This is a genomic window from Rhodococcus sp. 06-1460-1B, from assembly GCF_002258475.1.
Taxonomy (GTDB): domain Bacteria; phylum Actinomycetota; class Actinomycetes; order Mycobacteriales; family Mycobacteriaceae; genus Rhodococcoides; species Rhodococcoides fascians.
In genome coordinates, this window is the sequence record NZ_NOYS01000020.1 from 1 (window position 1) to 115343 (window position 115343).

Annotated in this window: 109 protein-coding genes, 2 tRNA genes and 1 other RNA gene (1 of these 112 running past the window's edge); 51 read left to right on the forward strand and 61 right to left on the reverse strand. The window is 64.8% G+C overall.

Features of this window, described 5'->3' with window-relative positions; translation table 11 throughout:
* Window positions 1-100: 100 nt before the first annotated feature.
* A complete protein-coding gene (locus tag CH268_RS10570) occupies window positions 101-892 on the reverse strand; it encodes an MBL fold metallo-hydrolase (protein ID WP_032384056.1) in 792 nt (263 codons plus the stop codon).
* Window positions 893-963: 71 nt separating this feature from the next.
* Here CH268_RS10570 and CH268_RS10575 point away from each other — a divergent pair, with 71 nt between their 5' ends.
* Both CH268_RS10575 and CH268_RS10580 read left to right on the forward strand, forming a co-directional pair.
* Complete coding sequence (locus CH268_RS10575) at window positions 964-1824, forward strand: Gfo/Idh/MocA family protein (RefSeq protein ID WP_094663887.1); 861 nt, start codon at window positions 964-966, stop codon at window positions 1822-1824.
* Window positions 1825-1837: 13 nt separating this feature from the next.
* The gene (locus CH268_RS10580) at window positions 1838-3226 is read left to right on the forward strand and encodes a wax ester/triacylglycerol synthase domain-containing protein (protein WP_255182359.1); all 1389 of its coding nucleotides are present in this window, start codon (window positions 1838-1840) and stop codon (window positions 3224-3226) included.
* On the opposite strand, the gene CH268_RS10585 is transcribed toward CH268_RS10580, so the two are convergent.
* Window positions 3207-3665, reverse strand: a complete 459-nt coding sequence (locus tag CH268_RS10585) for a RidA family protein (RefSeq protein WP_027494498.1) — start codon at window positions 3663-3665, stop codon at window positions 3207-3209. The two genes, CH268_RS10580 and CH268_RS10585, sit on opposite strands and share 20 nt — an antisense overlap.
* A gap of 4 nt (window positions 3666-3669) precedes the next feature.
* Entirely contained in the window at window positions 3670-3837 is a 168-nt protein-coding gene (locus tag CH268_RS10590) for a DUF4177 domain-containing protein (RefSeq protein ID WP_072691993.1), read from the reverse strand.
* Window positions 3838-3942: 105 nt separating this feature from the next.
* On the opposite strand from CH268_RS10590, the gene CH268_RS10595 reads away from it, so the two are divergent.
* Together CH268_RS10595 and CH268_RS10600 are read left to right on the forward strand one after the other, a co-directional pair.
* Window positions 3943-4950 (forward strand): ArsA-related P-loop ATPase, encoded by a 1008-nt coding sequence (locus CH268_RS10595; RefSeq protein WP_027494499.1) that lies wholly within the window; start codon window positions 3943-3945, stop codon window positions 4948-4950.
* Window positions 4947-6077 (forward strand): ArsA family ATPase, encoded by a 1131-nt coding sequence (locus CH268_RS10600; RefSeq protein WP_027494500.1) that lies wholly within the window; start codon window positions 4947-4949, stop codon window positions 6075-6077. The genes CH268_RS10595 and CH268_RS10600 overlap by 4 nt, the downstream gene beginning before the upstream one ends.
* A 20-nt stretch (window positions 6078-6097) precedes the next feature.
* Here the strand turns inward: CH268_RS10600 and CH268_RS10605 are convergent, their stop codons facing one another.
* Window positions 6098-6421, reverse strand: a complete 324-nt coding sequence (locus CH268_RS10605) for a WhiB family transcriptional regulator (RefSeq protein WP_008712729.1) — start codon at window positions 6419-6421, stop codon at window positions 6098-6100.
* 293 nt (window positions 6422-6714) lie between these two features.
* Here CH268_RS10605 and CH268_RS10610 point away from each other — a divergent pair, with 293 nt between their 5' ends.
* The gene (locus CH268_RS10610; RefSeq protein ID WP_027494501.1) at window positions 6715-9066 is read left to right on the forward strand and encodes a penicillin-binding protein; all 2352 of its coding nucleotides are present in this window, start codon (window positions 6715-6717) and stop codon (window positions 9064-9066) included.
* A 63-nt stretch (window positions 9067-9129) separates the two neighbouring features.
* On the opposite strand, the gene CH268_RS10615 is transcribed toward CH268_RS10610, so the two are convergent.
* Complete coding sequence (locus CH268_RS10615; protein WP_027494503.1) at window positions 9130-9594, reverse strand: GatB/YqeY domain-containing protein; 465 nt, start codon at window positions 9592-9594, stop codon at window positions 9130-9132.
* Between the two features lie 197 nt (window positions 9595-9791).
* Between CH268_RS10615 and CH268_RS10620 the strand changes: the two genes are divergently transcribed.
* The 3 genes from CH268_RS10620 (at window position 9792) to CH268_RS10630 (ending at window position 11315) form a co-directional block, all read left to right on the forward strand.
* Entirely contained in the window at window positions 9792-10718 is a 927-nt protein-coding gene (locus CH268_RS10620) for a metallophosphoesterase (protein WP_228139376.1), read from the forward strand.
* A 17-nt stretch (window positions 10719-10735) separates the two neighbouring features.
* Window positions 10736-10809, forward strand: a tRNA-Pro gene (locus CH268_RS10625).
* A gap of 80 nt (window positions 10810-10889) precedes the next feature.
* Window positions 10890-11315, forward strand: coding sequence for an SRPBCC family protein (locus CH268_RS10630; RefSeq protein ID WP_027494505.1), 426 nt, complete (start codon window positions 10890-10892; stop codon window positions 11313-11315).
* Between the two features lie 61 nt (window positions 11316-11376).
* On the opposite strand, the gene CH268_RS10635 is transcribed toward CH268_RS10630, so the two are convergent.
* The 10 genes from CH268_RS10635 to CH268_RS10680 form a co-directional block, all read right to left on the reverse strand.
* The gene (locus tag CH268_RS10635) at window positions 11377-12348 is read right to left on the reverse strand and encodes an LLM class F420-dependent oxidoreductase (protein WP_094663891.1); all 972 of its coding nucleotides are present in this window, start codon (window positions 12346-12348) and stop codon (window positions 11377-11379) included.
* A 9-nt stretch (window positions 12349-12357) separates the two neighbouring features.
* The gene (locus CH268_RS10640; RefSeq protein ID WP_027494507.1) at window positions 12358-13158 is read right to left on the reverse strand and encodes an SDR family NAD(P)-dependent oxidoreductase; all 801 of its coding nucleotides are present in this window, start codon (window positions 13156-13158) and stop codon (window positions 12358-12360) included.
* 30 nt (window positions 13159-13188) lie between these two features.
* The gene (locus CH268_RS10645) at window positions 13189-14988 is read right to left on the reverse strand and encodes a glycoside hydrolase family 15 protein (protein ID WP_094663893.1); all 1800 of its coding nucleotides are present in this window, start codon (window positions 14986-14988) and stop codon (window positions 13189-13191) included.
* Window positions 14985-15674, reverse strand: a complete 690-nt coding sequence (locus CH268_RS10650; protein WP_094663895.1) for an HAD family hydrolase — start codon at window positions 15672-15674, stop codon at window positions 14985-14987. The genes CH268_RS10645 and CH268_RS10650 overlap by 4 nt, the downstream gene beginning before the upstream one ends.
* 83 nt (window positions 15675-15757) lie before the next feature.
* Window positions 15758-16231 (reverse strand): Dps family protein, encoded by a 474-nt coding sequence (locus tag CH268_RS10655; protein WP_027494510.1) that lies wholly within the window; start codon window positions 16229-16231, stop codon window positions 15758-15760.
* Window positions 16232-16370: 139 nt separating this feature from the next.
* Window positions 16371-17903, reverse strand: a complete 1533-nt coding sequence (locus tag CH268_RS10660) for a catalase (protein ID WP_027494511.1) — start codon at window positions 17901-17903, stop codon at window positions 16371-16373.
* A 174-nt stretch (window positions 17904-18077) separates the two neighbouring features.
* Complete coding sequence (locus CH268_RS10665) at window positions 18078-18713, reverse strand: hypothetical protein (RefSeq protein ID WP_027494512.1); 636 nt, start codon at window positions 18711-18713, stop codon at window positions 18078-18080.
* A complete protein-coding gene (locus CH268_RS10670) occupies window positions 18713-20404 on the reverse strand; it encodes a GMC oxidoreductase (protein ID WP_094663897.1) in 1692 nt (563 codons plus the stop codon). The genes CH268_RS10665 and CH268_RS10670 overlap by 1 nt, the downstream gene beginning before the upstream one ends.
* Window positions 20401-21909 (reverse strand): flavin-containing monooxygenase, encoded by a 1509-nt coding sequence (locus tag CH268_RS10675; RefSeq protein ID WP_255182349.1) that lies wholly within the window; start codon window positions 21907-21909, stop codon window positions 20401-20403. Before CH268_RS10675 ends, CH268_RS10670 begins: the two co-directional genes overlap by 4 nt.
* On the reverse strand, window positions 21906-22511 hold the full coding sequence (locus CH268_RS10680; RefSeq protein WP_371128968.1) for a TetR/AcrR family transcriptional regulator: 606 nt from the start codon (window positions 22509-22511) through the stop codon (window positions 21906-21908). Before CH268_RS10680 ends, CH268_RS10675 begins: the two co-directional genes overlap by 4 nt.
* 259 nt (window positions 22512-22770) lie before the next feature.
* On the opposite strand from CH268_RS10680, the gene CH268_RS10685 reads away from it, so the two are divergent.
* Both CH268_RS10685 and CH268_RS10690 read left to right on the forward strand, forming a co-directional pair.
* Complete coding sequence (locus CH268_RS10685) at window positions 22771-22959, forward strand: hypothetical protein (RefSeq protein WP_094663899.1); 189 nt, start codon at window positions 22771-22773, stop codon at window positions 22957-22959.
* A gap of 41 nt (window positions 22960-23000) precedes the next feature.
* Window positions 23001-23888: a polysaccharide deacetylase family protein gene (locus tag CH268_RS10690; protein WP_094663901.1), complete on the forward strand. Its 888-nt coding sequence runs from the start codon at window positions 23001-23003 to the stop codon at window positions 23886-23888.
* A 27-nt stretch (window positions 23889-23915) separates the two neighbouring features.
* On the opposite strand, the gene CH268_RS28195 is transcribed toward CH268_RS10690, so the two are convergent.
* From CH268_RS28195 to CH268_RS10710, 3 genes are all read right to left on the reverse strand, one after another.
* A complete protein-coding gene (locus tag CH268_RS28195; protein ID WP_255182350.1) occupies window positions 23916-25784 on the reverse strand; it encodes an HNH endonuclease signature motif containing protein in 1869 nt (622 codons plus the stop codon).
* A gap of 48 nt (window positions 25785-25832) precedes the next feature.
* Complete coding sequence (locus CH268_RS10705) at window positions 25833-26234, reverse strand: DUF6855 family protein (RefSeq protein WP_094663903.1); 402 nt, start codon at window positions 26232-26234, stop codon at window positions 25833-25835.
* Window positions 26235-26383: 149 nt separating this feature from the next.
* Complete coding sequence (locus CH268_RS10710; protein ID WP_094663905.1) at window positions 26384-28192, reverse strand: multicopper oxidase family protein; 1809 nt, start codon at window positions 28190-28192, stop codon at window positions 26384-26386.
* Between the two features lie 117 nt (window positions 28193-28309).
* Here CH268_RS10710 and CH268_RS10715 point away from each other — a divergent pair, with 117 nt between their 5' ends.
* Window positions 28310-29380: an ABC transporter ATP-binding protein gene (locus CH268_RS10715; RefSeq protein WP_094663907.1), complete on the forward strand. Its 1071-nt coding sequence runs from the start codon at window positions 28310-28312 to the stop codon at window positions 29378-29380.
* A 49-nt stretch (window positions 29381-29429) separates the two neighbouring features.
* Here CH268_RS10715 and CH268_RS10720 read toward each other — a convergent pair whose 3' ends face one another.
* Together CH268_RS10720 and CH268_RS10725 are read right to left on the reverse strand one after the other, a co-directional pair.
* Window positions 29430-30452 carry an aspartate-semialdehyde dehydrogenase gene (locus CH268_RS10720; protein ID WP_027494522.1) on the reverse strand — a complete coding sequence of 341 codons (1023 nt, stop codon included), beginning with the start codon at window positions 30450-30452 and terminating at the stop codon, window positions 29430-29432.
* A 2-nt stretch (window positions 30453-30454) separates the two neighbouring features.
* A complete protein-coding gene (locus CH268_RS10725) occupies window positions 30455-31720 on the reverse strand; it encodes an aspartate kinase (RefSeq protein ID WP_027494523.1) in 1266 nt (421 codons plus the stop codon).
* 136 nt (window positions 31721-31856) lie between these two features.
* Here CH268_RS10725 and CH268_RS10730 point away from each other — a divergent pair, with 136 nt between their 5' ends.
* Together CH268_RS10730 and leuA are read left to right on the forward strand one after the other, a co-directional pair.
* Window positions 31857-33545 (forward strand): FUSC family protein, encoded by a 1689-nt coding sequence (locus CH268_RS10730; RefSeq protein WP_032387964.1) that lies wholly within the window; start codon window positions 31857-31859, stop codon window positions 33543-33545.
* A gap of 152 nt (window positions 33546-33697) precedes the next feature.
* On the forward strand, window positions 33698-35509 hold the full coding sequence (leuA, locus tag CH268_RS10735; RefSeq protein ID WP_094663909.1) for a 2-isopropylmalate synthase: 1812 nt from the start codon (window positions 33698-33700) through the stop codon (window positions 35507-35509).
* 62 nt (window positions 35510-35571) lie between these two features.
* On the opposite strand, the gene CH268_RS10740 is transcribed toward leuA, so the two are convergent.
* The 10 genes from CH268_RS10740 to CH268_RS10785 all read right to left on the reverse strand — a co-directional run bounded on the left by CH268_RS10740 (window position 35572) and on the right by CH268_RS10785 (window position 46357).
* Window positions 35572-37026, reverse strand: a complete 1455-nt coding sequence (locus tag CH268_RS10740) for an MFS transporter (protein WP_255182351.1) — start codon at window positions 37024-37026, stop codon at window positions 35572-35574.
* A gap of 41 nt (window positions 37027-37067) precedes the next feature.
* On the reverse strand, window positions 37068-37901 hold the full coding sequence (locus CH268_RS10745) for an MBL fold metallo-hydrolase (protein ID WP_094663913.1): 834 nt from the start codon (window positions 37899-37901) through the stop codon (window positions 37068-37070).
* Window positions 37902-38043: 142 nt separating this feature from the next.
* Complete coding sequence (locus tag CH268_RS10750; protein WP_080731877.1) at window positions 38044-38649, reverse strand: TetR/AcrR family transcriptional regulator; 606 nt, start codon at window positions 38647-38649, stop codon at window positions 38044-38046.
* Window positions 38650-38743: 94 nt separating this feature from the next.
* On the reverse strand, window positions 38744-39880 hold the full coding sequence (locus CH268_RS10755) for a thiolase C-terminal domain-containing protein (protein ID WP_094664065.1): 1137 nt from the start codon (window positions 39878-39880) through the stop codon (window positions 38744-38746).
* Window positions 39877-40341: a Zn-ribbon domain-containing OB-fold protein gene (locus CH268_RS10760; protein ID WP_217900907.1), complete on the reverse strand. Its 465-nt coding sequence runs from the start codon at window positions 40339-40341 to the stop codon at window positions 39877-39879. The genes CH268_RS10755 and CH268_RS10760 overlap by 4 nt, the downstream gene beginning before the upstream one ends.
* Before the next feature lie 52 nt (window positions 40342-40393).
* The gene (locus CH268_RS10765; protein ID WP_094663929.1) at window positions 40394-41203 is read right to left on the reverse strand and encodes an acyl-CoA thioesterase domain-containing protein; all 810 of its coding nucleotides are present in this window, start codon (window positions 41201-41203) and stop codon (window positions 40394-40396) included.
* Window positions 41200-42045 (reverse strand): MaoC/PaaZ C-terminal domain-containing protein, encoded by an 846-nt coding sequence (locus tag CH268_RS10770; protein WP_094663931.1) that lies wholly within the window; start codon window positions 42043-42045, stop codon window positions 41200-41202. The genes CH268_RS10765 and CH268_RS10770 overlap by 4 nt, the downstream gene beginning before the upstream one ends.
* The gene (locus CH268_RS10775) at window positions 42045-42974 is read right to left on the reverse strand and encodes an SDR family oxidoreductase (protein ID WP_094663933.1); all 930 of its coding nucleotides are present in this window, start codon (window positions 42972-42974) and stop codon (window positions 42045-42047) included. Before CH268_RS10775 ends, CH268_RS10770 begins: the two co-directional genes overlap by 1 nt.
* On the reverse strand, window positions 42971-45133 hold the full coding sequence (locus CH268_RS10780) for an acetate--CoA ligase family protein (RefSeq protein ID WP_094663935.1): 2163 nt from the start codon (window positions 45131-45133) through the stop codon (window positions 42971-42973). The genes CH268_RS10775 and CH268_RS10780 overlap by 4 nt, the downstream gene beginning before the upstream one ends.
* 51 nt (window positions 45134-45184) lie before the next feature.
* Window positions 45185-46357 (reverse strand): acyl-CoA dehydrogenase family protein, encoded by a 1173-nt coding sequence (locus CH268_RS10785; protein ID WP_094663937.1) that lies wholly within the window; start codon window positions 46355-46357, stop codon window positions 45185-45187.
* Between the two features lie 308 nt (window positions 46358-46665).
* Here CH268_RS10785 and CH268_RS10790 point away from each other — a divergent pair, with 308 nt between their 5' ends.
* The 6 genes from CH268_RS10790 to CH268_RS10815 all read left to right on the forward strand — a co-directional run bounded on the left by CH268_RS10790 (window position 46666) and on the right by CH268_RS10815 (window position 52935).
* Window positions 46666-48219: an ABC transporter substrate-binding protein gene (locus CH268_RS10790; RefSeq protein WP_094663939.1), complete on the forward strand. Its 1554-nt coding sequence runs from the start codon at window positions 46666-46668 to the stop codon at window positions 48217-48219.
* 33 nt (window positions 48220-48252) lie between these two features.
* The gene (locus tag CH268_RS10795; RefSeq protein WP_255182352.1) at window positions 48253-49197 is read left to right on the forward strand and encodes an ABC transporter permease; all 945 of its coding nucleotides are present in this window, start codon (window positions 48253-48255) and stop codon (window positions 49195-49197) included.
* Window positions 49194-50132 carry an ABC transporter permease gene (locus CH268_RS10800; RefSeq protein ID WP_094663941.1) on the forward strand — a complete coding sequence of 313 codons (939 nt, stop codon included), beginning with the start codon at window positions 49194-49196 and terminating at the stop codon, window positions 50130-50132. The genes CH268_RS10795 and CH268_RS10800 overlap by 4 nt, the downstream gene beginning before the upstream one ends.
* Window positions 50129-51232: an ABC transporter ATP-binding protein gene (locus CH268_RS10805; protein ID WP_094663943.1), complete on the forward strand. Its 1104-nt coding sequence runs from the start codon at window positions 50129-50131 to the stop codon at window positions 51230-51232. Before CH268_RS10800 ends, CH268_RS10805 begins: the two co-directional genes overlap by 4 nt.
* Window positions 51229-52257, forward strand: coding sequence for an ABC transporter ATP-binding protein (locus CH268_RS10810; RefSeq protein ID WP_094663945.1), 1029 nt, complete (start codon window positions 51229-51231; stop codon window positions 52255-52257). The genes CH268_RS10805 and CH268_RS10810 overlap by 4 nt, the downstream gene beginning before the upstream one ends.
* Window positions 52258-52557: 300 nt before the next feature.
* Complete coding sequence (locus tag CH268_RS10815; protein WP_027494525.1) at window positions 52558-52935, forward strand: SHOCT domain-containing protein; 378 nt, start codon at window positions 52558-52560, stop codon at window positions 52933-52935.
* On the opposite strand, the gene CH268_RS10820 is transcribed toward CH268_RS10815, so the two are convergent.
* Window positions 52904-53815 carry a LysR family transcriptional regulator gene (locus CH268_RS10820; protein ID WP_094663947.1) on the reverse strand — a complete coding sequence of 304 codons (912 nt, stop codon included), beginning with the start codon at window positions 53813-53815 and terminating at the stop codon, window positions 52904-52906. The genes CH268_RS10815 and CH268_RS10820 overlap by 32 nt on opposite strands.
* Window positions 53816-53887: 72 nt before the next feature.
* Between CH268_RS10820 and CH268_RS10825 the strand changes: the two genes are divergently transcribed.
* The 3 genes from CH268_RS10825 (at window position 53888) to CH268_RS10835 (ending at window position 56862) form a co-directional block, all read left to right on the forward strand.
* Complete coding sequence (locus CH268_RS10825; RefSeq protein ID WP_032364573.1) at window positions 53888-54784, forward strand: EamA family transporter; 897 nt, start codon at window positions 53888-53890, stop codon at window positions 54782-54784.
* Window positions 54785-54902: 118 nt separating this feature from the next.
* Window positions 54903-56165, forward strand: coding sequence for a Mur ligase family protein (locus tag CH268_RS10830; RefSeq protein WP_094663949.1), 1263 nt, complete (start codon window positions 54903-54905; stop codon window positions 56163-56165).
* Window positions 56158-56862: a type 1 glutamine amidotransferase gene (locus CH268_RS10835; RefSeq protein ID WP_094663951.1), complete on the forward strand. Its 705-nt coding sequence runs from the start codon at window positions 56158-56160 to the stop codon at window positions 56860-56862. The genes CH268_RS10830 and CH268_RS10835 overlap by 8 nt, the downstream gene beginning before the upstream one ends.
* Before the next feature lie 20 nt (window positions 56863-56882).
* On the opposite strand, the gene CH268_RS10840 is transcribed toward CH268_RS10835, so the two are convergent.
* The 3 genes from CH268_RS10840 to CH268_RS10850 all read right to left on the reverse strand — a co-directional run bounded on the left by CH268_RS10840 (window position 56883) and on the right by CH268_RS10850 (window position 58973).
* Window positions 56883-57920, reverse strand: a complete 1038-nt coding sequence (locus CH268_RS10840) for a hypothetical protein (protein WP_094663953.1) — start codon at window positions 57918-57920, stop codon at window positions 56883-56885.
* 96 nt (window positions 57921-58016) lie between these two features.
* Window positions 58017-58625 carry a recombination mediator RecR gene (recR, locus tag CH268_RS10845; RefSeq protein ID WP_027494532.1) on the reverse strand — a complete coding sequence of 203 codons (609 nt, stop codon included), beginning with the start codon at window positions 58623-58625 and terminating at the stop codon, window positions 58017-58019.
* Window positions 58626-58634: 9 nt separating this feature from the next.
* Complete coding sequence (locus tag CH268_RS10850; RefSeq protein ID WP_027494533.1) at window positions 58635-58973, reverse strand: YbaB/EbfC family nucleoid-associated protein; 339 nt, start codon at window positions 58971-58973, stop codon at window positions 58635-58637.
* A gap of 132 nt (window positions 58974-59105) precedes the next feature.
* On the opposite strand from CH268_RS10850, the gene CH268_RS10855 reads away from it, so the two are divergent.
* Window positions 59106-59756 carry a hypothetical protein gene (locus tag CH268_RS10855; protein ID WP_139278370.1) on the forward strand — a complete coding sequence of 217 codons (651 nt, stop codon included), beginning with the start codon at window positions 59106-59108 and terminating at the stop codon, window positions 59754-59756.
* Here the strand turns inward: CH268_RS10855 and CH268_RS10860 are convergent.
* Entirely contained in the window at window positions 59753-60187 is a 435-nt protein-coding gene (locus CH268_RS10860) for an SRPBCC family protein (protein WP_094664069.1), read from the reverse strand. The two genes, CH268_RS10855 and CH268_RS10860, sit on opposite strands and share 4 nt — an antisense overlap.
* 258 nt (window positions 60188-60445) lie before the next feature.
* Here CH268_RS10860 and CH268_RS10865 point away from each other — a divergent pair, with 258 nt between their 5' ends.
* Together CH268_RS10865 and CH268_RS10870 are read left to right on the forward strand one after the other, a co-directional pair.
* The gene (locus CH268_RS10865; protein ID WP_176457917.1) at window positions 60446-61891 is read left to right on the forward strand and encodes an FAD-binding oxidoreductase; all 1446 of its coding nucleotides are present in this window, start codon (window positions 60446-60448) and stop codon (window positions 61889-61891) included.
* Window positions 61888-63204, forward strand: a complete 1317-nt coding sequence (locus CH268_RS10870; protein ID WP_094663955.1) for a class I SAM-dependent methyltransferase — start codon at window positions 61888-61890, stop codon at window positions 63202-63204. The genes CH268_RS10865 and CH268_RS10870 overlap by 4 nt, the downstream gene beginning before the upstream one ends.
* A gap of 52 nt (window positions 63205-63256) precedes the next feature.
* Here the strand turns inward: CH268_RS10870 and CH268_RS10875 are convergent, their stop codons facing one another.
* Together CH268_RS10875 and CH268_RS10880 are read right to left on the reverse strand one after the other, a co-directional pair.
* Entirely contained in the window at window positions 63257-64039 is a 783-nt protein-coding gene (locus CH268_RS10875) for an alpha/beta fold hydrolase (RefSeq protein WP_094663957.1), read from the reverse strand.
* Between the two features lie 28 nt (window positions 64040-64067).
* The gene (locus tag CH268_RS10880; protein WP_094663959.1) at window positions 64068-65000 is read right to left on the reverse strand and encodes an oxygenase MpaB family protein; all 933 of its coding nucleotides are present in this window, start codon (window positions 64998-65000) and stop codon (window positions 64068-64070) included.
* Between the two features lie 23 nt (window positions 65001-65023).
* On the opposite strand from CH268_RS10880, the gene CH268_RS10885 reads away from it, so the two are divergent.
* From CH268_RS10885 to CH268_RS10895, 3 genes are read left to right on the forward strand one after another with little or no spacing between them, the layout of a single operon-like run.
* The gene (locus tag CH268_RS10885; RefSeq protein ID WP_032364581.1) at window positions 65024-65593 is read left to right on the forward strand and encodes a TetR/AcrR family transcriptional regulator; all 570 of its coding nucleotides are present in this window, start codon (window positions 65024-65026) and stop codon (window positions 65591-65593) included.
* Window positions 65594-65621: 28 nt separating this feature from the next.
* A complete protein-coding gene (locus CH268_RS10890; RefSeq protein WP_032364582.1) occupies window positions 65622-65882 on the forward strand; it encodes an acyl-CoA-binding protein in 261 nt (86 codons plus the stop codon).
* A 50-nt stretch (window positions 65883-65932) separates the two neighbouring features.
* On the forward strand, window positions 65933-68299 hold the full coding sequence (locus tag CH268_RS10895) for an FdhF/YdeP family oxidoreductase (RefSeq protein WP_094663961.1): 2367 nt from the start codon (window positions 65933-65935) through the stop codon (window positions 68297-68299).
* A gap of 6 nt (window positions 68300-68305) precedes the next feature.
* Here the strand turns inward: CH268_RS10895 and CH268_RS10900 are convergent, their stop codons facing one another.
* A complete protein-coding gene (locus tag CH268_RS10900; protein WP_048316783.1) occupies window positions 68306-68980 on the reverse strand; it encodes a GntR family transcriptional regulator in 675 nt (224 codons plus the stop codon).
* A gap of 102 nt (window positions 68981-69082) precedes the next feature.
* On the opposite strand from CH268_RS10900, the gene CH268_RS10905 reads away from it, so the two are divergent.
* Window positions 69083-70600, forward strand: a complete 1518-nt coding sequence (locus CH268_RS10905; RefSeq protein ID WP_371828751.1) for an aldehyde dehydrogenase family protein — start codon at window positions 69083-69085, stop codon at window positions 70598-70600.
* 2 nt (window positions 70601-70602) lie between these two features.
* The gene (locus tag CH268_RS10910; RefSeq protein WP_094663963.1) at window positions 70603-71505 is read left to right on the forward strand and encodes an oxygenase MpaB family protein; all 903 of its coding nucleotides are present in this window, start codon (window positions 70603-70605) and stop codon (window positions 71503-71505) included.
* A gap of 16 nt (window positions 71506-71521) precedes the next feature.
* Here CH268_RS10910 and CH268_RS10915 read toward each other — a convergent pair whose 3' ends face one another.
* A complete protein-coding gene (locus CH268_RS10915; protein ID WP_094663965.1) occupies window positions 71522-72574 on the reverse strand; it encodes an alpha/beta hydrolase in 1053 nt (350 codons plus the stop codon).
* A gap of 344 nt (window positions 72575-72918) precedes the next feature.
* Here CH268_RS10915 and mihF point away from each other — a divergent pair, with 344 nt between their 5' ends.
* The 4 genes from mihF (at window position 72919) to CH268_RS10935 (ending at window position 75660) form a co-directional block, all read left to right on the forward strand.
* Window positions 72919-73233, forward strand: coding sequence for an integration host factor, actinobacterial type (mihF, locus tag CH268_RS10920; RefSeq protein ID WP_008712632.1), 315 nt, complete (start codon window positions 72919-72921; stop codon window positions 73231-73233).
* An 82-nt stretch (window positions 73234-73315) separates the two neighbouring features.
* Window positions 73316-73798, forward strand: coding sequence for a cation:proton antiporter regulatory subunit (locus tag CH268_RS10925; RefSeq protein WP_027494547.1), 483 nt, complete (start codon window positions 73316-73318; stop codon window positions 73796-73798).
* 19 nt (window positions 73799-73817) lie between these two features.
* Window positions 73818-74990, forward strand: coding sequence for a cation:proton antiporter (locus CH268_RS10930; RefSeq protein WP_027494548.1), 1173 nt, complete (start codon window positions 73818-73820; stop codon window positions 74988-74990).
* Between the two features lie 13 nt (window positions 74991-75003).
* Window positions 75004-75660 carry a GntR family transcriptional regulator gene (locus tag CH268_RS10935; RefSeq protein WP_176457918.1) on the forward strand — a complete coding sequence of 219 codons (657 nt, stop codon included), beginning with the start codon at window positions 75004-75006 and terminating at the stop codon, window positions 75658-75660.
* A 61-nt stretch (window positions 75661-75721) separates the two neighbouring features.
* On the opposite strand, the gene CH268_RS10940 is transcribed toward CH268_RS10935, so the two are convergent.
* A complete protein-coding gene (locus tag CH268_RS10940; protein WP_094663967.1) occupies window positions 75722-77857 on the reverse strand; it encodes a 3-hydroxyacyl-CoA dehydrogenase NAD-binding domain-containing protein in 2136 nt (711 codons plus the stop codon).
* A 9-nt stretch (window positions 77858-77866) separates the two neighbouring features.
* Entirely contained in the window at window positions 77867-79078 is a 1212-nt protein-coding gene (locus CH268_RS10945) for an acetyl-CoA C-acetyltransferase (protein ID WP_027494551.1), read from the reverse strand.
* Between the two features lie 233 nt (window positions 79079-79311).
* Here CH268_RS10945 and CH268_RS10950 point away from each other — a divergent pair, with 233 nt between their 5' ends.
* Entirely contained in the window at window positions 79312-79554 is a 243-nt protein-coding gene (locus tag CH268_RS10950; protein WP_094663969.1) for a hypothetical protein, read from the forward strand.
* A 3-nt stretch (window positions 79555-79557) separates the two neighbouring features.
* On the opposite strand, the gene CH268_RS10955 is transcribed toward CH268_RS10950, so the two are convergent.
* The 9 genes from CH268_RS10955 to CH268_RS10995 form a co-directional block, all read right to left on the reverse strand.
* Complete coding sequence (locus CH268_RS10955) at window positions 79558-81912, reverse strand: DNA polymerase III subunit gamma and tau (RefSeq protein ID WP_094664076.1); 2355 nt, start codon at window positions 81910-81912, stop codon at window positions 79558-79560.
* A 44-nt stretch (window positions 81913-81956) separates the two neighbouring features.
* A complete protein-coding gene (locus tag CH268_RS10960; RefSeq protein WP_141215127.1) occupies window positions 81957-84350 on the reverse strand; it encodes a helicase-associated domain-containing protein in 2394 nt (797 codons plus the stop codon).
* 53 nt (window positions 84351-84403) lie between these two features.
* On the reverse strand, window positions 84404-84979 hold the full coding sequence (locus CH268_RS10965) for an HhH-GPD-type base excision DNA repair protein (protein WP_027494555.1): 576 nt from the start codon (window positions 84977-84979) through the stop codon (window positions 84404-84406).
* 163 nt (window positions 84980-85142) lie between these two features.
* Entirely contained in the window at window positions 85143-85577 is a 435-nt protein-coding gene (locus CH268_RS10970) for a hypothetical protein (RefSeq protein WP_094663973.1), read from the reverse strand.
* A gap of 5 nt (window positions 85578-85582) precedes the next feature.
* On the reverse strand, window positions 85583-86776 hold the full coding sequence (locus tag CH268_RS10975; RefSeq protein ID WP_141215128.1) for a hypothetical protein: 1194 nt from the start codon (window positions 86774-86776) through the stop codon (window positions 85583-85585).
* A gap of 65 nt (window positions 86777-86841) precedes the next feature.
* Window positions 86842-87645 carry a transglutaminase-like domain-containing protein gene (locus CH268_RS10980; RefSeq protein WP_045841454.1) on the reverse strand — a complete coding sequence of 268 codons (804 nt, stop codon included), beginning with the start codon at window positions 87643-87645 and terminating at the stop codon, window positions 86842-86844.
* 37 nt (window positions 87646-87682) lie between these two features.
* Window positions 87683-88336 carry a phosphate signaling complex protein PhoU gene (gene phoU / locus CH268_RS10985; protein ID WP_027494559.1) on the reverse strand — a complete coding sequence of 218 codons (654 nt, stop codon included), beginning with the start codon at window positions 88334-88336 and terminating at the stop codon, window positions 87683-87685.
* A 220-nt stretch (window positions 88337-88556) separates the two neighbouring features.
* Window positions 88557-89813 carry a lipase family protein gene (locus CH268_RS10990; protein ID WP_255182360.1) on the reverse strand — a complete coding sequence of 419 codons (1257 nt, stop codon included), beginning with the start codon at window positions 89811-89813 and terminating at the stop codon, window positions 88557-88559.
* Window positions 89814-89974: 161 nt separating this feature from the next.
* On the reverse strand, window positions 89975-90646 hold the full coding sequence (locus CH268_RS10995) for a TetR/AcrR family transcriptional regulator (protein ID WP_032369276.1): 672 nt from the start codon (window positions 90644-90646) through the stop codon (window positions 89975-89977).
* A 105-nt stretch (window positions 90647-90751) separates the two neighbouring features.
* Here CH268_RS10995 and CH268_RS11000 point away from each other — a divergent pair, with 105 nt between their 5' ends.
* Window positions 90752-92269: a DHA2 family efflux MFS transporter permease subunit gene (locus CH268_RS11000; protein WP_032364593.1), complete on the forward strand. Its 1518-nt coding sequence runs from the start codon at window positions 90752-90754 to the stop codon at window positions 92267-92269.
* A gap of 63 nt (window positions 92270-92332) precedes the next feature.
* Here CH268_RS11000 and CH268_RS11005 read toward each other — a convergent pair whose 3' ends face one another.
* Complete coding sequence (locus CH268_RS11005; protein ID WP_094663979.1) at window positions 92333-93619, reverse strand: aminotransferase class I/II-fold pyridoxal phosphate-dependent enzyme; 1287 nt, start codon at window positions 93617-93619, stop codon at window positions 92333-92335.
* A gap of 54 nt (window positions 93620-93673) precedes the next feature.
* Window positions 93674-93768, reverse strand: an RNA gene (ffs, locus tag CH268_RS11010) — signal recognition particle sRNA small type.
* 95 nt (window positions 93769-93863) lie between these two features.
* Here ffs and CH268_RS11015 point away from each other — a divergent pair.
* Window positions 93864-93951: transfer RNA gene (locus CH268_RS11015), tRNA-Ser, on the forward strand.
* Between the two features lie 257 nt (window positions 93952-94208).
* Here the strand turns inward: CH268_RS11015 and CH268_RS11020 are convergent.
* A complete protein-coding gene (locus CH268_RS11020) occupies window positions 94209-94955 on the reverse strand; it encodes a 3-hydroxybutyrate dehydrogenase (protein WP_094663981.1) in 747 nt (248 codons plus the stop codon).
* Entirely contained in the window at window positions 94952-96367 is a 1416-nt protein-coding gene (locus CH268_RS11025) for an MFS transporter (protein ID WP_027494565.1), read from the reverse strand. The genes CH268_RS11020 and CH268_RS11025 overlap by 4 nt, the downstream gene beginning before the upstream one ends.
* Before the next feature lie 139 nt (window positions 96368-96506).
* Here CH268_RS11025 and CH268_RS11030 point away from each other — a divergent pair, with 139 nt between their 5' ends.
* Both CH268_RS11030 and CH268_RS11035 read left to right on the forward strand, forming a co-directional pair.
* The gene (locus CH268_RS11030; RefSeq protein ID WP_094644222.1) at window positions 96507-97415 is read left to right on the forward strand and encodes a LysR family transcriptional regulator; all 909 of its coding nucleotides are present in this window, start codon (window positions 96507-96509) and stop codon (window positions 97413-97415) included.
* Window positions 97416-97452: 37 nt separating this feature from the next.
* Complete coding sequence (locus CH268_RS11035) at window positions 97453-98175, forward strand: mycothiol-dependent nitroreductase Rv2466c family protein (RefSeq protein WP_094663983.1); 723 nt, start codon at window positions 97453-97455, stop codon at window positions 98173-98175.
* Window positions 98176-98188: 13 nt separating this feature from the next.
* Here the strand turns inward: CH268_RS11035 and CH268_RS11040 are convergent, their stop codons facing one another.
* The 3 genes from CH268_RS11040 to CH268_RS11050 all read right to left on the reverse strand — a co-directional run bounded on the left by CH268_RS11040 (window position 98189) and on the right by CH268_RS11050 (window position 100444).
* Window positions 98189-98806 (reverse strand): dihydrofolate reductase family protein, encoded by a 618-nt coding sequence (locus CH268_RS11040; protein ID WP_094663985.1) that lies wholly within the window; start codon window positions 98804-98806, stop codon window positions 98189-98191.
* Window positions 98807-98839: 33 nt separating this feature from the next.
* Window positions 98840-99706, reverse strand: coding sequence for an alpha/beta fold hydrolase (locus CH268_RS11045; RefSeq protein ID WP_094663987.1), 867 nt, complete (start codon window positions 99704-99706; stop codon window positions 98840-98842).
* A gap of 147 nt (window positions 99707-99853) precedes the next feature.
* The gene (locus CH268_RS11050; protein WP_048316831.1) at window positions 99854-100444 is read right to left on the reverse strand and encodes a TetR/AcrR family transcriptional regulator; all 591 of its coding nucleotides are present in this window, start codon (window positions 100442-100444) and stop codon (window positions 99854-99856) included.
* A gap of 87 nt (window positions 100445-100531) precedes the next feature.
* On the opposite strand from CH268_RS11050, the gene CH268_RS11055 reads away from it, so the two are divergent.
* The gene (locus CH268_RS11055; RefSeq protein WP_048316833.1) at window positions 100532-100966 is read left to right on the forward strand and encodes a nuclear transport factor 2 family protein; all 435 of its coding nucleotides are present in this window, start codon (window positions 100532-100534) and stop codon (window positions 100964-100966) included.
* A complete protein-coding gene (locus CH268_RS11060; protein ID WP_048316836.1) occupies window positions 100963-101814 on the forward strand; it encodes an NAD(P)H-binding protein in 852 nt (283 codons plus the stop codon). The genes CH268_RS11055 and CH268_RS11060 overlap by 4 nt, the downstream gene beginning before the upstream one ends.
* A 67-nt stretch (window positions 101815-101881) precedes the next feature.
* Here CH268_RS11060 and CH268_RS11065 read toward each other — a convergent pair whose 3' ends face one another.
* Window positions 101882-102532 (reverse strand): class I SAM-dependent methyltransferase, encoded by a 651-nt coding sequence (locus tag CH268_RS11065; RefSeq protein WP_094664078.1) that lies wholly within the window; start codon window positions 102530-102532, stop codon window positions 101882-101884.
* Window positions 102533-102568: 36 nt separating this feature from the next.
* On the opposite strand from CH268_RS11065, the gene CH268_RS11070 reads away from it, so the two are divergent.
* A complete protein-coding gene (locus CH268_RS11070; RefSeq protein WP_094663989.1) occupies window positions 102569-104032 on the forward strand; it encodes a dihydrolipoyl dehydrogenase family protein in 1464 nt (487 codons plus the stop codon).
* Here CH268_RS11070 and CH268_RS11075 read toward each other — a convergent pair.
* Window positions 104004-104615, reverse strand: a complete 612-nt coding sequence (locus CH268_RS11075) for a CDP-alcohol phosphatidyltransferase family protein (RefSeq protein ID WP_094663991.1) — start codon at window positions 104613-104615, stop codon at window positions 104004-104006. The two genes, CH268_RS11070 and CH268_RS11075, sit on opposite strands and share 29 nt — an antisense overlap.
* Window positions 104612-105280, reverse strand: coding sequence for a TVP38/TMEM64 family protein (locus CH268_RS11080; RefSeq protein ID WP_255182353.1), 669 nt, complete (start codon window positions 105278-105280; stop codon window positions 104612-104614). The genes CH268_RS11075 and CH268_RS11080 overlap by 4 nt, the downstream gene beginning before the upstream one ends.
* 145 nt (window positions 105281-105425) lie before the next feature.
* Here CH268_RS11080 and CH268_RS11085 point away from each other — a divergent pair, with 145 nt between their 5' ends.
* The 4 genes from CH268_RS11085 to CH268_RS11100 are packed head-to-tail and all read left to right on the forward strand — an operon-like array spanning window position 105426 to window position 109313.
* A complete protein-coding gene (locus tag CH268_RS11085) occupies window positions 105426-106661 on the forward strand; it encodes an ABC transporter substrate-binding protein (RefSeq protein WP_094663993.1) in 1236 nt (411 codons plus the stop codon).
* Window positions 106658-107497: an ABC transporter permease gene (locus tag CH268_RS11090; RefSeq protein ID WP_094663995.1), complete on the forward strand. Its 840-nt coding sequence runs from the start codon at window positions 106658-106660 to the stop codon at window positions 107495-107497. The genes CH268_RS11085 and CH268_RS11090 overlap by 4 nt, the downstream gene beginning before the upstream one ends.
* On the forward strand, window positions 107494-108282 hold the full coding sequence (locus tag CH268_RS11095) for an ABC transporter permease (protein ID WP_255182354.1): 789 nt from the start codon (window positions 107494-107496) through the stop codon (window positions 108280-108282). The genes CH268_RS11090 and CH268_RS11095 overlap by 4 nt, the downstream gene beginning before the upstream one ends.
* Window positions 108279-109313 (forward strand): ABC transporter ATP-binding protein, encoded by a 1035-nt coding sequence (locus tag CH268_RS11100; protein WP_094663999.1) that lies wholly within the window; start codon window positions 108279-108281, stop codon window positions 109311-109313. The genes CH268_RS11095 and CH268_RS11100 overlap by 4 nt, the downstream gene beginning before the upstream one ends.
* Before the next feature lie 366 nt (window positions 109314-109679).
* Here the strand turns inward: CH268_RS11100 and acnA are convergent, their stop codons facing one another.
* Entirely contained in the window at window positions 109680-112313 is a 2634-nt protein-coding gene (acnA, locus tag CH268_RS11105) for an aconitate hydratase AcnA (RefSeq protein ID WP_094664001.1), read from the reverse strand.
* Window positions 112314-112411: 98 nt separating this feature from the next.
* On the opposite strand from acnA, the gene CH268_RS11110 reads away from it, so the two are divergent.
* The 5 genes from CH268_RS11110 to CH268_RS11130 form a co-directional block, all read left to right on the forward strand.
* Entirely contained in the window at window positions 112412-113089 is a 678-nt protein-coding gene (locus CH268_RS11110; RefSeq protein WP_094664003.1) for a GntR family transcriptional regulator, read from the forward strand.
* 240 nt (window positions 113090-113329) lie between these two features.
* Window positions 113330-114319 carry a Bug family tripartite tricarboxylate transporter substrate binding protein gene (locus CH268_RS11115; protein ID WP_094664082.1) on the forward strand — a complete coding sequence of 330 codons (990 nt, stop codon included), beginning with the start codon at window positions 113330-113332 and terminating at the stop codon, window positions 114317-114319.
* Window positions 114320-114364: 45 nt separating this feature from the next.
* Window positions 114365-114754, forward strand: a complete 390-nt coding sequence (locus tag CH268_RS11120) for a universal stress protein (RefSeq protein ID WP_094664005.1) — start codon at window positions 114365-114367, stop codon at window positions 114752-114754.
* Window positions 114744-115289, forward strand: a complete 546-nt coding sequence (locus CH268_RS11125; RefSeq protein ID WP_094664007.1) for a tripartite tricarboxylate transporter TctB family protein — start codon at window positions 114744-114746, stop codon at window positions 115287-115289. Before CH268_RS11120 ends, CH268_RS11125 begins: the two co-directional genes overlap by 11 nt.
* On the forward strand, window positions 115289-115343 hold the start of the coding sequence (locus CH268_RS11130) for a tripartite tricarboxylate transporter permease (protein WP_094664009.1). 1451 nt of this gene lie beyond the right edge of the window; 55 of the gene's 1506 nt are visible here — the first part of the coding sequence; its start codon is at window positions 115289-115291; its stop codon lies off the right edge, out of view. The genes CH268_RS11125 and CH268_RS11130 overlap by 1 nt, the downstream gene beginning before the upstream one ends.

The following is a 115343-nucleotide window of genomic DNA, read 5'->3' on the forward strand; positions in this document are numbered from 1 at the left end:
CCTCTCGGTTGTCGGTGCAGTTGTGGTAACCACACCGATACCGGAGGTCCTCACCTATCTGTCGCTGCCACGCCGTCCACAACGTCCCTGCTCATTACAGCTAGTTCTCCCTGAGGTAGGCCAGCTGCGTCTTGACCGACATCCGCGCAGCCGGCCACAACTTCTTGTCCACGTCCGAATAGACGTGGCGCACCACCTGCATCGGTTTGGCGTCGTCTCCGATCTCGGCCAACGCCGCCCGCACCTGATCCAGCCGCTGCCGACGGTGAGCGCGATACAGTCGCGCCACCTCGGCGGTATCCGGAACATCGGCCCCGTGCCCCGGCAACACCGTCTTGCCCGCACCGGCGGCCTCGAGTCGATCGAGCGAGTTCAGATAGTCCGCGAGCGAGCCGTCCTTCGGGTCGAGCACCGTGGTGCCGCGGCCGAGGATCGTATCTCCCGTCAGGACCGCGTCGTCGAGCACGAAGCTCACCGAATCCGCCGTGTGACCGGGCGTGTGGAGCACCCGGATCCGTAGACCCGCCGCATCGATGACCTCGCCGTCGGCCAACCGCTCGCCGCCACCGTGCAGAAACTTCTCCCCCACCGCCCGCACCGGTGCCCCTGTCTTGCGGTGAAACCGCTTCAACCCCGCCGTGTGATCGGCATGGCGATGGGTCACCAGGGTCAGCACCACCGTGCCCGACGCGGCGACGGCGTCGAGATGGGCCTTGTCCTTGGGACCCGGGTCGACGACGATGCACTCCTCGGAACCCGGTGCCCGCAGAATCCACGTGTTCGTTCCGTCCAGCGTCATCTTGCCCGGGTTCTCCGCGAGCAGAACCGACGCCGTGGGCGTCACGTGCCGGACCAGTCCGTAGGCGGGATGCGTCAAGTTCGAGTCGGCCATTGAAACACTGTAGGACGCCCACTGTTCTCGAGGTGGAACAGGACCGGTGACGACGACTAACGTCGACGCATATGAAGATCGGACTCGTCGGAGCCGGCCCCTGGGCCCGCAAGACTCAGGCCCCCTCGCTGCTCGCCCATCCGGGAGTGGACTTCACCGGAGTGTGGGCCCGCAGACCGGACGCCGCGGCCGAGTTGGGTGCACCCGTCTACGAGTCCTTCGACGCCCTGCTCGATGCCGTCGACACGGTGGCGTTCGCGGTACCACCGGCCGTGCAAGCCGGGTTCGCGCTCCGCGCCGCGCGAGCAGGCAAACATGTGTTGCTGGACAAGCCCATTGCCGCCACCGTGGCAGAGGCCGAAGAACTGGCCGAGGCCGTCACCACCGCCGGAGTTCGTTCGATGGTGACTCTGACACTCCGATTCGCCCCGGAGACAAGGCAATTCCTCGCCTCGACAGCGGGCCGCCCCTGGGCAGCCGGCTCCGGAACCTGGTTCTCCGGTGCCACTCTCGGCGGGGCGTACTCGGAATCGCAGTGGCGACACGACGACGGGGCGATCCTCGACATCGGGCCACACGTCTTCGATCTCCTCGACGCGGCACTGGGAACCATTGCGCGCGTTGCCTACTCGCACCGCGACGTGGCGTCGGACAGTTGGACCGTTCTGCTCGAACACGAGGGAGGCGCGCGTAGCACCGTCCAATTGTCGCTGCGGACACCGGTCATGCCGTCGCTCATGCGGATCGAGCTGTCCGGACCCGCTGGAGTCGACACCTTCACCGACCGATCCACGTCGTCGACCGACTGCTACGCCGTACTGCTGGACGAGTTCCTCGAGTCGGTGGAATCGGGTGTCGACCACGAATGCTCGGTACACCGAGGACTGCACTTGCAGAGGGTGATTGATCGGGCGCGGGAGTGGGCACCCTGATCGTGTGACCACCATGGACGTCAAAGATGCGATGTTCCACTACACCTCGGCCCCGCACCGCTCGATGGACCAGTACACGACGTTCGTCTTCGACTCGGGGGACCACGAGCCACCGACGTTCGACGACGTCGTGGCCCACGTCGAGAGACGCGCTCGATTGGTTCCGAGACTGCAGATTCGCATCGGCGATGCGGTGGGTCTGTTGGAGTACCCCCGATGGATCAGGGACCCGACGCCGCCTCGTGAGCACGTGGTCGACCACGATCTCTCCGACGGTCGTCACACACTCAATTCGTTTCTGGCCGAACGCGCGTGCGTTCCGGTCGATGCGACGACGCGGGCATGGACCGTGCACGTCGGCCGGGGCCTGTCGGGCGTCGACGGTATCCGCGGTGCGGCCACTGTCGTGATCGTTCAGGTCAGCCACGCATTGTCCGATGGGTCGGTCGGTACCCGCATCGTTCGAGCTCTCTTCGGACCGGACGAGCCGACCGACAACGTCACGTTCCCCGACGACCCTGCCGTCTCTCGTCCACGTCGCGTGCGAGATGCGGTCGTTGCGACGGCGCTCCTGCCCTACCGCTGGGCGCGGTCGCAGCGGCGGATGGGGCGGGCACAGCAGACGTATCTCGACGCCGTGCGGACCGGGGAGCTGGTTGCCCCCGCACCGGTCGAACCCACGCGCGTCAACGCCCATCCCGACGAAACGAGAGCGGTGCACGTCCTGCAGTTCCCGAAGTCGCAGTGGACAGGCGGGCCGGCCACCGTCACGGCTACCGCACTCACCGCCGTCGGAGCGGCGTTGTCGACGTATCTCGCGGCGCACGGAGAGAGGGTCGGCACCCGCATCCGCGCCACAGTGCCCACCGCGATCGAGACGTCGGCGGCCTGGCCTGCCGTCAACCGAACCGTCCCGGCTGCCGTCGATCTGCATCCCGAGCTCACCGACGTGCCCGACCGAGCATCGGCAGTGGCGCACGCGCTCAACCTGCAGCGTGAACGCGTGAACGATCGCCGCCACATCGACGCCACCCGGTCGGCCGAGCTCTACCCCGCCGCTCTACTGCTCGGCTTCGGTCGCCGCGCTCGGCTCGTCGCGCCTCGCAGCGGAACGCCCGAGCGTGTCACCAGCCATACCGTGGTGACCAGCGTCAATCGAACCGGTCTGGACCTCGAGTTGGGGTCGAGCCGGGCAACCCTGTGCGCGGGGGTCGCATCACTGAGCCCGGGCTGCAGCATCACCCACGCCGTGTACGGATACGGGGACGTCGTCACCGTCTGTGTGACGGCCTGCCCGACGACGGTCCCCGATCACGCCGTGTATGCCGACCTGCTGCGTTCCGCAATCGACGAGACCTGCGGTGCACTCCATGGGACGTCGACTACTGCAGTTCGACGATGAGCTCCACTTCCACCGACGCACCGAGCGGAAGTTCCGCGACGCCGACGGCCGAGCGGGCGTGCTTGCCTGCGTCACCGAAAATCTCGCCGATGACGTTCGATGCTCCGTTGACGACACCCGGCTGACCGGTGAAGCCCTCCGCGGAAGCGACGAAGCCGACGGCCTTGATCACGCGTGCGACCGAGTCGATACCGACCAGCGCATGTACCGCGGCCAGCGCGTTCAACGCACAGATCCGCGCCGCTGCAGTGGCGTCCTCGGCCGACACGTCGGCACCCACCTTGCCGACGGAGGTCAGGTTTCCGTCCACGATCGGCAGTTGACCGGAGGTGTAGACGAGCGAACCCACCTGTACGGCGGGGACGTACGCGGCCAGCGGCGGAACGACGTCGGGCAGCTCGATGCCCAGCTCGGAGAGGCGTTCGCTCCAGTTCGCCACGGCGTCAGCCCTTCGGACGCTTGAAGTACGCGACGAGTGTGTCGCCGCCGTTCGGTCCCGCCATGATCGTCACGAGCTCCCAGCCCTCGGAGCCGTAGTTGTCGAGAATCTGCTTGGTGGCGTGAATCAGCACCGGTGCGGTGAAGTACTCCCAGATGATCTTTTCGCTCATGACTCGAAGCCTATCGCCCACCGGAGTACGAGGGGTGCGTCACTGCGATCGGGTGATTCTCGGTTCTGTCGGACGACCGGCATCGCGTCTCTATATGGTCGAGGCGTGGGTACATCGAAGCAAGAGGGATGGCCGGCGAAGGCGGATGCCGCGCGGCTGCATTTCGTGTCCGGCAAGGGCGGTACCGGTAAGTCGACGGTCGCTGCCGCGCTGGCGTTGGCGCTGGCCGCGGGTGGCCGGCGAGTGTTGTTGGTGGAGGTCGAGGGCAGGCAGGGCATCGCGCAGCTGTTCGACGTGCCGCAGCTCCCGCCGGTGGAGACCCGCGTCGCCTCGGCGGACGGCGGCGGCGAGGTCTACGCGCTGGCGATCGACATCGAGACCGCGTTCCTCGAGTATCTCGACATGTTCTACAACCTCGGTTTCGCCGGCCGCGCGATGCGCAAGATCGGTGCCATCGAGTTCGCGACGACCATCGCGCCCGGCCTGCGTGACGTACTGCTGACCGGCAAGGTCAAGGAGTGCGTGGTGCGCACCGACAAGAAGGGCAACCGCGCGTACGACGAGGTGGTCGTCGACTCGCCGCCCACCGGCCGCATCGGAAACTTCCTCGACGTCACCAAGGCCATGGCCGACCTGGCCAAGGGCGGCCCGGTCCGCTCGCAGAGCGAGGGCGTGGTGCGGTTGCTGCATTCGTCGGACACCGTCGTGCACCTGGTCACCCTGCTCGAAGCATTGCCGGTGCAGGAGACGGCAGATGCGGTACGCGAGCTCGAAGCAGCCGACCTCCGCCTGGGCACGGTGATCGTCAACCGCACCGAGCCGACGTACCTGCCTGCCGACTCCCTCGAACCCATCGCCGAGGGCGAGATCGACGCCGTCGCAATTCAGGAGGGTCTGGCCAAGACCGGAATCACGTTGTCCGAGGCCGACTTCGCGGGTCTCCTGACCGAATCGATCGAGCACGCGTCGACGCTGTCCGCTCAGGTGGAGAGCGCAACACAACTCGACGAACTCGACGTCGCACGCATGACGCTGCCGATGTTGGCCGACGGCGTCGACCTCGGCGGCTTGTACGAGCTCGCCGCCACGCTCGCAGAACAGGGTGTCCGATGACTCGACCAGCAGCAACCGAACTCGACGTCGACCGCATCCTCACCGACCCCGCGTCACGAATCGTCGTGGTCTGCGGCGCAGGCGGTGTCGGGAAGACGACCACCGCAGCGGCGATGGCTCTGCGCGCCGCCGAACAGGGCAGACGTGTCGTCGTGCTGACCATCGATCCCGCTCGCCGGCTGGCTCAGGCCCTCGGGCTCGGCGACCTCGACAACAGCCCGCAGCCGGTGAAATTGGGTGCCGACGCCAAGGGCGAACTGCACGCGATGATGCTGAACATGCGGCGCACGTTCGACGAGATGGTCATCGAACATTCGACGCCGGAAAAGGCGGCGCAGGTTCTGGCCAACCCGTTCTATCAGACTGTGGCGTCGTCCTTTTCGGGCACGCAGGAGTACATGGCGATGGAGAAGCTGGGCCAGCTGTCCCTCGACGCGTCGTGGGATCTGATCGTGGTGGACACTCCGCCGTCGCGCAACGCGTTGGACTTCCTCGACGCTCCGCAACGGCTCGGGTCGTTTCTCGACGGTCGTTTCATCCGGCTGCTGACCGCTCCCGGACGAGGCATCACCCGCGTCGTCACCAGCGCGATGAGCCTGGCGATGCGCGGCGTCTCGACCGTCATCGGCAGCCAAATGCTGTCCGACGCTTCGGCTTTCGTGCAATCGCTGGATTCGATGTTCGGCGGGTTCCGCGAACGCGCCACGCGCACATACCAATTGCTCCGCGAGGACGGCACCAGTTTCCTCGTTGTCGCTGCCGCCGAGCCCGACGCGTTGCGTGAGGCCGCGTTCTTCGTCGAGCGACTCTCCGCCGAGAACATGCCGCTGGCCGGACTGGTGGTGAACCGGACGCATCCGACGTTGTCGTCGGTGCAGGCCGATCATGCAGCCACGGCCGCCGATCTCCTGGACCGGATCGACGACCCCGGTGCCGAATTGACTGCTGCGGTGCTGCGTATCCACGCTCAACGCGCGGTGACCGCGGCGCGCGAGGTGCGGTTGCTCAAACGCTTCACCGGCGCGCACCCCCGCGTGCCCATCGTCGGTGTTCCGTCCCTGCCGTTCGAGGTCTCCGACCTCGCCGCACTACGCGCGGTGGCCGACCAGCTGACCCGCAGAGGCTGATCGGCCGTTCCGGCAGGCGGTCAGATTGCCGCCTGCTGCTGACGCTGGGTCTCGAAGAATTCGGACCACGAGTCGACCTCGGGGTGCTGCTTGAGCAGTGCCCTGCGCTGACGCTCGGTCATGCCACCCCACACACCGAACTCGACGCGATTGTCGAGCGCATCCGCACCGCACTGCATCAGAACCGGGCAGTGCCGGCAGATGGTCGCGGCCTTGCGCTGCGCTGCACCCCGGACGAACAGCTGGTCCGGATCCGTGCCCTTGCACCGAGCGTGTGACACCCAAGCGATACGTGCTTCTGCTTCCTCTACATCGAGTCGCGTCGGCGCGGTTGTCGTGTGCATGGCGGATCCCCTTTACGTCTCGGTCGCCCTCACTGGGCGTCCTGGAGGCTCCGAGCAGTTTGTACCTCGGTGTCGAAGCACAAATTCTAGGAGCTGCCCCACATTCATTATCAAGTGTTATGCGAATCACACTGTGCTCATAATTTAGGTAACCCCGGCCCCGAATGCAAGACGGTGAGGTCACATTTCTGGTACGGGCGTCCCGAGCAGGGGCGCAGCGCACAACGCATGCGGGGCACTGCCGATCCGAGCGAGGCACACGTACGCTGTGCTCTGTGTCAGTTGGAAAAACCGTGGCGAAGCTCGCCGGATGTTCAGCACTCGCCGGTGCATTGCTCGCCGGCGTGATGTTCCCCTTGGCCGGTGGGTTCGGGTTCGCGTCCAACCGCGCCGCCGATACCGTCGACAACGTCTCGGCCGAGTTGGTCGAGGGTGCCGTACCTGCTGTTTCGACGATGACCGACGTCAACGGCAACCCGATCGCGTGGCTGTACGAGCAGCGCCGCTTCGAGGTACCGAGCGACAAGATCTCCAACGAGATGAAGCTGGCCATCGTCTCCATCGAGGACCGGCGCTTCGCGGAGCACCAGGGCGTCGACTGGCAGGGCACGCTGCGCGCGTTCCTGACCAACACCACCAGCGGCCAGGTCCAGCAGGGTGCATCGACCATCGACCAGCAGTACGTGAAGAACTACCAGCTGCTGGTCGTGGCAAAGACCGACGCCGAGCGACGCGCCGCCATCGAAACGACGCCCGCCCGCAAGATCCGCGAGATCCGGATGGCGTTGACGCTCGACAAGGAACTGACCAAGGACGAGATCCTCACCCGCTACCTCAACCTCGTGCCGTTCGGTAATGCCTCGTTCGGCATCCAGGACGCGGCTCAGACGTACTTCGGCATCGATGCCAGCCAGCTCAGCGCCGTCCAGGCCGCGATGCTCGCCGGCATGGTCCAGTCCAGCTCCGCCCTCAACCCATACACCAACGAAGAGGGTGTGATCGAGCGCAGGAACACCGTACTCGACACGATGATCCAGAACCTCCCCGAGCGTGCGGCCGAGCTCACGGCACTCAAGGCCGAGCCCCTCGGTGTGCTGCCCGTCCCTCAGACCCTGCCCCGCGGCTGTATTGCGGCAGGAGACCGAGGATTCTTCTGTGACTACGCGTTGCAGTACCTCGCTCAGGCCGGAATCAGCCAGGAGCAGATAGACAAGGGCGGGTATCTCATCCGCACGACGCTCGACCCCGCGGTCCAGAACTCCACCAAGGCCGCCCTGGTCAGCAACACCAGCCCCTCGCTCGACGGCGTGGCGACGGTGATGAACGTCGTCGCCCCGGGCCAGGACCAGCACCGCGTCCTGGCCATGGGCAGCAGCCGCACCTACGGCCTCAACGCCGACGCCGACGAGACCGTGCAGCCGCAACCGCACTCCCTCGTGGGTAACGGAGCCGGCTCCATTTTCAAGATCTTCACCACGGCCGCCGCCATGGAACGCGGACTGGGCACCAGCGCAACGCTGCAGGTCCCCAAGCGCGTGGAGGTCAAGGGCGTCGGCGACGGTGGTGCTCGGAACTGCCCGGCCTCCACCTACTGCGTGGAGAACGCGGGCAACTACCCACCCGCGCTGTCGATCACCGACGCGTTGGCTCAGTCCCCCAACACGGCCTTCGTCAAGCTGATCGAGTCCGTCGGCGTCACGCCGACGGTCGACATGGCCGTCCGTCTCGGCCTGCGCTCGTACACCGACCCGGGTTCCTCGGGTGCCGAGCAGTCGATGGCCGATTTCCAGAAGAGTCAGAACCTCGGGTCGTTCACCCTCGGACCCACCTGGGTGAACCCGCTGGAGCTGTCCAACGTGGCCGCGACCTTGGCTTCGGGTGGCAAATGGTGCCCGCCGACCCCGATCGACTCGATCTTCGACCGCGACGGCAAGCCCGTTCCCGTCGCTCACCAGGCCTGCGAGCAGGTCGTCGAACCCGGTCTGGCGAACACCCTCGCCAACGCTATGAGCAAGGACGACCAGGCAGGTGGCACGTCCGCGTCCGCCGCTGCCTCGGCCGGCTGGAACCTGCCGATGTCCGGCAAGACCGGTACCACCGAGTCGAACCGATCCTCGGGCTTCCTCGGGTTCACCAACAATTACGCCGCCGCCGTGTACACCTACGGCGACTCACCGACGCCCAGCGAGATCTGCTCGTTCCCGCTGCGGCCCTGCGGTTCGGGAAACCTGTACGGCGGTAACGAACCCGCGAGAACCTGGTTCGACGCGATGAGCCCGATCGCCACCAACTTCGGGCCCGTCCAACTTCCACCGGTCGATCAGAAGTACGTCCGCGGTTCGGCCAACGGTCAGGTTCCCGACGTCACCGGCCAGAGCCAGTCGTCCGCGACGTCCACGCTGCAGGGTGCGGGCTTCCAGGTGACCGCGGTGACGACGGCCGATCAGGCTGCGCGCGGAACCGTGGTGTCGACGTCACCGTCGGGTAGTGCGGTTCCCGGATCGAACATCACGATCTACGTCAGTGACGGATCGGTTCGCCCGGCACCGGCTCCGGCCCCTGCCCTGCCGCCGGGTATCCAGATACCGGACCTGCCGCCGGGTATCCAGATACCGGCGATACCCGGGCTCACCGCTCCTCGCTGAGCGGCTTCGCCGCATGTGAGTGGAACTTCGTAGTGGACTACGAGGTTCCACTCACATGGGTGGTCACAAACGGTCTTTGACGGCCTTCGACAGGCGGGATCCATCGGCCTTACCGGCAGCGAGTCCCGACGCGATCTTCATGACCTGGCCCATCTGCTTCATGGCCGGTCGCTCGCCCAACTCCTCGGCGACCTGGGCGATGGCGGTATCGACGATGGTGGCCAGTTCCTCGTCGGTCAGCGGAGTGGGCAGGTACTCGTTGATGATCTGCGCCTCGGCGTGCTCGTTGGCGGCGAGTTCGCCGCGGCCGTTCTGCGTGTAGATCTCGGCCGATTCGCCGCGCTTCTTCGATTCCTTCGCCAGCACCTTCAGGACGTCGTCGTCGGTCAGTTCGTGGGCCTCCTTGCCGGAGACCTCCTCGGTCTGAATGGCGGCGAGGATCATGCGCAGCGTTGCCAGCCGGAGCTTGTCCTTCGCTTTCATCGCTGTGGTCAGGTCGGTTCGGATACGGGCCTTGAGTTCGGACATGGCAGAAACGCTACGCGGCCCAGCCGTCGGCTCGCGCGTCCATATCGGCTTGCTGCCGTATCGTGGACTGGGTGGCCGTTCACTTCAGTTCCTCGTTACTGCCAACCTCGGCGCAACTACGCAGTGCCTCCACGCAACTGCGGTCGGTTGCCGAGCACACGCGCGACGTCGTCAGAGCGGCACCGCTCAAGAGCTCGGTGATCGGGACGGCGGGTGCTGCGGCCTTGGGCATCGGCTACGCCACCCTCGTCGAGCGCAACGCGTTCACGCTCCGTGAGACGTCGATGGCGGTGCTCGAACCCGGCTCCGCGACGCTGCGAGTACTGCACATCAGCGACCTGCACATGATGCCGGGCCAGCGGATGAAGCAGAACTGGCTTCGCGAACTGGACCGCCTCGAACCCGACCTCGTGGTCAACACCGGCGACAATCTGTCGCACCAACGCGCCGTTCCCAGCGTCGTGCAGGCTCTCGGGCCGCTGCTGTCGCGTCCAGGGCTGTTCGTGTTCGGCAGCAACGACTACTTCGCGCCCAAGCCGAAGAACCCCTTCAAGTACTTCGACAAGAACCACAAGCGCACGACGGGCGAGTCGCTGCCGTGGCGTGATCTGCGGGCTGCGTTCTCCGAACGCGGTTGGCTCGACGTGACGCATGTGCGCCGCGAACTCGAGGTCGCCGGCGTCCGGATCGCATCGGCGGGCGTCGACGATCCGCACCTGAAGCGCGATCGTTACGACACCATCGCCGGCCAGCCGAACCCGTTGGCAGACTTGCGCCTCGGCATCACCCACTCCCCCGAGCCCCGGGTGTTGGACAAGTTCGCGCAGGACGGTTACGACCTCGTCCTCGCCGGGCACACCCACGGCGGCCAGCTGTGCCTGCCGTTCTACGGTGCGCTGGTGACGAACTGCGAGATCGACCGTTCCCGGGTCAAGGGTCCGTCCAAGTGGGGCGCGCACACGCAGCTCCACGTGTCGGCCGGTCTCGGGACCTCGCCGTACGCGCCTGCCCGCTTCTGCTGCCGCCCCGAAGCAACCCTGATCACGCTCACTCCTGCCCCCAGAAAGGGCCCGAAGGACGTCTCCGACGAGGGCGTTTCGCGTTCTGAGGCAGTCGTGAGTTAGACTTCTCCAGCGGTACACGGGGTGTGGCGCAGCTTGGTAGCGCGCTTCGTTCGGGACGAAGAGGTCGTGGGTTCGAATCCCGCCACCCCGACAGTTGGACCACGAAAAGGGACCCACTCGATTCAATCGAGCGGGTCCCTTTTCTTTGCCTGATCGGCGCTACTGTGAGGCATGCCGACCCCCACCCGCGTTCATGTCACCCATCGGTTCGCTTCGTCTCCCGACGTCGTCTTCGCGGCGCTGTCCGAACACGAGAACCTCGGCCCGTTGTTCCTGGCCAAGATCCGCCGGGTGCGCGACGGAGACACCTCCCGCAACGGCGTCGGATCGGCTCGTAGCCTGAAGCTGGGGCCACTCCCCGCGTTCGAGGAGACCACAACCGTCTCGGAGCCGAACACCCTCATCGAGTACCGCATCACCAAAGGTGGCCCGCTACGCGGTCATTGGGGTGTGCAGAAGCTGACCCCCACCACTGACGGCGGTACCGAACTCGACTACACAATTGGATTCGACGCCCCGATCCCCGGTCTCGCCGCGATCGTCGGCAAGGCACTGACGTCGAGCATCTCGAAGAACCTGCCGCGCTTGGCTCGGTAGCACTGCCGCACAACGACAAGACCCCGATCGATGGTCTCGATCGGGGCCTCGTCGTGTGTGCTCAGCTCGACGCAGCGCGCAGCTTCTCCAACAGTGGGCCGGCCGCCTCGGCCAGGAAGCGCTCCTGGGTCTCGTCGCCCACCTGAACCAGCGCGATGTCGGTGTACCCGGCCTCCCAGTACGGCTTTACGGCCTCGACGATGGCGTCCAGGTCCGGTCCACACGGGATCGTGTCGGCCACATCCTCTTTGCGGACGAACTTCGTCGCACCGGCGAAACCGGCCGTCGTCGGCAGATCCGCGTTGACGGCCCAACCGCCGGCGAACCAGCGGAAACGGTCGTGTGCGCGATCGATGGCGGCGTCCTTGTCGGGGTCCCACGAAATGGGGATCTGGCCGATGGAGCGCGCCGGGCCCTCGTGGTTGTCCGACCACGCCTTGACGAGGTCTGCGTCCGGCTCGGTGGCGATGAGGTGATCGCCGTACTCGGCGAACCTCGCCACGGCCTTCTCGCCGCCGGCTGCGATGCCGATCGGGACGCCGCCCTCGGGCAGGTCCCAGATCCGAGCGGAGTCGACGCGAAAGTGCCTGCCCTCGTACGTGACCAGGCCACCGGCGTGCAGTGCGCGGATGATCTCGAGCGCCTCGACGAACATGTCCTGACGCTTGTCGATGGAGGGCCAGCCCTCACCGACGACGTGCTCGTTGAGGTTCTCGCCGCTGCCGAGTCCCAAGGTGAAGCGTCCGTCGGCCAAGATCTGCAATGTCGCGGCCCTCTGGGCGACGACGGCCGGGTGGTACCGAATGATCGGGCACGTCACGTACGTCATCAGCTCGACGCGCTCGGTGGCCTGCGCGACCGCACCCAAAGTGGTCCACGCGTAAGGAGAGTGGCCCATGGACGAGAGCCACGGCGAGTAGTGGTCACTGCTGACCTCGAAGTCGAAGCCGACCTTCTCGGCTCCGACGGCGTACTTCACCAGCTCTTTGGGACCGCTCTGCTCGGTCATCAACGTGTATCCGAAATTGGTCATGCTGTTCTCCTAAATTGTTGCGACGGAACCGGCGTCGACTCGGTAGTTGGATCCGTTGACGAAAGACGCGCGGTCCGAGCACAGGAACGTGATCACCGAGGCCACTTCCTCGGGTTCGCCGCGGCGTCCCAGTTCCATGTACGGGCGCTCCTCGTCGAGGAAGCTCTCGATGGCACCGTCTCTGTCGGTGCCCTTCTCTTCGGCTCGCTTGTCCATCATCGCGTCGGTCATCGGGGTGTGAATGAATGCCGGGGAGACCGCGTTGACCAGCAGGCCCTCCGACGCATAGCTGCGCGAAAGCCCCTTGGCCAGAGCCAGAACTCCGGCTTTGGCCGAGCAGTAGGGCAATTCGTCGTCGTACGGCTGCACGGCGTCCTCGGACGTCAACAGCACGATGCGCCCCCATCCACCGCGCCGGAGGGCGGGGAGAAACGCGCGCAGTAGGCGGACCGGGCCCATGAGGTCGATGTCGAGGGTGGAGCGCCACCCTTCCTCGTCGATCTCGTGGAACAGCCCCTGCGCGCCGGTGACGCCGGAGGACTGCACCAGAATGTCGATGTCGCCCACGGCCTGCTGCGTGCGCACTGCCAGGTTCTCGACGGCCTCGGTGTCGGTCACGTCCGCGGCGAACGCGAACAGCTGTCCTTCCGCTGCACCGAGTTTCGCGGCGGCCTCGTCCAGCGAACTCTGGTCCTTGTCGCTGACGACCACACGGACGCCCTCGGCCAGCAGCAGCTTCGCAGTGTGCCACCCGATGCCGGAGTCGGCTCCGGTCACCAGTGCGGCTCTACCGTCGATTCCCAAATCCATTCGATCCCACTTTGCGCTAGAGGTCGGTTGTCAGGCTGTGGCGTCGTGCGAACGCGCGATGGTCAACGCCGCATTCACCAGGGCCAGGTGGCTCAAGCCCTGCGGGAAGTTACCCAGAAACGACCCATCCGAAGCATCGATCATCTCGCTGTACAGCCCGACGTCGTTGGACATTTCCACCAATTGGTCCATCAGGGCCGTGGCCTCGTCGTCTCGGCCGACGCACGACAGCGCCGACACTCGCCAGAACGCGCAGGCCACGAACGTGACCTCTTCTTCGGACACTCCGCTGTAGCGGTACATCAACGGCCCGGCACCGAGCTCCTCGCCGAGCGCATCGATCGTGGCCGAAATACGTTCTCCGCGATCGAAGTTCATCTCGGCTGCCAACAGCACCGACGCGTCGAGCCCGTCGGCACCCGGGTACGCGAGGTAGGTCTGCCGCTCCTCGGACCAGCACTCGGTTTCGATGTACCGCCGTATGCACTCCTTCTCGGCTTTCCACCGATCCGGTATGCCCGGGATCTCCCCGGCTTCGGCCAGGTGAACCGCGCAGTCCAGTGCCTGCCAGCACCCCAGCTTCGAGCTCGTGTAGTGCTGCTCCACCTCGAGCTCCCAGATACCGGCATCCTTGCGCTGCCACGAGTCGCAGGCCTCGTCCGCGATGGTCGCCAACAGCCGGCCGGTTTGCGCGTCGAGAATGTTGCCCGCGTCCACGTACTGCCGAATGATCGAGAACAGGTCTCCGAAGATCATGAGCTGGAGCTGGTCCGCCGCGGCGTTGCCGTTGACCACCGGTCCGATGCCGCGCCAGCCGGGCACGTCGGGCTGCTCTGTGCCGCCCGGCAATTCGCCGCCGAGGGTGTAGAACACGTTCACCAACGGATCGTTGACTCGAATGACCCTCAGCAACCACGCGACCGCAGCATGGATTTCCTCACGCAGACCGAACCGTTGCAGCGCCCGAATGGTGTACGCGCCGTCGCGAACCCAGGCGTACCGGTAGTCCCAGTTCTTGCCACCGGTGCGATTCTCGGGCAGTGACGTGGTCGCTGCCGCCGCGATAGCACCGGATGGGCTGTGCAGCAACAGCTTCAACGCCAACGCGCTGCGAGCAACGTGCTTCGCCCACGGGCCCTCGTACGAGAACTCGTCCGACCAGACGCGCCAATTGTCGATGGTCCGGTCGATGCCCTCGTCGAGGTGTTGAGGATCCGGCAGCGGCAGTGGCTCGTTCTCGGTTCCGACCACACCGATGACGTGACGCGAACCCGAGCGCGTGGTGAAGACGCCGCTGATGTCGCGATCCGCGAGTTGCACGTCTTCGATCCCCAAAGTCCGGACTGCCAGCGTCAATCCGTCGACGCGTAGAACGGTTCCGTGCTCGGTGTCGTACGCCCACGGCGACGCGATACCGAGCATTGTGCCCGGTGCGACGGACCACGTCATGTCCACTGTTCCGTCCAGTCCGTCGATACGGCGTGCCAACTCCACCCACGGCAATCGCCCGGCCACACCGGTGTTGAGCGAGTCGGTGATTCGGACGGTACCGCTGTCGGTGCGGAACGTGGTGGTCAGAACGTTCGTGCCGGGCACGAATTCGCGCTCGACGGTGAACTCGTCTCTGGGTGTCAGTTCGATGTACCCACCGTGCGGGGCGTCGAGCAGCGAGGCGAACGGCGGTGGTGAATCGAGATTCGGTACCGGGAACCAATCGATGCGGCCGTCGTCGGCGATCATCGCGACGGTTCGGCCGTCACCGATCGCGCCGTAACCTTCGACAGGGACGTACCCGTCGACCCTCGGACAAGGCTTTCGGAAGTTGCTCAAGCACTTGCCTTGTCGGCAAGGATCGGGCTCTCGGCGAGGTGTTCCAGCAGATCGGCCGGGTCGTCGAACACTGCCTCCGCACCCGCGTCGAGCAGCTCTGCGCGTGAGATACCGCCGCTCAACACGCCGATGGCCCGCACCCCTGCCCGGCCCGCGGATTCGATGTCCCACACGCTGTCTCCCACCATGATCGCGTGTTCGGCGTCGACGCCGGCGCGCTCGAGCGCAACACCGATGATGTCGGGCTCCGGCTTCGCCACCTCGGCGTCCTCGCCGGATGTCACCACCGCTACCGAATCCTCGACCTCGAGCAGATCACGCAACGTCGACAGCTCGGACTCCGGAGCGGACGTCGCGAGCACCACGGTGACCTCGCGAGTGTTCAGCTCTGCCAACAGCTCCCGTGCACCCGGCAGAATTTCCAAGGTCTTCGACGCCGCCGCGTAGTACTCCCCGTGCAGGGTTTTCGCTTCCTGCGCGAGCGCGCTGTCGGACGAACCGACCAACGCCTCCAGCAACTTCGACCCGTCCATCCCGATACTGCGATGAATGCGCCACGACGACACCTCGTGCCCGGCATCGCGGAACGCGCGGGACCACGCGTCGACATGGACGTAATTGGAATCGACGAGCGTGCCGTCGATATCGAACAACACCGCGTCGACCTTCGGAGCACTTTCAGACATGGGCGTACGAATACCCATGGGCTGTACACGCAAACAAAACGGGCCCCTCACCACCGGTGAGGGGCCCGCATCGAATTCAGGTTTCAGCTGGCCTGGGCCTGCCACATCCAGTGCAGCTGCTCGAGCCGAGCAGTGATGGCGATGAGCAGGTCCTGCGTCACCGGGTCGGCTTCCGCGGTATCGGCGACGCGTCCACGCAGCCGATCGACGACGGCAGCGATATTGTCGACGATGGCCGGCACCACTTCGCTGTCCTGGGTCCACCCGGCACCGAAGCCCTTGGTTCCGGCCGTCGAGGAGACGGTGGCTGCCCGGCCGTCCGGGCTGACACCGATAGCGGTAGCGCGCTCGGCCGCCTGATCGGTGAATTCACGTGCAGCAGTGACCAATTCGTCGAGCTCGAGGTGCACGGACCGGAAGTTCTTGCCGATCACGTTCCAGTGCGCCTGCTTCGCGATGAGCGAGAGATCGATCAGGTCGACGACAGTGCCCTGCAGAGCGTCGCCCGCGATCTTCTGCTGACCTGCGTCGAGGGTGCTGGTGATGGGGTTCGTCATGATGTGGCCTCCCTGCCGTTGTACGACGGTGTGCATCGCACGCCATTATTGTGCTTCCGTCTGTATTGCACAACGGCGGCATCGCGCCGGTTGTTCCGGAATCGGCGTCGTTGTGACGCCGATCCCAGGAACGGACGCATCAGACCTTGGCGGCCTCGTCGGCAGGATCGTCGATCGCGCCGGCACCGGTGGTGGGAGCGGTCTCGTTCTGCTGCGACCGAACACCTTCCTCGACCTTCTTGCCGAGCTCGGGGTCGACGTTGGTCCAGTACTCGAACACCCGGCTCAGAACCGGCTCGCTGACGCCGTTGAGGACGTGTCCGACGATGTTCCCGACCAGACGCTCGCGCTGCGCATCGTCCATGACCTCGCGGACCAGGGCTCCCGCTTGCACGAAGTCGCCGTCCTCGGGGTGCTCGATGTAGCCGGTGCGGACGAAGCGAGGCTCGAAGTCCCACGCTCCGTCGTCGCCGTACTTGTTCGTGTCCGCCGACGGACCGCCGAAGGAGTTCGGCGCGTAGACGGGCGTCTCCGGAGAGTTGAACGAGTACCGCATGTTGCCGTCCTTGGAGTACGAGTTGACCTCGGACTTCGGGGCGTTGACCGGCAGCTGCGCGTAGTTCGCTCCGATGCGGTACCGATGCGCGTCCGCGTAGGAGAACACGCGGCCGAGCAGCATCTTGTCGGGGCTGAAGCCGATGCCGGGCACGGTGTTGGACGGCTCGAACGAGCTCTGCTCGATCTGTGCGAAGAAGTTCTCCGGGTTCCGGTTCAAGGTCATCTTGCCGACCTCGATGAGCGGGTAATCCTTCTGCGACCAGACCTTGGTGAGATCGAACGGGTTGTACTTGTAGTTTTCGGCCTCGTCGTACGGCATGAGCTGGACCTTGAGGGTCCAGCTGGGGAAGTCGCCGTTCTTGATGGACCCGAACAGATCCTGACGGTGGTGGTCGGGTGACGTACCCGCAACCTCGTCGGCCTTGTCCTGCGTCAGGAAGTCGATGCCCTGATCGGTCTTGAAGTGGAACTTCACCCAGGTCTTCGTGCCGTCCTCGGCGATGAGCTGGTACGTGTGCGAACCGAAACCGTCCATGTGGCGGAACGACTTCGGGATGCCGCGGTCACCCATGAGCCACGTGACCTGGTGCGCCGACTCGGGCGAGAGGGTCCAGAAGTCCCACTGCATGTTGTTGTCACGCAGACCGGAGTCGGGCATGCGCTTCTGGCTGCGGATGAAGTCCTGGAACTTGATCGGATCCTTGACGAAGAAGATCGGCGTGTTGTTGCCGACGAGGTCCCAGTTGCCTTCCTCGGTGTAGAACTTCAGCGAGAAGCCGCGCGGATCACGCCAGGTGTCGGGGCTACCCTGCTCGCCGGCGACGGTGGAGAACCGTGCCAGCATCTCGGTCTTCGCGCCGGGCTGCAACGCCTTCGCCTTGGTGTACTTGCTGATGTCACCGGTGATCTCGAGCTCGCCGAACGCGCCCGCGCCCTTGGCATGCACGACGCGCTCCGGGACTCGCTCGCGGTTGAACTGCGCCATCTTTTCGATGAGGTAGTGATCGTGCAGCAGGATCGGGCCCTGTGCGCCGGCGGTGAGCGACTGGTCGTCGCTGGCTACGGGGATTCCCGAGTTGCTGGTGGTGGGCTTGCTGGTGGTCGGCTTGGTCATACGAAGCCTCCTGATGGCTGTAGAGAGTCCGAGAGGGCTGTCCCGGACGAAATCTGTGCGGCCGAGGGCGCGGCCGGATTCTCATGGGGAATGCCCGTACTCACGCGGCATAAACCCTCGAGCTCGACCACCAGCATGCCATCAATCTGTACTAAGTCAAGAAAAGGACTGTCGTCAGGGCACCAGCCGCGCCTCACCCGTCCGCATCGAACCCGACACGATCTGCAACCCGAAATACGTGCCCGACGGCATCCAGCGATCGAGCGTCGGGCCTGACGCATCCACCTCCACCCGAGCCAACCTGGCTTTCCCCTTCAAACTTGCGACGCCGAGAGCCGATCCGCCGGGCACCGGCTGCGCGAACCCGATCGATCCGCGCATCGGAAATGCGGGCCCGAAGCCGCGGGAGCCGGTCCGCACCGACCAGTCCCCACCGCTGACCCCGGCCTTGTTCAGCACGTCGCCGTCGAACTCGGCCAGCACCTTGGGCAGATGCCAGTTGGTCCTGCCGCCGTGCACCGACGTCGCGGAATCGACGGCGATGAACGGCACCGACATGCGCGGAATCTTTCCGACGTCCCGGCGCAACACCGGGCTCGCCAGTATCTCGCGGTAGGGACCGACGGGTGACGTCATGTAGTCGACGACCATGCACATCGTGATCGGCAACGTCTTCGCGCCGGCAGGCGCGAAATCCGACGACCGGGCGCGATGCCACCAGATCGTGGCCCGGACGTTCGCCGGCCACGGCGCAGCGGGGCTGACCGGCCAATCGGTGCGCTCGGTCTCCGACTCGGCGACGCTCCACATCAGGAGTCCCTCCCCACGACGGTCAGCGGCAGGCGCAGCGCGCCCGGCGCGGTCACCGGCACCACCGGGTTGGACGGCTGAACCGGTGCCACCTCGACATAACCCGAGCCGACGGCAGGCCTACGGTCCGGCTCACCCTTGTTGGGCCACAACGCCATTGCCCGCTCGGCCTGCGCGGTGATGGTCAGAGACGGATTGACGCCGAGGTTGGCGCTGACGGCAGAACCGTCGAGCACGTGCAAGCCCTCGTACCCGTACACCCGCTGGTAGCCGTCGATCACACCGGTATTCGGTGAATCACCGATGGCGCAGCCGCCGAGGAAGTGCGCGGTCATCGGAATGTTGACGATCTCGGCGATCGACCCGCCCGGATCGCCGCCGATCTTGTCGGCGAGCAACCTGATGGCCGTGTGCCCCTGCGGAATCCACTGCGGCGGCGGATCGCCCGCCCCGGGCCGACTCGTCAGACGACGCCCGAACGGCCCCTTCTTCGAGCCGAGTTCGAGGGAGTTGTCGTCGGTCTGCATCACCAGAGCGATGACGGTGCGTTCGGACCACCGATGGACCGACAGACTGCGGGCCGCCGCGCCGGGGTGACGCAGCGCCACACCGAGCGTCTTCAGAATCCGCGGCATCTTGCCGCCACCGTCGCTCAGAACGGTCTGCAGCAGCCCGATCGCGTTGCTGCCCTTGCCGTATCGCACCGGTTCGATGTGCGTGTGATCGTCCGGGTGGAACGACGAAGTGATCGCCACTCCCTCGTGGTAATCGACCTCGCGTCCGCGCGCCGTTGCGGCCAGCACGGCCTCGGAGTTGGTACGTACCAACGAACCGATCTTGTTCGACAGCCGCGGCAACGAGCCCTTCTCCTTCGCGGCGAGCATGAGCTTCTGCGTTCCGTAGGTGCCGGCCGAGAAAACCACCTGATCGGCGGTGATCGTCTTCTCCTTGCGGCGCAGCTTGCCCCCGGTCCTGCGCGTCACCACGTCGTAGCCGCTGCCGTTCGGGCGGACGTCCACGACGGTCGTCAGCGGAAGGATGTGTGCGCCTGCTCGTTCGGCGAGATAGAGGTAATTCTTGACGAGGGTGTTCTTCGCGCCGACGCGGCAACCCGTCATGCACGAACCACACTCGGTGCACCCGGTCCGCTCGGGGCCGGCACCACCGAAGAACGGGTCGGGTGCGGTCTTGCCACGGTCACCGAAGTAGACGCCCACGGGAGTAGAGGTGAACGTGTCGCCCACGCCCATGTCCTCGGCGACCTCCTTCATGACCTTGTCCGAGGCAGTGATCGTCGGGTTCGTCTCGACCCCGAGCATCCGACGCGCCTGGTCGTAGTACGGATTCAGCTCACGCTTCCAGTCCGTGATGGCACCCCACTGCGGGTCCTCGAAGAACTTGGTCGGCGGCTGGTACAGCGTGTTGGCGTAGTTAAGCGAGCCTCCGCCGACGCCTGCCCCCGCCATCACCAGCACGTCGGGCAACAGGTGGATACGTTGGACGCCGTAGCAGCCGAGCGCCGGAGCCCACAGGTACTTGCGCAAACGCCAACTGGTCTTGGGCAATTCGTGATCGGCGAACCGTCGGCCGGATTCCAACACCGCCACCCGGTAGCCCTTCTCGACTGCCCGCAGCGCGGCGACGCTCCCGCCGAACCCGGAGCCGATGATCAGTACGTCGTAGTCGCTCATGCGGAAACCGCCTTCTTGTCTGATTCACGGGCGTCTGAGACGAGTCGGTAATTCGAGGTGTCGAACGTTCGCGTCTTGTTGCGGAACCGGAACGTGTACGTGGGCCACATCGTCGAGTTGCGTCCGTTGGCGTCGAGGTACCAGCTCGAGCAGCCGCCGGCATTCCAGACCGTGCCGTCGAGAGAAGAGTCGACCCACGAGTTGTGCTGCTGCTGAGCGGATTCGGACACCTCGACGGCGGTTGCATGATGGTCCCGCATCTCGCTGAGCGCCGAGACGACGTAATTGGCCTGCGACTCGAGCATGTAGACGATCGAACTGTGCCCGAGATTGGTGTTGGGGCCGTACATCAGGAAGAGGTTCGGGAACCCGGCGACGGTGGTACCCAGGTGGGCCTGCGGGCTACCGCCCCAGCGCTCCGCGAGAGTACGACCATCGCTGCCGCGCAACAGATGCGACACCGGCGGTTCGGTCGGGGTGAACCCCGTCGCGAAGATGATGGTGTCCACCTCGTAGTTGCGGCCCGACGCGTCGACGACGCCGTTCTCGGTCACCGACGTCAGGCCCGATGTCACCAGGTCGACGTCGGGTCGATCCAGCGTCCGCAGCCAATCATTGGACAGCAGAAGACGTTTGCAGCCGGGTGCGTAGTCGGGGGTCAGAGCCGCCCTCTTCGTCGGGTTCTTGACCTGACGCTTCAGATTGGCCTTCGCGAATGCCTTGACGGCGGGCAACATCCACGGATTGTCGGCCAGAACGGTCACATATGCCTCGCGGTACCCGTAGATGATGCCGCGAACCGCGCGATGAGCCGCGGGGACCTTCTCGTACAAAGTCCGCTCGACCCGGCCGATGGTGCGGTCCAGGCGCGGGATGACCCAGGCCGGTGTGCGCTGAAAGACGGTGAGCCGCTGGGCCTTGTCGACGATCTCGGGCACGAACTGCACCGCCGACGCTCCGGTGCCGATCACGGCGACGCGCTCCCCGGTGAGATCGTGCTCGTGGTTCCACGTCGCGGAGTGAAACACCGTTCCCTGGAATGTGTCGATGCCCGGCACGTCGGGGATCTTCGGCGTCGACAGTGCGCCGGTGGCGGCCACGAGAACCCTGACGCTCGCCGCACCCTTCGAGGTCTGCACGGTCCACCGCTGGTCCGTGTCACTCCAATCGGCCGACAGCAGTTCGCAATCGGTGACGATGCGATCCCGCAGGTTCAGCCGCTCGACCACCGATTGGAGGTAGTCGAACAGCTCCGGTTGGCGCGCGAAGGTGTGACTCCACTTCGGGCTCGGCGCGAACGAGAACGAGTACAGCGACGTCGGGACATCGCACGCACACCCGGGGTAAGTGTTGTCCCGCCATGTGCCGCCCACCTCCGACGCTCGCTCGATGACGGTCACGTCGGCACTCGGATCAGCGGCGAGGATCTTCGCCACCGCGGCGAGGCCGGCAAAACCGGCTCCGACGACGAGCACGTCGAGTTGTTGGGGCAGTGCAGAATTCACGAGTCCATCACCTTTTCGGACCAGACAGGGAGGAGCCGTCCGCGCAGCTGCGCGTCGGCTTCGGGAGTACGGAACAGAGCCGATACAGCGAGCCCGCGTGCCAGCTCGACGCTGAGCTCGATGGACTCGGTGGACATGCGGCTACCCATGACGATCTGAGCGCCGCTCTGGATGGCCTCGGCGACGCGGCGTTCGAGCGGAACCATTGCCTCGTGCAGAGCCGGATCGGTACGGGCCGCGACCCACAGCTCGAGCGCGGCATAGAACAGCGGGCCCGAGAACGCGTCGACGAGGATCTCGGGTCCGCGCTCCGGATCGGGCTCGGCTTCCAGAATTTCGGACAGGCGGCGGTCGACGAGATGCTCGACGGCAGCGGTCACCAACGTCTCCTTGGTCGGGAAGTGGTGCAGCTGCGCTCCGCGGGACACACCGGCACGCCGCGCGATCTCCTGCGTGCTGGTCTTCGAGAAACCCAGCTCGACGAGGCACTCGATGGCTGCATCGAGCAACTTTGCGCGGGTCCCCGCGGTGCGTTCGGCCTGCGTGCGGCGCGGGGTAGGCGCTCCGTCGCTGAGCTCTGTGTCGGTAGTCACACTTCGCACAGTAGCGTCAAAACAACAAACAGTCCAGCCTGACTTTAAGTTTTGTCTTAACTGCGCTCATCACTCCGATCTCGACGAAGACCCCGCCATCGCGAGAGCCAATCGTCGCGCGGATATCGGGCACACCCACGTTCCAGGGGGGCGGGCACGTCTCACGTCGACGGAAAGGATCCACCGTGACCGGCAATTCGGTGCGTCCCCAGGACGCACTTCCAACGAATGATCCTCGTTCGACGGACTCCGGATAAGGAAAGGCACCGTGGCGGCGTTCGTCGCGAATGCGCACGCGCTCCGCGACGTGGAACCCGGGACCACGGCTCACGACGAACTGGTCGCGACGCTGAAAGAGCTGGCACCGCAGCTGGCGGCAATCGGAGTGTTCGAGGTGTTCGAGCCACGGGACCCGCAGATCGCCCACCTGGTGGACGTCGCGACTCAGACCGACTGACCGACAGTTTGTGCCGACTCGCCGCGGGCAATACCCCGGCCATGGCTCTCCCCTCACACGGCCGCTTCGAGTACTCCCCCATCGTCGATCGGCCTCGGTTCGAGTGGCCCGGCGGCGCACGTCTCGCGGTGTACGTCGCGGTCAACTGCGAGCACTTTCCGTACGACGACGGGCAGCCCGGCCTCGGTTACACGCCTGCAATGGACCAACCCAACACGTACAACTGGGGCTGGCGTGAATACGGCAATCGCGTCGGCGGCTTCCGCATCGCAGAGACACTGCAGCAGTGCGGAATTCGACCGACATTGCTGGTCAATACCGAGGTGTACGAGCACGCCCCGCAGCTGACCGCGGCGTTCCGAGCACTCGACGCCGAGGTCGTCGCACACGGCCGAACGAACGCGGTGCAACCGAACGATCAAGACGAGGACACCGAACGTCGCTCCATCGAGGATGTCACCGCCGCGATCGAACGACACGAGGGAGCACCGCCCAGAGGATGGATGAGCCCAGGTGCCAACCCGAGCCGCGTCACCGAGGACATCCTCGCGGAGCACGGTTACCAGTACACCTTGGACTGGCCCGTCGACGACCAACCGGTGTGGCTACAGACCCGCGGCGGCCCGCTGCTCAGCGTCCCGTATCCCCACGAGATCAACGATCTGCCGATGTTCGTCCATCACCATCAGACCGCAGAAGCGTTCGAGCACAACATCATCGGAAGCTTCGACGAGCTGAAGGAGAACTCGGCAAGGCAACCGGTGGTGCTCGCGATCTCCGTGCACACCTTCCTGACGGGACAGCCCTACCGACTGCGACGGTTCCGTGCTGCACTCGAGCACATGACCGCCAACAACGACGGCGTCTGGTTCACCACCCCCGGCGACATCGCGGCGCACTACCGCACGGTTGTACCTCCCGTCCGATAGATCGGCTGGACCGCTGTCGGCGTGGAGTCAGGCTGCTCGTTGTTTTCGTCGGTGGTAGCTGGGGAGGGGTTCCTGTCTGGGGTCGACGGATTCGGGTGGGATGGCGTAGGGGTGTCCGTCGTCGCCCATGATGAGCTGCCAGTCGCCGTGGTGGACGAGGCGGTGGCATTCTCCGCAGACGAGCGCGAGGTTGTTCAGGTCGGTGCGGCCGCCGTGTTCCCAGAATCTGATGTGGTGGGCTTGACACCACTGTACGGGGCGGCCGCACATGACGCAGCAGGTGTCGCGGATGGTCAGGGCGATGCGTTGGTCGTCGCTGGCGAGTCTGGTGGTTCGTCCGAGCGCGAGTGGTACGCCGTGGTGGTCGACGATGACGGGGGTCAGGTCGGCGTCGCAGGTGACGAGTTCGGCGAGGAAGCGGCTGATGGGGCCGGTCCAGTCGAGGTGGAACGGCCAGTCCGCGTCGCCCGGCTTGGGGACAGACTTCTGCCCGGCACCATCACCATCGGCTGAAGCTTCGCCGCAAGCAGCAGCGCCTCCCCTCTCGGGCACAGACTTCTCCCCGGCGTTACTGCCACCGCCGCGAGGACCAGCGTCGCCCGGGTCGGGCGCAGTCTCCTTCCCGGCACGGTCGAAATCGCCACCATCACCACCGGACGCTGCTTGGCCGCGAGCAGCCATACTCCCTGGGCTGGAGGCAGACCTATGCCCGGCGCTACTACCACCGCCACCACCATTCGCCGCTGCTTCGCCGCGAGGATCTGCGTCGCCCCGCTCGGGCACAGTTTTCTGCCCGGCACCACCACATCCGGATGCCGCTTCGCCGTGAGCAGCGATATCCCCTCGAGCCACTCCATGCGGACGCGAGCCGTTGCTGTCGCCGCCGTTCGAGGAGCTCCCCGCGCCCGTACCGGTGTCGCCCGATTCGGTTGCGGTGCTACCCGATTGCTTGTTGCCGCCGTGGGCGAGCAAGTCCCGCAGGGGAACGATCAGGTGCACCGACGCCCGCGACCCGCCCGCCGACCCCCGGGTGCCGCCGCGGAGGTGCCGGTCGAGGATCTGATCGAGTGCATCGGCCCGGCGCTTCGACGGGCTGCGTGGGTCGCGCTCCCCGCCGGGCCCCGGCCGCGGTGCCGTCAACTGCGACAGAGCGGTGAGAAGCTTCTCGGCGAGCAACCGGTCGATGTCGCCACCGAACTGGAAGCGGCCGTTGGCCAGCGGGTGCAGGTCGAACCGGTTCAGTGCCGGGTTTTCCGACACCGGTAGCGGTGCAGGCGTCGGCGGAACAGGCTCGGGCGCAGGCGGTTCCGGATCAGGAAGCCTTCCGGTGGAGGTCGCCGCATCATCTCTGCGCCGCTCCTGATCGTGACGCTCGCGTTCCCGCTGTTCCTGCTCTCGGCGTTGTTTCTCGGCATTCGCGTGTCGTGCTCGGGCGTCGTCCGCGGCCGCATGCGCCAAAGCCTGTGCGCGGGAGGTCACCTGGCCGGCGGTGCTGCGCATCGCGGTGTCGAGCAATTCGTCGACAATTCCGTCGCGCCGGTCCTGATCCAACGTCGGGTCGGCCACCAGGACGACGTCGTATCCCTCGGCAATCGCGGCGGCATGTGCGGCATGGATGCGGCCATCGGCGAGGGCGTCGAGCACCGTGGGGTGATCGAACAGCCAGTACCCCAGTGCGTTCTGGCGGGCGGCGGATCCGTCGGTGATCCGTATCGATCGGGCGTACCAGCGGGTGACGGACGAGTGCCCGAGTTTCATCGCCAAACCACGTCGGTCGATCTCTGCGAGCAACGTCAATCGAGTTGCGGCGAGGGCATTTTCGAGAGAGGTCACGTCGGCGAGCTCGGAGACCAATTCCTGGTCCCCGAGCTCGAACACATCCCCCCATGTCTTCACCCCACGAAAGCTATACCCACCCACCGACAGACTTTTTCGATGACTCCGTTACAACGCACGCACGCTGTTGTTCCGCGCAGTGTGGGTCAGTTCGGCAAGGCCGAGCTCTTCGAGTAGCGGTGGCAGATACATGCCGAACCGGCCGCGGTATCCGTTCCTGAGCCCGTACCAACCACCGACCGGGTTGTCCGGCGAGCGTCCCCACGCTTCGACCGTGTCCGGCGCAGCCGGCTTCTTCTCGTCAGCGGCACCGAGCAATACCCAGTCGCCACGTTCGGTGAGCCAACCGTGCAGGTCTTCGATTGCCTCGATGCGGTATCGCAGAGTCGTCGACCCCACCTGGCACACGAGGGCAGGTGGCTCGTGGTCGGGATCGCGGTACATGGTGTACGCCGAGGTGCCGGGGGCGGTGGTGAGAGCCCACGGGTCGGATTTCGTTCCGCTGGTCATGGCCTGGGTCCGTTCCGTTGTCGCAGTCGGCCGACGGGCAGAAAGATCGACCGAGCACGGTGAGTGCCTTACAAGGCACGGTCAGTGTGGGCCGACCTGACGGCGAGCACAACCAACTCCCGACCCCTGGACAGGTTCGGCGTCGTGCGTCACGGAGCGACGGTGCGGTACCGCAGCATCATTTCGTGGTCCTCGTGGTCGAGCATGTGGCAGTGCCACATGTACCCCTGCAGCTCACTGGAACCGCCCATGTCATGCCCACCGTGTTCGCCGCCGTGGTGTGCGGCCGGTCCCGCGAACGTGGCATCGGGATCGAAGCCGAGTTCGTCGGCCGTCGGGAATCGGACGAGAATCTGGGTGACGGTGCCCGGGTACGTGTTGACGGTATCTTTCCACCCGGCTTCCCAGGTGGCCGGCGGCACCGAGGGCCCGGTGAGGAACTTCTCCACCGGCGGAGCCCATTTGGTGCCGAACGTCGGCCGGGGGAAGTCGCGTTGGTACGCCGCGATGTCGATGGGAATTCGCCCCAGCGTCCGAAAGTGCGCTAGGTGCAGGTGAATCGGGTGCGGCTCGACCGTCGTGTTGACGATGTTCCACATCTCCACGGTGCCCTGCTTGGGCATCTCGATGTCCGGGTCGGAGTACCGCAGGTTGTTCAAGTTCATCAGCGTCATGTCGAGGTTCAGCCCACCGGAGGGCTGGTTGACGGTGACGGTGCGCGAGAAAGTGGGTGTCGGCAACGCGGGCAACAGATCCGGCTGCCCCTTTCCCCCGCGCAGCAACGACGGCATGCCACCCCGGAACCCCGCCGCGGACGCGACGCGGAACTGGCAGAACATCGGCATCGGGACGGCTCCGAGCGACGCGGCCTGCGCCGGCGGCGGCTCGTCGTTGAGCAACTCGACCAACGCCCCTGCCTCGACGGCTCCGAAGTCGACGAGGATGTCGGCGCGCTCGGCGGGTGCGAGCCGGATGCTGGTGGTCTCCACCGGTGCGTCGAGTAATCCACCGTCGTTTCCGATGACCCAGAATCGTAACTTGTTGGTGAAGAAGAGGTTCCACACGCTGTACGACCCGGCGTTGACGAGCCGCAGCCGGTACATGCCCCGGGCCACTTCCATCGTCGGCCAGATCTTGCCGTTGACGACGCCGACGTCGCCGGTACCGCCACCCTCCCACTTACCCTGCGGCACAGTGATATTGGAGCGGATACTCATGCTGCCGTCTGGATTCATGATCTTTTCCTGCAGCACCAACGGCAACTCGAACTCACCCGAAGGCAGACCGAGCGCATTGTCGGATGTACCGGTGTCCCAACGATCACGGACGAGGTTCATCCCGAGCAGGCCCGCGTAGACGTTGATGCGCGTCATCGACATGGCGTGGTCGTGGTACCACAGCCCGGCAGCATCATTGAGCCCGGAAAAATTGTGCGTCATCGACTCACCCGGGCGCACCAGCATCTCGGAGTGCCCGTCGCTCGCGGGTTCGGTGACGGCACCGTGCAGGTGCAGTGCCGTCGGCGTCATCGTGCGATCCATCTCGCTCATGCCGTGCAGCGAGGTGTCGACGTCGGCGGCGAGTGGGTTGCCTGCGGTGGTGTTGGAGTACTTCAGCGTCCACGGCTCGCCCTGCTGCGATTCGATGGTGGGCCCGAGGTAGTCGCACTGACCGTAGCCGAACGTAGGCCCGGGCCTGAGATCGGCGTGGAAAGAGTGGGTGGCGCTGTGCGCGTCGAGGGAGATCTCGGTACCGCTGATCAGCGGCAACCGCGGTAGCTCGTCACGGAACGACGTCAGCTGCGGCGAATGGAACAGCAGTGGGCTCTGCCCTCGGAGGAAGTCGTCGGCCAGCGCTCGACGCGTCGTCGACGCCACGGGTATCGCGGCTGCTCCGGCTGCCACTGCGGCCGCCGCCAGCCCACGTAGGGCGGTGCGTCTGGACACGGAGCCGCTCACCCGGCCACCTTCCTCCTGGTTGTGATGGGGCCCATACTATGTGCTGGTCGGCTCCCGCCGTCACCCCACACTCGGATCGTCCGGCACGTTCCTGCCGGTGGAGGGATCTATTTCGTCATGGCAACAATTTCTTTCGAGCGCACGACCAGGCTTTTTCCCGGCTCCGACACCCCCGCGGTGAACGAGCTCGACCTGCACATCGAGGACGGTGAGTTCCTCGTTCTGGTCGGCCCCTCCGGGTGCGGCAAGTCGACGTCGCTCCGGATGCTCGCCGGGCTCGAGGAGGTCAACTCGGGACGCATCCTCATCGGCGGCAAGGACGTCACCAATTCCGAACCCAAGGATCGCGATATCGCGATGGTGTTCCAGAACTACGCGCTGTACCCCCACATGACCGTCGCCGAGAATATGGGGTTCGCGCTCAAGCTGGCGAAGGCGAACAAGGAGGACATTCGCACTCGCGTCGAGGAGGCCGCCAAGCTACTCGACCTCGAGCCGTACCTCGACCGCAAGCCCAAGGCGCTCTCCGGCGGCCAGCGGCAGCGAGTTGCCATGGGGCGCGCCATCGTTCGGCAGCCCCAGGTGTTTTTGATGGACGAGCCGCTGTCCAATCTCGACGCCAAACTGAGGGTTCAGACGCGGACGCAGATCGCTCAGTTGCAGCGTCGGCTCGGCACGACGACGGTCTACGTCACGCACGATCAGGTCGAGGCCATGACGATGGGTGATCGCGTCGCCGTCCTGAAAGGTGGTGTGCTGCAACAGTGCGCCACCCCGCGTGAGCTCTACCGAACCCCGGTCAACGCATTCGTCGCCGGGTTCATGGGCTCACCGTCGATGAATCTGTTCCGCGCTCCGGTCACCGACGGCGGCGTCCGCCTGGCCGATCAGGTAGTCCCGGTCCCACGTCAGACGCTCGGTTCCGCCACCGAGGTGATGTTCGGCATTCGTCCCGAGCACATCGAGATCGCGAGCAGCGGAATACCTCTCGAGATCGACGTCGTCGAAGAGCTCGGTTCCGAGGCCTTCGTGTTCGGCCGCGCGGACATCAACGGCCGGACCGAAACCATTGTCGCTCGGGCCGATTGGCGCAGTCCACCCGAGAAGGGCGATCGCGTTCACGTCCGCATCGACGAAGCCCATGCGCACATCTTCGACGCCTCCGCCGAAGGTCACCGCCTGAACTGACCGTCGTGCGCGTTGTGCGTACCCCTGGGGACACACAACGCGCACGACCTCAGACCAGGAGCTCGGCGATCTGAATAGTGTTGAGCGCGGCACCCTTACGCAGGTTGTCGCCCGAGACGAACAGCGCGAGTCCGCGGCCCTCGGGGACGCCCGGATCCTGGCGGATGCGGCCGACGAGGGAGTCGTCCTTGCCTGCGGCTTCCAGCGGCGTCGGTACGTCGACCAGCGAGACACCCGGTGCCGAGGCCAGCAGTTCACGAGCGCGTTCCACTGACAGCGGTGAAGCGAACTCGGCGTTGATCGACAGCGAGTGCCCGGTGAAGACCGGAACGCGCACGCAGGTGCCACTGACCAGCAGGTCGGGCAGTCCGAGGATCTTGCGCGATTCGTTGCGTAGCTTCTGGTCCTCGTCCGTCTCGCCGGATCCGTCGTCGACCAACGCGCCGGCCAGCGGCAGGACGTTGAACGCGATGGGCGCGACGTACTTGTTCGGGGCCGGGAAATCGACCGACGAACCGTCGTGCACCAGTTTTTCGACGTCGTCGATGACGGCGCGTGCCTGAGTGGCGAGCTCGTCGACGCCGGCGAGGCCGCTACCGGACACCGCCTGGTAACTCGAAACGATCAACCGCTGCAAGCCGGCTTCGTCGTGCAGCACCTTGAGCACCGGCATGGCGGCCATGGTGGTGCAGTTGGGGTTGGCGATGATGCCGCGGGGCGGGTTCTTCGCCGCCTCGGGGTTGACCTCGCTGACCACCAGCGGCACATCGGAGTCCTTGCGGAACGCCGACGAGTTGTCGATGACGGTGGCACCTGCGGCAGCGAATCGCGGTGCCTGCTCACGCGAAAGCGTGGCACCGGCCGAGAACAGTGCGATGTCGATACCGGTGAGGTCCGCGGTGGACGCGTCCTCGACGATGATCTCCTCGCCGCGGAACGGCAGCTTCTTGCCCGCCGAGCGTGCGGAGGCGAAGAATCGAACGGTGTCGGCGGGAAAGTTGCGCTCCTCCAACAGGGTTCGCATGACGGCACCGACCTGGCCGGTGGCTCCTACGACTGCAACTGTGGTCATGGCTATCGTCCTGTTCCTGCGTGTACGACGGCTTCTTCGTCGCCGCCGAGATCGAAGGCGGCGTGCAGTGCGCGCACGGCGTCGTCGAGCTGAGTGTCGCTGCACAGCACCGAGATACGGATCTCGGAGGTGCTGATGAGATCGATGTTGATGCCGGCGTCGGCGAGGGCCTCACAGAACGTCGCGGTGACGCCGGGGTGGCTCTTCATACCGGCACCGACGAGCGAGACCTTGCCGATGTGGTCGTCGTAGAGCACCTGTGCGAAGCCGATATCGGCCTGCAGCTTGGTGAGCTTCTCCACTGCCGTCGGGCCGTCGGCCTTGGGGCAGGTGAAGGTGATGTCGGTCTTGCCGGTGTCGATCTTGGAGACGTTCTGCAACACCATGTCGATGTTGATCTCGGAGTCGGCCACGGCGCGAAAGACCTTGGCGGCGTAGCCCGGTGTGTCGGGCAGACCGACGACGGTGACCTTCGCCTCGCTGCGATCGTGTGCGACGCCGGTGAGAATTGCTTCTTCCACTGGAATGTCCTCCATAGATCCGGAGACGATCGTTCCGGGTTTGGTGGTGTACGACGAGCGCACGTGAACGGGAACGTTGTAACGACGGGCATATTCGACGCAGCGCAGCATGAGCACCTTCGCGCCGCAGGCTGCCATTTCGAGCATCTCCTCGAACGAGACGGTCTCGAGGTGGCGAGCGTTGGGGACGATGCGCGGGTCTGCGGTGAAGATGCCGTCGACGTCGGTGTAGATCTCGCAGACGTCGGCGTTCAATGCCGCGGCGAGCGCGACGGCGGTGGTGTCGGACCCACCACGACCTAGCGTCGTGACGTCCTTGCTGTCCTGGCTGACGCCCTGGAAGCCGGCGACGAGCACGATCGACCCCTCGTCGAGAGCGCTGCGGACGCGGCCGGGGGTGACGTCGATGATCTTGGCGTTGCCGTGCACGCTGGTGGTGACGACGCCTGCCTGGGAACCGGTGAACGACCGTGCCTCGGCGCCGAGCGAGTGGATGGCCATCGCGACCAGTGCGTTGGAGATGCGTTCACCCGAGGTGAGCAGCATGTCCATCTCGCGAGCAGGCGGGGCCGGGCACACCTGCTGTGCCAGGTCGAGCAGTTCGTCGGTGGTGTCGCCCATCGCCGATACGACGACGACAACGTCGTTGCCCGCCTTCTTGGTCTCGACGATTCGTTCAGCGACGCGTCGGATACGTTCGGCGGTCCCCACCGACGATCCACCGTACTTCTGGACGATGAGAGCCACGCGTTTTACCTCCGCTGGATAGCCGACAATCGTTCGATTGTCCGCGGGTCACCTTACCGAGCGAATGCCCCGAGCAGTGGGCCGGGTAGCTCCGAGCTGGGACTTTAGGGCCTCTCGCCTGCCTTAACATGTTCGAGTGACCGTTCCCGAACATCTCCCACCACCGCCGGCTCGAGGCCTGAAGGTGCTCTTCGGGCTCCCCGCCGTCGGCCGGCGCTGGCCCGGTGGACTGCGTTCGGCGCTGGCGTTCGGTGTTCCGGCGATCCTGGCGTGGCTGCTCGGATTCCACACCGAGGCACTACTAGTGGTCTCCGGCAGTTTTGCGGTGATCTACGGCGAAGGCCGCCCCTATCGATCGCGCTGGTGGGTAGTCCTGACCGCAGGGGCCGCCCTGGTGGCCTCGGTGTGGCTGGGCGCGACGGCCGGTCGGCTCGCCCTCGACTTCGGCGAGACCGGGTGGGCGCGGATGATCCCGGTGACCGTGTTGTCCGTTCTCGCTCTCGTCGCGGTCTACGTCGTGGCAGCGCTGCGACTCGGCCCGCCCGGAGCCTTCTTCTTCGTGCTGGTGTGCGCGGTGGCGTCGTACCTCCCTGCCGCCGACATCAGCGCGACCCGCGGCGCCGTGTGCGCGGCGATCGGGGTGGCGTCGGCGCTGGTGGTCGCGATGTCCGGGGTGGTGCGTGACCCGAGGGGTCCCGAACGGGCGGCCGTCGGTGCGGCCGTGGCGGCGATCGAGAAGTACACGGCATCGCCGACGGCGTCCGTGGGCGATCGACATACCGCCGCCTCGCGTCTTCACGCGGCGTGGGCTGCGGTGTACGAGGCCGGGTCGACGCGCGGGACCTCGCGCCCCGCGCTGGTACAGACCCTGTTCGACGCCCATCTCGCGTTTGCGGCTGCCACGAGGGCGCGCGCCGGTGCAGTCCCGGATCCGGAAAGTGCGGTGGAATCGCCACGAGATCAGCTGCCGCTGGCTCGTCCGGGCATCGGGTATCGGTTGAAGCGGTCGTTGCATCGAGATTCGCACGCGGCGTCGACGGCGATCCGGGTGTTCTGCGCGGCGGCAGGTGCCGGCGGGATCAGTGTGGCGATGGGTTTGAGCAGGCCGGATTGGGCGATCCTCGGCGCGGTCCTGGTGCTCCAGCAGGGGCCGGATCGTGTGCACGGGACGTACCGCGGCATGCAGAGGCTCGGCGGAACGCTGGCCGGAGTGGTGCTGTTCTCGGCGATCTATCTTTCGCCGCTGACCGGTCTCGCGGTGATCGTGGTGTTGATGGTGCTGCAGTTCGCGATCGAGATCAGTGTGGCGCGCAATTACGGTCTCGCCGTCACGTTCATCACCCCACTCGCGTTACTGATGGGCACCATCTCGCATCCGGGCGCTCCGCTCGGCGGCATCGTCGTCGATCGGGTGGTGGAGACCGCGGTGGGCGTCGCCCTTGCCTTCGCGGCGCTGTGGTTGTTGTTACCGGGCGCTTTTCGGCGCGCGCTGCTGTGGTCAGATCGACGGGTTCTGGAGTTGACCGACCGATTGTTGACGGCCCTCCGAAGCGAAAACGTTTCGGCGGCAGCCACTATGGAGCTACGACGAGATATCCAGTTCGAGCTGGTCGGTGCCGCGCTCGCGGGAGCCGAAGCGGCGCACAACGATCGCCGCTGGGCGCATCGAATGTGGGACAGGCATGCAGAGGTCGACCACCTCGGATACGAACTGCTCGCACGGTGTTGGACCGCGGACGATGTCGGACGACCGAACGACATCGATCAGTGGCAACGCAGGCACGACACCGTGACCGGAAAATTCGACTCCCGAACCCTGGGGTAGGCGGTCGGTCTGCGGTAGTACACTCACCCCATGCTGCGAGCTCTCCTTCTTAACAGCCGCGACGGGGTCTGAGACCAGACTGGCTTCCCGTCGCGGGGTTCGTTGCGCCGGTCGAACACCATTGCTCTGATCTGTACGGAGAGACGAAGACCATGTCACCAGCCGACGCATTCACCTCGGGATCTCGCACCATCACCCCGCCCTCGCGGCCCGCGCCCAGCGACCAGCCAGCGTGGAACACCCAGAAGAACTCCTCGATGCCCACGTTCCGTTATCGGCCGTTCGCCGAGGAAGTGGAGCCCATTACCCTCCCCGACCGTACGTGGCCGGACAAGATCATCGACCGGACGCCGCAGTGGTGTGCAGTCGATCTGCGTGACGGCAACCAGGCGTTGATCGATCCGATGAGCCCCGCGCGCAAGCGCCGGATGTTCGACCTGCTCGTTCGGATGGGCTACAAGCAGATCGAGGTCGGCTTCCCGTCCGCCAGCCAGACCGACTTCGACTTCGTCCGCGAGATCATCGAGGACGGCGCGATTCCCGACGACGTCACCATCCAGGTTCTGACGCAGTGCCGTCCCGAGCTGATCGAGCGCACGTTCGTCGCGTGCGAGGGCGCTCGCAGCGTCATCGTGCACTTCTACAACTCGACGTCGATCCTGCAGCGCAAAGTGGTGTTCCGGGCCGATCGTGACGTCATCAAGAAGATCGCGACCGACGGTGCTCGCAAGGTTCTCGAAGAAGCGGCAAAGTTCCCCGATACCGACTGGCGCTACGAGTACTCCCCCGAGTCCTACACCGGCACCGAACTCAGCTACGCCAAAGAGGTGTGCGACGCGGTCACCGCCGTCATCGACCCGACGCCCGAGAAGCCTCTGATCCTGAACCTGCCGGCCACCGTCGAGATGGCGACGCCGAACGTCTACGCCGACTCGATCGAGTGGATGAGCCGCAACCTCGATCGTCGCGACAGCATCGTGCTGTCTCTGCACCCGCACAACGACCGCGGAACCGGTGTTGCCGCAGCCGAACTGGGCTACCAGGCCGGTGCCGATCGCATCGAGGGATGCCTGTTCGGCAACGGTGAGCGCACCGGCAACGTCTGCCTGGTCACGCTCGGCCTGAATCTGTTCACCCGCGGCGTCGATCCGCAGATCGACTTCTCCAACATCGACGAGATTCGTCGCACGGTCGAGTACTGCAACCAGTTGCCCGTCGCCGAGCGCCACCCCTACGGCGGCGACCTGGTGTACACCGCGTTCTCGGGCAGCCATCAGGACGCCATCAACAAGGGCCTCGATGCCATGAAAGTCACGGCAGACGAACAGGGTTCGGACATCGGCGACATCACCTGGCAGGTGCCGTACCTGCCCATCGACCCCAAGGACGTCGGACGCACCTACGAGGCCGTCATCCGCGTCAACTCGCAGTCCGGCAAGGGCGGCGTCGCGTACATCATGAAGTCCGATCACGGACTGAACCTGCCGCGTCGCCTGCAGATCGAGTTCTCCCAGGCCGTCCAGCGCATCACCGACGGTGAGGGCGGCGAGGTCTCGCCGAAGGAGATGTGGGACGTCTTCGCCGAGGAGTACCTGACGCCGATCCGTCCGCTCGAGCGCATCAAGCAGTCGGTACAGGCTGCCGAGATCGACGGCGGAACCGACACCATCACCGCCACGGTCAAGGTCGACGGCGTCGAGCAGGAAATCTCCGGCTCCGGCAACGGGCCCCTCGCCTCGTTCGTCGACGCGCTGTCGACCATCGGTTACGACGTCAGCGTCCTCGACTACTCCGAGCACGCACTGTCCGCAGGCGACGACGCCCAGGCCGCCGCTTACGTCGAAGCCTCGGTCACCTCGCCCGCAGGTGTCGCTACCACCGTGTGGGGCGTCGGAATTGCTACCTCGATCACCACCGCGTCACTGCGTGCCGTCGTCTCGGCCGTGAACCGCGCGCTGAAGTAACTTCGCTGCTCGACGAAAAGCCGCCCATTCGCTTCGAGTGGGCGGCTTTTCGCGTCCGCGGCTCACCGCTGCTCGGCAGTTCTGGAGTGCCTGGCTGCAATGGACACGACCACGGTGAGAGATGCGATGACGATCATCGCGCCGAGGGTGCGGCCGTATCCGGTCAGCAGCTGATCCACCGCGGCCTCCGACACGTCACTGACCGTTCCCGCGAACACGTACTTGCGCAGTTCCAGGGGCATTGCGCTGGTCACGACCGACAGAATCACGGCTGTCCCGACGACGAATCCGCTGGTCTGCAGAAGCAGGCGCATGGCGTTGGCGATGCCGAGACGTTCGTCGGGGAGATCACGCATCAAGGCCGTCGCATTCGATGGCATGAACAACCCGGATCCGAATCCTGCGAGCGCCAGCCCGGTGAGGACGACCGCCGCATGCATCCGTCCCGTTGTCGACACCAGAAGAATCAACAGAGCGACCACGGTCAGAACATTGCCGGCGACGGACAGCGACGACGCAGAGATCTTGCGCTGCAACGGCCCGGATCCGAGCGAGGCGACAAGCGCTGCGACGGCGACAGGCAGCACCATCAGCCCTGCTTCGAGTGGGCTGACTCCCGATACTGCTTGGAAGTACAGAGCGAACAGAAGCACGATCCCGCTCTGTGAAATCGAGTTCATGAAGGACGCCAGGAGGCCGAATCCGAACGGCCAGTGTTTGAACAATGCGACGTCGATGAGTGGGTCGGGCACACGCCGCTCGAACCACAGAAACAGCGGGACCACCACGACGGCCACCGCCAGACCGCCGACCACGAGCGGGTGCGACCAGCCCAGTGACGTGGCTTGCGACAGTGCGGCCAGACCACTGGTCAACGCCACGAGAATCATTGCGTTGCCTCGCAGGTCGAGCGAATAGCCTTTCGCACCACCACGGGGCGGAGACTTCAGCGCGATGGCACCCCAGATGAGACAGAGAATCCCGATCGGAACGTTGAACCAGAACACCCAGCGCCACCCGGCTTGCTGCGCGATCAAGCCACCCAAGGTAGGCCCGCACAGCTGCGCGATCGAGAACGACGCCAGATAGATGCCCATCCCTTCCCCGAGTCTGTGGCGGGGAAACGCTGCGGTCACCAGTGCGGCGCTGTTGGTGAGCAACATGGCACCCCCCGCCGCCTGCAACACACGAAAAGCGACGAGCCACCACGCATTCGGGGCGAGACCGCACAATATGCTGCCGGTGGTGTACAAGCCGAGACCGGTGAGATACATGGTTCGACGGCCGAACATGTCGGCCATCCGTCCGAAGGCAACCAGAAGCACGGTATTGGTCAGCAGGTACGCGAGCAGGATCCAGCTGGCGGCCACACTGCTGGCGTCGAAGTGGCGAACGACCGTCGGCAGAGCAACGTTGAGGGCGCTCCCGGACATCCCCGACACCATGCTGGCGAACGCAACCACCGACAGCGTTCTCCACGCATCGTGCATCACCTGACGCTCGGATCGGGGTTTCACCTCCTGCCGCGGTGCAGTGCACTCGGTGTCGGGCCGAGCCGTCATTGTCTGCGCCCCGAATTCGTTGTGGGCGAACCGAAGCCCGACTCGAGAAAGACCACCATCGACTCGACGGACGAGTGTGCAGCTTTCAACACGTCCGGATCCTCGATGTGCCGATACATGACGCCCACCAGATCCTCGACCTCCGTCGTTCCCGAACTCCGAAGAGCTGCAACCTGTTCGATGCGTCGTCTTCGTGCGGCAACTCGATACAGCGCCGCGGCCTCCACATCAGCAATCACCGGACCGTGCCCCGGCAGTCCGACTGTCGATCCCCCGTGACCGACCTCGGCCAACATGCGCAGGCTCTCGATCATGTCCGCCAGCAACGCCGGGTGGACGACCGGTGAGCCGCCGCCGAGCAGGGTGTCACCGGTCAACACTGCGTCGTCGTCCGGCAAACTCACGCACACCGAATCTCGAGTGTGCCCGGGCGTACCCAGAATTCGAGCCGTGACGTGCCCTGCCAACACCATTCGCTGCAGGTGCTCGATCGGGGTTCGCCCGAATACCGCACGCTGCGCCAGCACCGGCGCCTTCGTACGTTCGGCCAGTGCATGCGCCCCGTCGGCGTGGTCGTTGTGTCCGTGCGTCAGTACGATTTCCGTCACTGTCCGACGGCCGGCAGCGGCCAGGATCGACTCCAGGTGTCCGGTATCTGCCGGCCCCGGATCGATCACCGCGCACTGCGAGGCATCGGGAGTACCGATCAACCACGTATTGGTGCCCTCGAACGTCCACGCCCCGGCATTGGGAGCCAGTAGTCGCTCGACACGAGGTGCAACCCGAACGGCGATACCGGGTAGAGGTATCGCCTCTCTCGATCCAGACATACACGCCCTCCCTAGAAGCAACTTCTAGAATTGTACTCTCTAATTGACCCGAGGTAGGTACGAAACGGCACGACGTTCGAGCCGGGAAAACCAAAACGCCCGGTGCGCAACAAAATTGCACACCGGGCCGAGAGGTCGAGGGCTAGTCGGAAGCGATCTTCCGAATCAGGTCGCACATGATGTCGGCGACCACACCTGCCTGCTTCTTCGTCCGGCAGTTCAGAATGACCTCGCGCGACGATTCGACGATGATGTCGGTCAGCACCCCGACGGTGATTCGCTGCGCACTGTCGTCACCCGGGCCGAGCAGCGCCGAGTTCTGCCTGATCCACTCGATGCGATTCTCCCTGCGCAGCTTCTCGAAACCGGGCGGCCCGTCGTTGTCCACAAAAACGAGAGCGACTTCGCGGCGCTGCCAACTTCCGTTGAGGAATGCACGTGCCCCGACACAGAACAGGTCGAGCGGATCCGTGGTGCCGCCCCGGCGCTCGGCGATGACCGACGCCCTGACCTGTTCGAGGTGTGCCGTGTTGTGACGATCCCACAACGCGGTGAACAGCTCGGATTTGCCGCCGAAATGGTGGTACAGACTGCCCGTGCTCGATCCGGCTCGCTCGACAATGTCGGAGATGCTCGCGTTGACGAAACCCGACTCCGCGAACACCTCTTGAGCCGCGTCGAGGAGCTTGCGCTGGGTCTCGCCGGTCTTGCTCCACTGCCACGTCGTCGAACCGGCCCGTTCGGTCATGATCCCCACCAATCCTCTTCGCTTTCGCCCCACCCGAAGGGTAAAGCGTAATTCTAGAATTGGCAGCTGGTCAAGCCGAATCCACCCACCGACCTCAGGCTGCAGCGAGGATCAGAGTCGAGCCTGCCGCGAACATTCCACCGTTGCCCTGCACCAAGCTGGTCTGCACGCCGTCCACCTGCGCCGGAGCCGTTCCTCGTAGTTGACGGACCGATTCCATGATGGCGAACATGCCGTACATCCCTGTGTGGGTGTACGACAAGCCACCGCCGTTGGTGTTCATCGGCAGCGAACCACCGGGAGATGTGTGACCCGAACGGACGAACTCGCCCGCCTCCCCCCTGCCTACGAAGCCCAGGTCCTCGAGTCCGTACAACGGCAGATGCGCGAACGCGTCGTAGATCATCAGATGGTCGATATCGGCAGGTGTCATCTGTGCCGCCCGAAACGCGTCGGCACCCGAATTCTTGAATCCTTTGAAGGTGGTGAAGTCCTCCATCATCGAGATACCCGACGACTCGTAGCCCTCACCTGTCCCCAGCACACGAACCGCCGGAACGTCGAGATCCTTCGCCCGTTCTCGTGTGGTCAGCACCAGAGCCCCACCACCATCGGTGACCAGGCAGCATTCGAGAAGATGGAACGGCCAGGCTATGACCGGCGAGTTCTGCACGTCGTCGACCGTGATCGGTTCGCGAAACTTGGCCCGTGGATTCAACGAGGCCCACTTCCGTTGCGCCACGGCCACATCGGCGAGATGGCGCGCCTCGGTTCCGGTCTCCTTCATGAACCTCAAGAACGGGAGGGTGAATCTGCTCGGCGGCCCGGTCACGCCGTAGGGAGCCTCGAACTGGCCGACGACCGAGGCCGGATCGGGCGTGTAGCGAGGCGCACCGACCTGAGATCGACCGGATTCACCGTGAGTGATCAGCACGACGGAGCAGTGCCCTGCTTCGATCGCCGCCGTCGCATGTCGAACATGAGTGAGGAACGACGTTCCTCCGACGCTGGTGGTGTCCATCCAGCGTGGTTCGATCCCCAGGCTGTGTGCCACCGAGATCGGCCCCGGCATCGACACGCCGGCGATACCGTCGACCTCACTCTTGTCGATTCCGCAGTCCCGTAACGCATTACGTGCAGCTTCGGTGTGCAGCCTCATCGTCGAATGATTCGGGAGCGTTCCGATCTCGTCGGTTTCTGCTGCCCCGACGATGACCACCCCGCCGCTCATGCCGACGCTCCGGTCGGTGCGAACACGGGGACCCACATCTCACCGCGTGGCTCGAACTGCACACTCAGCTCCATGTCCAGCGGCAGATTCTCCGGGAGCGGTTCCACGCCGACGATATTGGTCATCATGCGCGGCCCCTCCTCGAGCTGTACTACGGCAACGACATACGGACCGTCGTTCTCGAAGCCGGGACCGGGCCGATGTTCGATCACGTAGGAGTACAAGGTCGCACATCCCGAGCACTCGATCCACTCCACCAGGTCCGAACTGCACGCCGGACAGAAGTCTCTCGGATAGAAGTACACATGGGAGCACGCTCGGCAGCGCTGGACGGACAAACGCCCCTCCGCTGCCGCATCCCAGTACGTTCGTGTCTCGGGGGTCGGCGACGGTGCCATTTTCGGACGTGGCTTCCTGACCGCCTCGGCCTTGCCACGGAGTTCTTCGATCGTTCCGGTCATTATCGGTCGCTCGATTCTGTCGTCGAATTCTTCTGTTGTGCAATCGATGTGCTCAATAGGGCAACGCCGCGGACGCGGCCGTTCCGATGCGACCGACAGTGTCGTGCAAGGCGCATACTGACACCGCCACTCCGCCGCTCTGTACGTGGTCTAGGTTCTCGAAACCGATCCACGGTCCCACCGGAAGACGGCTGCAGTAGAGGGTCACGTCTGCGTTGATGTACGCCAATCGATCCGCGCCCATGTTGGTGAAGGGACTGACCCAGTCCGCCGCAGCGGCCAACGTCCCGAACGGGGTGTCCCGCCGGCCCTCCAGCAGCTCGCACGTCTCGCGGAACCAGGAGAAGCGACGGCCGTCGACCGACTCGTCGACGCGACGTACCTCCCCGAAATGTCGTGGAGCCACCCGAGTCGGCGGACCGACCACCTCAGGGGAGGGGGCGGTGTAGTACTCGGGTACCCATACGACGTCGGGACCGGGCGGACCGGACCGCAGAATCTGCACCGTCGCCAACGCGACCGGGACATCGCCGGAGCTCACGGTCACCTCGACCACGATCAACCGCTTGCCCTCACGGCGGACGACCGTGTCGACCGTCAACGGAGACATGGGGATCGGCCGGAACAGATCGGTCGTCATCCGCGCCGGATGCAGATCGGCCCCCAGGTGCCGTCGTTCGACCTCGTGGGCCATCAAGCCCGAGACCAGCCGACCGTGAACGAGATCCTCGGACCATGGACTGCGAGCATGAGCGCGCGGGACGAACACGCCGTCGACGGACTCGAAGAATGCTGCACCCGACGAGGAGCATTCGGATCGGGTCGACACTGCCCTGTCGGCGTGTGCCGTTGTGTCGATCATCGGATTTCCACCGTTCCCCGGTCGATCACCGTCGTGCCGTCGTCGAGAGCGGTTCGGAAACGAATCCCGTCCGCGGTGTCCCACAGGGAGACTGTCACGTTCTGACCTGGGTACACGGGGTGGGTGAAGCGCCCAGCCATCGACCGAAGTCGCGTGGGATCCGAGCCGCACAGTTCGTGCAGCAATGCCCGACCGGTAACACCGTATGTACAGAGTCCGTGCAGGATCGGCCGCGCGAAACCCGCCCGCGCGGCGAACTTCGGATCGGAGTGCAACGGGTTCCTGTCGCCCGAAAGCCGATAGAGCAGAGCCTGTTCCGGGCGGGTGGAGTACGTGACCTGCGAGTCGGGCGTTCTCTCGGGCATCGGAGCCGCAGAAGTCGACGATCCCCGACGGCCACTGCCACCCTCCCCGGTGATGAACACCGAGGAACGAGATGTCGCCAGGACCGCACCGGTTTCCGCGTCGCGAGCCTCGGCACCACTGACCACCAGCGCCCCCGATCCCTTGTCCTCGATCGCAGTCACGGTGGACGTGACGTCGACACAGCCCTCCACCGGAAGGGTTCCGAAGAGCTCGAAGGCCTGTTCGGCGTGGACCAGCTTGGCCGGGTCGAAATCACCGAGTGTGCGGCCCGACGGGGCCTGAGTGGCCAACACCGCGAAGGTCGGGAGCACCGATTGCTCGATGCCGGAGGAGTTCTCGGTCGTGAATGCCGATTCGTCCAGCGCCGAGTCCTGACCGGCTCCCACCCCGACCGCATACAGGAGCGCGTCTTTCGACGTCCAGGCCTTGCGCGTCGGCGGGCTCGGTATTCCGATGACGCCCCGATCGAGTGCCATCAGGGCACCTGCTCGGGGACGCGCCCGTTCATGGCGGCGTTGTCCGCCGCCTCCGACACCAGTCGGGGAATCACCTCACCGAGCTCACCCGCTGCCCATTTGGCACCTTTGTCCATCTCGGGACCGGACTTCCAGCCTTCGGCAACACTGATCCATCCTCCCCGCACGTTGAACACTCGCCCGGTGATGCTTCGCGACTGCTCACTTCCCAGCCACACCACGAGTGGTGAGATGTTCTCCGGTGCAGCCGCATCGAACTCCCCCGGCTCAGGAGCAGAGCGCGAAAGGTTGCCGTTCAAATTCTCGGTCATTCGGGTCAGCGCGGCCGGAGCGACGGCGTTGACCGTCACGCCGTACCTCGCCAACTCCATCGATGCGATGATGGACAGGCTTGCGATACCCGCCTTGGCTGCACCGTAGTTACCTTGCCCGATATTGCCGTAGATCCCCGACGACGACGTCGTGTTGATCACCCGTGCGTCCACCGCGGATCCGGACTTGTGTTGCGTCTTCCAATGATTCGAGGCGTGATGCAGCGTCAGGAAGGTGCCCCGTAGGTGCACTCTGATGACGTCGTCCCATTCTGCGACGGTCATGTTCGTGATCATGCGGTCGCGCAGGATCCCGGCGTTGTTCACCAGTACGTGCAGGTCCCCGTAGTGCTCGATGGTGCTCTCGATCAGACGTCGTGCGCCGTCGTCGTCGGAGACATCGGACCCGTCCACCCGAGCCCGCCCGCCGGCAGCACGAATCGTCTCCACGACCTCGCCGGCCGGCCCCTCGGCGCTTCCCGATCCATCCACCTCTGCACCGATGTCGTTCACCACCACCGACGCACCCTCCTTGGCGAACTCGATCGCGTGAGCTCGGCCTATCCCGCGGCCGGCTCCGGTCACCACGACCACGCGGCCGTCACAGATTCCCGTCATGACACTGCCTCCGTCTCGTTACCCGTCTCCGACCACGTGATCAGAGCATCGAGTGCCTCGAATTCGCTTCCGCGAACCATCAGCGGGTTGATCTCCAAGGCCTGCAGCCGATCTCCCAGTCGATAGGCGAAGTCGCCGATCTGGGCCACGCACGTCGCGAGCGCGTCGATGTCCACCGGTTCGGACCCTCGGGTTCCGCGCAACAGGGCTATTCCGCGCAGGCTTTCGATCGCATCGCGTACGTCGTCCACGCCGACCGGCAACACCCGGATCGCCGCGTCCGCCAACACCTCGACCCACACACCGCCCAGACCTACTGCCAACGTCAGGCCCCACACCGGATCGCGGACCACGCCGACGAGCATCTCCAGGCCGTTCGACGGCCGCTGCGGTTGTATCAGCGCCGCAGCCCCGGTGGCGCCTGCATCGGCGAGTGTGGCGAGCACCGAGTTGTAGGCCTCGGCCACATCTTCCGCCGATCGTAAATCGAGGCGAACACCACCGATGTCGCTCTTGTGGCCGAGCCCGTCGGCGACCGCCTTGAGGACCACCGGATACCCGTAAGCGGCTGCACACTCCTGCGCTTGTTCCACCGATCCGACCGGACTCGAGGGAACCATCGGTATTCCGTTGCGGGAGAGCAATTCCGAAGACCGGTACTCGGTCCATATGCCGGTCGGCTCGGTTTCGAAGTCCACCGGACCGACGAAGGGATCGAGCTCGGCCGGCTTCGAGGATGCGGCTGCTCGAAGCGCAGACCACCGAACTGCATTGCCCAGAGCGGTCAAACCGTGTTCGATTCCACCGACCACGTGCGGGAACTCGGTGGCGTCGGCGACCGATCTGCCGTAGTCGGTGACGTCGGTCAGCACGGTACTCAGAACCACGGTGGGTACGGCGGTCTCACGAATGTTGCGGGCGGACTCGCCGTAGGCGGTCAGCGTCAGCGACGGGTCGGCGGCCTGTACCCGCGGCAATTCCGAAAGCAGTACTGCAAAGTCCACATTGGGATCTCGAGCCACCACTGCGAGCGAGCGCCGCATCAACGTGCGGTCGATGACGACGTAACCGGTCACGTCGAGTGGGTTCTGCACAGTCGCGAACGCAGGCACGATCTCACCGAGTGCTGCAGTGGTCTCCTCCGAGAACCCTGGCAGCACCAGTCCCTCGTCCTCCGCACGATCGGCGATGATCTCCGAGGCTCCACCCGACGGCGTGACCACCCCCATTCGCGGCCCCGGCAGGCCACCACCGAGGCCGGCCATGAGACCGGCGGTGGTGATCAGATCCTCGAGCGAGCGGACCCGGATGACACCCATCTGCTCGAAGGCGGCGTCGATGACGGCGTTGTCACCCACCAGAGCGCCCGTATGAGCGAGGGCAGCACGGGCACCGAGCACACTGCGGCCGATCTTCAGAGCGACGATCGGTTTGCCGGCATGCAAGGCGCGCAGAGCAATTCGACGGAATTCGACCGGGTCACGGACGGACTCCAGGAACAATGCGATGACCGAGGTGTTGGGATCGTCGACCAGGTAGTTCATGACGTCGGTGACCGACATCAGGGATTCGTTGCCCATGGCGGTCAGGAAGCTCACCCCGACGTTCCGCGACTGGGCGAACTGCAGAACCGAACTCGCCAACGCCCCACTCTGCAGTACGAAGCCGACCGTTCCTTGGATCAGCGGTCGACCTATCGGCAGACCGTACGGCGTGATGTTCTCGGCGGCATTGATGAATCCGTTTCCGTTCGGCCCGAGGACGGTCAAGCCGCTCGATCGTGCGAAATCGATGATCTCGTCTTCCATCTGCTGCCCGGCGGGGCCGGTCTCGCCGAAACCCGCAGTGAGGATGACCGCGGACCGAACGCCGCATTCGACCGCTGCACGCAGGGTCGGCAGCACCACGGTGGTGGGAACCATCACGAAGATCAGGTCCACCACCTCGGGCAGGCCTGCAATCGAGTCGAATGTTCTCTCTCCGTGCACGATCGGACTGGTCGGATTGACGAGGTAGACGCTTCCCCCGAATCCGGAGTCCTTGATGTTCTGGTAGGTGTTGAGCGACCACGGTGACTTGTCCGTGGCTCCGATCAGTGCGATGGACCGGGGTTCGAACAGTGTGCGTAGGTTCATGCCCTGAACTGTCGCTTTGGTCATGAAGAATCCTGTCTTCGAGTGACTACGAGTTGTGAGCCAGCATGGCTGTGGTCAGTGTCCGAAGCCGTCGGAATTGACATATCCCTTGATCAGATTTCGCGCGATGGTCCGCCGCTGGATCTCGTCGGTCCCCTCGAAGATGCGCAGTAGTCGCAACTCGCGGTACCAGCGCTCGATCGGGAGTTCCTTCGTGTAGCCCATTCCGCCGTGAATCTGCAGCACTCGGTCGACGACGTTGTTGGCCATGATGCTGCCGTGCAACTTGGCGACCGAGGAGACGTGGCGGGCGTCGACGCCCTGCGCGACCGTCCACGCCGCCCGTAGCGTCAGCAACTTGCTCGATTCGATTTCCACGTGCGAGTCCGCGATCTGCCACTGAATGGCTTGATATTCGGCGATGGGGTGTCCCATGGACACTCGATTCTTGGAGTGTTCGATCGCCATGTCCAGCAAGCGCTCGGCCGAGCCGATCGCGCGGGCCGGAATCATGTACCGCCCTTGACCGATCCAACTCATGGCCAGATCGAAACCCTTCCCGACCTCGCCGAGAACATTGCTCTCGGGCACCCGAACGTCCACGAACGACAGCGCGGCAGGGCCCCACTGGCCCATGGTGGGGATGGGAGTCGATGTCCACCCCATGTCGCGGTCGACAATGAAGCAGGTGACGCCGCCGTTGGCCCCCTTCTCCTTGTCGGTCACCGCGAAGACCATGACGAAATCGGCTTCGTTTCCGCCGGTGATGAAGATCTTCTCGCCGTTGATGACCCAATCCGATCCGTTCTTGACCGCACGCGTCTTGATGCTGCGGGCGTCCGAACCGGCACCGGGTTCGGTGATGGCGAAGCAGGATCGGCGCTCGCCGGCGATCGTCGGAATCAGATATCTCTGCTTCTGTTCCTCGTTGGCACCGTAGAGAATGTTGTCCGCCGAACCCCCGAAGGAGAACGGTACGAAGGTGCGGCCGGCCTCGGCAGCGATGATTGCGCTCATGACGGGGCCCAGATTTGCACCGCCGTATTCCTCCGGGGTGTTGATCCCCCAGAATCCCGACTTCTTGGCCTTCTGCCGCAGTGCGGTGATCTCTCCGTCCGGCAGGCCTGGGCGGCCTTCGCGTTCGTTCCTGAGGACCTCGTTCTCCAAGGGGAAGACTTCCTTCTCCAGGAAAGCGCGCACCGATTTGCGCATCAATTCTTCTTCTTCGTTCAGGGCGAAATCGACCATGTCCTGACTTCCTTTCGATCGGTGGAGAGGATGCGTTCGACGTATCCGGAATGCGATTCTAGAACTGAAATCTAGCAAATCCTGGCCGACGAACGAGTCGGTTGTCAAGGCCCCCATGTCCGGTTCATACCAATTCCCTCGAACCCTTGACAGTCCTGACGTTTTAGAACATCCTTCTAGAAATCGCCTATCACACAGGCATCGACCACCGATGAAGCCTCGACGGCTCACCCTCCCAGTCGATCTGGGAACGCCGTCCCTTCGCCGCCCGACCGGGACGTGGTCCGCTGCATCGAATTGGAGGGCCAATGTCGGCCAGGCCGCTGTTCACCGTCGCAGTCTCGATTCTCACCGTCTGCCTACTCGGTACCGGTTGCGCGGGAATCGACCAACGCACGTTCGACCCGAACGCGTTGGATCGCGAGGCCGAAGTCGTCTACGGGCAGATCGTGGTGCCCAGCAGCCTGGACCCACATCGCGGTGTCACCGAAAACGACCTACCACTGCTCGCGGTCATCTACGATCGAATCACTGACGTCGACACCGACGGCAACCCGATTCCGATGCTCGCCGAGAGCTGGGCGCTCGACGAGTCAGCACGGTCGTTCACGCTCGTAATGCGTTCGGATGCAACATTTTCCGATGGGAATCCAGTCGACGCACCGGCTGTCAAGGCCAACTTCGATCGGATCCTGACCGATCCACAATCGACCATCAAAGGACAGATCGCCTCGACGATCGGTTCGGTGGACGTACTCGACTCGCGCACCGTCCGACTGAATCTGGTCGGTCCGGGTGGAGCGCTCCCGACACTGCTCGCGTCCCGGCCGGGGATGCTCGTGTCGCCGGCCGCGCTGGCCAACCCCGATCTGGATCAGAATCCCGTCGGGGCCGGGGCATTCAGGATGACACGGTCGATCCCGGGAACCGCCTACTACTTCGAGCGCCGTCCCGACTACTGGGACGAAGACGCGTACCGGTTCGACAAACTCACGTTCCTCATCCAGCTCGATACCGCCACTCGGATGAACTCTCTGCAAGCAGGCGAGTCGACCATGACCGGTGTCGTGGGTCCGCAGAAGGAAGAGGCCGCGGCCGGCGGACTTCAGGTGTTCACCTCCAACGGTGCGAGTACCAGCATGGCTCGAATTTCGCTGAACACCGAACGGAGCGAATTTGCGAGCAAGCAAGTGCGTCAGGCGATGAATGTGGCGATCGACCGTGACGCGATATCGAGGGTGCTGTATTCGGGTGATTGCATTCCCGGGGCGCAGCCGTACCCGGAGGGATACTTCGCACACAGCGAGGAACTCGACGATTCCGGATGGGCGTCCTACGATCCCGACCGGGCCCGGGAACTTCTCGCCGAAGCCGGACTGCCGAACGGGTTCACCTTCACCGCTGCGGTACCGAGCCTGTCGATCTACCAGAACAATGCGCAGGTCGTCCAGCAGAATCTCGCCGACGTCGGCATCGACATGCGGATCGAAGTGATGGATGCGACCCAGGCCCGAGCACGGTTCGTCACCGGTGAAGCCGACGCACTGGTGGGACAGTACGGAGGCGGCACCGACCCCGGGCTCTACGTCCAGTCCGCCTACATGGCCGGCGGTGGCGACAACCCCGGCAATCTCTCGTCGCCGAGAATGGCCGAATTGTTCGCCGAGACAGCCCGATCCACCAACGTCGAACAGCGTTCGGCAGCGTACGCGGACCTACTCGACGAAGCATTCGACATGGGGCCGGCACAGATCGTTCTCTGCCACTCCGTCGCGTCGGTCGCGACCCAGGGCAATCTCGGCAACTACGTGTTCTACAAGACCGGCGGAACCGGACTACGCACGCTCGACATCAGCAAGTAGCTGCCGCACACATCAAGAAGAGGTGATCGAATTGTGTTGATCTTCATGGTCAAACGGGTTCTCGCAGCCATTCCCGTCCTGTTCATCGTCACGATCCTGAGTTTCTCGATGATCCATCTGATCCCCGGGGACGCGGCGGTCGTCGCGGCGGGCGACACGGCCACCGCCGAACAGATCGCCGAAACCCGGAGTCAGCTCGGCCTCGACGAGAACATCGTCGCCCAGTACTTCGGCTGGATCGGCAATTTGATGACCGGCGACCTCGGCACCTCACTTCTGAGCAGCCACCGAAACATCGATGCGATTCTCGAAGCACTCCCGGTCACGTTGTCACTGGCCTTCGTTGCTCTGTCCTGGTCACTCGTCGTCGGAGTCCTCGCCGGCGTCTTCGCTGGATTACGCAGAGGCACCTGGATAGACCGCACCCTCACCGGCTTGACTACGCTGGGGATATCGATGCCGAGCTTCTGGCTCGGCCTGCTGTTCGTCACGTTCTTCTCGCTGCAACTACGACTCTTCCCCGCCACCGGATACGCCCCGTTGAGCGAGGGATTCGCCGCGTGGTTCGCGCACTTGGCGTTGCCCGCCTTCGCCTTGGGAACGGTGACCGCCGCCGAGATCGCCCGCCAGGCCCGTGCCGGGGTGATCGACGTCCTCGAGCGGGACTACATCCGAACGGCAACGGCCAAAGGACTCCCGCGGTGGAAGGTGGTCGTCAAGCACACCGCCAAGAATGCCGCAATTCCCGTCGTGACCGTGTTCGGACTACAGGCCGCGGCACTGGTCGGCGGTGCCGTCATCATCGAACAGGTCTTCGGTATGCCCGGATTGGGTTCGGTTGCGCTCAAGGCGATTCTGGAGCGAGATTTCCCGGTCATTCAAGCGTTCGTCGTCGTCATCACCGTGTTCGTGCTGTTGATAAACCTCGCCGTCGACATCTCCTACGCGTACTTCAACCCGAAAGTCAGGCAGGCATGACCATCAGTCGTTCGGTACCGCGTGTTGCACCGGGTGTTCGCAGGACAGTGGGTGCACCGATCGGTGCAGTGCACTCGGACCCCGCACCGCCGTCTCCCGGACGGGTGTTCGTTCGCCGAATCCTCACCTCTCGCACCAACGTAGCCTGCCTGGTCTTCCTCGGACTGTTGGCGGTAGTGGCCGTGGCCGCACCGTGGATCGCACCCTACGATCCTGCCTACCAGAAGTTGGCCTCGGCGTTTCTGCCGCTGTTCTCGGACAACCACCTGCTCGGCACCGATCAACTCGGCCGAGACACCCTCAGCCGACTCATCTATGCGACACAGATCTCTCTGGTTGCGCCGCTGATCGCGGTCGGATTCGCCGCCGTCACGGGATTGCCGCTCGGCTTGCTGGCCGGGTACCTCGGCGGCAAGTTCGATTGGATCGCAGGACGAGTGGCCGACGCCCTGATCGCACTGCCCGCACTGGTTCTCGCGCTCGCGATCATCGCGATCTTCGGACCCGGATTGACCAACGCGATGCTGGCGGTGGGAGCGGCCACCGCGCCCCGCCTGTTTCGCGTGGTCCGCGGTGCTGCCATGAACGTTCGAGAAGAGACCTACATCGAGGCCAGCAAGGTGGTCGGATGTTCCACCGGGCGAACCGTTCTGGTCCACGTGTTACCCAATGTGAGGTCTCCCCTCCTGGTGCAGCTGACCCTGATGCTGTCGCTGGCGCTGCTTGCCGAAGCGGGCCTGAGCTTCCTCGGTCTCGGCGTGCAACCACCGACCGCGAGCTGGGGCTCGATGCTGCGCGGCGCATTCGACAACAGATTCCAGAGTCCCTGGATGGTGGTGCCGCCCGGGCTTGCCATCATGCTGACGATTCTGTCCCTCAACATGCTCGGCGACGGCATTCGCGACGCCGTCGGACAGGAACGGAGAAAAGCATGACCGCACTCGATATCAGGGACGAACGGCTCGAAACGGACAGCCTGCTCTCGATCCGGGATCTCCAGGTGGAGTTTCGCACCGAGAGCGGCTGGACACCCGTTGTTCTCGGCGGAAGGCTCGATCTCGGGCGCGGTGGAACGCGAGCGCTGGTCGGCGAATCCGGCTCGGGCAAAACCGTGACCGCTCTGTCGATCCTTCGCCTGCTGCCGGACAACAGCCGAACAACACACGGGCACATCGACTTCTGCGGTGCAGATCTTCTGACGAAGTCCGAGCGACAGATGCGCGCGATCCGCGGCCGTGAGATCGCGATGATCTTCCAAGAGCCGATGACGAGTCTGAATCCGGTGTTCACCGTCGGCGAGCAGATCGCGGAAACGGTACGTACCCACTTCGGCAAGTCCAGAAAGCAAGCGTGGGACCGTGCCGTCGAGGTGCTGGACCTCGTCGGGATACCCGCTGCAGCCAGACGGGCCAAGGACTACCCACACAGCTTCAGCGGGGGAATGCGTCAGCGGGCGATGATCGCGATGTCGATCGCCTGCGATCCGAAACTTCTCATCGCCGACGAACCGACCACTGCCCTCGACGTCACAGTCCAAGCGAGCATTCTTCAACTGCTGCGCAGGCTGCAGGAGGATATGGGCACCGCCGTCCTGCTCGTCACCCACGACCTCGGCGTCGTGGCCGACTTCTGCGACGAGGTGACGGTGATGTATGCCGGCGAACCCGTCGAAATCGCCCACGCGGATGCGCTGTTCACGCGACCCCTGCATCCGTACACCGCAGCCCTGCTCGAGTCGTTGCCTCAACGCATCGAACCGGGAAACGACCTCGTTGCGATACCCGGAATGGTGCCTCGGCCGGACAACATGCCATCCGGCTGCCGGTTCAGCCCACGATGCACCTATTCGATTCCGGGACTCTGCGATTCGGATCACCCGCCGCTCGTTGCGATGGACGACGAACGAAGTACCCGGTGCATCCGCATCGTCGACGGCACCGTGACGACGCTGGTGCCCGAGATTCCCACTCCGCAGTCCGACATGTCGGCGGACAGAACGACGATGGTCGACTCCGAGAGGAAAGGTCAACTGTGACCACCACCGAAAAGCCGGTCCTGTTGGACGTCGTCGGCCTGTCCAAGTCCTTCGTGCGCTCACGCGACCTGCTCGGCCGACCACGCGAGACCGTCCGAGCGGTTCGAGACATCAGTCTTACTGTGCGACAGGGCGAAACTCTGGGGATCGTCGGCGAGTCGGGATCGGGAAAGTCCACTCTCGGTAGATCCATCCTGAGGCTCGAGACGCCCGAAAGCGGCAAGATCGTCTACGGCGGCGACGACCTCCTGACTCTCGGCCGTAGGGCCATGCGCAGGAAGCGTCGAGATCTCCAGATGATCTTTCAGGATCCGTTCGCCTCACTCGACCCCAGCAAGACGGTGGGAACCTCGATTTCCGAGCCCCTGCGGATCTACGACCACGCCGATCGATCCTCGTGCGAGGCGAAAGTCGCCGAGCTGTTGTCCAAGGTCGGCCTACGCAGCGATTTCGCCGCGCGCTACCCCGCCGAGATGTCCGGCGGACAACGTCAGAGGGTGGCGATAGCCCGAGCGCTGGCGTTGGACCCCAAGATGATTATCGCGGACGAGGCGGTCTCGGCGCTCGATGTGTCGACGCAGTCCGAGGTGATCAATCTGCTGGTGCACCTGACCGACGAATTCGATCTCACGTGTATCTTCATCTCTCACAATCTCAGTGTGGTTCGACATATCAGCGACCGAATCGCCGTGATGTACCTGGGACGGATTGTCGAAATAGGCTCCGCAGCACAGGTGTACGACCGTCCTTCACACCCGTACACCAAAGCATTGTTGTCGGCCATCCCGGTTCCCGACCCGTCGATCCAACGGGCACGCCCCAGAACGATCCTCGAGGGCGACTCCCCCGATCCGGCCCATCCACCTGCCGGGTGCGCCTTCGTCTCGAGATGTCCGTACGCGATGGACCTGTGCCGACAGGTGGAGCCGATGCTCGAGCAGCATGGAGACGGTTCGATGTCCGCATGCCACCTGGTCGATTCAATGGAACCTCAACCAGTTGCAGCCGGCCCGGAGAACTACTGATTTGCCCGCTTGTCGACCGTGGAATCGCGACCTCGATCACCACCGCGTCGCTGCGAGCCGTCGTCTCGGCCGTGAACCGCGCGCTGAAGTAACTTCGCTGCTCGACGACACGCCGCTCACCTTTCGGGGTGGGCGGCGTGTTGCGTTGTCGAGCCCTCACGAAACGAAAGCGGGCGCGGTCGACGTGTGGCTCACGCGGACTTCCGGTCGACGAAAGGGACCAAAGACCCGTGTGCACGGGGTGCCGCGAATGCCACACTGAATCAGCCGTCGGGGCACCTTAGAGAATGGAAGTTCGCCATGGATTCTTTCTGGGATTTTCTTTGGCTTCTCATCGTCGGGTTCGCCTTCGTGGCCTATCTGATGGTGATGTTCTCGATCATCGGAGATCTTTTTCGGGACCACAAGACATCCGGGTTCGTCAAGGCCCTGTGGGTGCTCTTCCTCATCGTTGCGCCGTTCCTCACCGCGCTGGTCTACCTCATCGTGAACGGCAGCAACATGGCCAAGCGTCAGGTTGCCGCCCTGCAGCACGCACAGGACCAGCAGGAGGAGTACATCAAGCACGTCGCCGGTCGATCTGCGTCCGAAGAGATCGCACACGCAAAGGCGTTGCTGGACAACGGAACCATCGATCAGGACGAGTTCACGACGCTGAAGGCCAAAGCGCTGTCCTGAACGTAGCTTCCGCTCCGAACGCATCGAGCACAGCGGCGATCGCGGGTAGTCGCCGCGCATCCGTTCTCGTCGCGAGTTCGTAGATTCGCCCGGCTCGAACGCCGGCGAGCTCTCGACGTACCAGGCCCGGATGCACAACGGCGTAGCGCGGCATCAGCGCCACTCCGTGCCCGGCGGCGACCAGTGTTTCGGTCACTCGAAAGTCGTTGACGCGTTGGACAACTCGCGGCTGCACTCCGGTCACCGAGGCCACGGAGAGCAACACGTCGTCGACCGGAAAACCGCCGCGAACGCTGATCCACCGCTCGTCGATCAGGTCTCGCAGATCGATCGAGCCTTGCTGCGCCAGTGCGTGATCGAGAGGCAACACCAGATCGATGGGCTCGCGCATCAGGGTCGTCACCTCGATCCGTGGACCCGCCGTCGACGGAGCCCTGTCGTCTCGGTGGGTGAGCACCACGTCGTAATCGGCGAGTAGCTCGGGCACCGAGGATGCGGGCAGGTCCTCGTCGCGCGCATCGATGTCGACGTCCGAGTCCGCCAACCGCGTCAGGACCCCGGGCAGCAGCAGTGCCGCGCCCGACGGGAACAGGGCAACTCGGACGCGTCCCCGCGGAGACGCTCGATAACGATCCATTTCCGCTGTGGCACGGGCGAGGGCAGCGAGAACCTCGTCGGTTCTGAGTACCAGTGCCCGCCCGGCGTCGGTGAGGCGCAGCCGACGCCCGTCCGGTTCGAGCAATGTCACGCCGGCCTCGCGCGCCAGCAACTTGAGCTGTTGCGACACCGCCGACGGAGTCATCGACATCGCCTCGGCGACCGATGCAACGGTTCCGCGGTCGGCAAGCTCAGCGAGGATCCGGAGCCGCTCCACATTCATACAGAAAATCTTAACTGTTGGTGCGGATATATTCGATTGTGCTGATTGTTTGCACCCGTCACGATAAATGGCATGACCACACGCGACCGCCTCCTCGGACTGACTGTCGCCGTTCTGTGGGGACTGAACTTCCTCGCCATCCGCGTCGGTCTCGACCACTTTCCGCCCTTCTTCTTCGCGGCACTGCGTTTCCTGGTCATTGCCATCCCGGTCGTGATGTTCGTTCCGCGACCGAAGGTGCCCCTGAAATGGTTGCTGCTCTACGGTTTCGGCTTCGGCTTCCTGCAGTTCGCCTTCCTGTTCGCGGCGATGGCGGCAGGCATGCCCACCGGATTGGCGTCGCTCGTCCTGCAGTCGTCGGCCCCGTTCACCGTCGTTCTCGGCGCGCTTTTGCTACGCGAACACGTGAGCCGCAGGCAGGCGATCGGCATCGGTGTGGCCGTCCTCGGCATGGTTCTCATCGGGTGGGATCGCGCCCAGAACGCCACCCTGCTTCCTGTCGTCCTCACCCTGCTCGCCGGTCTGGGCTGGGCCTTCGGCAATCTCGGAAACCGACTGGCCAAATCCGACTCCCCGATGACACTGATGCTCTGGATGACCGTCGTACCGCCGGTGCCGATGTTGGCGCTGTCGGCGGTCGTCGAGGGCCCGAGCACGGGCTGGCACGCGCTCGCCGACTCGTTCGGTTCGCAGGGCTGGCCCGGGCTGGTCGCGTTGGCGTACATCGTGATTCCCGCCACGATCGTCGGCAGCGGCCTGTGGAGCATCCTGATGAGCCGCAACCCGGCCGGTCTCGTCGCACCGTTCTCGCTGCTGGTCCCCGTCGTCGGCATCGCCGGTGCCTGGGCGTTTCTCGACGAAACCCCGTCGCTGTTGGCCCTGCTCGGCGGAGCGATCGTCATCGGCGGCTGCCTGGGCGGAATGGCGGCCAGGAAGCCTGCCCCAGTTCTGGAGAAAGTACCGGTGTGAGGGCGGGAGTGGAGCCTGCGGAATGGCCCAGGGGGACGGGAGTGGAGCCTGCGGGATGACCGTGGGTTAGCGAGCCGCCGATATGAAACGCCACCCTGTTCTGTGCCAGACTCGGCGGATGGCTGAACTGGGTGAGCGCAGACGTATCGGCGCCCGTGGCCGCGTGGCATTACGCGCGGCGGAGCTGGCGACGTGGGCGTCCCGGAAGGCGGGCCGAGGCAAGGGCTCGATGATCGGTGGTCTGGTCGCGCTCAAGATCGATCCGACCATTCTGGGCGGCCTGGGCCGAGGGCGACGCACCGTCATCGTCACCGGCACCAACGGCAAATCGACTACGACGCGGATGACGGCCGCAGCACTGGCCACTCTCGGCGACGTCGCCACCCAGGCCGACGGAGCGAACATGGATGCCGGCATCGTCGCGGCATTGCACGCTCATTTCGACGCGGAGCTGGCGGCCCTGGAGGTCGACGAACTCCACGTCCCCCACGTATCCGACGCGGTCGATCCCGCGGCGATCGTGCTGCTGAATCTCAGTCGCGACCAGCTCGACCGTGTCGGCGAGATCAACATGATCGAGCGAGCCCTGCGCGCCGGGTTGGCCCGTCATCCCGACACCGTCGTCATTGCGAACTGCGACGACGTCCTCGTCACCTCGGCGGCGTTCGATGCGCCGAACGTCGTGTGGGTCGCCGCGGGCGGCGGCTGGGCCGGCGACTCCGTCAGCTGCCCGCGTACCGGCGAACCCATCGTCTGGGACGGCGAGCACTGGTACAGCACCGGAAGCGATTTCAAGCGTCCAACGCCGGATTGGTGGCTCGACGACGAGAATCTCTACGGCCCCGACGGGCTCGTTCTGCCGATGACATTGGCGCTGCCCGGAAAGGCCAACCGCGGCAACGCAGCTCAGGCCGTGGCCGCAGCCGTCACTCTCGGCGCAACGCCTGCAGACGCCGTCGCAGCGGCATCGGGAGTCGACGAGGTGGCCGGACGCTACTCCACCGTCCAGTACGGATCGCATTCCGTCCGAATGCTTCTGGCCAAGAATCCCGCCGGATGGCAGGAAGCGCTGTCGATGATCGACCCCACGTGCGACGGTCTCGTCATCGCCGTCAACGGACAAGTACCCGACGGTGAAGACCTGTCGTGGCTGTGGGACGTGCGTTTCGAGCACTTCGAGGACGTCGCCGTCGTCGCGGCCGGTGAACGTGCGACCGACCTGGGCGTCCGCCTGCTGTATGCCGGTTCGCAGCACACCACCATCGCAGATCCGTTGCAGGCCATCGCATCCTGCCCGCCGGGACGCGTCGAAGTGCTGGCCAACTACACCGCGTTCCGCGATCTCGGTCGCGCACTGGCACGGGAGACCAAGGATGTCTGAGTCCACCGTTCGCATCGGCCTCGTTCTGCCCGACGTCATGGGCACCTACGGCGACAACGGCAATGCCCTCGTTCTCCGCCAGCGACTGCGGATGCGCGACATCGACGCCGAGGTCGTGCACATCACGCTCAACGATCCGGTCCCGGATTCGTTGGACGTGTACACCCTTGGTGGAGCAGAGGATTCGGCTCAGCGCCTCGCGACGCGTCACCTCACCCGATACCCGGGCCTGCAGAACGCAGCTGCTCGCGGTGTGCCGGTACTCGCTATCTGCGCCGCGATCCAGGTGCTCGGGCACTGGTACGAGACCTCCGCAGGCGAACGCGTCGACGGTATCTCCCTCTTCGACGTGACCACCGCGCCCCAGGCCACCCGATCCATCGGTGAAGTCGTCACCGAACCCACGCTCGACGGTCTCACCCAGAAGCTCAGTGGATTCGAGAACCACCGCGGCGGAACGACACTCGGTCTAGACGCGGCACCACTCGCCAAGGTCACGCACGGGGTGGGTAACGGTGTCGGCGACGGACGTGAAGGCGTCGTGCAGGGTTCGGTGCTGGGCACCTACATGCACGGGCCGGTACTCGCCCGAAACCCGGAGTTGGCGGACTACCTACTCGAACGGGCGCTGGGCACCACCCTCGCTCCCCTCGACCTCCCCGAGGTTGCGCAACTCCGCAGGGAGCGGCTCCGGTAGTGCCTGCGGCAGTGGTGTGGTTATGTGCCCTCGGCGGCACCTAACCGCACCACTGGGCAGCACTTCTTGCAGGCATACGACGCATCCACCCACCCTTCGCGCACCAGAACATCACGCACTTCGCGGTACACCCCGCAGGGGTCCGTCGACACTTCGTGCCATCCGTACACCAGCCGCGGCCGCCCACTGAGCTCGGCAGCGTTGTCTCGCAACCTGTCTCGGAACCTCACACTGCTCGCCGCGTGGAACTGCTGGCCGTCCAGACGAACGATCAGACCCTCGGCGCCGTATTCGACGTCCTCGAACACCACCCGGTCACCGATGTGGTGTGGCGCTTGACGGCGACCGGCGGGCAGTCCGTGCGCCTGCTCGACGTCGATCGCATAGCGAAACTCGAGAACGGACTGGACGCCACCTGCCAACAGGGAGAGGACGTCGAGCATGATTTTCTTGTACCGCCGCGGACGCCGCAGTTCGATCTTGCGACGCATTGCCGGGATGGACACTTTTCCGTTGGTCATGGCCGCCACGAAAGCTGCTGCGGCTTCTGGGGCAGTCGGCGCGGACGCGGCCAGGTCCATGACTGTGTCTTCCTTGCTCGTCCGACGCGGCTCGGTATCGACACCGATGTGTTCGATGGCCAGAGACCGATGCACCACCACCCCGGGATGGATGCGCGCATTGCTCAGCGACGTCGGCCGCGTCAGAACATGCCGCATCGTCGGTGGCTGGCTGATGGCCGAACACGGGCGAGGGACCGTGAGGTGAATCGGCCCGGCAGACTCCCGCAGCATTCCCCACTGATACGCGGCGGTGTCATGGCTCAGGATCGCGCCCCCGCCTCCGTACAGCAGCGTCGCTTGCAGCTCCATATCCCTGCTGAGCGGACCGTTGGTCAGACAGATCACGTTTCGAAACACTCGCAGCCACCGACCGGTTTCGACATGGTGGCGGATTGCCTTCGGCGTGAACCCGAATGTGCTGAGCTGAACCGAGGTCATCAAACCGTGCTGATCGTCGAGAACGGACTGCGGTATGCGGGTCCCGTCGTTTGTCATGGCGGGATATTGCACCAGGGGTACGACAAGTGCCTGCGGCAGTGGTGCGGTTATGCGCCGCCTGGGGCACTTAACCACACCACTGCCTACGGCATCTCACATACGACGCCTACCGGTGAGAGCTCGGCCGAGTGTCAGTTCGTCGGCGAATTCGAGGTCTCCGCCCATCGGCAGGCCGGAGGCGAGACGGGTGATGGCGAGACCGGGGAAATCGCGCATCATCCGAACCAAATACGTAGCCGTTGCTTCGCCCTCGGTGTTGGGGTCCGTGGCGATGATGACCTCGGTGACGTCGACGCCGTCGTCCTGAGTTCCCACGCGGGTCAACAACTCTCGGATGCGCAGCTGGTCGGGGCCTACTCCGTTGAGTGGGTCGAGCGCTCCGCCGAGTACGTGGTACCGGCCTTTGAATTCGCGCGTACGTTCCACGGCCTGAACGTCTTTGGGCTCTTCGACGACGCAGATCATGGACCTGTCGCGTCGGGAGTCGGCGCAGATTCGGCACAGTTCCTTGTCCGATACGGTCCCGCAGACGATGCAGAACTGCACGCCGTCGCGGATGCGCTGCAGCGCGCGCATGAGGCGATCGACCTCGGGCGGCTCGACGGCCAGGAGGTGAAACGCTATGCGCTGAGCGCTCTTCGGACCGACGCCGGGAAACTTTCCCAGCTCGTCGATCAGATCCTGTACGGGACCTTCGTACACTCGTCTCGCCTAGAAGCCGGGTAGTCCGAGGGAGCCGCCGCCGAGACCGCCTGCGAGGGGGCCGAGCTTCTCGCTCGCTACGTTCTGCGCTGCCTTCGACGCGTCGGCGATGGCACCGATCACCAGGTCCTGCAGTGTCTCGACGTCGTCGGGATCCACGATCTTGGGGTCGATGGTCAGTCCGACCACTTCGCCCGTTCCCTTGACGGTCGCCACGACGAGTCCGCCGCCGGCCTGACCGGTGACCTCGGTTTCGGCGATCTCCGCCTGTGCTGCCATCAGTTGCTGCTGCATCTGCTGAGCCTGCTGCAGAATCGAGGCCATGTCGGGCTGTTCACCGGGTTGCACTGTGCCGTCCTCTCGCGTGGGTCGAAGCGAGCTCCAGCGTAGTCGCACGGTGTCGGAAGACGTTCGGCCGCACGATCGGGTTCGACACTCGACTGACGTTCCGTCAGTTCTGAGCCCACGTAGCCTGAGGGCATGAACGCGCCGGCGAGCTCGACCCCTCGCAAGCGCCGAGTGACTCCCGAAACCATGGCAGAGGCAGGCATCGCCCTGACGCTGCCCAAGGTGACGGTGAAGTCGGTCGCCGACGCGCTGGGCGTATCGATCGTCGCGATCTACAACAACATCGACGGCCCGACCGCGCTCAAGGCCCTGGTCGCCGAGGAGATCCTGCGACGCTGGTCGCCGCCGCTCCCCGGAGACGACGAGTCGATGCACGACGCGTTGCTGGGACTCTCGTCCGCGTTGCGGGTGCTCGTACTCGAGAACCCGGGCATCGCCGAGTATCTGATCGGACTGACTCCCAGTTCCGTCGACGCGCTGCGCATGGCCGACACCGTGCAGACCCGATATCGAGTGCGCTACGAACTGACTTCCAAGCAGGCGACGTGGGCCGTCATCACCGTCAGCGAACATGCACTGGCGTTGGCGCAGATGGTGTACAACGCCGATCGCCGCGACCGTGAGTACGACGACGCGATCGCGGCGCGCACCGACCTCGACACCCTGCCGGGGGCCTACGACACGATCGACCGTGGACCCGACGGGATGTTTCTGTGGTCGATGCGCACCGTGGTGGTCGGCACGTTGGCGTTGATCGAAGAGCCGGATTTCGAGCGGGTCTAGATCAACTCGCGGCGCAGGTTGTCGAGGGTCGCGGCCTGGATCTTCTTCAATCCGAGGGGCGCGAACGTCTTCTCGAAGAATCCGCCGATTCCTCCGGCACCCGCCCACTCGGTCGTCGTGGTGACGACGGTGCCGTTGCCTTCGGGGGCGACGGTCCAGGTGGTGACCATGGAGGAGTTGGCGTCGCGTTCGGTGATGGTCGAGCCGGAGACCGTGACGGCTGCGCTCACGTTGCGCACTCGCTTCTCGGTGGCCTGCAGGGTCCATTCGGCCACGGTGCCGTCGCCTTGTCCGCCCTGCACCACCCGGTAGTCACGATACTGCTCGGGAAGGATGCGGGGCCGCACGGTTTCGTAGTCGGCGAGCGCGGCGAGCACCTGATCGGGTGTGGTGGCGATGGTGGCGGAACTGGATGCGCTGACCTGAGCCACGAGAACGTTCTCCTTCGAGTCGATTGGGGTTGTGTTCTCCATCCTGCCTCGCGTCGCTCCCGATGTCGGCACTGCCGCCGAGAGTGTGTGAGGTGGTTCACATACGATCAATTGTCATCGGAAAACACATGCATGATGCAACCATTTGTCCGAATAGTTCTGTTTGAGCCGGCCGATTCGACAACAGTTGCGTGAAGTTTCACCGGACCGTTGGCAGCTTCGGTGGATACCGAGCAGTACGAGATATAGCGTCTACTCGTGGCTTCAGTGAATGCTCTTCTCGGACGACGGCCAGAACCGAGGGAGAGCGGTTACGCAGCGCATCGGTCGGGTGTCGAGAAGTTGCTTCGCAGCTATCGCGCAATACCGACCGACGCGACGGTGCGTCTGGCTAAGACGACGTCCAACCTGTTTCGGGCCAGGACGACCTCGAAGACGCCGGGACTCGACGTCTCGGGATTGAGCAAGGTCGTCACCGTCGATGCCGCGGCTCGCACCGCCGACGTGGCGGGGATGTGCACGTACGAGGATTTGGTCGACGCGACGCTGCCCTACGGCCTCGCCCCTCTCGTCGTTCCGCAGCTCAAGACGATCACCCTCGGCGGCGCGGTCACCGGACTCGGCATCGAGTCGACGTCGTTCCGCAGCGGGCTTCCGCACGAGTCGGTACTCGAGATCGACGTCCTCACCGGTAGCGGTGAGATCCTCACGGCAACACCCGAGGGCGAGCACGCGGACCTGTACTGGGGCTTTCCCAACTCGTACGGCACTCTCGGCTACTCGACGCGGCTGAAGATCGAACTCGAGCCGGTACTTCCGTTCGTTGCCCTGCGCCACTTGCGATTCTACGATCTGGACACGCTTCAAACGACGATGGACACCATCGTCGCTCGGCGTGAGTACGACGGCATCGAAGTTCAGTACCTGGACGGCGTCGTCTTCAGCGCCGACGAAAGCTACCTCACTCTCGGGGTTCAGACCGACGAGCCCGGACCCGTCAGCGACTACACCGGTGCCGACATCTTCTACCGCTCGATCCAGCATTCGTCGGACACTCCGAAGACCGATCGGCTCACCATCCACGATTACCTGTGGCGCTGGGACACCGACTGGTTCTGGTGCTCGCGTGCGTTCGGAACCCAGAACCCCCGGATCCGACGCTTCTGGCCGCGCAAGTACCGGCGCAGCAGCTTCTACTGGAAATTGATCGGCCTCGATCGCAAGTACGACATCGCCGATCGACTCGAGAAGCGCAAGGGAAATCCGCCGCGCGAACGCGTCGTACAGGACGTCGAGGTTCCCATCGAACACACCGCCGGATTCGTACGCTGGTTTCTCGACGAGATTCCGATCGAGCCGTTGTGGTTGTGCCCCTTGCGTCTTCGCGAACCGGCCGCCCCCGGAGCCGATCCGTCCCGGCCGTGGCCGCTGTACCCGCTCGAGCCCAAGCGCACCTACGTCAACATCGGCTTCTGGTCGTCGGTGCCGATCGTGCCCGGTCGACCCGAGGGTGCCGCGAACCGCGCCATCGAGAAGAAGGTCACCGAGTTCGAGGGGCATAAATCGCTGTACTCGGACGCTTACTACACCGAGGATGAATTCGCCGTTCTCTACGGCGGCGAGAAATACAGAGAACTGAAGAAGAAATACGATCCCGAATCCCGATTGCTGGATTTGTACTCGAAGGCGGTGCAGCGCAAATGACGACGTTCAAGGACTCCGGCAATCGCACGGTGAACGGGCCACAGAAACTCAAGATCTCCGAGATCCTCGAGCTGATCTCCGACGGCAACATTCCCCTGCGTTTCACCGCGTACGACGGCAGCGTGGCCGGCCCCGAGGATGCCAAGATCGGCCTCAACCTCAAGAGCCCACGCGGAACCACCTATCTCGCAACAGCTCCCGGTGATCTCGGCATGGCCCGCGCCTATGTCTCCGGCGACCTGGAGGCCACCGGTGTTCATCCCGGCGATCCCTACGAACTGCTCGCTCTGATGGGCGACGAGCTCCACTTCCGCCGCCCGTCGGCCATGACCTTGACCTCGATCGCTCGGTCGCTCGGCTGGGACTTGCTGCGTCCCATCGCTCCTCCACCCCAGGAGGCGATTCCGCGGTGGCGTCGCATCGCCGAAGGTCTGCGGCATTCCAAGACACGCGATGCCGAAGCGATCCACCACCACTACGACGTGTCCAACAGGTTCTACGAGATGGTCCTCGGTCCCTCGATGACGTACACCTGTGCGGCATTCGAGAACGTCGAGCAGTCTCTGGAGGCCGCGCAGGAGAACAAGTATCGGTTGGTGTTCGACAAACTGGGTCTGCAGCCCGGTGATCGCCTGCTCGACATCGGGTGCGGCTGGGGTTCGATGGTGCGCTACGCAGCGCGACGCGGAGTTCAGGTCATCGGTGTGACTCTCTCGCAGGAGCAGGCCTCGTGGGCGCAGAAGGCCATCGAGGATGAGGGTCTGTCGGATCTCGCCGAGGTTCGCTTCTCCGATTACCGCGACGTGCCCGAGACGAATTTCGACGCGATCTCGTCGATCGGGCTGACCGAGCACATCGGAGTCGGCAACTACCCGGCGTACTTCACGTTCATCCAGTCCAAGCTGCGTGACGGTGGTCGACTGCTGAACCACTCGATCACCCGGCCCGACAATCGCGCGCACGCCAAGGCAGGCAGCTTCATCGACCGGTACGTCTTTCCCGACGGGGAACTCACCGGATCGGGTCGCATCATCACCGAGATCCAGGACGTCGGCCTCGAGGTCCGGCACGAGGAGAACCTGCGCGAGCACTACGCGCTGACCCTCGCCGGGTGGTGCCAGAACCTGGTGGACAACTGGGATGCGTGCGTCGCCGAGGCCGGCGAGGGAACCGCCCGTGTCTGGGGCCTGTACATGGCCGGGTCCCGTCTGGGATTCGAGCGCAATGTCGTTCAGCTGCACCAGGTTCTGGCGGTCAAGCTCGGACCGAAAGGTCAGGCCGACGTACCTCTGCGTCCGTGGTGGAACGACTGAGCCTTGTGAGTGGAACTTCGTAGCAGGCTACGAGGTTCCACTCACAAGGGAGCTAGCGACCGGTCGCCCGCAGGATGACTCGGGCGGTTTCGGTCGGCTGATCCCAGTGCGGGAAGTGTCCGCATTTGTCGAACCAATGCAGGGTGGCGTCGGGGAAACGCTGCATCGCCACCTCTGCCTGGCTGGGCGTCGTCACCTTGTCCTGACGGCCCCAGCCGATGAGTAGCGACCCCTGCAGGGAACCTTTCGGGGCACCCTGCTGCTTCGGCCCGTGGATCAGCGCCTTGCGAGCGGTATCGAGCGAGGGTGAAGTCTTGGCAGAGAAGCCCTTCAGCTCCCGTTCGACCAGTCCGCTCGGCAGTTTCCACGGCGCGGCCGAGAACTGCGCCAGCGCAGCGGTTCTGGTGATCGGGTTCCCGGCCAGGAAGGGCACCAGCGGTTGCGCCCGCTTCATCAACGCCAGCGACGCCGTGATGGTCGCCCCGAACACCTTGACCTGACGGTCGTTCCAGAAGCCGCCCGGATCGAGGGCCACCATCGACCCACGGTGACCCCGACGGGCCAGTTCGACGACCATCCGCGCGCCCATGGAGCTGCCGACGAGATCGGCGTCGGACAATCCCTCGTTGTCGAGGTATTCACGCAGGGCATCGGTCAACGACGCGATGGACACGTCGGCCAGCGGCGGTGTCCGTCCGAACCCGGGGAGATCGAGGGCGATGACCTCGCGGTGCTCCGCGAGCGCCGGGACGATCGGATCCCAGTTGTGGTGCGAGGACCCGAGCCCGTGGACGAGGACCAGCGGCGACCCGCTGCCAGTTCTGACGTTGTACATACCCGCGTCGTACCCGGAGACCGGAAACCTACACTTTCGGGCTGTAGTGCGACGGGTGCGAGCGACGCTGCGCCGGCGGCAGATTGCGGGCGGGCGTGTGCACCAGAGGAGCCGATTCCGGCCTGCGGCCCGCCACGCGATCCCAGCCGGCCCGGGCGCGCGGATGGAGTCGGCGACGACGCGGCACCAGCCCGAACGCGAGGTTCACCGCCCTGCCGAACACCGCGAACCGTCGTGCGTCCCGCTCCGACCAGGTGTATCCCAGTAGCTCCCGGACGGGCGGGTCGTAGAGCCCGACGGTGATCCAGACGAACAACGATGCCACCGGTCTGCGCAGCACGGCCCACACTCGTTCCGGCAGCCAGGAGGCATACGGCGGCGGTCCGAGCGCGGACAGATCCAGTACTCCACGTGCAGCCATGTTGTCTTCGAGCACGTGTGTGCACATGTGCTCCCAGTACTTCTGGAATTCGGCCCAGGTCTCGGGCACCGATCGCATGCTCATGCCGTAGAGCCGGTACCACTGCACGTGCTCGTCGAACAGTTGCAGTTTCTGCGTTTCGGTCAGTCCGCCCATGAAACGGTCGGCGGTGAGCACCGTGCCCATGAAGAACGTCGCGTGTGCCCAGTAGAAGGTGTCGGGATCGAGGGCGTGGTACGTGCGCCCTTTCGAGTCGATTCCCTTGATGTCGTTGTGGTAGCCGCGAACCTGGTGGGCTGTCTCCTCGGCGCGGTCGCCGTCGAACACCACTCCCCCGATCGGATACAGGGAGCGGTAGAGGCGCTGCCATCGCTCGTCGAAGAACGTCGAATGCTGTTCGACGCCCGCTCCGAGGCCCGGGTGCATGTTCTGCATCGACCCCGCCCACACGCCCTGCAGCATCCCGCGCCAGTCACCGAAGTACTTCCAGGTGAGCGAGTCGGGACCGAGTGGGACGGGTCGATCGAACTGACTACGCATGTTGTCAAAGTAGCCTCGACAACATGCGTAGTCAACAGTTGGAAGAGCGCAGATCCAAGCGATACGACGCGTTGCTCGATGCCGGGATCGAACTCCTCGGCGCGCAGGAGGGACCTGCAGTCAACGTGCGCGCCGTGTGCCGCGCAGCCGGACTCACCGAGCGCTACTTCTACGAGAGCTTCACCGATCGCGACACGTTCGTTCGCGCGGTCTACGCCTGGGTAGGGGCCCGGGCGCAGGAGGCCCTGGAGAACGCCGTCGCCGGAGCATCACCGAAGGACGCTGTGGCCGCGCCCGTCCGGGCGTTCGTCGAAATCGTCGTCGACGAGCCTCGGATGGGACGAGTGCTGCTGATCGCTCCGTTGGCCGAACCTGCGCTGAGCCGACGCGGACTCGACCTGCTGCCCGGGTTCGTCGAACTGGTTCGTGCCCGGCTACCCGAGTCCGCCGACCGGCAGCTCGTCGCCGTCGGAACCGTCGGCGCGTTGACGGCTCTGTTCATCGGTTTTCTGGACGGCACCCTCGACGCCACTCGCGACGCTCTCGTCGCGCACTGTATTCGCATCCTCGAGCAGGCCGCCGTGCAAGGATGACGGCACCTACAGCCGAAGGAGCTCGTTCATGTCCGATCTCGACCAGTCGTTCGCCGATGCGCAGGTTGACGTCAAGAAGCTCACGTCCAAGCCGAGCAACGACGATCTGCTGCGCCTGTACTCGCTCTTCAAGCAAGGTTCGATCGGAGACGTGACGGGTAAGCGTCCCGGACGGCTGGACATGGTGAATCGGGCGAAGTTCGATGCATGGGCGAAGCTCGAAGGTACGAGCCAGGATTCAGCGAAACAGCAGTACGTGGATTTGGTGACCGCGCTCCTCGCCGGCTGAGCCTTCGGGCTATTGTCGGTTTTCGGGGGTAACGCAACGAAGGGACCCGCATGAGACGCACCGACAGCGACGTCGACGAGGCCGAGCTCGATATCGAGAAGCCGAAAACCCATGCGGCAGGTGCCACCGCCGTTGCGGTGTCGATGAAGCGCGCGCTGGGACACATGGGTCCCAAGCGCACCGCGCAGACGCTCCTCAAGCTGAACCAGGCCGAGGGCTTCGACTGCATGAGCTGCGCGTGGCCCGATCCCGATCCGGGTCATCGGCACGCCGCCGAGTTCTGCGAGAACGGTGCCAAGGCCGTCGCCGAGGAGGCGACGACGACGCGAGCCACTCCGGAGTTCTTCGCGCAGCACAGCATTGCCGAGCTCGATGCGCACACCGAACACTGGTTGGGTCAGCAGGGCCGCATCACGCATCCGATGATCAAGCTCCCCGGCGGCAGCCACTACGAGCCCATCGAATGGGACGATGCGTTCCGTCTGATCGGCGACGAGTTGAAGAGCCTGGCCAGCCCGGACGAGGCCATCTTCTACACCTCGGGTCGTGCGTCCAACGAGTCCGCGTTCATCTACCAGTTGTTCGCTCGGTCGTTCGGCACCAACAACATGCCCGACTGCTCCAACATGTGTCACGAGTCGACGTCCATCGCGCTGCAGGAATCCATCGGCATAGGCAAGGCCAGCGTCACGCTCGACGACGTTCACAACGCCGAACTGATCATCCTGGCCGGCCAGAATCCCGGCACGAATCACCCGCGCATGCTCTCCGCCCTCGAGCTGGCGAAGCAGAACGGCGCAAAGATTCTGTCCATCAATCCCCTTCGCGAAGCGGGACTGCTGAACTTCAAGAACCCTCAGACCCCGCGCGGCATGGTCGGTCCCGGTACCGATCTGTCGGATCTGCACCTGCCGATCAAGCTCAACGGCGACCTCGCTCTGTTCCAGGCCCTCGGGGCACTGTTGGTGAAGTGGGACGCCCTCGATCACGAATTCCTCGGCGAGTACACCGTCGGATTCGACGAGTGGAAAGCAAACGTTGCCGAGGTCGATTTCGATCTCGTCACCGAGGTCACCGGCCTGTCGATGCAGCAGATCACCGAGGCCGCCGAGATGCTGCGCGACTCCAAGGCCACCGTCTTCTGCTGGGCGATGGGTCTGACGCAGCATCGCAATGCCGTCGCCACCATCAAGGAAGTCACCAATCTCGCGTTCGCGCAAGGAAACATCGGTAAGGCCGGTGCCGGTTTGCTTCCGGTTCGTGGCCACTCGAACGTGCAGGGCGACCGAACGATGGGCATCTGGGAGCGCCCTCCGGTGGCCTTCCTCGACGCCATGGCGGCGGAGTTCGACTTCGAGCCGCCCCGTGAGCACGGCTTGGACACCGTCGACTCGATCCGCGCCATGCGCGACGGCAAGGCCCATTTCTTCCTCGGCCTCGGCGGCAACTTCGTACAGGCGACGCCCGACAGCGACGTCACGTTCGAGGCGCTGCGCAAGATGCGCATGACCGTGCAGATCTCCACGAAGATCAACCGTTCGCATCTCGTCTGCGGCGAGACCGCTCTCATTCTGCCGACCCTCGGACGCACCGAGAAGGACGTGCAAGCCAGTGGCGAGCAATGGATTTCGGTGGAGGACTCCACCTGCTCGGTGCACTCGTCACGAGGACCACTGAAGCCCGCGAGCCCGTACCTGCGCTCGGAGGTCGCGATCGTCAGCGGAATCGCCGAGGCGACACTCGGCGACCGATACGGTCTCGACTGGAAGGGTTTCCGCGACGACTACCGCAACATTCGCACGCACATCTCGCGCGTCGTCGCCGGTTGCGAAGGGTACGAGGTCAATGTTCGACGCCCCGGCGGCTTCGTCCTACCGCATCCCCCTCGCGACAGCAGGACGTTCGAAACCAAGAGCGGGAAGGGCGAATTCGCCGTCTCGCCGATCGACGTGCTGCAGGTTCCGCCCGGCCATCTGATTCTGCAGACGCTGCGCAGCCACGATCAGTTCAACACGACGATCTACGGCCTCAGCGATCGCTACCGCGGAATCGAGAACGGCCGACGCGTCATCTTCGTGCACCGAGAAGACATCTCGACGCTCGGCTTCCGCGACGGCGACATGGTCGATCTCGTCACCAAGTGGGACGACGACGACGTGGAACGGTGCGCGCCGTCGTTCCGCATCGTCGAGTACGACACCCCGCGTGGGTCGGCTGCTGCGTACTACCCCGAGACCAATCCGCTGATTCCGTTGGATTCTACTGCGCTGCAGAGCAACTGCCCCACCTCGAAGTCGGTGATCATCTCGATGGTTCCGGCGGGAACAGGAGCGCAGGGCACGTCGAACGGTCATCAGGACAACGAGGGTTCGGACGAGGGGCACAAGTCGCACCCCCAGCCGCATCACCTGAGCTGAGCGAACTCAGCTGAACGATCGAACCAGGGTCGCTGCGTCGGTGAACTGATGTCGCATCAGTTCACCGGCGGCCCGGTGATCGGCTCGACGCATCGCCTCGATCAATTCCTCGTGGCCGCGTACCGCCCGTCGTCCCCAGTCGGTGTCGGACGCATGTAAATGCGTCGGGGTGTACTTGACGGCACCGAGCAGAAACCACGCCAACGTGGTGCCGCCTGCGATCTTGTTGATGGCGCGGTGAAACTCGAACTCGCACCGTTCGACGGCATCGGCGTCGGCGCGTGTCACGGCGTCGCGTAGATCGTCGTTGAGGGTGGTCAACTGCTGGAGATGCTCCGCCGTCACCCGGCGGGATGCGCGCTCGGCCAGGGCCGCGGCGATCGTGCCCTGCAACCAGAAGATGTCGTCGATGTCCTGCTGCGTCAGTTCGACGACGCGATAGCCCCGATGCGGGACCGATTCGAGCAGCCCTTCGCCGCGCAACGACACCAGCGCCTCGCGTACCGGGGTGGCACTGACTCCCAACTCGGCTGCGGTCTCGTCGATGCGGACGAACGTCCCCGGCTTCAGCGCACCGGCGACGATCCTTCGGCGGATGCTCACGGCGACGTCCTCGGACAACTGCGGTCGTCGCAGAATCGGCTGTTTCGACGACGCCGTGCGCGTGAGATCGAGGCTCATTCCACATCTCCTGCACAGCGGGGCGGCGGGGGTTGTTGCAACGGTGACGGACGCATAGTGTGTCCTGGACAACATTGAATCACATCAAATATATGTGATGCGATCTGCTGGAGGATAGAGCCCGTGACGGACCAGATCGAACGAACGAACGAGAGCACCTTCGAAAGCCTCGATCCCAGAACGGGTCTCGCACTCGCCACGTACCCGATCGCCGACGGCGCCGAGGTCGAGATCGCCGTGGCCCGCGCCCGCTCGGCCGCCCGGTGGTGGGACGCGCAGGGCTTCGAGGGCCGCAAGCGGTGGCTCCTCGAATTCAAGACCGCGATCGCCCGCGACGCCGCGAGCCTCGCCGCCGTCATCGCCGCCGAAACCGGCAAGCCGGACGAAGACTCCCTGCTGGAAGTCATGTTGGGCGTCGAGCACATCGATTGGGCGGCGCGCCACGCCGGCAAGACCCTGAAACAGCGCAGGGTCGGATCGGGTCTGCTCGCCATCAACCAGAAGGCCTACGTCAGCTACCGCCCGTTCGGCGTCGTCGGCGTCATCGGGCCGTGGAACTACCCGCTCTACACGCCGATGGGGTCGATCGCGTACGCCCTCGCCGCAGGCAACACCGTCGTCTTCAAGCCCAGCGAACTCACTCCGGGTGTCGGAGTCTGGTTGGCCGAGAAGTGGCAGTCGCTCGCCGCTCCCCACCCGGTGTTCCAGACGATCACCGGCGACGGTTCCACCGGCACCGCCCTGGTCGAAGCCGGCGTCGACAAGATCGCGTTCACGGGTTCGACCGCGACGGCCAAGAAAGTCATGGCCACGTGCGCAAAGTCGTTGACGCCGCTGATCGCCGAGTGCGGCGGTAAGGACGCGATGCTCGTCGACGCCGACGCCGATATCTCTGCGGCCGTGGAGTTCGCGACGTTCGGCGCGATGGGCAATGCCGGGCAGACCTGCGCCGGAGTCGAACGAATCTACGTCGCCGCCCCGGTGTACGACCGGTTCGTCACCGAATTCACCAGGGCGGTCAAGGAATTGAAGCCCGGTGGATCGAAGACCTCGTCCTACGGCCCGATGACGCTGGGTAAGCAGAGCGACATCGTCCGCGGCCAGATCGAGGATGCGTTGGCCAAGGGCGGCACGGCATTGGTGGGAGGTCTCGACTCACTGCACGGGCCGTACATCGACCCCGTCGTCCTCACCGACGTTCCCGAGGATTCGACCGCGATCACCGAGGAGACGTTCGGGCCCACCGTCGTCGTCAACAAGGTCCGCGACCTGGACGAGGCCATCGCCCGTGCCAACGCGTCCTCCTACGGTCTGGGTGCATCGGTGTTCACCAAGGACACCGCGGTCGGGCGACGCGCCGCCGAGAAGCTCGATTGTGGTGTCGTGACGGTCAATTCGGTGCTGGGCTTCGCCGGCGTCCCGGCCCTACCGTTCGGCGGAACGGGCGACTCGGGCTTCGGGCGCATCCACGGCGACGACGGCCTTCGCGAATTCAGCACCGTCAAATCACTGACCGTGCAGGGCTTCGCGGCACCGATCGATCTGCTGACGATGAAGCGCAAAGCCCGGAACATGAAGCTCTCGGTGCTGGCGCTCAAACTCCGCCACGGACGAGGCTGACCATGGATATCGCGCCGGGTCGGGGTCGATACGGGTGGTTGCGCCGCGTCGAGGAACTCGACCCGGTCCGCGACTGTCACACCATTCACCGGATCACCGCGGGGTACGAGTTCCCCTGGGACTATCAGCGGGCCCTCGAATTCGCCTTGTTCCGAACCTATTGCGTGCCGACGATCTCCGCTCTGCTGGCCCGGACCGGCGAGTTCGAGAAGCGACCGCAGAAGCGGTACGACGACACCTCGCTGCTGATGTCGGAAATGGTCGAACACGGATACGACTCCGAACGAGGTCGCGAGTCACTGCGGACGGTCAATCGAATGCACGCGCAGTACGACATCTCCAACGACGACATGCTGTACGTGCTCACGACGTTCATCTACGAGCCCATCGAATGGATCGACACCTACGGTTGGCGTCGCCTGCATCCCCACGAGCGGCTCGCGACCTTCCACTTCTACAGCGAAGTGGGTAAACGCATGGGCATCAAAGACATTCCGGAGTCGTACACCGAGTTCGCACAGTTCAAGCTCGATTACGAAGAACGCACGTTCCGCTTCAGCGAGGACAACCGCCGCATCGGCACCTACACCCTCGATCTCTACTGCTCGTGGTTTCCCGCCGCGCTCACCCCGGCCGTCCGGCAGGGCGTGTTCGCGTTGCTCGACGATCGGATGGCGAACGCATTCGGCTTCCCCGCCGGCTCACCCACGCTGGAACGGGCCGCGGTGCGGGCGCTGCGGACCAAGGCCCGCGTGGAGCGTTTCCTGCCCACGAGAAAACACTCACGCACGACAGCCGACGCAGGCAACAAGACCTACCCCGGCTATCCCGTCGGGTACAGCCCGAAAGATCTGGGCACCCAGGCCGCATCACCGATTCGCGGTTGTCCGGTAGCGACGACGTAACTGCGAACTCGACGGGTCAGAGTCCGTCCACCCACCGGCCGAACGCATCGCGAAACTCCCCCGAGAGCGGCAGCGGTGCCAGGGCGGTGTTCGGATCGGCGGGCAGCGGGCCGAGCTCGCCCAGCATGTGCGAGCTGTTGGCGAAGTGCGCGAAGTGGAGATCGGTGTGGCCCAGGGCCACTCGCACGTTCTCGACCTGGCCGCAGGACACGTTCAGGTCCTTGTCCGAGCAGGTCAGGAACGAGGAGTACGAGTCCGGTAGCGCGGCAGCCAGATCCGCCGGGTCCGTGGCATCCGCTTCCCGCAGGAAGGTGGCGCTCTGCCGCAGTCCCAGACCGTCGACGATCGGGTCGGGTTCGGCAGACAGCGGTCGTCCCGCGCGAATATCGGCGACGGCCTGGGCGAAGCGATCCCTCGACGACGCGGCCTGCTCCTCGGTGAACTGGCCGACCGCCACGGCCTCGCCGATGTTGCGATCGACCTGTGCTGTCAGCAGATCCAGGTAGCGGATCGACAACGGCTCGAGCAGACCGACATGGGTGAACGCCGCGCTGTCGGCATCAGCAAGGCGCAATGCCGTCAGCGCGCCCTCGCTGTGCCCGATCACCGTCGTGCGATCTGCCCCGACACCGGTGCGCTGCTGCAGGAAAGCCAGTGCGTCCGCAGCATTGTCGACCTGCGCATCGAAGCCGGGCGGGTTGTTCGGATCCACCCCGGCCAGGCCGGTGCGGCCGCTCCCGAGCTTGTCGAAACGCAGGCTCGCAATACCGCGTCGGGATAGCTCGTCGGCGACGTATGCGGTCGTGTTCAGCTGCAGATCACCCGAGTTCCCGTTGCGATCGGTCGGCCCGCTGCCCGGCAGCACCAATGCCACGCCGCGGGTCTCGCCGACCGGCATGCGAAGGCTGCCGTAGAAGGTGATGCCACCGGACTCGAAGCTGACCTCCGAATCGAGCACGTCGTCGGGTGACCACGGAACGTTGATCGGAGCAGCGGCCGCGGTACCCGCGCCGACGAGCAGGAGCATCGACGCGGCCAGTCCGGCCAGCAGTCCTCGGGTGCGCATCATGCCGCCAGAATAACAATCCGACCGACCGTTCGGATACGGCGTCACTGGCCGTAGCGCTCACGGCACGAGGCTCGCGTCGCCCATCGAAAAACGCACGCGACCGCTCCCGACCGAGCCGGCTCGAGGCGTCGAACACCCAGCACACACCGGCTCCGGAAGGCCGAAGTGCTGGTCGGGGCACACCCCGAATCGGATAGGACGTAGCCTGGCGAGGGAGGTTCGGTGGTTCGACCGTGAATGACACCCGTGTTGTTCGGTTAGATTGGAAGAGCCACCAGGCACGATGCAAGAGGGTCGAGACCTGTCAACGAGCGACGGGTCACCACAATCGAGGAGAACAGGCCATGGCTTTACCAGTATTGACACCGGAACAGCGCACCGCGGCGCTGGCCAAGGCGGCCGAGGCACGCACTGCGCGGTCGAAGCTGCTCGCATCCGTCAAGTCCGGCGAACTGAGCGTCGCTGACGTCCTCGCCAAGGCGGAGAACGACGAGATCGTCAAGAAGACCAAGGTGTCCGCGCTGATCAAGGCCCTGCCGGGCGTTGGATCCGTGCGCGCCGCACAGCTGCTCGAGCAGCTGTCCATCGCAGATACGCGCCGCATCGGCGGCCTCGGCGCAAACCAGCGCGAAGCGCTGCTCGCTGCCGTCGCATCCTGATTCACATTTTCACGGGTCGTTCCTGCAGGCTCCACGCCTGATCCTGCGATAACGCGTTGCCTGCAGGGCTAGCATTTCGACCATGAACGTCGAAGTGACCCTGCTGCCCGGAATCGGGGTGCGGAAAGATTTTGCCCTCGCTTCCGGGCGCCGCATCGGCGTCATCACCCGCAAGGACGGCGCGAACGAGTTGATCGTTTCGCGCAAGGACGACCCCGATGCGACGCAGGCGTCCATCACCCTGAGCAATGAGGAAGCGGCGGCCCTGGGCAATCTGCTCGGGTCGCCGCAACTCATTGCTCAGCTCGGGGAAGAGCATCGCGACCTCCCCGGAATCAACACTCGTCAACTCCCCATTCGCGCGAATTCACGGTTCGTCAGCCGCACACTCGGCGACACCGCCATGCGCACCAAGACCGGAGTATCCGTCGTCGCTGTCATGCGCGCCGGCCAGGTACAACCGTCACCCACCCCCGACTTCACGCTCGCCGCAGGTGACCTGCTGGTCGCCGTCGGCACCGCGGACGGACTGGATGCAGCAGCCAAGTTGCTCGGCAATGCCTGAGATCAGTCGGGGCTGACCCGTGGCCGAGAGCGCGCTCGCCCTCACCGAGCTGGGTGCCGTGTTCTTCGTTCTCGGACTTCTCGCTCGACTCGCCGGCCGGATCGGCGTCTCCCCCATCCCGTTCTACCTGCTCGGCGGACTGGCCTTCGGCAACGGCGGATTCGTCAACCTCGGCGGCATCGACGAGTTCAGCGAGATCGCCAGCGAAATCGGCGTCATCCTGCTGTTGCTGCTGCTCGGCCTCGAATACACCGCAACCGAGCTCGTCACCGGCCTGCGTCGATCGTGGATGGCCGGTCTGGTCGACATCGTCCTCAACTTCGCGCCCGGTGCCGTCGTCGCGCTGCTGCTCGGCTGGGGCGGAGTCGGGGCGCTCGTGATGGGCGGCGTCACCTACATCTCGTCGTCGGGCATCATCGCCAAAGTACTCACCGACCTGGGCCGACTGGGAAACCGTGAAACCCCCGTCGTACTGTCGATCCTGGTGTTCGAGGACCTCGCGATGGCCATCTACCTCCCGATCCTCACCGCCGTCCTGAGCGGAGTCAGCTTCCTCGGCGGACTCGAAGCCCTCGGCATCTCACTGTTCGTCATCACCTTCGTGTTGGTCGTCGCGCTGAAATACGGCAGATTCGTCTCGGCGATCGTCGACAGTCCCGACCGAGAAATCGTCCTGCTCAAAGTCCTCGGATCCGCCCTGCTGGTGGCCGGCATCGCATCGGAACTGCAAGTCTCGGCGGCCGTCGGCGCGTTCCTGTTGGGAATCGCGATCTCCGGCTCGACGGCTGACAACGCGACCCGCGTCCTCGAGCCCCTACGCGACCTGTTCGCCGCGATGTTCTTCGTCGTGTTCGGTCTGGGCACCGACCCGTCGACCATCCCGCCCGTGTTGGGCTGGGCCGTCGTACTCGCCGTCACCACCGCCGCGACCAAGATCGCGACGGGCTGGTGGGCGGCAGGTCGGCAGGGAATCGGTAGGCCGGGACGACTACGCGCCGGTGCGGCTCTGGTGGCGCGCGGAGAGTTCTCCATCGTCATCGCCGGACTGGCCGTCGCCGCGGGAGCTGTCGAAGGCGAACTGGCAGCCCTGGCGACCGCGTACGTGCTGCTGATGGCCATCCTGGGGCCGATTGCTGCCCGCGTCGTCGAACCCGTCGCGAAGGTTGTGCTCCGGACCAAGCCCGCGGTGTGATTGGCTTTTCGACATGGCAGACAAGCGGACGGCTCTGAGGCGACGGCCGCAGTTGTCCGAGGAAGTCGCCAGCCACGTCCGGCACCTGGTGATGTCCGGAGAGGTGAGTCCGGGAGACTTCATCCGGCTCGACGAGACCGCAGCTCAGCTGGGCGTCAGCGTCACCCCGGTGCGTGAGGCGCTACTGACCTTGCGTGGTGAGGGCATCGTCGAGCTCGTCCCCCACCGCGGCTATGTGGTGTCTGCGCTGACGCCGAGCGACATCGTCGACATCTTCTGGCTGCAGGGTGAGATCGCGGTCGAACTCGTGCGCCGGGCGGCACCGAAGATCACCGAGGTCGAACTCGGCAGGCTCGCCGAGCTGACCGCTGCCCTGTCGGTCGCCGTCGAGAACGGCCGGGCCGAGGACGTCGAGAATATCGAGTTCGAGTTCCATCGTGTGCTGAACCGTCTGGCCGAGTCGTCCAAGTTGGCGTGGTTTCTCAACAACGCCACCCGCTACACCCCGACCCGTCTGTACGCCACCGATCGCGACTGGGGCCGAGCGGCCGTGCGCAATCACGAGGATCTGATCGCGGCCCTGATTCGAAACGACATCGACGCCGCCTGCGAATTGATGAAGCAACAATTCACAGACGGCGCCGAGAGGTTGATCGCGCATCGCGGGTGAGAGCGCTACGCGCATGTGAGTGGAAACTCGTAGCCTGCTACGCGTTTCCACTCACATGGGGTCAGCGCAGCGAGGCCGGAACCTGGAAGCGATCGCCATACTTCTTGGCCAATTCGTCTGCACGAGTGACGAAGCCGGCCTGGCCACCCGGGTAGCCGACGACGTACTGGTGCACGCCACCCGTCCACGCCGGGAAGCCGATGCCGAAAATCGAGCCGATGTTGGCGTCGGCGGTGGTGTTCAGCACACCCTCGTCGAAGCACTTCTGCGTCTCGATGGCCTCGATGAACAGCATGCGTTCCTTGAGGTCCTCGAACGGGATGTCCGCCGAACCCGACTTGAACGCATCACGCAGTCCGGGCCACAGGCCGGCGCGCTTGCCGTCTTCGTACTCGTAGAAGCCCGCACCCTTGGCCTTCGACGGGCGCTCGAACTCGTCGACCATCTTGTCGATGACCTCGCCGGCCGGATCCTCCGGAGGGGTTCCACCGGCAGCCTTGATGGCGTCGTAGGTTTCCTTGCGGATCTTCTGCATCAGGTTGAGCGTGAGCTCGTCCGAAAGCTGCAGCGGCGCAGCCGGGTAACCGGCCTGCAGACCGGCCTGCTCGATGGTCGACGGCTCGACACCCTCGCCCAACATCGCGATGGCCTCGTTGATGAACGTACCGATCACGCGAGAGGTGAAGAATCCACGACTGTCGTTGACGACGATCGGGGTCTTCTTGATGAGTTGCACGAGGTCGAATGCCTTGGCCAAGGCCGCATCCGACGTCTTCTCGCCGCGAATGATCTCCACCAGCGGCATCTTGTCGACGGGTGAGAAGAAGTGGATGCCGATGAAGTCTTCCTGACGCTTGATGCCCTGAGCGAGGCTCGTGATGGGCAGCGTCGAGGTGTTGGAACCGAGCAGCGCCGTCGGATCGACGAGGTCCTCGATCTCCTGGAAGACCTTCTGCTTCAACTCTTCCGACTCGAAGACGGCCTCGATGACGAGGTCGGCACCTTCGACGTCCTTGGCATCGGCGGTCGGGTGGATACGTGCGAGCAGAGCGTCCGACTTCTCCTGGGTGGTCTTGCCACGCGAGAGTGCCTTGGCCTCGATGGCCTCGGAGTACGCCTTGCCCTTCTGCGCCGACTCGATCGCAACGTCCTTGAGCACCACGTCGATTCCGGCCTTGGCACACACGTACGCGATGCCCGCGCCCATCATGCCTGCGCCGAGAACCGCGACCTTGGTGAAGGTGGTCTTCTCGATGCCGTCGGGACGAGACTTGCCGGCGTTGATCGCCTGCAGGTCGAAGAAGAATGCCTGAATCATGTTCTTGGACACCAGACCGGTGACCAACTCGGTGAAGTACCGCGACTCGATGGTGCACGCATTGTCGAAGTCGACCTGCGCACCCTCCACTGCCGCAGCGAGAATCGCGCGCGGAGCCGGCATCGGTGCGCCCTTGATCTGCTTGCGCAGGTTGGACGGGAAAGCAGGCAGGATCTGCGCGAGCTTCGGGTTCGACGGCGTACCGCCGGGGATCTTGTAACCCTTGACGTCCCACGGTGCGACGCCACCCTCGGGGTTGGCCTTGATCCATGCCTTGGCGGTGGGCACCAATTCGTCGATGCTGCCGACCAATTCGTGAACCAGACCGATTTCGAGAGCCTTGGCCGGACGGAACCGAGTGCCCTGAGCGAGGACCGTCATGAAGCCGGTCTGAATGCCGAGCAGCCGGGTGATGCGGGCAACGCCGCCGCCGCCGGGCAGGAGACCGAGCGAGACCTCGGGCAGACCGATCTGCACGCCGGGAACATCGGCCGCGATGCGGTGATGCGTGGCGAGCGCGATCTCGAGTCCGCCGCCGAGTGCCGCGCCGTTGATGGCGGACACGACCGGCTTACCGAGCTTCTCGAGCCGACGCAGCTGTCCCTTGACTTCCTGGACCTCGTCGAACACCCGCTGGGCGTCCTCGGGCTTGGCTTCGATGAGGGTGTGCAGATCGCCGCCGGCGAAAAACGTCTTCTTGGCGGAGGTCAGCACGACTCCGGTGATGCTGTCCTTCTCGGCCTCGAGGCGATCGACCGTCGCGCCCATCGAGTCCTTGTACAGCTGGTTCATCGTGTTGGCGCCCTGGTTGGGGTCGTCCATCGTCAGAACGACGATGCCGTCGGCGTCCTGGCCCCACTGAATCATGTTGTCAGACATCGTTCTACCTCAGACTCGCTCGATGATGGTGGCAACGCCCATGCCGCCGCCGATGCACAGGGTGATCAAGGCGTACCGGCCGCCGCGGCGCTCGAGCTCGTCGAGCACGGTGCCGGTGATCATGGCTCCGGTGGCACCGAGCGGGTGGCCCATGGCGATGGCGCCGCCGTTGACGTTGAGCTTCTCGTTCGGGATCTTCAGATCCTTCTGGAAACGCAGCACCACGGAAGCGAACGCCTCGTTGAGCTCGAACAGATCGATGTCGTCGACGGTCAGTCCCGCGGTGGCGAGAACCTTCTTCGACGCCGGGGTCGGTCCGGTCAGCATGATCGTCGTATCGGCACCACTGGTGGCCGTCGCGACGATGCGGGCGCGCGGGACCATGTTCAGGTCCTTGCCCGCCTGCTCGCTGCCGACGAGGACGAGGGCTGCGCCGTCGACGATGCCGGAGCTGTTTCCGCCGGTGTGGACGTGATCGATCTTCTCGATCCAGTGGTACTTCTGCAGCGCCACGTCGTCGAATCCGCCCATGGCCGCGATACCGGTGAATGCCGGGTTCAGCTTGCCGAGCGACTCGACGGTGCTGCCCGGACGCATGTGCTCGTCCTGATCGAGGATCAGCAGACCGTTCTGGTCGGTGACCGGAACGACGGACTTGGCGAAGTAACCACCGGACCACGCCGCTGCGGCGCGCTCCTGGGACTGGACGGCATACGCGTCGACGTCCTCGCGGGTGAATCCTTCGATGGTGGCGATCAGGTCGGCACCGATGCCCTGCGGGGCGAAGTAGGTGTCGTAGTTGGTGGCCGGGTCCATGGCCCATGCGCCGCCGTCACTGCCCATCGGCACGCGAGACATCGACTCCACGCCGCCGGCGACAACCAGTTCGTCCCAGCCCGAGCGCACCTTCTGCGCGGCCAGGTTGACGGCCTCGAGGCCCGACGCGCAGAAGCGGTTGAGCTGGAAGCCGCCGACGGTGTCGGGCATCTTGGCTGCGAGCACGGCCGTGCGGGCGATGTCGGCACCCTGATCTCCGACGGGCGAGACCACGCCCAGGATGAGGTCGGAGATTCGGTTCTCGTCCATGTCGGGGAAACGTCGACGAAGCTCGTCGATCAGCCCGGTCACCAAGGAAATCGGCTTCACCGAATGCAGGGAGCCGTTCTTTCCTTTACCTCGGGGAGTCCTGATGGCCTCGTAAATGAATGCCTCTGTAGTCACAGCGCGCAGTTCCTTCCACATACTCGATCTTGTCGCGATCGCCGTGCCGGCCGATCGCGTCGGTGCGAGGCCATGACAGACCTCAGCTCATGCCACAGTAAGTTGGCATACCGATCCGACATAAGGACCGAAACGAGCGTTTCGCATGACCCACGATGCGGTTCAGGTTTGAACGACCCCGTCATGGGAAATTACGATGCGTCAGATCGACCGAAGGCGAAAGAAGACCGACCATGGAAACCGACAACGAACCGACCGTGGGCGCTCGCGTCAAGGTACGCACTCGCAACGACGACAAGTCCGAAGCCGACAGTTCTGGATCCGACGCCTACGAGACCGGCGCAATCGTCGACGACTTCGGAGTCCAAGCGACCGACAGCACCTCGCGGAACTGGGCTGTCGCCAAGCGTTGGGCCGTCGCTCTCGACAGCGGCCGATTGGTATTCGTCGACACCGACGATCTCACGCTCGCCTGAGCCTCAGATCTCCTTGAGCGGTACCGCTCCGAGTTCGCTCACCAGCAGCTCCATGGCGACCGTTTCCGGGTCACGACGAACCGACGGGTCCGCAGGCTCGGCCGCGGCCTTGAGCAGTTCTTCCTCGTCCTCCGGCGTCTCCGGAGGCGGCGGACCTACCGGCTCGGGATCATCCGGATAGTCCGGAGCCTCGGGCATCGGAATATCTGCGTCCGATCCATCGCCCGCTGAACCGAAACCGTCCGACGTCGGACGGGGAGCCCCTGCCTGGCTCGGCCTCGAGAACTTCGGCAGCGACGCGGGTTTCGCTGCCGGTTCATCTTTTTTTGCTGATGACGGTTCCGGTGGTGCCGCAGCACCCACCAGACAGACCACCGACCATTCGACGCCGAACACGTCACGCAACGCATCCCGAATGACGTCTGCATTGCGGGGTTCTTCGAGACGCTTCGCCAGCGGTGCCGAATCGTGGCCCAGAGTGATGGTGCCGTTCTCGACGGTGCGTACCGACGCACCGGACAACATCACCTCGACGGTCCTGCTTCGCTCTCGTACCTTGGTTCGCACCTCGGACCACACTGCGCGGACGGCCGCCGCATCGGGCTCGTTGGAGGCAGCCGCGGGTGCCGCGACAGGCTCGGGTTCGGATTCGTACACCGGCTCGGGCTCCGGGCCGTACTCGTCCTCGGGCTCCGGCGGAAAATCCTCGTGAGAAAGCGATGGTTCCGAATGCTGTTGCGCTGCAGCGGAAGTCGTGACCGGTGCGGGCGCGGGTTCCGGTTCGGGCGTCGGAGCCGGTTCGGGGGTCGGAGCCGGTTCGGGCTCGGGTGTCGGGACCGGTTCGGGTGTTGGAGCCGGTTCGGGGGTCGGAGCCGGTTCGGGTGTTGGAGCCGGTTCGGGGGTCGGAGCCGGTTCGGGTGTGGGAGCGGGCTCGGGGGCTGCAGGCTCTGGCACCGGAGACGGTTCCGGGACCGCCATGGGTTCGGGTGCCGCGACAGGCGCAGGCGCTGGTGTCGGAGCGGGGGTTGGCACCGGAGCGGGGGCGGGGGCGGCCTCGGCAGCCGGCTGTCGCTGGGACGGTCGCTGGAATTTGTTCACCGGGGGCGGGCCGGAGGGTGCAGGCTCGTCGGTCGCGGGCAGCTGTGGTCGTGTCGGGTCTGCGGCTGCCTGTGCCACTGCCGCCTGCTCACCGGCAGGAAGGGTGACGTCCAGGCGACGTTCGACGCGTTCGAGCCTCTGCAGTACGGCCGATTCCGCATCGGAGGCCGAGGGCAGCAGCATCCGTGCGCACATCACTTCGAGCAGCAGGCGCGGCGCAGTGGCCCCTCGCATTTCGCCGAGGCCCGAGTGCACGATCTCGGCGTAGCGGGTCAGCGTCGCCGACCCGAGCAGGTCCGCCTCGTCGCGGAGTCGTTCGAGGACGTCGCCCGGCACGTCGACCAGGCCACGTTCACCGGCGTCGGGTACGGCCTTCATGAGAATCAGGTCTCGCATGCGATCGAGGAGGTCTATGGCGAAGCGACGTGGGTCGTGGCCCGCGTCCATCACCTTGTCGACGGTGCCGAACAGTGCGCCGCCGTCTCCCGCGGCCAGGGCGTCGACGGCCTCGTCGATCAGCGCGACGTCGGTGACGCCGAGCAGCGACAGAGCTCGCGGGTAGGTGACGCCTTCCGGTCCGGCTCCGGCAAGCAACTGGTCCATGACCGACAGCGAGTCACGCGGAGAACCGCCACCCGCGCGGATGACGAGTGGATAGACCGCGTCCTCGACCGGGACCTGTTCCTGACCACAGATCTTCTCGAGCAGGCCGCGCATCGTCGACGGCGCGAGCAGTCGGAACGGGTAGTGGTGGGTTCGCGAGCGGATGGTGGGGAGCACCTTCTCGGGCTCGGTGGTCGCGAAGATGAAGACCAGGTGCTCCGGCGGTTCCTCGACTACCTTGAGCAGCGCGTTGAAGCCGGCCGGGGTGACCATGTGTGCCTCGTCGATGATGAAGATGACGTAGCGCGACTCGGCCGGGGCGTACACGGCTTTGTCTCGAAGATCGCGGGCATCGTCGACGCCACCGTGGCTGGCTGCGTCCATCTCGACGACGTCGAAGTTGCCGGGTCCGCCCGGTGCCAGTGCGACGCAGGAGTTGCACACACCGCAGGGGGTGGAGGTCGGTCCTTCGGCGCAGTTCAGCGATCGAGCGAGGATGCGCGCCGAGGACGTCTTTCCGCAGCCGCGAGGGCCTGAGAAGAGATAGGCGTGGTTGATTCTGTTGGAATCGAGCGCCACGCTGATCGGTTCGGTGACGTGCTCCTGACCGACGACTTCGGCGAACGTCGCAGGACGGTACTTCCGGTAGAGGGCCACGCCCGAAAGGGTACCGGCGACCGACGACACAGTTGCATCGTGCATCAGTGCGGACCGACGGACACCGCTCTGATGTTCATGATCGCGAAGCTTTCCCGGGCGCCGGTGGACGTCGACAGCGCGAGTAGCCAGTTGCCGTCCTGCAGCGCGTCCGAGATCGCGTGCCGCACGATTGCGCCTTTGGAGTTCTGATAGTCGATCGAGACGGGTGCGCCGCGCGCTGCGGCGTCGGTCAGCGCGTCGAGCTCCCGTGGCAGCAGTCTGCTGTGCGTGCTGAGTGCGGAACGCACCCGCGCGTCGTCGACGGTGCCGGAGTCGCCTGTCTGCAGCAGCTGTGCCAGCTCGCGTGATTCGCGTCGAGCCGGTGCTGCGGGTGCGCTCGGGTGCGGGGTGCGGGTGGTGTTGGCGCGGACCTTGGTCGCGCTGGCCAGCTCGAGCCGGCCGGTGTCGGAATGTCGCACCGGGGAGTATCCATGCCTGCGCAGCACCGCGAGAGTGTCGATGGGTGTGGCAGAACTGATCAGGACTGTCGGCGCGAGCCGCTGGAACTTCAGCACCGCCAATGCCTCGTCCGTCTCGATGTTCGTCAGCAGTACGACGTCCTCGGAGACGATGGCACACGGGATCTTGCGCACGGCCAGTGCGCCGTAGGTGCGCCAACAGTCTCGGATCGTGTAGGCCAGGGCTTGGGGAACGTCGGTGGCGGCCATCTCGGCGAGGGCGTCGATCAACTCCTCCCCGGTACCACCGGTGTCGAAGAAGCTACGGATCGTCGCCGGCGTGAAGCGCCAGACCGACGCCACTTCCCGCGACTCGGGTTGCGCGGCCGCACCGAGTATCGACGCCACCTCGGTGCTCGGCGGCCCGGTGACCACTGCGGTCGAATCGGGCAGCAGGCGCACCGAGAACGGCACCCATTCGGCCAGATCCTGTAGCTGCGTTGCCAGCGCGGAGGCGATCTGGCGCGGATCGCCGTCTCGGCCCACTCGGAAGTCCGTCAGGGTGGCGCACAGATCTGTCGGTGCGCCGTCGACCAGAACTCCGAGGCGGGTGGCCTCGGCCCAGAGTGCGCGCACGTGGCCAGGCCCGGCGCTCGTCGAGACGACCGGAATATGCCAGTCGAGGTAGCGGGCGAATTCGTCGGGATCGGACAACACCGGCGTCGGGCTGTCGGATCCGCCGAGGCGCAGAAGAGCCGCCAAGGCAGTCGAACGCACGTCTGCGGCTGCGGGATCGTCGAGCATCTTCTTGAGTACCGGCGAGGTCTTCTGGGAGGATCGCGGCACCCGGTGGGTCGGTGTGAAGGGCGAGCACCACCACGCGGCCAGCAATGCTGCCGCCTGTTCGGATCGCGAGCTCGTCGACCATGTTTCGTAGGTCGAGGTCAATGCGATACCGGTCTTTCCCCGGTCGGCGAGCAAACCGGCTTCGCGCGCCAGCATCAGCATCAGCGCGGTGTGATGCTCGTCGGCGAATCCCAGACGAGCAGTCAGCGCACGGAGTTCTTTGGCGCTGAGGCCACCGGTCTTCATCATTGCCAGGCCATCGGTGTCGATTGCCGTCAACAACGCCTGCGTGTGCTCACAGAACTGCAGCAAGGCGATGGAGCGCGCTCGCCGCGAGCCATTTTGCGACAGAACACGAGTGGCGAATTCTGGCGGCTTGAGCTTGATGGGCAATCGCCACCCGTCTCCTCGCAGCGCGATGCTCACTTCCAACGGCATCTCGACGCGATGCCCGTCCAATCGATACAGCAATCCGCGCTCGAAGGCGGCGGTACCTGCGGTCGGCGGCACATCGAAGATCAATGACGCCGGTTGTCCATCGACGAAGCGAGACAACATCTCTCGCATTTCGGGCGGGCCGTCGTCGAACAAGGCTCGGATACGTTCGGGGGTCATCGCGGCCGCGACGGCGTCGGCGCGTTCGGCTCGATCGAGCGAGGAGTCGACGCCGAGGCGAGCCAGCAAAGCAAGTCGGTCCTGCTCGACGGCGCAGTGCAAGAACAACTTTCGCTGCCTACGGGCAAGTCCGAACGGATGCGAGAACACGCCGGACAGATCGACGGGGCGGTACTCGACCGCGTCCGAGCCCCCTGCTGTGTGCGGCCAGATCAGGCCGTAGGCCATCAGAGTGTTCAGGGCTGCATCGATATGCGGCGTCTCGTTCGAGATTCCCTCGCCCGTCCAGTGGCCGATCTCGGCGCGGCTGAGATCCTCCATGAGCGCGAACAACTCGAGCAGGTCGAGCGCTCCCCTGTCGAGTTTTCGAGGAAGTGCCGCCACCCGCCAGGGCGAGCCGAGGAGTTGCGCGAGCAACCCGAACGAGCGGGGTGGCGGGTCGGTCGCCACGTCCGGTCGACGTCGCAGCAGATCCGTCAGTGCGTCCTCGTCGAGCGAGGCCAGCCACCCCTCGTACGTCCCGATCGTCTCGGTCATCTCGTCCCCCCGGTGCAAGTTCTGCCACAACGTACCGACGGGCACCGACAGACTTATTTGTTCTTGGCTGCCGCTTTCGCTGCCTTCTTGAATTCGCGTACCTCGAGCAGGGACTTCTCGTCGACGACATCGGCGATGGATCGACGCGCACCCTCGTCGCCGTACGCTCCGGCAGCCTTTCGCCACCCGTCGGGCGTCACGCCCATCTGCTTGCCGAGCAGCGCGAGGAAGATGCGCGCCTTCTGGTCGCCATAGCCGGGAAGTGCTTTGAGACGCTTCAGAACCTCGGCACCGTCGGGGTCGTCGCGGGTCCAGATTTCCTGCGGCTTGCCGTCGTAGTTCTCGACGAGAAATGCGGCGAGTCCCTGGATGCGCTTGGCCATCGAGCCGGGAAAACGATGCACGGCCGGGGTCTGCGCGCACAATGCGGCGAAGTCGTCCGGATCGGCGTCGGCGACGGTATCGACTTTCAGATCACCGAGGCGGTCGACGAGCTTCTTCGGCCCGGCGAAGGCGGATTCCATCGGCACCTGCTGATCGAGAAGCATGCCGATCAAGAGCGCGAACGGATCCTCGGCGAGCAATGCATCGGCCTCCGGATCGCCGACGAGGTTCAGAGTGCGAGACATGGCCTCGATCCTGCCACGCGCCATCTACAGCGGATGACGATTGCTCCCACAAGCCGGTTCAGTGGCGCGCGAGGCGGCAGTGACAAGCCCGCGGATTCTCTCGAGAACCCGCCCGATCAAACCGATACAGTTCGCCGTGCAGGCCGGCGGACACGTCAGGAGCTCACGACCGCGCACGGCCGGCGCGTCGCCCGAGAGCAGACAGTCTCACTACGACGACAGTCAGTGCGACCACCGCACAGGTCACGGCTGGATACACGATCATCGTTGTTACCCAGCCAGTGTGCTCGACGATCACGGTGCCGGTATCGGAGTCGCGGCCGACGCATTCTCGACCGAGAGGCCACCACGTCTGCCGGTCCTCGACGGGAAACGGCTCCACCTCGTAATCCGGCGGCCGGTACCCGAAATACTCGGGAAAGGCTTCGCGACAACCTGATTGGTGTGCCCACCGATAGCTGAACGCCCAAATGGTCAGGAAAGCAATGCCGAGGGGAAGCCACACCAGCGCGACGGCGGCCTTGCAGAGACCGTCACGTGAACGAACAGCCGCAGTCGATAGCACCACCACGATCATGAATCCGGCAGTGAAGATCACGATTCTCAGTCGACCGAACCGGCTACAGCCAGCGCGATTGCCTGCAGAAGTGGTCGGTCGACACTGGTTGCGCGAGCCGCAATCTGCACGTCCACGCGGGTGCCCGACGGTTTGACCAACGTGACGTCCTCGATCGGATCACCGTCGAGAGTCATTGCACTCGCGCCTGGGTTGTCGTCGCGGAATTGCGATCCGTCAGGCAATGTCAGCGCACCCCAGGGGTTTTCGGAGGGCTCGTAGTCCGCGTCGATCACTCTGATCGTCAGGGTGCCGTCGCCGACCATCACGGCTCCGCACGCTCCGGCCGATCCCGACGGGGAGGTTCGCATCGAGCCCAGCGGTCTGTCGAGTTCGATTGGAAGCTGGGCCGCTCGCCAGAACTCGTCCAGAGACGCGTTGAGGCGATCGACGGACTGAGACGAGAACTGCCCTGCGCCCTCGGAATTGGTGTCGCATGAAATCGGAAGTGGGAGAGTTCCCTCCGGGACCGGTGTGGACCACAGCAACTCCGGCCGCAGCGCTATCGTGCGCAACTCCTCGATCGACAGTGGCACGGAACCGGTGGACACGTAATCAGCGTTCCGGTCCGATGATGACGCAACGACGACGGAATTATCGGGTGCGTACACGCGCACGGAATTCGAATGGGTGCGATCCCCGTCGAATTCATCCCAGGTGTCCCTGGTGTCGACGACGGTTCCGTCGGAGAGAATCTCGCGAGCGTCCAGCCACCCGGCCTGGCATGGCTTGGGACCGTCGTCGACGCGGGTCACATTGACCATCAGCGAACCTTCGACACCGTCGCGAGACACTATGCCGTCCGCGGAGGTGCCGGGGTCATACGCTCCGTCCGCGCTGGCAACCGGCTGAAAAATCAGCGGATCACCGCCGGACCAGAACGTCGAACCAGCAACGACGTCGACCTGAGAGGGAAGGGCTTTGCGCACTGCGATCGACATCGAGTTCGCCTTTTTCGACGTCAACCACGGGTAGGAGGGGTCGTCGTAGTCACGGCCCACGATCACTTCGTAGAACTGATCTTCCTCGGGCGGCTCTACCGATGCGCACCCTGGGATGTCCACGGGGTATTCGACAGGCTCACTGACATATCCTGACTGCCCCATCGGCTGGTGGGTGAGACCTGCGGCAACGACACCGACGGCTACGACCACGCCGACGACGATCGCATCGGTCCACACACCACCACGCCGCAACGACATTCGCACGGGCCGCAGCCAGCCTAACGCGCCTCGAAGCGACCCGATCAGGTGATCGACACCAATTGGGTGATGTCGTCGAAGGGCAGCGGCCCATCCACGACGGCTCCGACGACGGCGCTGTTGAGGATGATCGATCCGCCGTGATTGTCGAGGAAGGCGGTGTCGGCTGCGTCGCGTCCGGTTGCGATGCGCACCAGGGTCGATCGCGGCGCGAGGCAGGTGGCGTCGACCACTCGCCATTGTCCTTCGACGAAGGCTTCGGCAACTGCGTGGAAGTCCATCGGATCGCAGCCCGGCGCGTACACGGCCACGAGTCGAGCGGGCACGTTCACTGCGCGGAGCAGTGCGACGACGAGGTGGGTGTAGTCGCGGCACACTCCGGCACCGGCGAGGAGGGTGTCGACGGCGCCGTCGATGGGGTCGCTGCTGCCGGGAACGTAGCTCAGCCGAGCTCCCACCCAGGACGACACCTCGGCGAGCAGCTTCTCCGACGGCGGGTACGAGCCGAATTCCGTTGCTGCGAAACCGAAGAACTTGTCTGCCTCGGCGTAGCGGCTCGGCCGCAGATACAGCGACAGGTCGTAATCGGACACCGGTGCCGGGTCGGTGTTGCCGTAGATCGTCGCCGAGTACGACGCTTCGAGCTTGCCGACGTCGGCGTGCAGCTTGTGGATGCGGGTGCCGTGCGCGCCGCTGATTTCCTGCGCTTCGACGGGTTGGCCGTCGAGCGTGAACGAGAGTGCTTCCCACACTTCGGTTCCTGGATGCGGCGCGATCGCGATCTGGAACTCGAGGGTGCTGGCCTCGGTCACATCGACATCGAGGTACGCGGAGACGTCACGTTTCATCGTGCCGATCCTGCCATCTCCGAGCGGTTCTCGCAGACTAAGACTCGTCGGTGGGGCGCGCTCCGGTCACCAGGAAGATGACCCGTTTCGCGACCTCGACGGTGTGGTCGGAATAACGCTCGTAGAAGCGGCCGAGCAACGTGATGTCGACGGCGGCCGGTACACCGTGCGGCCAGTCGGGCGCGGAGGTCAACATGAACAGGCTGCGGTGCAGTGCGTCCATCTCCTCGTCCTGCGTTCGCAGACTCGCGGCGAGTTCGGCGTCCCGCGTCTCGAGCACTCGTTGGGTCGCCTCCGCTTGAGCGATGGCTACCCGACCCATCTCGGTGAACACGCCCTCGACCTCGGGCGGCAGCACATGTGCGGGGTGACGGCGGCGGGCCAGCTCGGCGATGTGCACCGCGAGTCCACCCATGCGCTGGAGGTCGGCCACGATGTTGATCCCGGACACGACACGGCGCAGATCGTGGGCAACCGGTGACTGTCGAGCGAGGAAGGCGAAGGCCTCGTGTTCCCATTCGACGGCGAGAGTGTCGATCTCTTCGCGGTACTCGATGGTCTGCTCGGCGAGCACGATGTCGGCGGTGAGCAGCGCGCGCGTGGCATCAGCCATCGCTCGTTCCGCGATTCTCGACATTTCGGACAGCTCCGACGCCAACGTGTCGAGCGCCTCCGTGTAACTGTCCCGCATGTTCACTCACCCCAACCGCTCGACAGCCCAACCTCAGGGCATTGCAGGGCAGTACCCTGCTGCGCATCCTTCTACACCCTCACACCGCTGTGGGCTCGTTGGAGAACTCGACGGTGTGACGTCGGTCATGCCTGCTGACACGAATCGATGGTCGACATGGGAGGGAACGCCGAACGGCCCGCGCTCGGTGAGCGCGGGCCGTTGGATCATCGGTTGCCGGTCAGCAGTTCGACGGGGCAGGCACTCCGTAGAAGCGATCCTTGATCCAGCTCTGAGCTTCGCCGAGACCGAGGATGTCCGGGATGAGATGCCCGGCACCGGAACCCGGCACGATGGCCGGGACCTGCGCGGAACTGAGCTGCACTGTTGCACCCTTGCCGCACCAGTCGCCGGCCAGTTCGACGGCCTGACCGTGAGGCACGATGTCGTCGGAGGTACCGGACTGGATCAGTACCGGGGCATTCGGCGTACGCTCACCGATCTTGTTCTTGGCCAGGATTTCCTGCGCGACGGGCAACCTGTCCAGCACGACCGACAACGGCTCGCCGGTCTTGGTGTACTCGGTGGTGCGGTGCAGCCCGACGTTCAGAATCGTCTCTCCGACACACTGATTCGCGACCAGGTTGAGCATGGCCTTGCCTGCGTCGTTGATGTTCTCGTCGACGATCGGCTGCAGACCGGGGTCGGAATTGAGCAGGCCGTTGAGGGTGTAGCCGATCACGCCGGTGAGGATGGTGCCGTCGACCTGTTCGAGGGTCTGCTTCAGATCCGCGGGCGGCGCTCCTGCGTAGGTGCCGACCAGGTCGAGTTCCGGGGCGTATTCATCGGCGATCTCGGCCGCCGCTGCGGCAGCTCCGCCGCCCTGCGAGTAGCCGTAGGCCGCGACCGGGCCGTCGCCGGAGATCTTGGTGCCCTGCAGCTGCCGAGCTGCGCGGGCCGCGTCGAGCACTGCGTGGGCCTCCGAGGCGCGGTTCACATAGGTGTGCGCGCCCGGCGTGCCGAGACCCTCGTAATCGGTGATCACGACGCCATAGCCCTGGGAGAGAAGCGAATACGCGGCCAGTACCTCGTACTCGACCATGAATCCGAGCGGCGGGGTGTAGGTGATGACGTTGTTGAGCATCTTCGACGGCGCGCACTGATCGCCCTGCCCCTGCGTTCCCGGTGCCAACACCACGAGCGGGCGCGGCCCCGGACCGGTCCACGGCGCGGCCGGGTCGATGTAGGTACCCGTGACGGCGTTGGCGTCGTCGTTGGAATCGGTGCTGCGGTACATGATTCGGGTTGCCTCACCCGGCAGGGTGCCGCCGATGCCCGGCACCGACAGCGCGAGATGTGAAGGCTCGGAACGAATCACGTCGCCCGGCGCGCCGGCGGGCAGCGGGCTCGGCGGAATGTAGAAGTCGGATTCGACGGTCGAACCCGTCGACGGTGCTGCCGACACGGCCGGCGCAGTCACCCCCATGAACACTGCCATCACTGCCACGGCCGAACCGAAGACACGCGTCGAACGCAAATCGAACCCCCAACGTCTGAACACCTGCTGCCAGGTGTGCGCTACCCCGCGTAGCACTTACCGTGACGCACCTTACGTGACGGCGCACACAACGTACAGACCGAAGTTGGACGAATCACCAGTCAGCGGCGGCGACCGTGCATGGCCGCCTTCGCCGTATCCACTTCGTCGTCGGTGAAGGGACGTCCGGGGAGCTCCGATCGGGGTACCGAATCACCGCGCAGGCCGTCGAGCAGCACCGTGAAGTACCGTCGCCAGTTCGCGGGATCGACATGACTGGAGAATTCGACGGTCGAGCCGATCATCCCCAGCACCGGATAGAAGTCGGTGACGGCCACATCGGGACGCAGCTGACCGGATTCGAGGGCGCGATCGACGATTTTCGCGAAGAACGGGTCGATCCGTCGGCGCATCTCCGCGATGCCGCGGCACCCCTCGTCCGACCCGAGGACCACATCACCGAGGCCGCGGTCGGAGGCCATTTCCTCGCATACGTCCGAGAGAAAGCCCACCAACCCACTCCAGGGATCTTCCGCTTCGAGGGCGCGTTCGGCACTGGCGAGCATTCCCTCGAGGCGCTGCTCGAAGACGCCGTCGATGAGCTCTTCCTTGCACGAGAAGCGGCGATAGACGGTGCCGACGCCCACCTTGGCGTGTGCGGCGACGTCGTCGAGCGTGATGTCGATACCGCGGGAAGCGAACAGCTCGCGAGCCGCGTCCACGATGCGGCGTCGGTTGCGTTCGGCATCCGCCCGTAGGGGCTTCGATGCCGCTGTGTCCGCTCTCACACTCATTCGATGTCCGTTTCACCCGATAAGCGGAGGACATTCCTCCACTTAGCTGCTACCTTTGCCCTACAACCGGAGGATACACCTCCGCATAGTCGAACCGAGGACACCATGACCACCCTTTCATCGGAGAACGTGGACGGCGCAACGTCGACCACGACGCCGGCGGACGAGCGTGCGCACCGGAATCGCTGGTTGATTCTCGCCACTCTCGGACTGGCCCAGCTCATGGTCGTGCTCGACGCGACCATCGTGAACATCGCACTCCCTGCCGCCCAGCTCGATCTGGGCTTCGACAACGCCGACCGCTCCTGGGTCGTCACCGCCTACGCACTCGCGTTCGGCAGCCTGTTGCTCCTGGGTGGACGCTTGAGCGACCTCTTCGGTCGACGTAACACCTTCCTCATCGGCCTCGTCGGCTTCGCGTTGATGTCGGCAGTGGGCGGCGCGGCCGTCAACTTCGGCATGCTCGTCGCAGCCCGCGCCGGTCAGGGCGTCTTCGGCGCACTGCTGGCACCCGCGGCTCTGTCACTGTTGGCCACCACCTTCACCGACACCAAGGAACGCGCCAAGGCCTTCGGCATCTTCGGTGCCATCGCCGGCGGCGGCGGCGCACTGGGTCTACTGCTCGGCGGCATGCTCACCGAGTGGGCCAACTGGCGCTGGAGCCTGTACGTCAACCTGATCTTCGCTGCGCTCGCCTTCGTCGGAGCCTTCCTGTTCCTGGCCAAGCACAAGGTCGACGTCCGACCCAAGCTCGACATCCCCGGAACGATCGCCGTCTCCGCTGCGTTGTTCTCGATCGTCTACGGCTTCGCCCATGCCGAGTCCGACGGCTGGAGCAACCCCGTCACCCTCGGCTTCCTCGCGGCAGGTGTCGTTCTTCTCGCCGTCTTCGTGACCATCCAGAATCGCGTCGAACACCCCCTGCTGCCGCTGCGCATCGTTCTGGACCGCACCCGGGCCGGATCCTTCCTCGCGGTGTTCGTCACCGGAGCCGGCATGTTCGCGGTGTTCCTGTTCCTGACCTACTACCTGCAGAGCACGCTGAAGTACACCCCGATCACCACCGGGTTCGCGTTCATGCCGATGATCGCGTCGCTGATCCTCACCGCGACACTGTCGACGGCACTGATCCTCCCCCGGTTCGGACCACGCATCCTCATGACGACCGGCCTGGTCGTCGCGTCGATCGGAATGGGACTGCTCACCCAGATCGATCTGGACAGTAGCTACGTCACGCACATCCTGCCCGGCCTGATCATCATGGGTCTCGGACTCGGTGCCACCATGGCACCGGCCATGCAGGGCGCAATCTCGGGCGTCGCCCCGGACGACTCCGGCGTCGCGTCGGCAACGGTGAACACCATGCAGCAGGTGGGCGGCTCGATCGGTACCGCACTGCTGAGCACCGTGGCAGCCAACGCCGCCACCAGCTACGTCAGCTCCAACATGGCGACGGCAACCGATGCGGCTCTGCTGCAGGCCAACGCCGAAATTGCCAGCTACACGACCACCTTCTGGTGGGCGTCGGGCATCTTCCTACTGGGCGCGGTTCTCTCGGCCACGCTCCTGAAGAAGGGGCCGTTGCCCTCCGCTCCCGAGGGTGCGGTCGTCGTCGGGCACTGAGAGCGGCTTCGCCGCATGTGAGTGGAAACGCGTAGCCTGCTACGAGTTTCCACTCACATGCGTTCAGCCTTCGAGCAGCTTTTCCGTCGCGGCCAGCAGAACGCAGGTCGCGACGCCGTCCATAGACTTCTCCAGCTCACCGAGCGACGGGAAGCTCGGGGCGAGGCGAATGTTCTTGTCTTGCGGATCTTTTCCGTACGGGAAGGCCGAGCCGGCGGCCGTCAGAGCGATTCCGGCATCCTTGGCCAGCGCGATCGACCGCGCGGCCGTGCCCTCGAGCACGTCGAGACTGATGAAGTAGCCGCCCTTGGGCTCGGTCCACGACGCGATCTTCGACGCACCGAGCCGGTCCTCGAGGATCTGCTGCACCAGCGCGAACTTGGGCTTCAGGATCTCGCGATGCTTGGCCATGTGAGCCCGCACCCCCTCGGCGTCACCGAAGAAACGCAGGTGCCGTAGCTGGTTGAGCTTGTCCGGGCCGATGCTCTTCTTACCGAGGTGCTTCTGATACCAGGCGAGGTTCTCCTCGGAACTGCCGAAGAAGCTGACGCCCGCACCGGCGAACGTGACCTTCGACGTCGAGGCGAACACGAACGCGCGATTGGGGAAACCGGCCTCCGCCGCCATCCCGATGACGTCGTAGGACGGCGCGAACTCGTCGGTCAGCGGATGCACCGCGTACGCGTTGTCCCAGAACAGACGGAAATCGGGTGCGGCTGCGGGCATCGTTGCCAGCGCGCGAACGACCTCTTCGGAGTAGACGGCACCGGTGGGATTGGCGTAGTTCGGCACCACCCACATGCCCTTGATCTGCGGATCCGACGCCACCAGGTTGGCGATCTCGTGCACGTCCGGTCCGTCGGGACCCATCGGCACCGTAATCATCTCGATGCCGAAGCTCTCGGTGATCGCGAAGTGACGGTCGTAGCCAGGGGCCGGGCACAGGAAGCGAACGTTCGGCTCAGCCGACCACGGGCGCGGCGAATCCGACAGCCCGTGCAGCAGAGCCCAGACCACCAGGTCCTGCATGATCTCGAGGCTGGCGTTGTTACCGGCCACCAGGTTCTTCACCGGGATGCCGAGCAGTTCACCGAAGATGGCACGCAATTCCGGCAGACCCGCGAGGCCACCGTAGTTGCGGCAATCGGTGCCGCTGCCGTCCTTGTAGTCCGCGCCGGGGAGCGTCAACAGATCAGCAGCGAGATCGAGCTGCTCGGGCGACGGCTTACCGCGGGTGAGATCCAGCTTCAGATTCTCGGCTTTGAGCTGCGTGTACTTCGCGCTCTGCCGCTCGTGCTCGGAGGCGAGCTCCTCATGGTTCATCAGACCCAACTGGGTTTGCGCTGGCATGCGGAGCGGCCTCTCGGTGACTGGGTTCCCCGGACAGTGTCTATGTCACTGAAATAAAGGGGACCCCGCGCACCCGGCAGAGCCCATTGACCCTTGCTGCCTTCCGGCCCTGGGGGAGTTCACAGGATGCGCGCCGCGCGGGATCCGTTAGGAAGTGTAGCCGCCTCCCGTCGGACAACGCATCACCACCCTTCGCGCCTCCCGATTTGGGAGATGGTGGGGGTAACCGGGTAAGCTCCCCCACGGAGGATTCGCCTAGTGGCCTATGGCGCTCGCCTGGAACGCGGGTTGGGTTAACGCCCTCAGGGGTTCAAATCCCCTATCCTCCGCCAGAGAAGCCCCCGTGACCTGTCACGGGGGCTTCTTGCTGTTCGGGGAGGGGTGCTCCGGTTCGCGCCCACCCGTCTCCCGATCAGCACACCCGTCTCCGGATCAATGGGCGTTCGAGTCCGTCTGAGTGCAACAAAGCCGCATTCATCCGGTGGGGTGCGGCGACCCGATCCGGATGAATGCGACTTTGTTGCAATCTGAGCGACTGAAACCCACATTGATCCCAAAGTGGGGGCGCAGCAGACGGGCGGCACCGAATCTAACGAGCCGACCAACCACCGTCCATGGTGTACGACGCCCCGGTGACCATGCCTGCGTTCTCCGAGCTCAACCACCCCACCAGTGAGGCGACTTCGGCGGGTTCGACGAGTCTCTTGATGGCGGCTTCGGTCAAGAGCACCTTCTCCAGCACCTCGTTCTCGGGAATCCCGTGCGCCTTGGCCTGATCGGCGATCTGTTTTTCCACCAGCGGTGTGCGGACGTATCCCGGGTTGACGCAGTTGCTCGTCACGCCGTGCGCGGCACCTTCGAGGGCTGTCACTTTCGACAGTCCTTCGAGTGCGTGTTTGGCGGTGACGTAGGCAACCTTGAATTCCGATGCCCGCAGTCCGTGCACCGACGACAGGTTGATCACCCGGCCGAACCGGCGGGCATACATCCCAGGCAACGCCGCACGAATCAGCAGGAACGGTGCCTCCACCATCAGCGTCTGAATGCGACGGAACGCGCCGGGGTCGAAATCGACGATCGGTGCCACCGTTTGGATACCCGCATTGTTGACGAGGATGTCGACGTCCAACCGAAGGTCGTCCAGCGCGGTGGTGTCGAGCAGATCGACCGACCACACCTCGCCTTCGAGCTCGGCCGCCAATTCCTTTGCTGCGACGTCGTTCACGTCGGCGATGGTGACGAGGGCACCGCGGCCGGCGAGCTCACGCGCGCACGCGGCCCCGATGCCGGACGCTCCCCCGGTGACGAGGGCGGAGCGTCCGGTCAGGTCGGTCACCGCTTTACACTCGGATCGAGCAGGCCGGCCTTCGCCAGCTCGGCCTCGGTGGCCAGGTTCTTGGCGTCGGCGATGTCGATGCTTTCGAGCGCCAATCCCTTTGTCTCCCTGGCTACGACGACGGCAACCACCGTGATCGCGCAGGCCACGGCCAGGTACACCGCGATGGGCACGGACGAGCCGTAGATGTCGAGCAGCTTCACGGCGATGATCGGGGCCAGCGAGCCGGCGACGATCGAGGTGACCTGATAGCCGAGGGACACACCGGAATACCGCATCCGCGTCGGGAACATCTCGGCCATGATGGCGGGCTGCGTGGCGTACATGAAAGCGTGGAACATCAGGCCGATGATGATGGCCAGCAGGATCACGACGTTGTGGCCGCTGTTCATCATCGGGAAGGCGAAGAAGCCCCACGTTGCCGCGGTGAGGGCACCGGCGAAGTAGACCGGACGGCGGCCGATGCGGTCGGCGAGCCTGCCCACCAACGGAATCGTGCAGAAGTGGATCGCGTGAGCGATGAGCATCCACCACAGGATCGTGCTGGTGTCGGTGCCGACCTCCACCTTGAGGTACGTGATGGAGAAGGTGACGACGAGGTAGTACATGACGTTCTCACCGAAGCGCAGGCCCATTGCGGTGAATACGCCACGCGGGTAACGCTTCACGACCTCGAAGACGCCGTACGACGCGGCCTTGATGACCTCGGCTTGCTTGTGTGCCTCGATGAAGATCGGCGCGTCGGAGACCTTGGTACGGATGTAGTAGCCGACGAAAACGATGACGGCAGAGAGCCAGAACGCGACGCGCCAGCCCCAGCTGAGGAAGGCTTCGTCGGACAGGGTTGTCGTCAGGACGAGCAGTGCGACGGTGGCAAGGAGGTTACCGGCGGGCACGCCTGCCTGCGGCCAGCTGGCCCAGAATCCGCGGCTCTTGTTCGGACTGTGTTCTGCGACAAGGAGAACCGCGCCGCCCCATTCGCCGCCGACGGCGAAGCCCTGAATGAATCGCAGGGTCACCAGCAGTGCCGGGGCCCAGTAGCCGATGGCCTCGAATGTCGGTAGGCAGCCCATGAGGAACGTGGCTCCGCCGACGAGGACGAGGCTGAACTGCAGCAGCTTCTTTCGGCCGTACTTGTCGCCGTAGTGCCCGAAGACGATGCCGCCCAGGGGTCGTGCGACGAAGCCGACGGCGTAGGTGACGAAGGCCGCGAGGATGGCGTCGAGCTCACTGGTTCCGGCCGCGAAGAAGATCTTGCTGAACACCAGTGTGGCGGCGGTTCCGTAGAGAAAGAACTCGTACCACTCGACGATGGTGCCGGCCATCGATGCTCCGACGACCTTCTTCAGGCCGGTGGGGGTGGCATCGGGGTCCGGCTCGGACCTTTCTGCCAGCGGTCGGTCGACGCTCATAGCTTCTCCTGTGTTGCTCGGCACTGCGTGCTCGTGTTTGTGACAGACCACACATGTAGCGGGGTTGGTCTGAGTATTGGTGCAGATCTTTTTCTGCGCAAGAGGCATGGACGCAGGTTCGATCTGCAAAACTGCACACATGACACGCGGTGACGGGAAGGTCCCCAGTGCCGACGACCTGCTGGTCCTGCTCGCCGTCAGTCGAACGGGACGCTACAGCTCCGCTGCCGACGACCTCGGTATAAACCACACGACCATCTCCCGACGCATCGCCGCACTCGAGGACACCCTCGGCGGACGGGTGCTCACCCGCGCCGGCGGAGGTTGGGAACTGACTCAACTGGGGCACGGCGCACTGGCCGCTGCCGAGGCCGTCGAGAATGCGCTGCAGACGCTGGTCTCGAGCGACGCGGGTGCGCTGAAGGGCGTCGTACGCATCTCGGCCACGGACGGTTTCAGTGCGTACATCGCAGCTCCTGCGGCAGCTCGCGTGCAACGCACCCACCCGCTGGTGTCGGTGGAGATCGTCGCGACCACCAGACGTGCGTCGAGGCAACGGTCCGGATTGGACATCGAGATCGTCGTCGGACAACCACAGGTGCATCGCGCGGAGGCCATCAGGCTCGGCGACTACGTGCTGGGTCTGTACGCGTCGCAGACCTACGTGGACGAGCACGGCACACCGCAGGTGCCGGCCGACCTCGCCGCCCATCCGTTCATCTACTTCATCGACTCGATGCTGCACGTCGACGATCTGGATCTGGCCCCCAACTTCACTCCGACGATGCGCGAATCGGTGACGTCGACCAACGTGTTCGTCCACGTCGAGGCCACACGAGCCTCGGCGGGCATCGGATTGTTGCCGTGTTTCATGGCCGACCGACACCCCGACCTGCAACGAATCCTGCCCGACGCCATCGCGGTGACCCTGACCTACTGGCTCGTCACCCGCACCGAAACTCTCAGACGACCCGAAGTGTCGGCGGTGATCGACGCAATTCGCGCGGTGGTCACCGAACAACGCTCGGCTCTGCTGGGTGAGAAATGAACGCACGGTACCTACGTCCGACTAGGAGAGTCCCCTGATGTCCGACATCGATTTCTATTTCGATCCGGTGTGCCCGTTCGCGTGGATGACCAGTAAATGGGTCCGCAAGGTTCAAGCCCAGCGCGATTACACCGTCGACTGGCGGTTCATCTCGCTTCGCCTGCTCAACTCCCACATCGACTACGACGCCCATTTCCCACCCGAGTACGAAGCCGGCCACACCGCGGGTCTGCGACTGTTGCGGGCCGCTGCCTCTGTTCGTCGTGAGCATGGGTCGGACGCTGTCGGGCAGCTGTATCAGGCCCTCGGAACGCACATCTTCGACACCGAGGCGGTGCCCGACGACGCTGCGAGCCACGGGCATCGCGGCACCGCGGCATTCCTCGGGCCGATCCTCGAGGAAGTCGGGCTGCCCACCCATCACACTGCAGCACTCGATGATTCGACGATCGACGACGAGATCCGGGCCGAAACCGATCATGCGCTGTCGCTGACCGGTAAGGACGTCGGCACACCCATCATCGCCTTCGAGCCGCCGGACGGTGTCGCGTTCTTCGGTCCGGTGATCAGCAGGCTCCCCAGCGACGACGAGGCAGTGCCACTGTGGGACAACGTGATCGGGCTCGCACGATTCCCTGGATTTGCCGAGATGAAGCGCAGCATGCGTGAACTCCCCCAGTTGAAGGCACTCGGGGTGACGGAGGACGAGGTTGGCGTCCAACAGGATTGGCACGGCGGGAGCCGACGGCAGAAGAAGTGAATTGCCCTCCGGTCTAGTCGGTCAGTACGTCGTCCATGTTGCCGACGCCCGGGGTCCCGGCGTCGAGGCCGTATCGCAGGTAGACGGTGCCCTTGCCGTCGACGGCTGGTGGCTCGAGCAGCGTCAGATTGCTGGGCACGGTGCCGTCGGCGAACACCTTCTTTCCGACTCCGAGAAGGATGGGATGCACCCATAGATCGAGTCGATCGAAGAGCTTCTCGCGCAACAGGGTCTGCACCAGATCGAGACTTCCGACCACCTTGATATTGTCGTGTCGATCTCGGATCTCACGCACGGCTCCGGCCAGGTCCGGTCCGAGCTGGGTCGAACCGTTCCACAGCAGATCGGGTGTGCCGCGCGAGGCCACGTACTTCGGGATGGTGTTGAACAACGTTGCGAACGAATCGTGTTGGTGTGGCCAGTACGCGGCGAAGATGTCGTAGGTGCGCCGCCCGAGCAGGAGCGCATCCGTGCCCTCGTAAGCGGCGGCGACCTGCGCCCCCGAAACCTGGTCGAGCAGAGGAGCCTGCCAGCCGCCGAAGGGAAAGTTCTCGGGGTCTTCCTCCGGGCTTCCGGGTGATTGCGCGACGAAGTCGAGGGTGGCGAACAGCTCCAACGTGATGAGGCCCATGATTGCTCCTGGTTCTGTAGGACGAAAGCTTCTTCAGCTCAATACTTTCCGTAGTGTTTCGGCAAATTCGGTCGGCTTTCCCGTCTGACCGAATTCGCCGCCGAGGAAGCCCGAGTGGCCGCCCGGAAAGACGATCGGCTCCGATCCGAGGAGCGCCGCAGTGGAATACGCTGCGCGAGCGGCGATATGACCGTCCTCGGGACCGCCGGATTCCTCGCCGACTCCGATCACAACCGCGGTGGGAGCAGCACGCACCGCATCGACGTCGGGTGCGAAATCGACCCCACCGCCGCGCATGTTGGCCATCAGGGCGTCGTCGCGGGTTCCGTCGTCCTCGGCCGAGAGGCCGAACTGCGCCGGGTCCGGTGCCGGGCGATCGAAGAACGTGTTGTCGATGGGGCCTGCGTGCATGAGCAACGCCATGAACTGGGCCATGGCCGGACCGCGGCCGTGAGCGTCGTATGCGGCCACCATGTTTGCGCACACGGTCGCGATGTTCTCGCGGTCCGGCAGGGTGCCTCCGGCGGGTGGTTCGTGGGCCACCAACGTCCGGACATCGGACGGGTATCTGCTGACGAGTACCAGCGCATTGACCGCACCCCCGCTCGAGGCGAACACATCCACAGGCCCATGGCCGACGGCGGTGAGCACTGCGTGCAGGTCGTCGGCATGCTGGCCGAAGGTGACCGCGGCCGTCGTGTCGTCTCGTCGACTGCGTCCCACGTTTCTCGGGTCGTACGTGACGACCACGCGGTCGCGGAAATGCGATGCCAACGTCCCGAATCCGCTCGCATCCATCGGTGAGCCGATGAGTACCAACGGGGTGACCCCGGGCTCGAGTTCGCCGATCACGTCGTACGTCAGGGTCGCACCGGGAACGGAAACTGTCTGTGTCGTCATGCTGGTGTGGACCTGGGTCTAAGCGAAAACTCACCGCCTAGTCGTAGAGAACCGCAGTGCCCGTCTGTCTCAACTTCTCCAGACCGTCTCGGAAACGCTGCAGGTACTCGGGCGAGCCCGGGACCAGAAATTCACCGGAGCCCAGGATCATGCGTTGCTGAACGCGCCGATCAGCGCGGTGGCGACCTCGTCGAGGTACGCCGAATCCACCGCGACTCCACGCACGGCAAAGCGCCAATAGACAGTGCCTGCAAGAAGATCGAGCGCCAGCTCGAGATCGAACCCGGCCGCCATCTCCCCGCGGTCGATCGCTCGCTCGAACACTCTGATCGCACGCTCACGTCGTGGAATTCCGATCAGCTCCATGTGCAACTGTGCCAGCCTCGGAGTCCGTGCCGATTCTGCGACGAGATCAGGAAAAATCCGGGCGAATCTCGGGTCTCCTATCCACTCCATCAGGTTGTCGAGCGTCGCGCGCAGGTCTCCGTACAGCGAGCCGGTGTCGGGAATCCGAGAAATGTCGACGCTGAACTCGGATAACACCGACACCACCATGTCAACTTTGGACGGCCAACGTCTATACAACGCACTCTTACCGACGCCCGCGCGCTTGGCGACGCCTTCCATCGACAGTCGCCCGAACCCGAGTTCGGCGAATTCATCGAGCACCGCTTCCGTGATCGCACGGGTCACATCCGGCTGAAACACCGCGGCACCCGTCGCCTTCCGTGGACTCATACGACCAACTGTAACAAATGGACGATACGGTACCGTCCAGTGTACGTTTGGATGAGACGCAACCGTATCGTCCACTGAAGGAGACCCATGAAACCCACCGACGTCGTCCACACCGCGTTGCAGCACTTGCAGGCGCACGACATGAGTGCGTTCGCCGACCTGTGGGCGGTCGACGGCGTCATCGTCTTTCCTTTTGCAGCAGCGGGATACCCGCGCCGCGTTGAAGGTCGCGCCGCAATTCACGAATACATGCGTGGATATCCCGAAATTCTCGACATACGGACAATCACGTCACCGACGATCCATGAAACCGCCGACGCGGAGGTAGTCGTGGTCGAGTTCGAGGCTGCCGGCGTCGTCCCTGCGACAGGTAAGCCGTACGAACTCGCATACATCGCTGTCATCACCGTGCGCGACGGCGCAATCACCACGTACAAGGACTATTGGAGTCCACTCGCCGCCGCGGAAGCCCTCGGTTCGGTCGACGACGTCACAGCGGCCTTCGCGGGTGACCGCGCATGAGCGACGTCCTGGTTCTCGGCTCGACGGGAACGACCGGAAGCCGGGTTACTCAGCTTCTCCACGAGCGAGGGGCGCAGTATCGAGCGGCGTCTCGTACACCCACGTCCGCAGACCAGATCGAATTCGACTGGCTCGACCACGGTACCCATGCAGCTGCATTGGACGGCGTCCGAGCGGTCTATCTCGTTGCGCCCGTCGGTGTAGCCGATCCACTACCTCTCGTTCGAAAATTTCTGAAACAGGCTCTGCAACAAGGTGTTCGACGCGTCGTCGCGCTGAGCTCGTCCGCACTCGATCGTGGTGCGCCCGGACTCGGCAAGATTCACGACGCGGTGGCGACCGAGATACCCGAATGGGCAGTCCTTCGACCGAGCTGGTTCATGCAGAACTTCCGCGGCAGCAGCGCTCTCGCGGCAGGAGTCAGTGCGGGCGAGACCGTATCCGCAACCGGGGACGGACGGATCGGCTTCGTCGATGCGGGCGACATCGCCGCCGTCGCCGTGCACGCACTGCTGGACGAGCAGTCGCACAACACCGACCACATCATCACTGGACCCGAGGCGCTCAGTTACTCCGACGCGGCGCGAATCATCGCCAACCACACCGGAAAACCTCTGCGCCACAAATCGATCTCCGTCGACGAGTTGGCACAGCTACACATCGACGGCGGCCTCCCTCCCGAGTACGCGCCGATCCTGGCGGCGCTGGATGCGGCCATCGCAACGGGCTCCGAGGATCGCGTCACCGATGTCGTCGCACGCATCGCCGGCAGAGCGCCGCGTAGCTTCGAGCACTTCGTCGCGGGAACATTCCCACCCTTCGGCCGCAGCCCGGGTCGTCGGCCATGAGCACGGTCCGAGCTGTAGCGCAGCCTGCGTCAGCTACCCAACTGAACGCAACGCAGGCGAGCGACGTTCATGAATTCGGCTCTGCGGGGCGGGAGCCGACAGTCCCGACGCGAACCTGGATGTGGCCGCCGCGAACAGCGCGAGTCGACAGATCCCGCAGCAATGGAGTCATCGCCGTCCACGGATGAGCCTCTACATCCGACCCTCCGAGTCGACACGCAAGTTTGGCGAGCGGGGTCCATGCAGCTGCCCGGCCTACAGGCCGCTGCATGTCGACGACGGCCACGACGCCGCCCACCCGCGTAGCCGAGATCATCGATTCGAGCGCCGCCTGCCATGGCGTCATCAACGACAGCGCGTAGGTGCTCAGGGCCGCATCGAACGGGGCCTGCTCCCCCAGATCGGCGGACGTCAGGGCGGTGGCGTCGGCGGGGATCAATGTGACATTCATCCACCCCGCGCGGGCAGCTCGAAGTCGCGCCTGTTCGAGCATCTGCGGGCTGGCGTCGATTCCGGTGATCGAGCCGGTCGGGCCGATCATCCGCTGCAACCCGGCGAAGTTCAGCCCCGTCCCGCAGCCGAGGTCCAGAACATGGCTCCCCACAGGCAGATTCATCAGCTCAAAAGCCGCGTCCCGTCCGGCTCGATACACCGGCCATTCGGCGGAGATCACGTCGTAAAGGCGCGCCGAGAAGGTGTACTTGGTCGGTCGTCTCATCTCGGGTCTCTCCAAGGCGCGGGCATAGTGGGAGGTATGGGAATTCGTCGTTCGTCTTCGAGTGTGCCCGAGAACCGCGCCGACGTGGTCGTGGTGGGCGGCGGTACCGCCGGCATCGTGGCAGCGAACACCGCGGCCGGCTTCGGCGTTCGCGTCGTGTTGATCGAACGGGACCGCACCGGCGGCGACTGCCTCTGGACCGGATGCGTGCCGTCGAAGGCCCTGCTCGCGGCGGCCTCGGTGGCACAGACGGTTCGATCCGCGTCCCGGTTCGGCATCGTCACCCAGCCACCGCGCGTGGATTTCGCGCGCGTGATGCAGCACGTGCACGGGTCCATCGCCGAGATCGCGCCGATCGATTCACCGGAGGCACTCACTGCGGCCGGGGTCGACGTCATCAGCGGTGACGCCGTGTTCACCGGTCCGAACACGGTGAATGTCGGCACGCGGATTCTGCATTTCGGTCAGGCGATCGTGACCACCGGCGCGCATCCCACAGTGCCGGCGATCGACGGCATCGAGCACGTGGACTACCTGACCAGCGACACCCTGTGGGAACAGGCGGACTTGCCGCAGCGACTGCTGATCGTCGGTGCCGGGTCGGTGGGTTGCGAAATGGCGCAAGCATTCTCGCGTCTCGGATCCGACGTCACCCTTGTCGGACGGTCGGCCACGATCCTGCCTCGGGAGCACCCTGAGGCCTCGTCGATCCTGACGCAGGCCCTGACCGACGAGGGTGTGCGCGTCCTGACCTCCACCGCCGTCGTACGCATCGACGACGGTTCGGCCACCACCGACACGGGCGTCGAGATCGCTTTCGATCGGGTGCTCGTCGCCACCGGGCGGACCCCACGAACCGCTTCGCTCGGGTTGGACAGGGCCGGTGTGGAAGTGGACGACGACGGATTCGTGCGGGTCGACGAGCATCTGCGGACCACCAACCCACGCATCTGGGCAGCCGGAGATCTCACCGGCCATCCGCAGTTCACCCACACTGCCGGTGTGCACGGCAGTCTGGCCGCGAGCAATGCGGCACTGGGCCTGAACCGAAAGGTGAGTACGACGGGAACCCCGCGGGTGACGTTCACCGATCCCGAGATCGCCTCGGCCGGAATCGATGTGCGGACTGCGCGTCAGCGTGGTCTGCGGCTGCAGATCCTCGACCACCACCACGTCGATCGCGCCGTCACCGAAAGAGCAACGAACGGATCGACGACGCTCGTGCTCGACGCCAAGCGTCGCATCGTCGGGGCCTGCGTGGTGGGTCCGCGGGCGGGCGAGACGATCGGGGAGCTGATCATCGCCATCGAACAGGGTCTGCGTACCCGCGATGTCGCCGGAGCCACGCACCCGTATCCGACGTACAACGACGGGCCGTGGAACGCGGCGATCGCGGACGTGAAGGCGCAGTTGGGTTCTCCGGTAATTTCCCGAGCAACGGCCGCACTGGCGAAGGTCCGGGGCAGGTGGATCAGGAGAGGGCGCGATACCCGGCGATGATCCGCTGGGTGGAGCTCACAGCGACCACCGCCGCCCACACCACGGCGATCTGCCAGGAGATACCCGGCAGCAGCAACCAGAGACTGTGCACCGCAATGGTTTCGGCACCCTCGGTCAGGCCCCCGAGGAACGACAGCGAGCGGCCGTCGTCGATGGTGCGACCGGTGCGTTCGGCAATCGAGGAGAACGCAAGAAATGCGGTGCCGTTGATGTAGTACGCCAACAGCACCAGCAGGAACGGCCACCAGGGGGCGTCGTACGCGGCCGAGGCACCGACCGCAACGCCCACCACGGTCGTTCCGTAGACCACGAAATCAGCGGTGATGTCGAAGAATCCGCCGGCACCGCCCGTAGTGGAACGCCTACGCGCGAGAGGCCCGTCCAGCCCGTCGGCGATTCGGGAGACGATCCACAACACCAACGCGAGCAACCAGAATTGCAGGCCCGCGGCCAGTGCGCTACCCAGGCCCAATACGAGTCCTGCGGCGGTGATGCGGTCGGGTGTGATCGCGGGGCGGTCGAGTGCGCGGGCACAGCGATCGAGTGGGCCTTCGAGGTGTCGGCGCAGAAAGCTGTCGATCATTCGGCTGCACCGGTGAGTCCCAGACGGCGTGCCAACAGGGCCGAGCCGGCCGCGATCGCCAGCACCGCGAGCAGTGCGATGGCGAACGGCCACGACAGCGGTGAGGTTCCGTAGGCACCGAGCGCGGTGTAGGCGACGGTCGCGGGCACGATGCCGATCATGGTGCCCACCACGTAGTCACGTTGCCCCACGGCACTGACTCCGGCCGCGTAGTTGACCAGGGAGAACGGCAGCGGCACCAGTCGCACGAGCAGTACTGACAGCAGTCCCCGTCGCCCGAGCATGGCGTCGAGCCGGCGAAGCCTGTCCCATTCGGTGCGGGCCACCTGTCCACGGCCGAGCGCCCGCGCTCCCCAGTACCCGAGATATGCCCCCGCGGTGGCAGCGAACACCACGACGGTCGCGCCCACCGCCAACCCGAACAGCAGTCCCGACGCGATGGTCAACGTGCTGGCGGGGAACGGGGTAGCCGACAGGACGGCATAGAGCACGACGAACAACGCGATGCCCCAGGGCCCGGCCGACGCCACGCGATCGCGGATGAACGACGGATCGGGAAGATCGACGGTGCTCAGCACGATCACCACAGCGATGACGATCACGGCAGCCGCGAGCAATTTCAGGGTCGTGCCGCGGCGACTACGCGTCGGGCGGTCCTGCGTCACGGTGTGTGCCTCTCGTCCGACGGTTCACGATCCATTGTGCACACGGCCGGTCTGCCCGCGTGTTCAGCGGTTGTCGCATTCGACCGATTACGGTGGTGAGGGCAGCGTCGACGACGGCTGCTTCGGTTGATCTGGAGGCCCCCGGGTGATTCGTTCAGTACGGTGCGCAGTGGCGATTGCGGCGAGCGCAGGGCTGCTGCTTACCTCCTGTGCTGCGCCGGATTCGGAAGCACCGATTGCCGAGGCGCAGTCGTGGAGCGAGATCGAACAGCAGGCGCAAGGACAGACCGTCTCGCTGTGGATGTACGGCGGCGACGAGCAGGGCAATGCCTACGTCGACGACGTGCTCACCCCCGCGGCCGCCGCGGAGGGCGTCACATTGCGTCGCGTGCCGGTGGAATCGACGACCGATGCCGTCAATCGCATCCTGTCCGAGCGGCAGGCCGGGGTCACCGACGGCGAGGTGGACCTGGTGTGGGTCAACGGCGCAAACTTCGGCACCGGTAAGCAGGCCGGCGCGTGGCTGTGCGGGTGGACGCAGAATCTGCCGAACATGGAACTGACCGATCCCGAGGATCCGCTGTTGCGCGACGACTTCGGCACCCCGGTCGAGAACTGTGAATCACCCTGGCACAAAGCTCAATTCACCCTGGTCTACAACGCAGCAGCCATCCCCGATCCGCCGACGACATTCGACGGCGTGCTCGACTGGGCGCGGGCGAACCCGGGCCGCTTCACCTACCCCGCTCCCCCGGACTTCACCGGTTCGGTGTTCGTGCGTGAAGCCTTGATCAACGCCTCCGGCGGTGTCGACGAGGTTCCCGCTCAGTTCGATCAGGACTCCTACGACCGACTCGCCCCGGCATTGTTCGATCGATTGAACGAGCTCGCCCCGTCACTGTGGCGCGAGGGAACGACGTATCCGCAGTCCTCCTCCGAGCTCGACGCCCTCTACGCCGGTGGCCAGGTCGACATGACCATGACGTACGGCCCCGCGACCCTCCCGAAACTCGTCGCCGACGGCACCTTCCCACCGGAGACCCGCGTCCTGACTCTCGACGAGGGAACCGTCGGGAATGCGAGTTTCCTTGCCATTCCGTCGACATCGGGGAAGTCGGCCGCGGCGCAGGTGGTTGCCAATCTCGCGTTGTCGCCCGAGCAGCAACTCGCGAAGGCGACGCCGGACGTGTGGGGCCAGTTCACTGCGTTGGACATCGCGCGTCTGACCCCGGAGGAGCGGGCGCAGTTCGAGCAGCTCCCGTCCTCGCCGGTGGTTCCTTCGTACGAGGCGATCTCGGCGAACGCGCACCCGGAGCTGTCCGCGGAGTGGGTCAGCCCGCTCGACGAGGGATGGCGTCGAAGCGTGCTCGCCGGTCAGTGAGCGCGTCCACGAGGAGCTTTCGCGGCACAGCGGCGGTCCTCCCCGCCGTCGTCTTGGTCGTTCTCGTCGTCGGCGGCGGCCTGGGAACCGTGGTGCTGCAGAGCCTGGGTCTGATGCCGTTGGTCGGAACCCCCGAACTATCGGTCGACGCGTACTCCGCGCTGGGCGGTGATCTGTGGCGCTCGGTGGTGCTGACCCTGTCGATTGCCATCGTCTCGACGGCGTTGGCCACGGTGATCGGGCTTGCCGCGGCACTGACGGCCTTGTCGGGGGGACGCGCCGCGTTGGCCGCTGCGGGGTTGACCGTCACGGTTCCCCACCTGATCGGCGCGGCGGCGATGGCATTGCTGTTGGCAGATTCAGGGATGCTGCCGCGCATTCTCGGCATGACCGACGGCGGTTGGCCGGAGTTGGTCGGTGGGAAGTGGTGGATCGCCGTTGTCGCTGAATACGCCTGGAAGGAATCGGCTTTCGTAGCCGTTGTCGTGGCCGGGACTCTCGCCACCCGAGTAGCCGCGTTCGACGAGACAGCGGCGACTTTGGGCGCAGGCCGGTGGGCTCGGCTGCGACTGGTCACGCTGCCGTTGGCTCGGCCCGCACTGATCGCGTCGGCGGCCATCGCGTTCGCCTACACCGTCGGCTCGTACGAGGTGGCCCGCATTCTGGGTCGACCGTATCCGGAGCCGTTGTCGGTCATGGCAATTCGTCTGTTCACCTCGATCGATCTTCAGACGCGTCCGCAGGCAGCCGCTGCCGCGACGATCGCCACTGCGCTGACGGTGGTCGTGGCTGCGGTAGCCCTGCACTATCTGCGCAGATCGGCAGCGTGGAAATGAACAGGGTGGAAGTGAACAAGGTTCTTCCCGCTGTCGGCAGGTCCGTTCTGGTCCTGTGGTTCCTGCTGCCGCTGATTCCGGTTGTCCTGTGGGCCATCAGCAATCGCTGGTCGTTTCCTGGTTCGGTTCCCCAGGAGTGGGGATTCGACGGCGTTCGGAGTGCTCTCGACGCCGGAGGACTCGATGCGTTCGTGCGCTCGACCCTGCTCGCTCTCGCCGTCGCCGCCATCGCAACACCAGTGGGCGCGCTGGCCGCTCGCGCCCTCGTGAACGGTACTGTGCGTTTCCCCGCTTTGGTGGCCGGCGTTCTCTTCGCACCACTGGCCCTGCCCCCGTTTGCCGTGGCGTTGGGACTCGATGTTCTGGTGCTGCGCTCGCGCATTCCGAGCACGGTGGCAGTGATTGCGTTGCTGACGGTCGCGGCGATTCCGTACACGACGTACCTGATGCGAGTGGCGTTCGGCGCGTACGACATCGGCTACGAGGAGGAGGCTCGCACTCTCGGTGCGCCGAGTGCCATAGTTCTGCGACGGATTCGCATTCCACTGTTGGCTCCGGCGTTGGCGGGGGCTGCGTTGCTCGCGTTCCTCGTGGCGTGGAGCGACTACGTGATCACTCTGTTGATCGGTGGAGGCAGACTGGTCACTGTGCCCATTCTCGTCGCCTCGTTCGCCGCAGGTACCGGTAATGATTCGGTGGTGGCTGCATTGTCGGTGGCCGCCGTAGTGCCGCCGTTGTTGTTGGTACTCATGCTCGCTCGGTTGCGTCGTAGGAGTGCACGATGAGCGTCGAACTGTCCGTTCACGGACTCACGAAGGTCCATGCCGGTCAATCGGTTGTGGCACTCGACTCACTCGATCTCACCGTGTCACCGGGATCCTGCACGGCGATTCTCGGACCCTCGGGTTCGGGAAAGAGCACTGCGCTGCGCCTCATCGCCGGTCTTGATTCACCCAGTGCCGGCACGGTGCGCATCGACGGCCACGAGGTGAACGACGTTGCGGCCGAGAACCGCGGCGTCGGAATGGTGTTCCAGCGTCCGATGTTGTTCCCGCACATGTCGGTACTGGACAACATCGGCTTCGCCTACCGCGCTGCCGGGGAGAGTCGCAAGCGGTCGCGCGAACGTGCCCAGGAGTACCTCGATCTGGTGCATCTCGATGACATCGGGGGCCGAGCAGTGTCCGAGGTGTCGGGCGGGCAGGCCCAGCGGGTGGCGTTGGCGCGTTCACTTGCGGGCTCCCCGCGAGTGTTGTTGTTGGACGAGCCCTTCAGTGCTCTGGACCCGGTGTTGCGCACCGAGATGCACGACCTCGTCCGCGAACTGCGTTCGACGTTGGATCAAACTCTGCTGCTCGTCACCCACGATCAACAAGAAGCGGCGGTGCTGGCCGATTCGGTGGCGGTGCTCATCGACGGCCGATTGGAGCATCACTCCGATATCGCAACCGCCTACACGCAGCCGAGCACGCTGGCGGTGTCGCGCCTGATGGGTGGGATGAACGAAATCGAGGGACAGTGGGATGGGGTTGGGATGCATCACTCCGAGCTCGGGGAGCTGGAGGTGGACGGGGTTGCAGGGCTTCCGGCAGGGCCGGCCGTGTTGCTGCTGCGACATGAGCTGATCACTTTGGATCACAACGGAATTCGTGGGGTCGTGTCGGGTATACGGCCCACCGGTTTTCGCAGCATCGCCGATGTAACCGTGGGGTCGGCGATGCTGAAGGTCGAGTTGGCGGCGGGATCTTCGGTGCGGATCGGGGATGCGGTGGGATTACGGATTCCGGGTGGGGCGAAGTTTGTTGTTGGACCTTGACGACCGCGGTCGTAATGGCTGGCAGACCCGCTGCGTCGGGTTCCGACGCTAAGGATCTCCCCCACGCCCATCAAAACGGCAGTTTCCGCACCGTCGAGAAGCGTTGACGTGAGGCGCGCCCTCTGGCCGGCTTCTATGTAAAGCCACGCTCTGCAAAATACCGGCTTCTGAACGGCGATCGGATCACTCTGGTGGGTACCGCCGGACGGTCTGATGATGTGGCGACGCGGGGTGTGCAGTAGAAAAACGGCCCGTGCGGTGTGCGCGCCACCCGGTTCCATATCGGCGCCGTTCCACCTGGACTCATTCGTTCGTAAGTCACGGTTTCGGGCGACCGGGTTGTTCATCGGCAGCATGCCGGTAGCTCTAGGCCATCGTTGTCTTGGGTACGCGGTTCGTAACCCGATCGAGAATCGTGGGTATCACTCCACCGCGCTGTAGAAGTTGTTCGTCTTGTTCCGTCTCGGCGGCGATGTCGGTTTCGAACTCGAGTGTCGTTCCGGCGATACGCCGCAGTGTGACCCGCGCTTTGCGGGTATGAAGCGTTTGCGGAGATGCATCGATCTCGATCACGTCACCGGGCGCGCACCGCGCCAATGCATCGGCGGCGTCGGCCGGAACGATCAACGGAAGGACGCCGACTCCGATCAAGTTCGATCGGTGAATACGCTCGAAGCTGCGAGCCAGCACTGCCCTTACACCGAGCAGACGGACCACTTTTGCGGCCCAGTCGCGTGAAGATCCCATCCCGTACCGTTCGCCGGCGATAATGACCAGGGAGGTTTCTTCGTCGGCGTATCGCAGGGCAGCGTTCATCAGCGGCATCAGATCCCCACTCGGTGCGTGCACAGTATGTGCAATAGGCCCATCCGGTGCGAGCGCGTTACGCACGTTTCGGTTGTGAAACGCACCGCGCAGCATCAGTTCCCAGTTCCCCCGGCGTGAGGCGAACACGTTGAGATCATCGCGGGGAACACCTCGTTCGACGAGGTAGTTCGCGGCTGCGCTGTTCTTCGGAATAGCACTGGCAGGAGAGATGTGGTCTGTGGTGATGTCGTCACCGAGAACCATCAGCGGGTGCGCGGTGAACTTACCGAGGACGCTGTCTGCGAACTGTGCCTGCGCGAACGGTGACGGCCGCAGTGCGGTCGAGGAGGGGTCCCACGGGAACAGTGGACCGGAGGGAGCGGCGATGGCATCCCAGAGTGTGTTCGACGCCGCCGCGGCGAAGTCGTCGATGACGTCATGAGGACGGCGCGCACGGGCAAGTATACGGTCGATTTCGGCAGTCTCGGGCCAGATATCCTTCAGAAGAACAGGATTGCCGCTGGTGTCGTGACCGAGCGGCTCGGTGGTCAGGTCGATCGAGGCGTCACCGGCCAGTGCGTAGGCGATGACCAGGGGTGGGGACATCAATAGGCCCAATTCGAGATCGGGGTGTACTCGTCCGGGGAAGTTCCGATTGCCCGACAGGACTGCCACCGGCATACGACTTCCGTTCTCGACCGCGCGCGTAGTGTCATCGAGCAGACCGCCGGAGTTGCCGATGCATGTTGCGCACCCGTATCCGACAATGTCGAACCCGACCGAGGTGAGATCGTCGATCAGGCCTGCGCGTTCGAGAATGCTTGCTGCGGAGGGTGATCCAGGTGCCAGCGATGTCTTGACCCAGGCCGGCGTGGTGAGTCCCAGGAGCCGCGCTTTGCGCGCCAGCAGGCCGGCGGCGATCAGTAGCCGTGGGTCGGATGTGTTCGTGCAACTGGTGATCGAGGCGATGGCGATCGGAAAATCGGGGAGAGGCCCACCGTCGTCTACAGGTGGCGCTCCAGCGCGGGTGATCGCATCGCTCGCTGCAGAGAGCGGCAGCAGATCCTGTGGTCGGCGCGGTCCAGCAACAGATGTGTCGATGAGCGAGAGATCGACAACGATCGATCGTGTGTACTCGGGGACCGCGTCGGGGTCGAACCACAAACCTGAACGACGGATGGCGGTTTCGACGAGTTTGCAGTGCTGCTCGGTTCGTCCTGTTGCGGTCAGGTAGTCGATCGTGTGGCCATCGACTGGGAAGTAGCCGGTGGTTGCGCCGTATTCGGGAGCCATGTTCGCCACGACAGCGCGGTCGCCGACGGTCAACGTAGCGACCCCGGGTCCGTAGAATTCGACGAACTCTCCGGTCACGCCTATCTCTCGGAGTCGGTGCGTGATGGTCAGTGCGAGGTCGGTTGCCATGACTCCGGCAGGCATTGCACCGGTCAAGTGGACTCCGACGACGTCGGGGATCTGCAATGTAGTGGGCATTCCGAACATCACCGATTGGGCTTCGAGTCCTCCGATCCCCCATGCCAGTACCCCGAGGCCGTTGATCATCGGAGTGTGACTGTCCGTTCCGAGCATCATGTCCGGCATCGCCCACAGGGCACCATCTCGGTGTTCTACGGTCACCACGGTGGCGAGTTGCTCGAGGTTGATGGTGTGCATGATGCCGGTGCCCGGCCGGTTGATATGTACGGTGTGCATTGCGTTCGACGCCCAGGAGAGGAACCGATACCGCTCGCTGTTTCGGCGCATGTCGTGGCGGAGGTTGATCGCTGCGGCGTCGGGAGCGGCGAACGCTTCGACTGCGAGGGAGTGATCGATCGACACCTCGACAGGGAGGACCGGGGTCAAGGCCGACGGGTCTCCACCGCGGGAGGCGACGACGTCGCGCATTGCGGCAATATCGACCAAGGCGGGGGTGCTGGTGGTGTCGTGCATCATCAAGCGGCCCGGCAGGAACGGGATCTCTGCGGTGCTCGATCGGGTATCGAGCCAGGCTCTCAGGTCGGCGAGTGCGCACACGGCGACGTCGTGTGATGCGGTTCTGAGTACGTTTTCTGCAAGCAGTCGTAGCACCACCGGCCACCGCCGATACACCTCGGATCCGACCGTGGCTTCGACGTCGACGACCGTCAGCGCCCGGCCGTCGGCATCGGTCACACGGGCGGTGGCGAAGGAGTTCATACAACCACTATAGGTTATAACCTGCACGCTGCATCTGCGGTGTTAGAATTCGACGGCAAAGCCAGCTGTTACACACCGCGTCGACGACGGGCCGCCGGATGAGTTTTCCTGATACCGCATTCACCAAGAACGACTATGCGTATGCGCAGTTGCGAACCCGCATTCTGACCGGAGTGCTCGAAGCGGGATCGGTCATCGGTCAGGCCAAACTCGCAGCCGAACTCGGAGTGAGCACGACACCGCTACGCGAAGCCATCCGGAGACTGGCCGCCGAGGGGATGATCGACCTCGAAGCACACCGCGATGCGCGGGTGACGTCGGTCTCGGTCGATGAAGCGCGCCACCTCTACCAGGTCAGAGAGAGCCTCGACCCACTCGCGACATCGTTGGCAGCGCAGAACCGAACGAATTCCGACATCGCCAAGATCGAATTCGCGCTGAGTCGACTGGAACCGATCACCGATGCGGATGATCTCGACGCCCTACTGCGACACCGTGAATTCCACCGGGCCGTCTACCGGGCATCTGCAAATCCCGTGCTGATCGACATCCTCGAGCGGCTGTGGGACAAGGCCGACCGGTACCGGTTGATCGGACTTCGGCACGGCGGTGATTCCACGCGCGATCGCGCGAGGGTGGAGAGCGAACATACGGCAATCTACGAAGCGGTGGCCGCGGGACATGCCGACGCAGCAGCAGCGGTCATGACCGAGCATATTCGTCGCAGCTTGGGTCGACGCGCCATCGTCGCTCTCGGGGACACCTCCTCGACGTAAACCTCGGCTGATCCGGTGACATAGGCACGTATGTGGTCACCAGCAAGTTCGATCGCAAACTGTGCTGGACATCACTGGTCATAGGTTATAACCTGTAGCCTGCGAACGTCGCATGGCGTTCGATTTGCAGAAGCGATCGAGGTGCGCCCGTTGAACTATCCAGACAGCCCTGACGAAAAACCGTCGCGAACGGACAACGAACAGGTCCGGCCCGCTGGACCGCGTACAGAACGACGCCGACTGTCGAAGACGGGTCTGCGCGCACTCACCGCATTGGGGGCAGTGGTGTCGGTTGCGATCGTGGCCATCGGCGTCGGAGACGCGGCGTCGAGCGGCGGCGGGGCAGACGCGCGATCGAAACTCACCCTCGTCGCTCCGGCCGCAGCGGGCGGCGGCTGGGACGGCGCGGCGCGTGAGGCGCAGCAGGCGCTGCGATCGCGGGGCATCGTCAACAACACCACCGTCGTGAACATCCCTGGGGCCGGCGGCACTATCGGGTTGAGCCAATTCTCCGGTATGACAGGGGAATCGGCGACGATGATGGTCATGGGTATCACGATGCTCGGGGCGATCAACATCAACGGATCCGATGTCGATCTCGGTGATGTCACCCCGATCGCTCGGATCACCGACGATTACGACGTCGTGGTCGTACCCGCCGACTCGCCCTATCGGACGCTCGACGAGCTGATGGTGGACTGGAAGGTCGACCCGCAGCGTTTCGCCTTCGGCGGCGGCTCCCTCGGCAGTGTCGACCAGATGATCATCAGTCGGATGGCCGCGGAGAACGGAATGGATCCGGCCGGTGTCAATTACATCGCCTACTCCGGTGGCGGCGAGCTCGCGACGTCGCTGCTCTCGGGCACCATCAAGGCCTCGGTCAGTGGTTACGAAGACTTCGTCGACCAGATCGAGGCGGGAAACCTTCGCGCGCTCGCAGTGTCCGCACCCGAACCCGTCGACAGTATCGATCTACCGACGTTGCAGGAACTCGGCTACGACGTCGCATTGACCAACTGGCGCGGCATTGTTGCGCCGCCGGGAATCACCGAAGACGAGCGCGCCGAACTCGAAGCCATCGTCACCGAGATGGTCGAGACACCGGAATGGCAGGACGCTCTCGAACGCAATCGGTGGACCGACACCTTCGTCGTGGGTGACGACTTCGCCGAATACGTGGCCAGCGAAACGCAATTCGTCAACGGCATCTGGGCCGACCTCGGCTACTGATTACCAGATCTTCTTCCTCTTACATTCTTCTCGAAAGGACATCCCGTGAGCGTTCTCGTCGTGTACTCGAACAGTTCGGAGGGCCGCGCCGCGCTGCGGCACGGACATCACGTCGCCCGCGTCGAGCAGCTACCGCTCGTAGCAATGGATCTCGACAACTTCGCCGGGAAGGACGATCGGACCACCGACGCCCCGATCGTCGACGAGGAGTACCCCGATGAGCCGGTGCAGTGGCTCGGACGCCACCGCCAGGACCCGGATGCGGCGGACGAACTGCTCGACACCTCGGAAGAGATCGGTGCCACGGTCATCGTCGTCGGCATCAGACGTCGCTCGGCTGTCGGCAAGCTGCTGCTGGGGTCGAATGCCCAGCGCATCCTCCTCGGTGCCGATGTCCCCGTCATTGCGGTCAAGGCGGCGCAGCATGAGCATTGATCCGACCGCGATACCCGAAACGTCTGTTGCAACGCAGCATCCGGCGCGCAACGGCCGAAGTGGGCTCGTCGTCGCTGCGCTGCTTTTCGCGCTGGCGATCTATCTGACCTACGGCATCGTCACCATGGAGGTTCCCGGCAGCGCCGCGACGCCGGGACCTGCGTTCTTCCCGATCATTCTCACCGGCGTCGTCTACGTTCTCTCGATCCTGCTCGCCGTGCAGATGGTGCGCGCCCCGGAACCACCCGACCTCGAGATCGTCGCGCCCGAGAGTGGCCCCTACCGTATGCAGAGCGACTGGAAATCGCTCGGCATGGCGCTCGCCGCCTTCCTGTTGTTCATCGTGCTGCTCGAGCCCGTCGGGTGGATCGTCGCCGCGGCCGTTCTGTTCTGGCTGGTAGCGCGCGCGATGGGCAGTACGACCGCAGTCAGAGACATGGCAATCGCATTCGTGTTCTCGTGCGCGGTACAGGCGTTCTTCTCCGCCGGCCTCGACCTGAACCTGCCCGCCGGCATTCTGGAGGGGTTGCTGTAATGGAAAGCCTCGAACTGTTGATGGGCGGATTCGCCCAAGCGCTCACGCCGATGA

Bases quoted from the DNA above. Each gene is read 5' to 3' on its own strand.
- CH268_RS11110 (WP_094664003.1), top strand. From the start codon at position 112,412: ATGAGTTTTCCTGATACCGCATTCACCAAGAACGACTATGCGTATGCG.
- phoU (WP_027494559.1), bottom strand. From the start codon at position 88,336: ATGCGGGACAGTTACACGGAGGCGCTCGACACGTTGGCGTCGGAGCTG.
- CH268_RS10640 (WP_027494507.1), bottom strand. From the start codon at position 13,158: ATGGATTTGGGAATCGACGGTAGAGCCGCACTGGTGACCGGAGCCGAC.
- CH268_RS10775 (WP_094663933.1), bottom strand. From the start codon at position 42,974: ATGACGGGAATCTGTGACGGCCGCGTGGTCGTGGTGACCGGAGCCGGC.
- CH268_RS10580 (WP_255182359.1), top strand. From the start codon at position 1,838: ATGGACGTCAAAGATGCGATGTTCCACTACACCTCGGCCCCGCACCGC.
- CH268_RS10780 (WP_094663935.1), bottom strand. From the start codon at position 45,133: ATGACCAAAGCGACAGTTCAGGGCATGAACCTACGCACACTGTTCGAA.
- CH268_RS10670 (WP_094663897.1), bottom strand. From the start codon at position 20,404: ATGAGCGACTACGACGTACTGATCATCGGCTCCGGGTTCGGCGGGAGC.
- CH268_RS11005 (WP_094663979.1), bottom strand. From the start codon at position 93,619: ATGCCAGCGCAAACCCAGTTGGGTCTGATGAACCATGAGGAGCTCGCC.
- CH268_RS11040 (WP_094663985.1), bottom strand. From the start codon at position 98,806: ATGGGCCTCATCACGTTGGAGCTGTTCGCCACCCTCGACTTCGTCGCG.
- CH268_RS10765 (WP_094663929.1), bottom strand. From the start codon at position 41,203: ATGATCGACACAACGGCACACGCCGACAGGGCAGTGTCGACCCGATCC.
- CH268_RS10715 (WP_094663907.1), top strand. From the start codon at position 28,310: ATGGCAACAATTTCTTTCGAGCGCACGACCAGGCTTTTTCCCGGCTCC.
- CH268_RS11100 (WP_094663999.1), top strand. From the start codon at position 108,279: ATGAGCGTCGAACTGTCCGTTCACGGACTCACGAAGGTCCATGCCGGT.
- CH268_RS10895 (WP_094663961.1), top strand. From the start codon at position 65,933: ATGAGACGCACCGACAGCGACGTCGACGAGGCCGAGCTCGATATCGAG.
- CH268_RS10770 (WP_094663931.1), bottom strand. From the start codon at position 42,045: ATGGCACTCGATCGGGGCGTCATCGGAATACCGAGCCCGCCGACGCGC.
- CH268_RS10925 (WP_027494547.1), top strand. From the start codon at position 73,316: ATGAACGTCGAAGTGACCCTGCTGCCCGGAATCGGGGTGCGGAAAGAT.
- CH268_RS10915 (WP_094663965.1), bottom strand. From the start codon at position 72,574: ATGATGCGCACCCGAGGACTGCTGGCCGGACTGGCCGCGTCGATGCTC.
- CH268_RS10590 (WP_072691993.1), bottom strand. From the start codon at position 3,837: ATGAGCGAAAAGATCATCTGGGAGTACTTCACCGCACCGGTGCTGATT.
- CH268_RS10790 (WP_094663939.1), top strand. From the start codon at position 46,666: ATGTCGGCCAGGCCGCTGTTCACCGTCGCAGTCTCGATTCTCACCGTC.
- CH268_RS10880 (WP_094663959.1), bottom strand. From the start codon at position 65,000: ATGCGTAGTCAGTTCGATCGACCCGTCCCACTCGGTCCCGACTCGCTC.
- CH268_RS10940 (WP_094663967.1), bottom strand. From the start codon at position 77,857: ATGTCTGACAACATGATTCAGTGGGGCCAGGACGCCGACGGCATCGTC.
- CH268_RS10635 (WP_094663891.1), bottom strand. From the start codon at position 12,348: ATGACCAATTTCGGATACACGTTGATGACCGAGCAGAGCGGTCCCAAA.
- CH268_RS10960 (WP_141215127.1), bottom strand. From the start codon at position 84,350: ATGACCGAGACGATCGGGACGTACGAGGGGTGGCTGGCCTCGCTCGAC.
- CH268_RS10855 (WP_139278370.1), top strand. From the start codon at position 59,106: ATGAACGCGCCGGCGAGCTCGACCCCTCGCAAGCGCCGAGTGACTCCC.
- CH268_RS11095 (WP_255182354.1), top strand. From the start codon at position 107,494: ATGAACAGGGTGGAAGTGAACAAGGTTCTTCCCGCTGTCGGCAGGTCC.
- CH268_RS11070 (WP_094663989.1), top strand. From the start codon at position 102,569: ATGGGAATTCGTCGTTCGTCTTCGAGTGTGCCCGAGAACCGCGCCGAC.
- CH268_RS10910 (WP_094663963.1), top strand. From the start codon at position 70,603: ATGGATATCGCGCCGGGTCGGGGTCGATACGGGTGGTTGCGCCGCGTC.
- CH268_RS10965 (WP_027494555.1), bottom strand. From the start codon at position 84,979: ATGTCTCGCACTCTGAACCTCGTCGGCGATCCGGAGGCCGATGCATTG.
- CH268_RS10655 (WP_027494510.1), bottom strand. From the start codon at position 16,231: ATGACGAACCCCATCACCAGCACCCTCGACGCAGGTCAGCAGAAGATC.
- CH268_RS11035 (WP_094663983.1), top strand. From the start codon at position 97,453: ATGTCCGACATCGATTTCTATTTCGATCCGGTGTGCCCGTTCGCGTGG.
- CH268_RS10785 (WP_094663937.1), bottom strand. From the start codon at position 46,357: ATGGTCGATTTCGCCCTGAACGAAGAAGAAGAATTGATGCGCAAATCG.
- CH268_RS11000 (WP_032364593.1), top strand. From the start codon at position 90,752: ATGACCACCCTTTCATCGGAGAACGTGGACGGCGCAACGTCGACCACG.
- CH268_RS10575 (WP_094663887.1), top strand. From the start codon at position 964: ATGAAGATCGGACTCGTCGGAGCCGGCCCCTGGGCCCGCAAGACTCAG.
- CH268_RS10745 (WP_094663913.1), bottom strand. From the start codon at position 37,901: ATGTCTGGATCGAGAGAGGCGATACCTCTACCCGGTATCGCCGTTCGG.
- CH268_RS11055 (WP_048316833.1), top strand. From the start codon at position 100,532: ATGAAACCCACCGACGTCGTCCACACCGCGTTGCAGCACTTGCAGGCG.
- CH268_RS10950 (WP_094663969.1), top strand. From the start codon at position 79,312: ATGGAAACCGACAACGAACCGACCGTGGGCGCTCGCGTCAAGGTACGC.
- CH268_RS10820 (WP_094663947.1), bottom strand. From the start codon at position 53,815: ATGAATGTGGAGCGGCTCCGGATCCTCGCTGAGCTTGCCGACCGCGGA.
- CH268_RS10900 (WP_048316783.1), bottom strand. From the start codon at position 68,980: ATGAGCCTCGATCTCACGCGCACGGCGTCGTCGAAACAGCCGATTCTG.
- CH268_RS10800 (WP_094663941.1), top strand. From the start codon at position 49,194: ATGACCATCAGTCGTTCGGTACCGCGTGTTGCACCGGGTGTTCGCAGG.
- CH268_RS10605 (WP_008712729.1), bottom strand. From the start codon at position 6,421: ATGCACACGACAACCGCGCCGACGCGACTCGATGTAGAGGAAGCAGAA.
- CH268_RS10750 (WP_080731877.1), bottom strand. From the start codon at position 38,649: ATGACCGAACGGGCCGGTTCGACGACGTGGCAGTGGAGCAAGACCGGC.
- CH268_RS10600 (WP_027494500.1), top strand. From the start codon at position 4,947: ATGACTCGACCAGCAGCAACCGAACTCGACGTCGACCGCATCCTCACC.
- leuA (WP_094663909.1), top strand. From the start codon at position 33,698: ATGTCACCAGCCGACGCATTCACCTCGGGATCTCGCACCATCACCCCG.
- CH268_RS10690 (WP_094663901.1), top strand. From the start codon at position 23,001: ATGGCTCTCCCCTCACACGGCCGCTTCGAGTACTCCCCCATCGTCGAT.
- CH268_RS10885 (WP_032364581.1), top strand. From the start codon at position 65,024: ATGCGTAGTCAACAGTTGGAAGAGCGCAGATCCAAGCGATACGACGCG.
- CH268_RS10830 (WP_094663949.1), top strand. From the start codon at position 54,903: ATGGCTGAACTGGGTGAGCGCAGACGTATCGGCGCCCGTGGCCGCGTG.
- CH268_RS10990 (WP_255182360.1), bottom strand. From the start codon at position 89,813: ATGGCAGTGTTCATGGGGGTGACTGCGCCGGCCGTGTCGGCAGCACCG.
- CH268_RS11030 (WP_094644222.1), top strand. From the start codon at position 96,507: ATGACACGCGGTGACGGGAAGGTCCCCAGTGCCGACGACCTGCTGGTC.
- CH268_RS10995 (WP_032369276.1), bottom strand. From the start codon at position 90,646: ATGAGTGTGAGAGCGGACACAGCGGCATCGAAGCCCCTACGGGCGGAT.
- CH268_RS10665 (WP_027494512.1), bottom strand. From the start codon at position 18,713: ATGTGGAGCGTCGCCGAGTCGGAGACCGAGCGCACCGATTGGCCGGTC.
- CH268_RS10980 (WP_045841454.1), bottom strand. From the start codon at position 87,645: ATGAAACGTGACGTCTCCGCGTACCTCGATGTCGATGTGACCGAGGCC.
- CH268_RS10825 (WP_032364573.1), top strand. From the start codon at position 53,888: ATGACCACACGCGACCGCCTCCTCGGACTGACTGTCGCCGTTCTGTGG.
- CH268_RS10890 (WP_032364582.1), top strand. From the start codon at position 65,622: ATGTCCGATCTCGACCAGTCGTTCGCCGATGCGCAGGTTGACGTCAAG.
- CH268_RS11075 (WP_094663991.1), bottom strand. From the start codon at position 104,615: ATGATCGACAGCTTTCTGCGCCGACACCTCGAAGGCCCACTCGATCGC.
- CH268_RS11065 (WP_094664078.1), bottom strand. From the start codon at position 102,532: ATGAGACGACCGACCAAGTACACCTTCTCGGCGCGCCTTTACGACGTG.
- CH268_RS10935 (WP_176457918.1), top strand. From the start codon at position 75,004: ATGGCAGACAAGCGGACGGCTCTGAGGCGACGGCCGCAGTTGTCCGAG.
- CH268_RS10760 (WP_217900907.1), bottom strand. From the start codon at position 40,341: ATGACCGGAACGATCGAAGAACTCCGTGGCAAGGCCGAGGCGGTCAGG.
- CH268_RS10615 (WP_027494503.1), bottom strand. From the start codon at position 9,594: ATGTCCGAACTCAAGGCCCGTATCCGAACCGACCTGACCACAGCGATG.
- CH268_RS11060 (WP_048316836.1), top strand. From the start codon at position 100,963: ATGAGCGACGTCCTGGTTCTCGGCTCGACGGGAACGACCGGAAGCCGG.
- CH268_RS11125 (WP_094664007.1), top strand. From the start codon at position 114,744: ATGAGCATTGATCCGACCGCGATACCCGAAACGTCTGTTGCAACGCAG.
- acnA (WP_094664001.1), bottom strand. From the start codon at position 112,313: ATGAACTCCTTCGCCACCGCCCGTGTGACCGATGCCGACGGCCGGGCG.
- CH268_RS10755 (WP_094664065.1), bottom strand. From the start codon at position 39,880: ATGAGCGGCGGGGTGGTCATCGTCGGGGCAGCAGAAACCGACGAGATC.
- CH268_RS10720 (WP_027494522.1), bottom strand. From the start codon at position 30,452: ATGACCACAGTTGCAGTCGTAGGAGCCACCGGCCAGGTCGGTGCCGTC.
- mihF (WP_008712632.1), top strand. From the start codon at position 72,919: ATGGCTTTACCAGTATTGACACCGGAACAGCGCACCGCGGCGCTGGCC.
- CH268_RS10705 (WP_094663903.1), bottom strand. From the start codon at position 26,234: ATGACCAGCGGAACGAAATCCGACCCGTGGGCTCTCACCACCGCCCCC.
- CH268_RS10660 (WP_027494511.1), bottom strand. From the start codon at position 17,903: ATGACCAAGCCGACCACCAGCAAGCCCACCACCAGCAACTCGGGAATC.
- CH268_RS10835 (WP_094663951.1), top strand. From the start codon at position 56,158: ATGTCTGAGTCCACCGTTCGCATCGGCCTCGTTCTGCCCGACGTCATG.
- CH268_RS11045 (WP_094663987.1), bottom strand. From the start codon at position 99,706: ATGACGACACAGACAGTTTCCGTTCCCGGTGCGACCCTGACGTACGAC.
- CH268_RS10650 (WP_094663895.1), bottom strand. From the start codon at position 15,674: ATGTCTGAAAGTGCTCCGAAGGTCGACGCGGTGTTGTTCGATATCGAC.
- CH268_RS10805 (WP_094663943.1), top strand. From the start codon at position 50,129: ATGACCGCACTCGATATCAGGGACGAACGGCTCGAAACGGACAGCCTG.
- CH268_RS10840 (WP_094663953.1), bottom strand. From the start codon at position 57,920: ATGACAAACGACGGGACCCGCATACCGCAGTCCGTTCTCGACGATCAG.
- CH268_RS10815 (WP_027494525.1), top strand. From the start codon at position 52,558: ATGGATTCTTTCTGGGATTTTCTTTGGCTTCTCATCGTCGGGTTCGCC.
- CH268_RS10630 (WP_027494505.1), top strand. From the start codon at position 10,890: ATGCCGACCCCCACCCGCGTTCATGTCACCCATCGGTTCGCTTCGTCT.
- CH268_RS11025 (WP_027494565.1), bottom strand. From the start codon at position 96,367: ATGAGCGTCGACCGACCGCTGGCAGAAAGGTCCGAGCCGGACCCCGAT.
- CH268_RS11050 (WP_048316831.1), bottom strand. From the start codon at position 100,444: ATGAGTCCACGGAAGGCGACGGGTGCCGCGGTGTTTCAGCCGGATGTG.
- CH268_RS10570 (WP_032384056.1), bottom strand. From the start codon at position 892: ATGGCCGACTCGAACTTGACGCATCCCGCCTACGGACTGGTCCGGCAC.
- CH268_RS10875 (WP_094663957.1), bottom strand. From the start codon at position 64,039: ATGTACAACGTCAGAACTGGCAGCGGGTCGCCGCTGGTCCTCGTCCAC.
- CH268_RS10870 (WP_094663955.1), top strand. From the start codon at position 61,888: ATGACGACGTTCAAGGACTCCGGCAATCGCACGGTGAACGGGCCACAG.